The sequence below is a fragment of the Mesorhizobium sp. WSM4816 genome, from assembly GCF_055811535.1.
On sequence record NZ_JBVVQR010000008.1, the window covers coordinates 57,672 to 173,014 of the forward strand.

86 protein-coding genes and 24 pseudogenes (2 of these 110 cut by a window edge) are annotated in these 115,343 nt (G+C 60.0%); 45 read left to right on the forward strand and 65 right to left on the reverse strand.

What is annotated here, in order from left to right:
* Positions 1 to 28: pseudogene (locus tag AC0L3H_RS11965) on the forward strand (transposase); its annotated part reaches 284 nt to the left of the window's first position; the annotation flags it as partial.
* A 149-nt stretch (positions 29 to 177) separates the two neighbouring features.
* On the opposite strand, the pseudogene AC0L3H_RS11970 reads toward AC0L3H_RS11965, so the two are convergent.
* From AC0L3H_RS11970 to AC0L3H_RS12020, 11 genes and pseudogenes are all read right to left on the reverse strand, one after another.
* Positions 178 to 477, reverse strand: a pseudogene (locus AC0L3H_RS11970) (pyridoxal-phosphate dependent enzyme); the annotation flags it as partial.
* Between the two features lie 326 nt (positions 478 to 803).
* Entirely contained in the window at positions 804 to 1,127 is a 324-nt protein-coding gene (locus tag AC0L3H_RS11975; RefSeq protein ID WP_473585586.1) for an exopolysaccharide production repressor protein, read from the reverse strand.
* A gap of 38 nt (positions 1,128 to 1,165) precedes the next feature.
* Positions 1,166 to 1,483 carry a ferredoxin III, nif-specific gene (fdxB, locus tag AC0L3H_RS11980; RefSeq protein WP_473585587.1) on the reverse strand — a complete coding sequence of 106 codons (318 nt, stop codon included), beginning with the start codon at positions 1,481 to 1,483 and terminating at the stop codon, positions 1,166 to 1,168.
* Positions 1,480 to 1,683, reverse strand: a complete 204-nt coding sequence (locus AC0L3H_RS11985) for a CCE_0567 family metalloprotein (protein WP_473503422.1) — start codon at positions 1,681 to 1,683, stop codon at positions 1,480 to 1,482. The genes fdxB and AC0L3H_RS11985 overlap by 4 nt, the downstream gene beginning before the upstream one ends.
* 25 nt (positions 1,684 to 1,708) lie before the next feature.
* Positions 1,709 to 2,206 (reverse strand): annotated as a pseudogene (locus AC0L3H_RS11990) (DUF269 domain-containing protein).
* Between the two features lie 2,043 nt (positions 2,207 to 4,249).
* Positions 4,250 to 6,262, reverse strand: a complete 2,013-nt coding sequence (locus AC0L3H_RS11995; RefSeq protein WP_473585588.1) for a class I tRNA ligase family protein — start codon at positions 6,260 to 6,262, stop codon at positions 4,250 to 4,252.
* A gap of 237 nt (positions 6,263 to 6,499) precedes the next feature.
* Entirely contained in the window at positions 6,500 to 7,360 is an 861-nt protein-coding gene (locus AC0L3H_RS12000) for a phytanoyl-CoA dioxygenase family protein (protein WP_473585589.1), read from the reverse strand.
* A 199-nt stretch (positions 7,361 to 7,559) separates the two neighbouring features.
* Positions 7,560 to 8,804, reverse strand: a complete 1,245-nt coding sequence (locus AC0L3H_RS12005; RefSeq protein WP_473585590.1) for a lysine N(6)-hydroxylase/L-ornithine N(5)-oxygenase family protein — start codon at positions 8,802 to 8,804, stop codon at positions 7,560 to 7,562.
* 88 nt (positions 8,805 to 8,892) lie between these two features.
* Positions 8,893 to 9,225 carry a hypothetical protein gene (locus AC0L3H_RS12010; protein WP_473585591.1) on the reverse strand — a complete coding sequence of 111 codons (333 nt, stop codon included), beginning with the start codon at positions 9,223 to 9,225 and terminating at the stop codon, positions 8,893 to 8,895.
* 429 nt (positions 9,226 to 9,654) lie between these two features.
* The gene (locus AC0L3H_RS12015) at positions 9,655 to 10,041 is read right to left on the reverse strand and encodes a hypothetical protein (RefSeq protein WP_473585592.1); all 387 of its coding nucleotides are present in this window, start codon (positions 10,039 to 10,041) and stop codon (positions 9,655 to 9,657) included.
* Between the two features lie 141 nt (positions 10,042 to 10,182).
* A complete protein-coding gene (locus AC0L3H_RS12020; protein WP_473585593.1) occupies positions 10,183 to 10,695 on the reverse strand; it encodes an SPASM domain-containing protein in 513 nt (170 codons plus the stop codon).
* 1,479 nt (positions 10,696 to 12,174) lie between these two features.
* Here AC0L3H_RS12020 and AC0L3H_RS12025 point away from each other — a divergent pair.
* Entirely contained in the window at positions 12,175 to 12,969 is a 795-nt protein-coding gene (locus tag AC0L3H_RS12025; protein WP_473585594.1) for an acetoacetate decarboxylase, read from the forward strand.
* A 66-nt stretch (positions 12,970 to 13,035) separates the two neighbouring features.
* Here AC0L3H_RS12025 and AC0L3H_RS12030 read toward each other — a convergent pair whose 3' ends face one another.
* The 4 genes and pseudogenes from AC0L3H_RS12030 to AC0L3H_RS12045 all read right to left on the reverse strand — a co-directional run.
* Positions 13,036 to 14,202, reverse strand: a complete 1,167-nt coding sequence (locus AC0L3H_RS12030) for an NAD(P)/FAD-dependent oxidoreductase (protein ID WP_473585595.1) — start codon at positions 14,200 to 14,202, stop codon at positions 13,036 to 13,038.
* Positions 14,203 to 14,219: 17 nt separating this feature from the next.
* Positions 14,220 to 14,492: pseudogene (locus AC0L3H_RS12035) on the reverse strand (ATP-binding protein); the annotation flags it as partial.
* Between the two features lie 448 nt (positions 14,493 to 14,940).
* A pseudogene (locus tag AC0L3H_RS12040) lies at positions 14,941 to 15,924 on the reverse strand (NAD(P)-binding domain-containing protein).
* A 586-nt stretch (positions 15,925 to 16,510) separates the two neighbouring features.
* A pseudogene (locus AC0L3H_RS12045) lies at positions 16,511 to 16,852 on the reverse strand (oligopeptide/dipeptide ABC transporter ATP-binding protein); the annotation flags it as partial.
* A gap of 123 nt (positions 16,853 to 16,975) precedes the next feature.
* Here AC0L3H_RS12045 and AC0L3H_RS12050 point away from each other — a divergent pair.
* Positions 16,976 to 17,707 carry a hypothetical protein gene (locus AC0L3H_RS12050; RefSeq protein ID WP_473585596.1) on the forward strand — a complete coding sequence of 244 codons (732 nt, stop codon included), beginning with the start codon at positions 16,976 to 16,978 and terminating at the stop codon, positions 17,705 to 17,707.
* Positions 17,708 to 18,247: 540 nt separating this feature from the next.
* On the opposite strand, the gene AC0L3H_RS12055 is transcribed toward AC0L3H_RS12050, so the two are convergent.
* From AC0L3H_RS12055 to nifH, 9 genes are all read right to left on the reverse strand, one after another.
* On the reverse strand, positions 18,248 to 19,138 hold the full coding sequence (locus tag AC0L3H_RS12055; protein ID WP_473585597.1) for a universal stress protein: 891 nt from the start codon (positions 19,136 to 19,138) through the stop codon (positions 18,248 to 18,250).
* 99 nt (positions 19,139 to 19,237) lie between these two features.
* Positions 19,238 to 20,017, reverse strand: a complete 780-nt coding sequence (locus AC0L3H_RS12060; protein WP_473585660.1) for a response regulator transcription factor — start codon at positions 20,015 to 20,017, stop codon at positions 19,238 to 19,240.
* 29 nt (positions 20,018 to 20,046) lie between these two features.
* Positions 20,047 to 20,526: a NifX-associated nitrogen fixation protein gene (locus AC0L3H_RS12065; protein WP_473585598.1), complete on the reverse strand. Its 480-nt coding sequence runs from the start codon at positions 20,524 to 20,526 to the stop codon at positions 20,047 to 20,049.
* A 17-nt stretch (positions 20,527 to 20,543) separates the two neighbouring features.
* The gene (nifX, locus tag AC0L3H_RS12070) at positions 20,544 to 21,041 is read right to left on the reverse strand and encodes a nitrogen fixation protein NifX (protein WP_473495265.1); all 498 of its coding nucleotides are present in this window, start codon (positions 21,039 to 21,041) and stop codon (positions 20,544 to 20,546) included.
* Entirely contained in the window at positions 21,007 to 22,389 is a 1,383-nt protein-coding gene (nifN, locus tag AC0L3H_RS12075) for a nitrogenase iron-molybdenum cofactor biosynthesis protein NifN (RefSeq protein ID WP_473585599.1), read from the reverse strand. The genes nifX and nifN overlap by 35 nt, the downstream gene beginning before the upstream one ends.
* Positions 22,386 to 23,888, reverse strand: coding sequence for a nitrogenase iron-molybdenum cofactor biosynthesis protein NifE (gene nifE, locus AC0L3H_RS12080; RefSeq protein ID WP_473585600.1), 1,503 nt, complete (start codon positions 23,886 to 23,888; stop codon positions 22,386 to 22,388). The genes nifN and nifE overlap by 4 nt, the downstream gene beginning before the upstream one ends.
* A 62-nt stretch (positions 23,889 to 23,950) precedes the next feature.
* The gene (gene nifK / locus AC0L3H_RS12085) at positions 23,951 to 25,492 is read right to left on the reverse strand and encodes a nitrogenase molybdenum-iron protein subunit beta (protein ID WP_473495262.1); all 1,542 of its coding nucleotides are present in this window, start codon (positions 25,490 to 25,492) and stop codon (positions 23,951 to 23,953) included.
* Between the two features lie 132 nt (positions 25,493 to 25,624).
* On the reverse strand, positions 25,625 to 27,127 hold the full coding sequence (gene nifD / locus AC0L3H_RS12090; protein ID WP_473495261.1) for a nitrogenase molybdenum-iron protein alpha chain: 1,503 nt from the start codon (positions 27,125 to 27,127) through the stop codon (positions 25,625 to 25,627).
* Between the two features lie 92 nt (positions 27,128 to 27,219).
* Entirely contained in the window at positions 27,220 to 28,113 is an 894-nt protein-coding gene (gene nifH, locus AC0L3H_RS12095) for a nitrogenase iron protein (RefSeq protein ID WP_065010720.1), read from the reverse strand.
* Positions 28,114 to 28,737: 624 nt separating this feature from the next.
* Between nifH and AC0L3H_RS12100 the strand changes: the two genes are divergently transcribed.
* On the forward strand, positions 28,738 to 29,964 hold the full coding sequence (locus tag AC0L3H_RS12100; protein WP_473585661.1) for an MFS transporter: 1,227 nt from the start codon (positions 28,738 to 28,740) through the stop codon (positions 29,962 to 29,964).
* Positions 29,965 to 30,825: 861 nt separating this feature from the next.
* Here the strand turns inward: AC0L3H_RS12100 and AC0L3H_RS12105 are convergent.
* The 3 genes and pseudogenes from AC0L3H_RS12105 to AC0L3H_RS12115 form a co-directional block, all read right to left on the reverse strand.
* Entirely contained in the window at positions 30,826 to 31,197 is a 372-nt protein-coding gene (locus AC0L3H_RS12105) for a hypothetical protein (RefSeq protein WP_473585601.1), read from the reverse strand.
* A gap of 167 nt (positions 31,198 to 31,364) precedes the next feature.
* Positions 31,365 to 31,993 (reverse strand): annotated as a pseudogene (locus AC0L3H_RS12110) (transposase); the annotation flags it as partial.
* Positions 31,994 to 32,653: 660 nt separating this feature from the next.
* Positions 32,654 to 32,917: a hypothetical protein gene (locus AC0L3H_RS12115; RefSeq protein ID WP_473495259.1), complete on the reverse strand. Its 264-nt coding sequence runs from the start codon at positions 32,915 to 32,917 to the stop codon at positions 32,654 to 32,656.
* A gap of 39 nt (positions 32,918 to 32,956) precedes the next feature.
* Here AC0L3H_RS12115 and AC0L3H_RS12120 point away from each other — a divergent pair.
* Positions 32,957 to 33,085 (forward strand): annotated as a pseudogene (locus AC0L3H_RS12120) (transposase); the annotation flags it as partial.
* 17 nt (positions 33,086 to 33,102) lie between these two features.
* Positions 33,103 to 33,576 carry a transposase gene (locus tag AC0L3H_RS12125; RefSeq protein WP_473585662.1) on the forward strand — a complete coding sequence of 158 codons (474 nt, stop codon included), beginning with the start codon at positions 33,103 to 33,105 and terminating at the stop codon, positions 33,574 to 33,576.
* 435 nt (positions 33,577 to 34,011) lie between these two features.
* Here the strand turns inward: AC0L3H_RS12125 and AC0L3H_RS12130 are convergent, their stop codons facing one another.
* The 6 genes and pseudogenes from AC0L3H_RS12130 to AC0L3H_RS12155 form a co-directional block, all read right to left on the reverse strand.
* A complete protein-coding gene (locus AC0L3H_RS12130; protein ID WP_473585602.1) occupies positions 34,012 to 34,242 on the reverse strand; it encodes an antitoxin Xre/MbcA/ParS toxin-binding domain-containing protein in 231 nt (76 codons plus the stop codon).
* 174 nt (positions 34,243 to 34,416) lie between these two features.
* A complete protein-coding gene (locus AC0L3H_RS12135) occupies positions 34,417 to 34,677 on the reverse strand; it encodes an NYN domain-containing protein (protein WP_473585663.1) in 261 nt (86 codons plus the stop codon).
* Positions 34,678 to 34,750: 73 nt separating this feature from the next.
* Entirely contained in the window at positions 34,751 to 34,984 is a 234-nt protein-coding gene (locus tag AC0L3H_RS12140) for a hypothetical protein (protein WP_473585603.1), read from the reverse strand.
* A 718-nt stretch (positions 34,985 to 35,702) separates the two neighbouring features.
* Positions 35,703 to 36,152 (reverse strand): hypothetical protein, encoded by a 450-nt coding sequence (locus AC0L3H_RS12145; RefSeq protein ID WP_473585604.1) that lies wholly within the window; start codon positions 36,150 to 36,152, stop codon positions 35,703 to 35,705.
* A 313-nt stretch (positions 36,153 to 36,465) separates the two neighbouring features.
* Complete coding sequence (locus tag AC0L3H_RS12150) at positions 36,466 to 36,813, reverse strand: hypothetical protein (protein WP_473585605.1); 348 nt, start codon at positions 36,811 to 36,813, stop codon at positions 36,466 to 36,468.
* Between the two features lie 134 nt (positions 36,814 to 36,947).
* Positions 36,948 to 37,111 (reverse strand): annotated as a pseudogene (locus AC0L3H_RS12155) (ArsA-related P-loop ATPase); the annotation flags it as partial.
* Between the two features lie 697 nt (positions 37,112 to 37,808).
* Here AC0L3H_RS12155 and AC0L3H_RS12160 point away from each other — a divergent pair.
* The 3 genes and pseudogenes from AC0L3H_RS12160 to AC0L3H_RS12170 all read left to right on the forward strand — a co-directional run.
* A pseudogene (locus AC0L3H_RS12160) lies at positions 37,809 to 38,421 on the forward strand (transposase); the annotation flags it as partial.
* A 775-nt stretch (positions 38,422 to 39,196) separates the two neighbouring features.
* Positions 39,197 to 41,356: a S46 family peptidase gene (locus AC0L3H_RS12165; protein ID WP_473585606.1), complete on the forward strand. Its 2,160-nt coding sequence runs from the start codon at positions 39,197 to 39,199 to the stop codon at positions 41,354 to 41,356.
* A gap of 67 nt (positions 41,357 to 41,423) precedes the next feature.
* The gene (locus AC0L3H_RS12170; RefSeq protein ID WP_473585607.1) at positions 41,424 to 41,663 is read left to right on the forward strand and encodes a hypothetical protein; all 240 of its coding nucleotides are present in this window, start codon (positions 41,424 to 41,426) and stop codon (positions 41,661 to 41,663) included.
* A gap of 472 nt (positions 41,664 to 42,135) precedes the next feature.
* On the opposite strand, the gene AC0L3H_RS12175 is transcribed toward AC0L3H_RS12170, so the two are convergent.
* From AC0L3H_RS12175 to AC0L3H_RS12185, 3 genes and pseudogenes are all read right to left on the reverse strand, one after another.
* A complete protein-coding gene (locus AC0L3H_RS12175; protein WP_473585608.1) occupies positions 42,136 to 42,501 on the reverse strand; it encodes an aldehyde dehydrogenase family protein in 366 nt (121 codons plus the stop codon).
* A gap of 5 nt (positions 42,502 to 42,506) precedes the next feature.
* On the reverse strand, positions 42,507 to 42,833 hold the full coding sequence (locus AC0L3H_RS12180; protein WP_473585609.1) for a GMC oxidoreductase: 327 nt from the start codon (positions 42,831 to 42,833) through the stop codon (positions 42,507 to 42,509).
* 35 nt (positions 42,834 to 42,868) lie between these two features.
* Positions 42,869 to 43,645: pseudogene (locus AC0L3H_RS12185) on the reverse strand (GMC family oxidoreductase).
* Positions 43,646 to 44,079: 434 nt separating this feature from the next.
* Between AC0L3H_RS12185 and AC0L3H_RS12190 the strand changes: the two are divergent.
* Both AC0L3H_RS12190 and AC0L3H_RS12195 read left to right on the forward strand, forming a co-directional pair.
* A pseudogene (locus AC0L3H_RS12190) lies at positions 44,080 to 44,325 on the forward strand (conjugal transfer protein TraB); the annotation flags it as partial.
* Positions 44,326 to 44,365: 40 nt separating this feature from the next.
* Positions 44,366 to 44,590: a hypothetical protein gene (locus tag AC0L3H_RS12195; protein WP_473585610.1), complete on the forward strand. Its 225-nt coding sequence runs from the start codon at positions 44,366 to 44,368 to the stop codon at positions 44,588 to 44,590.
* Here the strand turns inward: AC0L3H_RS12195 and AC0L3H_RS12200 are convergent.
* The 4 genes and pseudogenes from AC0L3H_RS12200 to AC0L3H_RS12215 form a co-directional block, all read right to left on the reverse strand.
* A pseudogene (locus AC0L3H_RS12200) lies at positions 44,558 to 45,410 on the reverse strand (aldehyde dehydrogenase family protein); the annotation flags it as partial. The gene AC0L3H_RS12195 and the pseudogene AC0L3H_RS12200 overlap by 33 nt on opposite strands.
* Before the next feature lie 448 nt (positions 45,411 to 45,858).
* Entirely contained in the window at positions 45,859 to 47,106 is a 1,248-nt protein-coding gene (locus AC0L3H_RS12205) for a M16 family metallopeptidase (RefSeq protein ID WP_473585664.1), read from the reverse strand.
* Between the two features lie 618 nt (positions 47,107 to 47,724).
* Positions 47,725 to 47,982: pseudogene (locus AC0L3H_RS12210) on the reverse strand (IS3 family transposase); the annotation flags it as partial.
* Positions 47,983 to 48,195: 213 nt separating this feature from the next.
* Complete coding sequence (locus AC0L3H_RS12215; RefSeq protein WP_473585611.1) at positions 48,196 to 48,402, reverse strand: helix-turn-helix domain-containing protein; 207 nt, start codon at positions 48,400 to 48,402, stop codon at positions 48,196 to 48,198.
* Positions 48,403 to 48,658: 256 nt separating this feature from the next.
* On the opposite strand from AC0L3H_RS12215, the gene AC0L3H_RS12220 reads away from it, so the two are divergent.
* The 5 genes and pseudogenes from AC0L3H_RS12220 to AC0L3H_RS12240 form a co-directional block, all read left to right on the forward strand.
* A complete protein-coding gene (locus tag AC0L3H_RS12220; RefSeq protein WP_473585612.1) occupies positions 48,659 to 49,213 on the forward strand; it encodes a Spy/CpxP family protein refolding chaperone in 555 nt (184 codons plus the stop codon).
* Between the two features lie 43 nt (positions 49,214 to 49,256).
* On the forward strand, positions 49,257 to 49,949 hold the full coding sequence (locus AC0L3H_RS12225; RefSeq protein ID WP_473585613.1) for a response regulator: 693 nt from the start codon (positions 49,257 to 49,259) through the stop codon (positions 49,947 to 49,949).
* Positions 49,950 to 49,952: 3 nt separating this feature from the next.
* A complete protein-coding gene (locus AC0L3H_RS12230; RefSeq protein WP_473585614.1) occupies positions 49,953 to 51,185 on the forward strand; it encodes a sensor histidine kinase in 1,233 nt (410 codons plus the stop codon).
* Between the two features lie 118 nt (positions 51,186 to 51,303).
* Positions 51,304 to 51,405 (forward strand): annotated as a pseudogene (locus AC0L3H_RS12235) (monooxygenase); the annotation flags it as partial.
* 5 nt (positions 51,406 to 51,410) lie between these two features.
* A pseudogene (locus AC0L3H_RS12240) lies at positions 51,411 to 51,994 on the forward strand (ATP-binding protein); the annotation flags it as partial.
* 27 nt (positions 51,995 to 52,021) lie between these two features.
* Here the strand turns inward: AC0L3H_RS12240 and AC0L3H_RS12245 are convergent.
* Both AC0L3H_RS12245 and AC0L3H_RS12250 read right to left on the reverse strand, forming a co-directional pair.
* Entirely contained in the window at positions 52,022 to 52,570 is a 549-nt protein-coding gene (locus AC0L3H_RS12245; protein ID WP_473585665.1) for an ABC transporter permease subunit, read from the reverse strand.
* 364 nt (positions 52,571 to 52,934) lie between these two features.
* Positions 52,935 to 53,525 (reverse strand): annotated as a pseudogene (locus AC0L3H_RS12250) (transposase); the annotation flags it as partial.
* 16 nt (positions 53,526 to 53,541) lie between these two features.
* On the opposite strand from AC0L3H_RS12250, the gene AC0L3H_RS12255 reads away from it, so the two are divergent.
* Complete coding sequence (locus tag AC0L3H_RS12255) at positions 53,542 to 53,685, forward strand: S46 family peptidase (RefSeq protein WP_473585615.1); 144 nt, start codon at positions 53,542 to 53,544, stop codon at positions 53,683 to 53,685.
* 423 nt (positions 53,686 to 54,108) lie between these two features.
* Positions 54,109 to 54,410 (forward strand): annotated as a pseudogene (locus tag AC0L3H_RS12260) (metallophosphoesterase); the annotation flags it as partial.
* Positions 54,411 to 54,448: 38 nt separating this feature from the next.
* Here AC0L3H_RS12260 and AC0L3H_RS12265 read toward each other — a convergent pair.
* Positions 54,449 to 54,628, reverse strand: a complete 180-nt coding sequence (locus AC0L3H_RS12265; RefSeq protein WP_473585616.1) for a hypothetical protein — start codon at positions 54,626 to 54,628, stop codon at positions 54,449 to 54,451.
* A 144-nt stretch (positions 54,629 to 54,772) separates the two neighbouring features.
* Between AC0L3H_RS12265 and AC0L3H_RS12270 the strand changes: the two genes are divergently transcribed.
* A complete protein-coding gene (locus AC0L3H_RS12270) occupies positions 54,773 to 54,982 on the forward strand; it encodes a hypothetical protein (RefSeq protein WP_473585617.1) in 210 nt (69 codons plus the stop codon).
* A gap of 547 nt (positions 54,983 to 55,529) precedes the next feature.
* On the opposite strand, the gene AC0L3H_RS12275 is transcribed toward AC0L3H_RS12270, so the two are convergent.
* From AC0L3H_RS12275 to AC0L3H_RS12290, 4 genes and pseudogenes are all read right to left on the reverse strand, one after another.
* Positions 55,530 to 56,093, reverse strand: a complete 564-nt coding sequence (locus AC0L3H_RS12275; RefSeq protein WP_473585618.1) for a M16 family metallopeptidase — start codon at positions 56,091 to 56,093, stop codon at positions 55,530 to 55,532.
* A 26-nt stretch (positions 56,094 to 56,119) separates the two neighbouring features.
* Positions 56,120 to 57,201 (reverse strand): annotated as a pseudogene (locus tag AC0L3H_RS12280) (M16 family metallopeptidase); the annotation flags it as partial.
* Between the two features lie 437 nt (positions 57,202 to 57,638).
* Positions 57,639 to 58,016 (reverse strand): annotated as a pseudogene (locus AC0L3H_RS12285) (S1/P1 nuclease); the annotation flags it as partial.
* A 654-nt stretch (positions 58,017 to 58,670) separates the two neighbouring features.
* Entirely contained in the window at positions 58,671 to 59,837 is a 1,167-nt protein-coding gene (locus AC0L3H_RS12290) for a DUF418 domain-containing protein (protein WP_473585619.1), read from the reverse strand.
* 1,661 nt (positions 59,838 to 61,498) lie between these two features.
* On the opposite strand from AC0L3H_RS12290, the gene AC0L3H_RS12295 reads away from it, so the two are divergent.
* Both AC0L3H_RS12295 and rpoN read left to right on the forward strand, forming a co-directional pair.
* A complete protein-coding gene (locus tag AC0L3H_RS12295) occupies positions 61,499 to 62,032 on the forward strand; it encodes a redoxin family protein (RefSeq protein WP_473585620.1) in 534 nt (177 codons plus the stop codon).
* A gap of 179 nt (positions 62,033 to 62,211) precedes the next feature.
* Entirely contained in the window at positions 62,212 to 63,621 is a 1,410-nt protein-coding gene (gene rpoN / locus AC0L3H_RS12300; protein WP_473585621.1) for an RNA polymerase factor sigma-54, read from the forward strand.
* On the opposite strand, the gene AC0L3H_RS12305 is transcribed toward rpoN, so the two are convergent.
* From AC0L3H_RS12305 to AC0L3H_RS12325, 5 genes and pseudogenes are all read right to left on the reverse strand, one after another.
* Positions 63,600 to 64,241 carry a nitrogen fixation protein NifQ gene (locus AC0L3H_RS12305; RefSeq protein WP_473494383.1) on the reverse strand — a complete coding sequence of 214 codons (642 nt, stop codon included), beginning with the start codon at positions 64,239 to 64,241 and terminating at the stop codon, positions 63,600 to 63,602. The two genes, rpoN and AC0L3H_RS12305, sit on opposite strands and share 22 nt — an antisense overlap.
* A gap of 688 nt (positions 64,242 to 64,929) precedes the next feature.
* On the reverse strand, positions 64,930 to 65,541 hold the full coding sequence (locus AC0L3H_RS12310; protein ID WP_473585666.1) for a nuclear transport factor 2 family protein: 612 nt from the start codon (positions 65,539 to 65,541) through the stop codon (positions 64,930 to 64,932).
* Between the two features lie 159 nt (positions 65,542 to 65,700).
* Positions 65,701 to 65,823: pseudogene (locus AC0L3H_RS12315) on the reverse strand (ferredoxin); the annotation flags it as partial.
* 43 nt (positions 65,824 to 65,866) lie between these two features.
* Entirely contained in the window at positions 65,867 to 67,084 is a 1,218-nt protein-coding gene (locus tag AC0L3H_RS12320; protein ID WP_473585622.1) for a cytochrome P450, read from the reverse strand.
* A 1,336-nt stretch (positions 67,085 to 68,420) separates the two neighbouring features.
* A complete protein-coding gene (locus AC0L3H_RS12325) occupies positions 68,421 to 69,482 on the reverse strand; it encodes a hemin-degrading factor (RefSeq protein WP_473494381.1) in 1,062 nt (353 codons plus the stop codon).
* A gap of 318 nt (positions 69,483 to 69,800) precedes the next feature.
* Here AC0L3H_RS12325 and AC0L3H_RS12330 point away from each other — a divergent pair, with 318 nt between their 5' ends.
* The 22 genes from AC0L3H_RS12330 to AC0L3H_RS12435 all read left to right on the forward strand — a co-directional run bounded on the left by AC0L3H_RS12330 (position 69,801) and on the right by AC0L3H_RS12435 (position 91,162).
* Positions 69,801 to 70,121, forward strand: coding sequence for a HesB/IscA family protein (locus AC0L3H_RS12330; RefSeq protein WP_473585623.1), 321 nt, complete (start codon positions 69,801 to 69,803; stop codon positions 70,119 to 70,121).
* 180 nt (positions 70,122 to 70,301) lie between these two features.
* The gene (gene nifS / locus AC0L3H_RS12335; RefSeq protein ID WP_473585624.1) at positions 70,302 to 71,501 is read left to right on the forward strand and encodes a cysteine desulfurase NifS; all 1,200 of its coding nucleotides are present in this window, start codon (positions 70,302 to 70,304) and stop codon (positions 71,499 to 71,501) included.
* Positions 71,502 to 71,673: 172 nt separating this feature from the next.
* The gene (locus tag AC0L3H_RS12340; protein ID WP_473585667.1) at positions 71,674 to 72,531 is read left to right on the forward strand and encodes a beta/alpha barrel domain-containing protein; all 858 of its coding nucleotides are present in this window, start codon (positions 71,674 to 71,676) and stop codon (positions 72,529 to 72,531) included.
* Positions 72,528 to 72,905, forward strand: coding sequence for a nitrogenase stabilizing/protective protein NifW (gene nifW, locus AC0L3H_RS12345; RefSeq protein ID WP_473585625.1), 378 nt, complete (start codon positions 72,528 to 72,530; stop codon positions 72,903 to 72,905). The genes AC0L3H_RS12340 and nifW overlap by 4 nt, the downstream gene beginning before the upstream one ends.
* Positions 72,906 to 73,087: 182 nt before the next feature.
* The gene (locus AC0L3H_RS12350) at positions 73,088 to 73,936 is read left to right on the forward strand and encodes an electron transfer flavoprotein subunit beta/FixA family protein (RefSeq protein WP_473585626.1); all 849 of its coding nucleotides are present in this window, start codon (positions 73,088 to 73,090) and stop codon (positions 73,934 to 73,936) included.
* A gap of 18 nt (positions 73,937 to 73,954) precedes the next feature.
* A complete protein-coding gene (locus AC0L3H_RS12355) occupies positions 73,955 to 75,064 on the forward strand; it encodes an electron transfer flavoprotein subunit alpha/FixB family protein (protein WP_473585627.1) in 1,110 nt (369 codons plus the stop codon).
* An 11-nt stretch (positions 75,065 to 75,075) separates the two neighbouring features.
* Positions 75,076 to 76,383, forward strand: a complete 1,308-nt coding sequence (locus AC0L3H_RS12360; RefSeq protein WP_473585628.1) for an FAD-binding protein — start codon at positions 75,076 to 75,078, stop codon at positions 76,381 to 76,383.
* 12 nt (positions 76,384 to 76,395) lie between these two features.
* Positions 76,396 to 76,695 carry a ferredoxin family protein gene (locus tag AC0L3H_RS12365; RefSeq protein ID WP_473585629.1) on the forward strand — a complete coding sequence of 100 codons (300 nt, stop codon included), beginning with the start codon at positions 76,396 to 76,398 and terminating at the stop codon, positions 76,693 to 76,695.
* A gap of 169 nt (positions 76,696 to 76,864) precedes the next feature.
* The gene (gene nifA, locus AC0L3H_RS12370) at positions 76,865 to 78,622 is read left to right on the forward strand and encodes a nif-specific transcriptional activator NifA (RefSeq protein WP_473585630.1); all 1,758 of its coding nucleotides are present in this window, start codon (positions 76,865 to 76,867) and stop codon (positions 78,620 to 78,622) included.
* A 500-nt stretch (positions 78,623 to 79,122) separates the two neighbouring features.
* Positions 79,123 to 80,604, forward strand: coding sequence for a nitrogenase cofactor biosynthesis protein NifB (gene nifB, locus AC0L3H_RS12375; protein WP_473585631.1), 1,482 nt, complete (start codon positions 79,123 to 79,125; stop codon positions 80,602 to 80,604).
* A gap of 32 nt (positions 80,605 to 80,636) precedes the next feature.
* Positions 80,637 to 80,831 (forward strand): 4Fe-4S dicluster domain-containing protein, encoded by a 195-nt coding sequence (locus AC0L3H_RS12380; protein ID WP_008878193.1) that lies wholly within the window; start codon positions 80,637 to 80,639, stop codon positions 80,829 to 80,831.
* An 89-nt stretch (positions 80,832 to 80,920) separates the two neighbouring features.
* The gene (locus tag AC0L3H_RS12385) at positions 80,921 to 81,241 is read left to right on the forward strand and encodes a nitrogen fixation protein NifZ (RefSeq protein ID WP_473494373.1); all 321 of its coding nucleotides are present in this window, start codon (positions 80,921 to 80,923) and stop codon (positions 81,239 to 81,241) included.
* Complete coding sequence (gene nifT / locus AC0L3H_RS12390) at positions 81,238 to 81,450, forward strand: putative nitrogen fixation protein NifT (RefSeq protein WP_473494372.1); 213 nt, start codon at positions 81,238 to 81,240, stop codon at positions 81,448 to 81,450. Before AC0L3H_RS12385 ends, nifT begins: the two co-directional genes overlap by 4 nt.
* Before the next feature lie 38 nt (positions 81,451 to 81,488).
* A complete protein-coding gene (locus tag AC0L3H_RS12395; protein WP_473585632.1) occupies positions 81,489 to 82,373 on the forward strand; it encodes an SIR2 family NAD-dependent protein deacylase in 885 nt (294 codons plus the stop codon).
* A gap of 93 nt (positions 82,374 to 82,466) precedes the next feature.
* On the forward strand, positions 82,467 to 84,329 hold the full coding sequence (locus AC0L3H_RS12400; protein WP_473494370.1) for an ABC transporter ATP-binding protein: 1,863 nt from the start codon (positions 82,467 to 82,469) through the stop codon (positions 84,327 to 84,329).
* A complete protein-coding gene (locus AC0L3H_RS12405) occupies positions 84,329 to 86,233 on the forward strand; it encodes an ABC transporter ATP-binding protein (RefSeq protein ID WP_473494369.1) in 1,905 nt (634 codons plus the stop codon). Before AC0L3H_RS12400 ends, AC0L3H_RS12405 begins: the two co-directional genes overlap by 1 nt.
* Positions 86,233 to 86,775, forward strand: a complete 543-nt coding sequence (locus AC0L3H_RS12410) for an ATP-binding protein (RefSeq protein ID WP_473585633.1) — start codon at positions 86,233 to 86,235, stop codon at positions 86,773 to 86,775. The genes AC0L3H_RS12405 and AC0L3H_RS12410 overlap by 1 nt, the downstream gene beginning before the upstream one ends.
* 286 nt (positions 86,776 to 87,061) lie before the next feature.
* Positions 87,062 to 87,676, forward strand: a complete 615-nt coding sequence (locus AC0L3H_RS12415; RefSeq protein ID WP_473585634.1) for a tyrosine-type recombinase/integrase — start codon at positions 87,062 to 87,064, stop codon at positions 87,674 to 87,676.
* A 600-nt stretch (positions 87,677 to 88,276) separates the two neighbouring features.
* On the forward strand, positions 88,277 to 89,041 hold the full coding sequence (locus AC0L3H_RS12420; RefSeq protein ID WP_473585635.1) for a hypothetical protein: 765 nt from the start codon (positions 88,277 to 88,279) through the stop codon (positions 89,039 to 89,041).
* Between the two features lie 383 nt (positions 89,042 to 89,424).
* Positions 89,425 to 89,859 carry a hypothetical protein gene (locus AC0L3H_RS12425; RefSeq protein ID WP_473585636.1) on the forward strand — a complete coding sequence of 145 codons (435 nt, stop codon included), beginning with the start codon at positions 89,425 to 89,427 and terminating at the stop codon, positions 89,857 to 89,859.
* A 389-nt stretch (positions 89,860 to 90,248) separates the two neighbouring features.
* Positions 90,249 to 90,380, forward strand: coding sequence for a hypothetical protein (locus AC0L3H_RS12430; RefSeq protein WP_473585637.1), 132 nt, complete (start codon positions 90,249 to 90,251; stop codon positions 90,378 to 90,380).
* Positions 90,381 to 90,478: 98 nt separating this feature from the next.
* A complete protein-coding gene (locus AC0L3H_RS12435) occupies positions 90,479 to 91,162 on the forward strand; it encodes a hypothetical protein (RefSeq protein ID WP_473494365.1) in 684 nt (227 codons plus the stop codon).
* Between the two features lie 22 nt (positions 91,163 to 91,184).
* On the opposite strand, the gene AC0L3H_RS12440 is transcribed toward AC0L3H_RS12435, so the two are convergent.
* From AC0L3H_RS12440 to AC0L3H_RS12480, 9 genes and pseudogenes are all read right to left on the reverse strand, one after another.
* Positions 91,185 to 96,713: a DEAD/DEAH box helicase gene (locus AC0L3H_RS12440; protein WP_473585638.1), complete on the reverse strand. Its 5,529-nt coding sequence runs from the start codon at positions 96,711 to 96,713 to the stop codon at positions 91,185 to 91,187.
* Positions 96,713 to 97,729 (reverse strand): hypothetical protein, encoded by a 1,017-nt coding sequence (locus AC0L3H_RS12445; protein WP_473585639.1) that lies wholly within the window; start codon positions 97,727 to 97,729, stop codon positions 96,713 to 96,715. Before AC0L3H_RS12445 ends, AC0L3H_RS12440 begins: the two co-directional genes overlap by 1 nt.
* Before the next feature lie 7 nt (positions 97,730 to 97,736).
* Positions 97,737 to 99,641, reverse strand: coding sequence for a hypothetical protein (locus tag AC0L3H_RS12450; protein WP_473585640.1), 1,905 nt, complete (start codon positions 99,639 to 99,641; stop codon positions 97,737 to 97,739).
* Positions 99,638 to 100,903 carry a hypothetical protein gene (locus AC0L3H_RS12455; protein ID WP_473585678.1) on the reverse strand — a complete coding sequence of 422 codons (1,266 nt, stop codon included), beginning with the start codon at positions 100,901 to 100,903 and terminating at the stop codon, positions 99,638 to 99,640. Before AC0L3H_RS12455 ends, AC0L3H_RS12450 begins: the two co-directional genes overlap by 4 nt.
* A 219-nt stretch (positions 100,904 to 101,122) precedes the next feature.
* Positions 101,123 to 101,260: pseudogene (locus AC0L3H_RS12460) on the reverse strand (competence protein CoiA family protein); the annotation flags it as partial.
* Between the two features lie 4 nt (positions 101,261 to 101,264).
* Positions 101,265 to 102,488 (reverse strand): Druantia anti-phage system protein DruA, encoded by a 1,224-nt coding sequence (locus tag AC0L3H_RS12465; RefSeq protein ID WP_473585641.1) that lies wholly within the window; start codon positions 102,486 to 102,488, stop codon positions 101,265 to 101,267.
* A 299-nt stretch (positions 102,489 to 102,787) separates the two neighbouring features.
* Positions 102,788 to 104,047: a hypothetical protein gene (locus AC0L3H_RS12470; RefSeq protein ID WP_473585642.1), complete on the reverse strand. Its 1,260-nt coding sequence runs from the start codon at positions 104,045 to 104,047 to the stop codon at positions 102,788 to 102,790.
* Positions 104,048 to 104,289: 242 nt separating this feature from the next.
* Positions 104,290 to 104,517, reverse strand: a pseudogene (locus tag AC0L3H_RS12475) (integrase core domain-containing protein); the annotation flags it as partial.
* Positions 104,518 to 104,809: 292 nt separating this feature from the next.
* Positions 104,810 to 107,056, reverse strand: a pseudogene (locus AC0L3H_RS12480) (heavy metal translocating P-type ATPase).
* A 70-nt stretch (positions 107,057 to 107,126) separates the two neighbouring features.
* On the opposite strand from AC0L3H_RS12480, the gene AC0L3H_RS12485 reads away from it, so the two are divergent.
* Positions 107,127 to 107,549: a MerR family transcriptional regulator gene (locus tag AC0L3H_RS12485; RefSeq protein WP_473480639.1), complete on the forward strand. Its 423-nt coding sequence runs from the start codon at positions 107,127 to 107,129 to the stop codon at positions 107,547 to 107,549.
* A gap of 519 nt (positions 107,550 to 108,068) precedes the next feature.
* On the opposite strand, the gene AC0L3H_RS12490 is transcribed toward AC0L3H_RS12485, so the two are convergent.
* The 4 genes from AC0L3H_RS12490 to nifA (AC0L3H_RS12505) form a co-directional block, all read right to left on the reverse strand.
* The gene (locus AC0L3H_RS12490; RefSeq protein WP_473585643.1) at positions 108,069 to 109,184 is read right to left on the reverse strand and encodes a Fic family protein; all 1,116 of its coding nucleotides are present in this window, start codon (positions 109,182 to 109,184) and stop codon (positions 108,069 to 108,071) included.
* A 300-nt stretch (positions 109,185 to 109,484) separates the two neighbouring features.
* The gene (locus AC0L3H_RS12495; protein WP_473585644.1) at positions 109,485 to 110,513 is read right to left on the reverse strand and encodes an LLM class flavin-dependent oxidoreductase; all 1,029 of its coding nucleotides are present in this window, start codon (positions 110,511 to 110,513) and stop codon (positions 109,485 to 109,487) included.
* Positions 110,514 to 110,599: 86 nt separating this feature from the next.
* Entirely contained in the window at positions 110,600 to 111,748 is a 1,149-nt protein-coding gene (gene hisC, locus AC0L3H_RS12500; protein WP_473585645.1) for a histidinol-phosphate transaminase, read from the reverse strand.
* Between the two features lie 227 nt (positions 111,749 to 111,975).
* Entirely contained in the window at positions 111,976 to 113,760 is a 1,785-nt protein-coding gene (gene nifA / locus AC0L3H_RS12505; protein WP_473585668.1) for a nif-specific transcriptional activator NifA, read from the reverse strand.
* Positions 113,761 to 114,902: 1,142 nt separating this feature from the next.
* Between nifA (AC0L3H_RS12505) and AC0L3H_RS12510 the strand changes: the two genes are divergently transcribed.
* Positions 114,903 to 115,343, forward strand: the 5' portion of a protein-coding gene (locus tag AC0L3H_RS12510; protein WP_473585669.1) for a dicarboxylate/amino acid:cation symporter. Its footprint extends 861 nt past the window's final position; the window shows 441 of its 1,302 coding nt (coding positions 1-441); the start codon lies at positions 114,903 to 114,905; its stop codon lies off the right edge, out of view.

Consider the following 115,343-nt stretch of genomic DNA (forward strand, 5'->3'; position numbering starts at 1 on the left):
CCTCTTCCCGGTGAGGAAGCCGGGATGAGGGGGCGGAGTCTGCCCAAAATCCGCCGAGGGGAGCCAATTGGGGCCCCGAGGCGGGCAAAAATGCCCTGCAACCGGGCCAATGTGGCTTGATCGCGGTTCAAAAAACGCCCTATGCGCCATCTGCGCCAAACTTCGGCTCCCGTGCAAAGCCCTCGAACCCAGGAGACTTTTCATGCCGATCTTGGCGGCGACCGCTGCCACAATCCGGGTATGCTTGGACTGCACGCCGCCGACAGTGACGAGCGTATCGGCATCTGACGCGATCGCATCGGGAATGATGTATTCGAGCTTGTGCAGCTTGTTTCCGCCGAATGCGAGACCGGAGTTGCAGTCCTCGCGTTTGGCGTAGATCTCCACCTTGCCGCCCAGATGCTTGCCGAGGCGGTCGAGCTTCTCGGTGGGCGTGGGTCCAAAGGTGAGCGGGTAGCGTTCAAACTTTTCCAGCATGTTTTCTCCAGCGGCACGGGATTGAGCTGAACGAGCGACGCAGAGCTGTTTTGCAAGAGGCCCATTTGACAGTGAGGTCGGCTGCGTTCGGATGTTCCAACAGAGCGCCACTGCTATGTCTTCCGGCGCTTCGTTCGCCTTCGAGACGAAGCAGCCCGCGTGCCGTGCGCTGCGATCGACTACCATTGCCCGGAGAACCGAACTGCATTCCCCTGGCGTTAGAACGATGAGAATGCCGTCGCCTTCGATCATACCAGGGAAACATAACCTCAATAATCAAACTTGAACAAAGTGATGAATCTGAGCTCTGATCTTGTGACGGCGCGTCAAGGGAGGAGCAGCGATATGCCGAGCGTTTGATTGCGCTGGGGCACATCTTGAGTTTCATTCCTATGCTCATCATCGTCGCGCGACCGGTACCGAACTTCCTGGGACCTATCGAAAACAGCCCCTTGCCCGGCTTTGCCAGCGCAGCTGGATCGCCAAATCAGAAAGAGGACACTTGCGAAATAGCCCAGCTGAAGAAGTAGCGAACAGCCCAGCGTCGTGACGACTGCTAGAGGGAACGAATAATGCGAGGCGAAGTAAACCGTCACAGCGTTGCCGCAGAGGATCAGCCCGAGGAGCCGGCAAAAGATGATGAAGCGCAATGCCGTTCTCCTGATTTTGTCTCGTCAAATCATGCAGCTCATGCTGCGATCTGGTCGGCCGCGACATGGGTCTGGCAGTTCTTTGGGCAGACGCGGCCGCAGGCTCCGCAGCCAATGCAGCGGCCGTCATGGTCGACGACCATGATCATGCGATTGAGCTCGCCATCGAAGTCGTCGTCACCGCCGTCGCAGGCGCCGAGGATTTCACCCGCGTCATCGACGCCGTAAAGATGCATGACCTCGCGCGAGCAGACTTTGAAACAGCGGCCGCAGCCGATACAGATCTTGCCATCTATAGCGGTCAGATATTCCGGCACCCATGTGGAGCCGTCGCGGGTGACGAATGTGCTCGTCATCCTAATTTCTTCATTGTAGCGAGCTCTCTCTTGGCACCATCCAACTCGGCATAGACTGCGTGCGTTTTCTCGGCGACTTCCTCTATCTCAATCCATTTGACCGGGAGACCCTCGGCAAGGTCGCGCAAGTTCGTCTTGGCAATTGCCGCGCGCAGTTGAAGCTTTCGGACTTTCTTCGCCATCTCATCCAGGTTTGACATGATCCTTCCTCGAAAATCGGTTTCTTCACGCCCGCGCCACGTCGGGATAGGCAATAGCTGCAGTCGCGTCGTCGACCAGTTTCGCGCCGGTATCCGCGAGTTTCCGGAGAGTCTCGAAGCCGAACCGGCAGACGCCTTCGACAGACCGGCGAACTGCCCGACCGTGAAAGCACCAGCCCGAAGCACCGGTCAGTTTCATCTCTGTTGTTGACTATGTCATCACGCCCTGAGCGCTCCTCGATCGCAAGCTCCACTACGGTCTAAAACATGTCGAGCCTCCACAGCGCGCCCGGATCCGGACTGGCAATGATTGGATATTCCGGCGCAGTTCCTTTGTGATGATGAAATCGGCCAGCAGCCCGGTGTCCGATTTCCGTTGGCATGAGCCGTGGAAGTCCTGAGCACGGATCAGCCGCAGGAGGCATTTGACGAACGGGCGGGCAAGGGCCTCTCCGTCCTTGTTGACGGCAGGGCCAAGCGCTGCGTGAGAGATTTCGTTTTCCTCAATTTCACTGCTCGTCATCGAAAGACGTCTTCTGCTTTCGGGTACGCGGACGTCTTGTCCGATTGCGCAGCCGACGTCCGGCTTGGCCGGGCCGTTTCCACATAAATGCCGTCCTTTTTGGCCGACCTTGAGCAAGTCCTTGACTGCGACGTCTTCCACGACGCGGCCAAATTCGTGAGTATCGCGCCCGCGGCGATCCGGTTGAAGGTCACTAAGGCCCGAGCCTTGACCTGCAGCGAACGATCGACCCTGTGCTCCATGGACATACTTACAGCGGGCACGCCGCAGAACTGGCGAATTGACCAGGGTTGCATTCCACTTGTCATCCCTACACCTTGCCGGCTGAAATTTCGTAAGGGGGGTTCGCCACGCAGCCAGTCGTCAGGGACTCACTACGCAACATGTTGCTCTCCATTCCCACACCTTTCCTGACGTTTATGCGCGAGCTGGTTCTTTTCTCAGAAACGGAACACACCGGTTAGGAGACCATCAATGCCTTGCGTGTTCCTCATGCGATCAGCCCTCACTCAGTATTGCTGATCTCTCAACCAGCTAACGTCGTGCCAGCGCGCTTAGCCCGCAGTAATGGATGATCCGCCTCGAAAACCTCACAAGCCCAAGACGGCCGGTTGTTTTGAACCCGACATGTTTTCTGGCGCTGTCAGCTTTTGGACACGCATCATGCGTCAGACGCTTGAGGGCGAGAACCGGTTGGCTGTCTGCCCTGCGGTAATGTTGGCGTCGGCTCATCTAGCGTCATTAGGCGCCGGCGATGCGCGGGCGATCTCCACAACTGACGCCCGTATGCAGCGCCTGGCTGCTGGCTCATGCCTGATCTTTTCTCCTAGAGCCGGGCCGACGAGGCCCAGCGCGTCGAGTGCCGTCGAGTGCTTCCACCAGATCCTGCGTATGCTGTTTCGCTAGACGCCGGATGCAGCTTGCCGCATGCACCTCCCATATCTTCGTGACAAAGGTTGGGAAGCATTGCAGGTTCCTGTACACCACCGCAGTGCTCAGGATTTCGCGTCTGCTTCCGCTGCGAGGCGAAGCGGATGCTCCGTCGTCGCGACGGGTAAGCCCGACGATGCCGTTGAAAGGGTCGTGGATCTCACCCGGCCCCATGCGGAACGTGACATCGCGCAGGGACACGGGGGCACGACGTAAGTCTTTTCGTTTCGGTGCCTGGATCAAATGTGGCTGGGCTTATCGCTTCTGCCCATGGGGCGCCGCATCACTGCCATCAAGGGCGGTATTCGAGTCGCAAATGACCACGCCCCAGGATGAAACCCCGAAACCGGGATCGACAGCTCGACCGGGAACGCACCATGGCATCCGACCATCCCAAATGCCCCACGCTTGCCCCAGTCGTCGACCAGAGCGGGCGTGATCTGTCGCCAAGGTCCAAGCTGTCTAGAAACGCGGCCACCGCCCCATGTGATGATTGCTTGCAGCGTATATTCAATTCACGACCCGATTGGCATGTCGGCGGGCATTGCGTTCGATCCGCGCGGCGTTGAGCGCCGACAACACGCAATGCTGTACCAAAGTACGGTTGTTCTGCGCTGGCTCCCCTTCTCCAGCCAGGTATCGAGCGACACGATCGGCTCACGCGACCATACTAATCTGCGCCGCAGATGGCCCGTCGTCCTTGGAAGCTCGATTGGCTTGAATAGGCATTCGGCCAGCAAATAGGGGCCGGTCATACCTATAAACGAGAGGCGTAGTCCCGCCATTGGGCACTATCCAGGGCGCGCTAGGCTGACCCAGCGCCCCGAACCGCGTGACCTTCTCGACCGGCTGGCAACAGGTCGGAAATTGCGCGATTCCGAAAAAGTTGGTCATCGCAGTGGAGCACTGCTCGGCATTTGCCGCACGAATGGCAAGCGCTGGGAAGCTGCCAATCGAGCGATCCTCCAAGGTGCGGGCCAGCGTCTCGACGATATGTTGGTTAAGGCTGGCCAGTGTTTGTGTCTATGGTCTGGTAGTGGCCTTCGGCAGCCAGTGGTAGCGAGTAAAGCTTCGGCATCATCAGCTTTGATTGCCGCCCAAATCTGGCCAAAATTACGATAGGCTATTATGGCTCCCCTCATTGAGAACAGGAATGTCTGCTCTGGCATAGAACGCCAGCATGGGTCCGAGATCAAAGGTCGTTGCGGGCGCAAGCCTCTGGACCGACCGCGGCCATGTTTCGGTTGACACGCCGCCGACCCCTCGCGCGAGCGTGCTGGCGAATCGGGGCATCAGCGGCGCGAGTGTCTGTGCCAGAATCGCAGCGGACGTCGTCTGAAGGGCGAGCGAGGTGCGGTTGCGGGCGGGATAGAGACGTCGCGCCGCTTCATAGTCTTGCGCCTGTCGGTAGATTACACAATCGCTCACGAAATCGCAGGCCTGCGCGGCCGCGCGGCGGACCGAGAAGCCATCGTCCGAATAGGCGCGTTCCATCGCCGCGCGATGGATCTCTATCCGAGCAAAGAAAGCGCGATCGGCGGGAGCCCAGTCGCCTGCGTCAGGCACACAGCCGCCAAAGTCCTGCTTGATTTCCCGGTGCAGCGCATCAAGCCAATTCAGCCAGATCCCTTGGAACACCCCGTTCTCGGTGCGGCGTAGCGCGTCCAGCGTGAAGTTCGTCCGCTCACCTTCCGGGCGTGTCAGGCCCAAATGAAGACGGACGACATCGACTGTCTTTGGGCCCAGAACCTCTTTGCCCCAGATCGCATGGCCGCGGCTGGTCGAGAACTTCTGGCCGTCGAGCAGGTAGAACTCGTTCACATGATACCGGATGCGGGGCGTCCAGTGGGAGAAGACCTCAGCATAAAGCGCCGGATAAAGTAGGGCGTGGTAGAAGGAATTATCGAAGCCGAAGAAATGGACAATCTGCCAGTCATTGCTGGGCAGCGCCGCATTCCAGTCTCGACCGAGCGAGCTAGCTAGCGTCTGGATGTTGTAAAGAAAACCAAACGCCATCTCTGGCCAGACCCAGGTCACCTGCCCCGGGAACCCTACCGCCGGCAGGCCCCAGCCCGAGGGGTGGGTGATGGGCACGGAAAAGTTGCCGCGTTGGCGTACACGCGCGAACAGGTCCATGATCCGAACGGGGGCTCCCGACGAGCTTAAATGCCGGTCGATATTGACGTAGCACCGTTCCAGCGCAAGTTCGGGACGGCGCACGGAGCCGACCACCGGCGCCTCGGCCGAGTGCCGCGACCGGACTGCACCTAGGTCGTGGCATAGGTTCGGCGCGCCGCATTCCTCGCAGATGTTGCCACCAGCGGAGCCGCCGCAATCGGGGCAGAGGCCACTTACATCCGGTTCGTAAAGGTAGTCGCCAGTCACTGCATCGAAAAGCGCAGGGCTCTGGCGCAGATCTACCGCCGTGCTGGTCAGAAGACTACGGAAACACGCGGCTTGAAAGTCTGCATAAGCGTCATCGCCCAACGTGGGTAGGAAGCTGTGGACCTCACAGTCAAGAAGTGCAAGCGTGGTGCGAATCTCGTTCGCATAGTGGCGCGCCACCTTTGCGGGCGTCGATTGATCGGCATCGGCACGCGTTGCGACGTAGCTCTGGTAATCGTCGCTTCCAGTCAGGTGATAGGCTTCGGCCCCTTTCATGCGCAGGAAACGCGTGTAGACATCGGCGCCAAAATAAGGGCCAGAAAGATGCCCCAGATGCAGATCGCCATTAGGCGTCGGGGGCGTGGAGAAGACGAAGATCGGCCGGCGGGGAGTTGCGACCTTTGCAGCAGCTTCGAGGGCGGCCTTGCCCTCGCGCCAGTAGACATCGACGAAATTTAGGTCTTCGTCCCCATCGTTGTGCAGCACATGCGATTCAAAAGGGTGGAAGAAAACGACATCGCCTGCCTCGACCGAGATTTCCCCAATGTCGATCCTGACCTTGCCCGCTCCAGACAGGACCACGAAGGCCTCGATTTCGTCGTGCCGATGGGGCTCGGATGTGACGCCCGGTGCAACCTTTCCGAATGAAAACCCGGTGCCAGCGCTTCCCGTTCCAAGCGTGGCCATGTCGATACCGAACGCCCGCAACAGTTCCGTTCGAGAAAACGTGTATTTGCGCATGACGAATCTCAGCTGTTGAAGCAGCGGTATGTTCGGCTGCCAAAGCAGCAGCCTCTGCTGCAAGTTGCGGAGAGAGGCGGTAACCTGACCCATTGGCGCCCCCGCCAGAATAATCCGGCTCTGGCCTCCCAGGCGGGCTACGCGGGTGCGCCAGTAGGGCTGTAGGCGTAGGACGCCCGGCGACCAGCCCATAATCGACATGCCCAAGCGCCATAACGGCCTGCGGGTCATGCTCCATCAGCCGGCAATCAGAACCCCATGCTCCCCGCGCATTTTATTGCGGTCGATCAGTTTCGTTTGCATGCCTCGCACCCCGAGCTCAATCTCGAAAAAAAATGCCGTTGGGGGCTTGAGTCTGTCGAGATCGGCCACTTTGCCCTCGGGCGGATTAAGAGCGCGCTTAAGCACGTTGTATTCAGCGCGTGTCGGTCCACCAGCTGAAGCACGCTGGAACACCAAGTAGAGTGTCCGCCTGGAACGATTGCTTTTGTTCGGTTTTGAGTAATGCGGTGCGTAATCATCGAAGATGAAGATGTCGCCCGCCTTCCATACTACGGGTTCCCAGGAGAATGTTTCGGCGACCTCAGGATCAATCACCCCACCGGCATCCATGGGAAATACTCCCTTCTTGTGGTTGCCAGGGCTGAAGAAAAGTCCGCCGTTGTCCGGGTCGGAGTCGTCAATGCCGATGGCAACGACCGCATGGACCATCCGGTCGGGCACTCTGTGTGGAATGCGATAAATGTCTTGATGCGGGCGATAGCCGCCGCTGTCGGGATAGTGGAAGATCAGCAATTCCTTGAGCCTGCCCGAGCCTTCGCCGAGGAATTCCTCGACCGCAGACTTTATGCGCTGATCTTGTAGTAGCAAATGACGCAATGGATCATGGAATTCGAGAAAATTCTCGACCTTAGAGGTGATCTTTCGATTGTCCGTCGTTTTCTCGAACCACATGAGCCATTTATTATCGCTGACGTCCCAGCGTGATACATCTTCAACAAAGCTGGAGATACGTTCCAGAGCTGCGGGATCGAAGAACCTTTCGAGCCTGACATATCCGTCTTTCTGCCACTTTTCTCTTTGTGCATCAGTCAACATGCGAAAAGCCTCCTGTTGGAAAGACTGGTTGGTCAAACATTTCGGTTAGAGCAGTCGGGCGCTGGTCAGGTTGTGGGTCGACGGAAACAGTACTCCACGGCATATGGGACGACACTAAGGGCGTCTCGCTCTCTCCTCCGCTGCAGTGAAGGCGGAATCATTCCTTGGATGCCACCGCCAATGATCAGCAGTCGGCCGGTCATATCCCGCTGCCCATTTCTTCTGCGACGGTGTCGGACCAGCTCTCGACAGAGGTAGGGCTGATGAAGCCGGGATGCTCGGGGTTGGCGCGCGGCGCGCGCGCCAGAAGGCTGTCGAGGATGCGACGCGCTCGCCAGGCCAGCAGGCTTAGATTCGGATCAGCCAGCCCACGCTGTCCTAGGCTCGCGTTCTGTACGAAGATGCGTCTGTCACGAGGTCCGTCCCAGCACACCGAAAAATCTTCGCGAATAGCCAATTCGTTGTCGATCTTTTCCAGCAGGTTCGCCATCGGTTCCAAGAAGCCTGGCACCGCGTTCTCGTAACCGGTGGCCAGGATGACGATGTCGGCCGTGACTTCTTCGACCTCCTCCATGCCGTGCTGCAGGGTGAGTCTGTGGCCCGCGCCGGCGTTGATGCAGTGCGAGACAGTGCAGCCCGGCCGCAGTGTGATATCGCATCGGTTTGGCTCTAGAAACGCGTGGCGGTATAGCGCCTGATATATCGCGCGCAACATGCTTTCCGAAATGCCGTCCGAAGCAAGCACGAAGCGCCGCAGGAACAGCTTGCGCTGCGGCTCGCTCATTGCCGCGAAACGATCCGAAAAGCAGGGCATGAACAACTCGTTTGTGAACGGGCTGTTGTCGATGGGCAGGTAGTTTTCGCGCTGCGAGGCCCAGGTTATCGAGACAGGCCGCCGTTCTTTTGGCAGACCAACAAGGTGCAACAGCACCTCGGCTCCGGACTGTCCCCCGCCGACCACGCAGACATGCTTTTTGTGCACCTCAGGATGAATGTGCAGCAATTCAGATGAGTGGAACAGATTGCGTCCAGTCCAGCCCTGAAACTGCGGCGGAATATGCGCCTGCTTGCCAATGCCGACCACGACGTTTCTGGCGGCGAGAACCGCCTTATCGGTGCGCACCCGAAACTCGCCGTCAAAGCGGATTTCGCGCACCGTCTCGCCGCCGCGGACAAGCGGGTTCCTGTAGAAGGCCCAGTTCAGGTATTGCTCGAACTCAGCTCTGAGCACGGCTTCGAACTGTGCATTCAGGAAGTGGTACAGACGCCCGTTCTCATGCAGGTAGTTCACGAAAGTGTAGGCTGATCGCGGGTTGACCAGCGTGACCAAATCCTTGAAGTGGCTGACCTGGAGCTCCGAGGAATCGAATGCGCTGCCTGGGTGCCAGCGGAAGTCGACTTGCCGATCCAAGAACAGTGCCCCTTGCCCAATTTGCTCGTGCATCTGGCACGCAAGGCTCAAATTAGACGGCCCAGCTCCCACTCCAATGCAAGAGAGCTCCACTTGTCTTGCTCCTCTAGGTGCTTCCCAATTAGGCGATGTTGAAGGAATATCGGCTCTGGCCATCGGCTTCAGTCTCCATGCGGGCATTCTCGACTTCGGTGCCGCTGGATTTGCTAGATTTTGTCCCCGCTTTCGTGTGGTCGGGTGTGAAGCCCATGGATCCCGGCCAAGTGATGAGATCGACACTCATGTCCACGATTTGTGGGCGTGGACGGGATCGACGTCTCTCCGCCCGTTTCGATGATTGCGTCTCGGTCAGCGAGATGCTTTCCAACCTTATTCCGTGTTTTAATCGGACGAAGTCTCCCGCCTCCACCATGATGCGCCGACCTTTGACCGACTTGGCGGTCAGCCAGGGCACGGTCTCGAATGCGGCGACAGCATTTTTCCCTGAGCCTGCTCATAGGAGGGCAATCCGCTGATGTGTTCGGAAGATCCTCTGCATCAAACGTGCCAGAAGGAAACTTTCATGAAACAACGGTTAGCGGGTTTGTGATCCTGTCGGGTATCCGACAATGAGGGGGAAACCTTGCGCCGGTGGCCGATTTGCCGCGTCGCCGTCCTCTTGCCAGGAGCCGGTAGCAAAAGGGCAGCTTCGCATCGGAATTTTCTCTTAGGACGGCCAGCAACCCAGGTTCATGGACTGTGGCGCGGAAAAAGGCTCTTGCCACTTCTCGCGGCGGGAATCTGAAAAGACGCTTTCGGAAGCACGGGCCCCAGGAGGTCTCTCCCGTTTGCGGAAGATGGAGGCGAGATCCGGATTTGAGACGCAAAATCCAGCTAAAGACGGTCACACAGCTATGTCGAGGCCGTGTGCCCCATTCTGCAGCACCACGGGCCTGACGGTGCTCGCGACTAGCGAGACGCATTCGGTCCGCAGCTTTGTCGAGGCTGCCTCCAGGCGGGTCGGGAAGGAGATATTCTGGGAGGCGAAGGTGTTGACGAGTTGGGCCGCGAACGCAGGAATAACCAGGCGCTGATCCAAATAGACAAACGTTGTTTCGGGCCAATCGAGGTTGACCTGCTGATGGGTGATGCCTCCAAGGCGGCCATCAAGCTCGATCGCAAGCCGACGACTACTTTCGATGAGCTCGCCTCGTAAATGATCGAGGCCGACTCCCGCGCGTACGGAATCACGCTCGCGTGACGCGGAAAAACGCAATGATTTCGCGGGCATTTGCAGTCCAAAGCAGCATTCGCCGGCCCGCCTCTCTCAGGCGGTCGGCCGGCACCCAGTCAGCACCCGGTCGTTTGGATCGGCAAATTCACACATCCTACAGAGCAGAAAACCATCCGCTCCGTTCATGCGATCGACGATTTAGCAGAAAACTGGGCTTTTAAAGAGATCGCCGTATTCGTCGCATAGAAGGTTGCCCAGTACGTGACGCCGCTCAAAATCCATGGAGCAGGGAGTACCCTCGCCGTTTGGAAGGAGAACATTCCGATACTGTCGTTCGTCCACGCATATCAGCGCTCCGACGACTGGCTGCCGTGGTTCTACAATCTTAGGATTTACGCTTCCACCCCTGCTGCTCACCGGTCGTGCGCGAACTAGGGCTTCGGCAGGGATAATGTCGGCGATATCGGGATGGGCCTCGCCCAAAACCACGAATCGAATTGATGGGATGTCGGCGTCGACGAGTTGACCAACCAAATCGCGATACTTGTCTCCGACAAGGCGGCTATTCATGTGGGCGCCATCATCAAAAACATGAACCACGAATACCCCCAACCGCAGCGCCTGCAAGCGTTGTAGATCCCGCCCCTTCATTCCCACAAGCGTCGTGAAAATCCTGATGCCGTGGCCTTTGGCGGAAGCGTGCTCGACCATTTCGGTGCAATCCGGATTGAGCCATGGCTCAGAATACCCGGCAAAACTAATGTCGACGGAGGTTGGTAGCGCGCCAGACAGCGCTTGAAATCTCCAAGACTAAGATGCTTCGTATCAGATACTTTTCTTTGCCGGTCAGCGAACTTGTCCTGCGGACAATATGAACATCCCACGATGCATCCTGTGGTCGTCGTTATCTCCAAAACTCTGCCGGCTGGGATAGCAGAGCGCAGTTCCGGTAAAATCATTCGCTATGACTCCCACTCGTCTGGTCATGCATAACGTCCAGCATGGTGTCTTTGGCTTCATGACACCGACGGTCAAGACGTTCCGAATGAACCCAGCCATCTCCGCCTGGGCAGCAGTCAACAGCCGGCTTCATCAATCTGCCGAGCGATCTATCAACGAACTTTGGGCGCATCGGCGCGGCAGGGCGGCGCAACCGCAATGTCGCGCGTCAGCCATTGCCAAAGGTGTAGCCGTGACCGTTGAGCGGGCGCACCGCCGAGATGGCGTAGCAGACCATCAATCGTCTCGCGCGTTCTCATGCGGCCACCCCCACTCAATATTGCCGCATCTCCAGCAAAGGCCGTGCCAGCGCGCTTAGCCGCAGCAACTGCATGAGTAGGCTTCGAGAAACCTCTCACCCAAGACGGCCGGTTGCTTTGGACCAGACATGTTTTTTTGTCGCTGTCAGCTTTTGGACATGCATCACTCATCGTCAGACGCCTGAGGACGGACTTGGCTGTCTCCCCTGCGGTAATGTTGGCGTCGGCTCATCATCTAGCATCATGTCGGCGCCGGCTGTGTGCGCGGAAGATCTACACGACCTGACCGCCGCGTGCAGCGATTGCCTGCCGGCTCATAGCTGATCTTTTCTCCTGAAGCCGGCGATGAAGCCAGGCCGTCGAGTGCGTGCTGCCTGATGCTGCGTATGCTGTTTCGCTGGAACGGCGGATACCGCGTCACCTCCATAGTTTCGCGACAGAGGTTTGGTGGCGCCGCAGGACTTCCTGCTACATCACTGCGTTGCTCGGGAATCCGTATCTGATCCGCGTGAGGCGAAGACCTTCACTCTCGACTGGCTCGCCGAGGCCCGTCTGTCCTGCGGGCCTCGAACGATTTCTCATTTGGCATGGCGCATGCGCGTCGATCCGCAAACCCCGTCATGAGGGAAATCGGAGCTGGCCGCCACTCCACCTCCTCCTATCACGAGGGTAGACGGGAAGCAGCGCCTTCAAATGAGGAACAAAATCACTTACCTCGAATCTTGCCTCTCGACCACAACCGGAGCCATGGAACCGCGTCCGCGACCATCGCCAATGATCGCGCCCCAAGGCAATTGCCCAGCGCGAAAATGGCTACGCGCGATTACGCCATGCATCCCTTTACGAGGCTACGACAGCACCTCGGAGAGCCTCGCCGCCATCATGCAGACCGATCTAAGCCCACTTGATCCAGCACAAAGGAATTTCAAACATGCACCAAGATACCGTCCGTGGGAGAGCTTTCGCCATGCCCCTGACCAGCCCGGCCTACCCGGCCGGCCCATATCGCTTCCGCAACCGGGAGTATCTGATCATCACATATCGCACCGATCCGCAGAAACTGCGCGACCTTGTGCCGGAGCCGCTTCAGGTGTGCGAGCCTCTGGTCAAATTCGAGTTCATTCGCATGCCGGACTCGACGGGCTTCGGCGACTACACGGAAGGCGGACAGGTCATCCCTGTCTCCTTCTGTGGCCGCAGGGGGAGCTACACCCACTGCATGTTTCTCGACGACCATCCGCCGATAGCGGGCGGACGCGAGTTGTGGGGCTTTCCCAAGAAGCTCGCTAGCCCAACGCTCCGAACGGAGACGGATACCATTGTTGGCACGCTGGACTACGGGCCGGTCCGCGTCGCGACGGGTACCATGGGCTACAAGCACCGAGCCGCCGACCTCGCGAGCGTGAGGGCCTCGCTCGCTGAACCGAACTTCCTCCTCAAAATCATCCCGCATGTCGACGGCACGCCGCGCATCTGTGAGCTCGTGGAATATCATCTAGAGGACGTCCATCTGAGGGGCGCCTGGACCGGCCCGGCAGCCCTGAACCTCTGGTCGCATGCGCTTGCCCCCGTCGCCGAACTGCCGGTGCTGGAAATAGTCTCGGCCGTACACGTCATCGCAGATCTCACGCTCGCGCTCGGGAAGGTCGTCCACGACTATCTCGCGGAAGCCGAGCCTCGCCATGGGGAAGGAAGAAAAAGCCTAGAAGTTTGGAGCCGCCAGTGAAGCTGCCGATCTCCCCCCTTGCGGGGAGATGGCCGGCAGGCCAGAGGGGGCGCTGTCCCGCCAGCGCTAGATCACATTCAACTCCCTGAAAGCCCGCCCCTCGGCAACGCGCTCATACCCAAACGCCGAGCAGTCCACCGTGCGGTAGCCGCCATGCACGATCAGCTCGGCCAGCGCCTTGCCGACCGCCGGCGCCTGCTGCAGGCCGTGGCCGGAAAAACCGTTGGCGAAGAGGAAATTCTGCACCTGCGGATGCGGGCCGATCACCGCGTTCTGGTCGAGCGTGTTGTAATCGTAATGGCCGGCCCAGGCGCGCGTCGGCTTGATCGCCTCGAAGGCCGGAATGCGGGTCGCCAGCACTGGCCAGATTACCTCTTCGAACAGCGGCCAGTCGGGCTCGAAATCGCTGGGATCGGCGGGGCCGTCGCCGTCTTCCGGTTCGGCCCCGCCGGTGATGTAGACCGAGCCTTCCGGCCTGACATAGATGCCTGAGGGATCGACCAGCAGCGGCATGTCTTCATATTTCTCGCGCGCCTCGAAGATGAAGACATTGCGCTTGCGCGGTTCCACCGGCAGCACCAGTCCGGCCATTGCCGAAACTTTTCCGGCATTCGGCCCGGCGGCGTTGACGACGATGCCGGCGTCGAGCCTTTCGCCATTGTCGAGGCTGACGCCGGTGACACGGTCGCCCTGCCGTTCGATGCCGGTCACGTCGGCGGTGATGAAATCGATCTTTTTCTCGCGCAGCGCCTTGCGGAACAGCATCAGCATGGCATGCGCGTCGAACCAGCCCTCGCCGCTGCGGCCATAGGCGCCGGCGGTGATGCCCTCGGCCGACAGCCATGCAAACCGGCGGACGAGCGCCTCCGCATCCTCAAGCACGATGTCGGCGCCCTCGGCCAATTGCGTCTGGTGATTGGCCTCAAGGATCGGCAACCCGTTCTCGCCGGCAAGGATGAGGTAGCCGCCTTCGCGAAAACCGATATCGGCGTCGGCCCCGAACTCTTCCGTCAGCCGCCGGAACAGTTTCAACGTGAACTGCGACAGCCGGATGTTTTGCGGAATCGAAAACTGCTGGCGGATCGAAGCGCAGGACAGTGTCGTCGCCGCATGGGCGAACTGCGGGTCGCGCTCGACCAGCGCGATCGAGCCCGAAAACCCTTCCTCGCGCAAATAATAGGCGATCGAGGAACCGACGATGGCTCCGCCGATGATGACGACGTCGTAGCGCACTTTTTGCTTCTCCAGTTCTAAAGCATGATTCCGAAAACCGGTTTCGGATCAGGCTCCAATTCATGCAGCGGCAGGATGATCTCGAAGCGCGTGCCGCGCTCGGAGTCAACCAGGCGGATCCTGCCATCATGCGCTTTCAGCAGGGCCAGCACGATGCCGAGGCCCATGCCGGTGCCGCCGCAATCGCGGCGCGTGGTGAAGAATGGCACGAAGATGCGCGCCCGATTGCTGGGCGAAATGCCGGCGCCGTCGTCGCTCACCTGGATCGTCGCCTTGCCGCCCGCGGTCGCGACTGCCAGGAAGGCAAAAGCCTGACCTCGTTGGGCTGAAAGTCGGTGACATCGACAGCGGGCGCCAAACCCACGCCAAGGGCGAGAAGGACGCGTGTGATGCTGTCGCGCAGCTTTTCCGGATGTTACGGCGGCTTCTAGCGGCTACCTCCACCAAAGGATTTGGCTTTTTCAAACGGGCGCGGCTCGTTCTTCGAGGGGCTACCATGGGATGACGTCTCACAAATGCGTTCGAAAACTCCCATGCATGAAGCGTGCCGGAAAAGAAGCCTGCCCAAGCAATGAGTTCTCGAATTCCAGCTCGTCCGGAACCCGACATTGTCGGATGACCTACGATGCGGGCAGATGGATGCTCGCGGCAGTGACCCTTCCACACCGCAGGCCGGGCAGGGTCAGGTCAGGCATCCACGGGCTGGCCCTCCGCGGCAGCATGGTAGGCCAGATATTTTCACTGTGTCGAAATACGGTCGGCCACGTTTGGCATCATGCCAGACGCCCCAGAAGAAGCTGGACCCTCTTTGCGACTGCCAAGGTAAACCCAGGAAATTGAGCCGGGCTGGCTCGAGACGCCACGGTGGTGCCTTGGCCGGCCCTTCTCGTCGAAGGCGTCGACCTTCAGCCAGCTGTAGTCGACAGCAAAGCCTGTCGCCCAGACGATCGCCGCTATCCCGGCCTCGGCCAGGTCGAGCTCGCGGATCGGATTGGTCACGCATTCCGGATCCTGGTCGATCCGACGGGCCGCGGGCTCTTCCGAGAGGTCGAGACGGTTGCCAGCGACATAGGCGTCGGCTCATCCAGCAGCGACATCAAGCTTGCGTCGCCGCGTGCAATGTTTTTCGCCAGATCGGGCGCGAACCTCATCACGCCGTCCTGGTACTTGCTTGTCATACCGAGGAGCGTAAGCCCCTGCGCGGCCAGACGACCGAAGTCGATCGTCTCGCTGCCAAGCCCGCCGCTCACCGCGACCGTGACGTGTTCGGTGCCGGATCCGGGGTCTCGGCGTCCCACTTGCCGAGGACGCCCAGCCGCCATTAGAAGTCGCGCCCGCGATAGGCCCGCGGCGGGCGATCGTGATGGGGATCTGGAAAGGTCCGGTCGCGGCGATGATGCTGTTTGGCTTCGATCACGCCGTCCGACGTCTCGACGCGGAATCCGCGCCGCCCGACATTTTTTTGCCCGAGCTTGACCTCCACGCCGCAGCGGATCGCGCATTGATTTGCTTTGCATAAGCGACGAAATAGCCGGCGACCTCCTCCTTTGAAGGCAAAGTCATCGGGACCGGTCCCCGGAAACTCCATGCCCGGGAACCGGTCATGCCAGGCCGGGCCATTGGCAACGAGGGAGTCCCACGCTGCGAGGGCCAGCGTTCGGCAATCCGGCCGCGTTCAAGAATTAAATGAGGCACCCCGGGCCTGCTCAGGTGCTCGCTCATAGCCACTCCGGCCTGGCCGCCGCCAACGACAGCGTGCCCACTTTTCAAGAATCATATCGTCCTTTTCTTCCTACCCAGTTTTCTGCAAATGCGGCGGGGGTCTGATTCTCGATTTACTGAATGGACCCAAATGCGCAAATTAGCATTTCCTGTGCCAAGGGTTAGCCTGTCCCTAATGTTCGGAGGAATTGCCGATGATGTGCAACGGGACGGGATGTCCCGGATCAGCACCATTGGAGAAAAGTGATCGAACGGATGTCTGAATTTTTTGCCGTTCCCGCTCAATCCTTTGTTCATGACGTCGGCGTGCGTTGCCGACGCCGTTGTCTTCGGCGATCTCTACCCAAGCAGATCCCGTGGGGGCTTCGGGAAATTCGTCTCGGTCATTGGTTTGGTTGAAAGTAGGGGCCCTGCCGGGGACGGGCACCTGCAGGGCGCGCCGCGCCTAAGTCGGGACCCGGATGGCGACCTGACAGCGATGGAGGCTGTAGAGAAGTCGACACGGCCGCACAGCAGCTGGCGCACACACGACCGCGAATTGATCCTATCCCGATGTCGCCTCTGTCACCCCTGCCTCCTCGTCGGGCTAAAGCTTGAGTTTGATGACCGGCTCCATCACTGCGAAGACCGCGTCGTCCGGTAGGTGGCACTTGATATTATGGCTACCGGGCAGCTTTCGGGTGGGCGGAACCTCGCGCTCACAAATTTCTCTGGGAACCAGATGCTTGCGCGGACAGCGCGTCGGAAGGGGCAGCCGCTCGGCGGATCCATCGCCGAGGAAATGTCGCTTTCGAGCACAATGTGTTTCTTGACGACACAGGTGTCGGCAATCGGGATCGCCGACAAAAGTGCAGCGTATCGGGTGGTAGGGCGGCGACAATATCTGCTCGATGATGTGGCCGAGATACGTGACCACCACACGGTCAGCGGTTTGGCATCTCAAATGTTCAGATGATTGGCCACCCAGTGGGGCCGCCAGCAGTGCCATGCGTACTGCTCGGCGGAAAGGCGAAATGCAGGCGGGAATATTCATCGTGCAGATGAGAGCATAATGGCAATCGATTGGAGCGATGACTCGACGAGCGATATACGGAGCCGCTTCGTCGCGTGGTGGGCTGCATCTGGGAGAATTGAGATCAAAAAATTCCTCCTACAGCTGAAACGGTTTCTTAGCGGTCAACCAGCTTCCGAAACCTTCGGCAACGAGCGTCACGATGTTAGCTTGGGTTCCAGTGGCATCGACCGGATCGCCGATTGCGGAGGCGACAGCCAATCTTTGACCCGGGAAAGCGATCACGGATCCTGCGGCGAGAAGGCATGGGACGAACTCTCCGGTGACAATGGCCGCGACTCGCGCATTTTTGGGAGGGACAATGACAAGCTCTGCGAATCCGGCGCAGATGTTCTCAACGCTGGAAGCAGCAAGGATTATCTGACGGCGGGCGTTGACTCACGGCTCCAGGATAGGATGAGCGGCGTCGACCCGAGGTTCGGGTGGAAGCCGCACATCATTGTTCTCGTCGATATCGAACGAGATACCTTCATCTTTCATACGGTGGGGTTCTACAGAGACGGTTTTGGCCCAAACTCCGTTGACAACGCCAGCGTAGTGTCCGGCTATCCGGCGAGCTGGTTTTGCAACGGCAAGCCACGTAGGGCCTTTGCCTCGGGCGCGCCGGACAGCGGCGCACCACTGCGCACCCCAACCATGCCGGCCGTGGCCGGAGACCAGACGCGTTTGCCCTCCAGCGAGATCATTATCTTTCCCTTTAAACGAGCGTGATTCCGAAGCGTGACAATCGATCTCGACCATTAGACGAGCTCATCAAAAGTCGTCCTTGGCTTCCAACCGTGCTTGGTGGCCGGCTTAGTAGGCCTCGCCAATCGGCAGGTCCACCTCGGCGGGGACCGAAATAGCCGCTTCTATCCGGATCAGCGCCTGGTTACTCCTGTGTTCGCGGCCTACCTCGTCAATGCGTTCCCCTTCCAGACGATCTCCCTCCCGACACGCCTGAAGGCAGCCTCGACAAAGCTGCGGACGGAAAGCGTCTCGCGTTCGCGAGCACAATCGTCAGGCTCGTGGTGCTGCAGGATGCGCCAGGAAAGCAGCGGTTAAATTGAGTGGTGCACCCTGGGCATCAGAACTGGGAGGACTCCGTTCCGCTTTCCGCCTTGCGCATGACTGGAGAGATTTCCGGCGGGCGTCGCCTCCCGAGCATCGTTACTCTCCGTAAACTCGATTGTTTCGATGGAGCGCATCTACGGTATGAATCCATGCATCACCGTAGAGCTTCGAACAGCATCGGTGCGGCTCCGGAACCAGTCAGCGCGCCAAAAACAGCGGCAATGTCGGTTTCTCCAAGATCCATCTCGTGACGCCGCCAAACAGCCGCTCACGCAGCCGACGGCTGCCATAAGCGCCCATGACTATCATCTCGGCAGACGTGTCTTTTGCGTGCTGCGCAAGCACAGTGGCCGCCGGTTTGCCGGCACTTGGCAGTAGGTCAACCGACACCCGAACACCGTGCCGAGTGAGATAGGCAACAATGTCGGCTCCAGGCTCCTCGCCGTTCCCGCTATTGTTCGCCTTCGGATCGACCAGGGCAACTCGAACTTCCTCAGCAGCGCATAAGACACCCAGCGCTTCCCGAACCGCACGGTACGCCTCGACTCGCGGATCCCAACTGACCAGGACGCGCCGTGGCCACAGAGTCGCCTCAGTGCCCTTCGGCACAACGAGCACCGGCCTTCCCGTATCGAACAAGCAGCCGTTGACAACAGGAGGTCCGAGATTCTCGTCGTTGAGGAGACTCGGACCGATGACCGCGAGGTCGGTGCAGAGCGCCCACTGTCGTGCCACTTCGCCGAGGCTTGCCGGATCGCAATAGTCGGTGTCAACGTCATAGGCGGCGAGCGACATAGCTCTCAGCAGTTTCTGGGTATCTTTGGAGCGTTTTTCCCCTCTGGGCACGTCCTGTGAAAATCGATCGATTTGCCGAAACCGGTCATTCCATCTGGCAATAGCCTGAACACGTCCTCCAGGCCACTCGGGGACACCATCTCCGATCGACGGATACGACATAAGGAGCGTCGGAGGCAGTATAATCCGTACGGAAAGGTGCGCGCCGACTTCGGCACACAAGCCGGCAGCAGTTCTGACGTCCTGATCGGAATGGTCAGCGCCGATCACACAGAGTACGCTTTTAAAACCCATTTGCCTGCTCCTTCCTGAAGTATTCGTATAGGGGCGTTTCAGGCCGCAAGACCGGCTCACAGCGCGCGGGAAAGGGAGTGGCACCACCTGGCACTTGATTCAGTCGTCCGGCTTCTCGAGCGAGTAGCCGACCGACCTGACCGTGCGAATGACGATGCCGGGTGAGGTCGCCTGCAGGGCCTTTCTGATCCGGCTCATATGGACATCGACGGTGCGTTCACCGACATGGATATTGTCCGGCCAGGCTGCACGTTTCAGTTCGTCCCTGGTGAAGACTTTGCCGGGAGTTTGAATCAGCAGCCGTAGCAGGTTGAACTGGATGGGCCCGAGATGGATATCGTGACCATTGCCACGAATCCTATGGGCGTCGACCTTCATCTCGAGGTCGCCACAGCCGAGCCAGCCGCCGTTCTCGACCCCGTTGGAACCCGGCTTGGCCAGCCCCAGCTTCGCCCGCAGAGAGTCGAGCAGCTTGGCCGGCGCGAACGGCCGCACAAAGAACTCGTCAATGTCTGCCGTCAAGAGATCTAGGTGCTGGTTCTCGGCGCCGGGCGCGAATAGCGCAATGATAGGGACGGCGCTGGTTCGCGGCTCCCGTTTGAGCCGAGCGCAGACTGCGGCCCCTGTTGCGTAAGCTGGCCCGCAGTCCAGCACCACTGCGTGGAACTCCCGTTCGGCGACGGCTGCAAGTGCTTCATTCATGCCGCCTGCCAACGCACTGGTAAAGCCGTCCGCCTCCAGTATGTGGCTTAGGAACAGATAGAACTCGGCATCTTGCGAACAGATCAGGACGAGTGGCTTCATCGACGTTCCCTCAAAAGACCCATCGGCCTGAACCGCGTCGTAGGCTGGCCATCGCGCCCGCTCAAAATCCGTCATGACCCCCTTTTGCTCGAAACCTGCTTCCATCACGCGCGCGCCACTTCGGGAAAGGTATCAATGGCTGCGATTGCGTCGCCGACCAGTTTCGTGCCGGCCTCGGCGAGCTTCTGGAACGTCTCGAAGCCGAACCGGTGGACGTCGCGCAGCGACTTCGAGAGAGCGACCAACCGCCCGGCCGTGAAAAGCACGCGCCCAAAGCCTTCATGGCTCAGCTCCATCATCGGCGATGCCATCAGGCCGCAGCGCTCCTCGATCGCAAGCCCAACGGCGGCGTAAAACATGTCAAGCCTCCACAGCACGTCCGGATCGGGATCGCTGATGATCGGGATTGCACGGCGCTGTTCCTTAGTGATGATGAAGGCGGCCAGCAGCTCGGTGTCCGCTTTGCCTTCCCAAGCCCCGTAGGAGTCCTGAGCACGGATCAACCGCACGAGGCATCTGAGAAACGGAGTGGCAAGCGCCATCTCGTCCTCGTTGACAGCAGGGCTAACCGCGACTTCAAACATTTCGTTCTTTCCTCGTTTCAGTCGTCGTCCTCAAAGGAAGGTTTCTTCTCCGCGACGCCTGCCTCAACCAGCACCTTGCGCAGCCAGGGGGGAGGACTTGTCCTGAGCATCATCTGCGTGCGCAACAGCACCTCTTGGATACTCTGAGGCTGCAGAACCTTGATTGGATGGATTTTTGCCGAGACAAGCTTGGCTGCCGAAGGTCCGCCGATGGCCAGACAAAACAGCAGATGGCAGCCCTTCAGCGCTTCCACCTTCGGTCTGATACGGTCATCGCCCTCGGACCGATGTTTCCCGCTTTCGTCGGAGACGTCGTCGAAGGCCACGGCTTCCACGAGGTTCCACTCCTCGCGCGTCACATCGTAGATGGCAAAGCGCTTGGCCGACCCGAAATGCGCATTGAGCTCCTTCATGTCTTGGCTAGCGATTGCCACGCGCAAAGCGCCTGCTTCTCGTTCACGCATCCGACCTTGAACCCCGTCAGTGACGAGTGAGAGGCGACGAACGGGGCCCACCTGGCGTTTCCCGCTTGCGGAATGGTTCAAGTTCTTGCGGCGTCGGCGCATGCCGGTTGGCCTGGAAAATGTTCGCAATTTCGAAAACCAAATCGCGGGTTCCCTGATAGAGGATAGTGAGCTTGTGCTGGCTGCCGAGCCGGTCGAAGACGGGGAAGCCGACGCGCATGAGCGGAATGCCAAGACGTTGCGATGCTTGGCGTCCATGTGAATGGGTGACCAGAAGATCAGCGCCGCCGGCAAGCGCTTCCAAATCGCCGAGATCGCCGATCTGAATCGACTCCGCCGGTACCTTTTCCAGAATTTTCGACATATCGGTCGTCGTGACCGCCGCCGCGATTTCGGAGCCCATGTCCACGAAGAAGGTTGCGAATTGGTAGAGTTGGTCTGGTTCAGCAGCGATCGCAATTTTCTTGCCTCCGAAATGGAAATGTCCATCGAGCAACGCATCCTGCAATTGCGTCCGCCGACGGCAAACGCCTGCCGGAACAGGTTCGCCAGAAATCGTGGAAAGCAGGGAAACGAACTGATCGGCGCCCTTCAATCCGGTCAGCGACTCGAACAGCGCGTAGGGGACGCCGGTCACCTTGTGCAGCACCTCGGCCGCCCGGCGCATATGCTCGCCGATGGCGATGCAGTGCTCGACCGCGCCGAGCTCGCGGATATCCTCCACGCGCGTACCGCCATAGGTAGTCGTGACCCAATGATCGGGCACAGTACCGTCGAGCGAGCTTGAGACGTCCGGCAAAATCACCGGCTGCAGCCCAAAGCCTTCAACCATCTCACGCAAATGCTCGATGTCAGCCACGGTTAGATTCCAACCGGGCAGGATCGCGATCTTTTTTGACTGCCGCACCCGCTCGCCAGGCCGCGTAATGCCTTCGATCATCGCGGTGACAGCGTTGGCCCAGCCCTCTTCCAGGGCGCCGCCGAAATCCGGCGTGTTGGCCAGCACGATCTCCGTACCCGCGAGTTCTTCCGCCCGTTTCAGCCTGATGTCCGCGATGTCGCCTGCGGAATCCTCGCCACGGGTTTCCACCAGGGCCGTCGTGCAGACGCCGATCAGCTTTGGCTTCGTGCGATTCTTAAGATTGAGAATCGCCACTTCCAGATTGTCCGCCCCGCCGAGGATGGTCGCCACTTCATCCATCGCGGTGGTCTGTAGGGAGATCGTTTCCTTGAAATGCCGCACTAAGAGCACGAGCGCGAAGCTGGTGCAGCCCTGGCTGCCGTGGAGCAGCGGCATTGCGCCCTCAACCCCGAGAAAGGCCAGGGCGGCACCGAGCGGCTGTGACGATTTCAGTGGGTTGACCGAAGCTGATTTGGTCTGGGAAAAGATGCGGGTCATCGGATTTCCTCAACACCAGCCGAAATAGTCCGCGTCGTGCCGGCGAATTCCTGGACAGCGTGCACGGTCGCCGTGCCGTTCTTGGTGCTCGGCAATTCATCCTTCACATCTGGCTGGCAATCCCACGGGGCCCGCTCGCGCACCTGGCACCAGATCGGGTTGTGAATGGCGAGGTCGATCTGGCGTACCAGTTCCACCATGCCGTCGTAGCCGGCGTAGGGGTGCTGGCGCTCCTGGTTAATGTCGAGCCAGGGCGTCTTGGCCTTGAGGGCGACGAATTGTGTGCGCCCGCCCGACAGCATGATATCGGCCTTGCCTTCTGAGAGCAGGGCGTAAAGGTCGCGCGTTGCCATCTGCTCGAACATGTGGTTGTCGTCCTTGAGGATCTGTTTGATGCGCTCTTTGTCTTCGACCGTGGATTTCTTGACCGAGGTGCCCACGATCTCCATGCCGATTTCCGTCAGCGCATGAAGAACCGACCAGGACTTCACACCACCCGTATTCAGCAGCACGCGTTTGCCTTGGAGCCGCCGCCGGTAAGCCTCGAGCTTCCTCCATGCGATCGCCTCCTGCTCAGCGACCAGTGTCTCTGTGCGATCGAGGATTTCCGGATCGGCGCCCTTCCTCACCAGCCGCTCAGCGATCTTGCGAAGTGCTTCCGATGTGTCGGAGATGCCGTAAAAGGAGCCCTCGAAGAAGGGGATGTCCCAGCGCTCCTCCATCTTGCGGGCCAGATTGATGAGGGCCGTCGAGCACACCACCATAGCCGCCCGGGCGCGGTGCGCAGAGGCAATGTCGAGATAGCGCGCGTCGCCCGGAATGCAGGCGCGAACCCGGATGCCCAGCCGATCAAGGAGCGGCTTTATCAGCCAGAATTCGCCGGAAAGGTTGAATTCACCAAGGATGTTGATGTCGTACGGCCCGGCGTCGTCGGGTTCCACCGTGCCGATGACATGGTCGAGCAACGCCTCGGCGGCGAGCTTGTTGCCGAGGTTCTTGGAGCCGGCCAATCCGGGCGCATTGATCGGGACTACGGCCAAGCCGAATTTTTCGGCGGCGCGTTTGCAGACGGCCTCGATATCATCGCCGATGAGCGCCGTCACGCAGGTCGAATAGACAAAGACTGCGGGCGGCGCATACGCTTCCTTGATTTCGCGGATCGCCTTGAAGAGCTTCCGCTCGCCCTGCCCCATCACCACATCGAGTTCGGTAAGGTCCGTCGTGAAGCTTGTGCGCCATAGGCTGGGCCCAGACGAAGCTGCACCGCGGTTGTCCCAGGAATTGCCCTCGCAGGCGAGCGGCGCATGAACCAGATGGGCAACGTCAGTGATCGGCTGCAGGACGATCTTGGCCCCGTCAAAGGCGCAACCGCCCGCTGCCGCTCCCGGCGTCAGCGGCCGTGCGCAGCCTTCCTTGCGGGCCTTGGCGTCCTTGCCACGGTTCTTGTCGCAGGCAGGCTCGTCGAAAACGTCCTGGATCTTGGCACTGAGCGAGGTCATTGCGTCAGTCTCCAAAGTCAATTCGGCAACGAACCGCCTGTGCGAAAAGCCGGCCGTGTGTTCTAACGGGTGAGGTCATAGGAATAGTCCGTCACGCCCGTCTGGCTCGTCTCGCGATCGAGCTTGTCGAAGATCTTGTCGAGGATCGTCGTCAGCACGCGTAATCCGCCTTGGTAGCCCATGAGCGCAAAGCGATGGTGGTGGTGCCGGTCGAAGATTGGAAACGTCAACCTGATCAGCGGCGTGCCGGTGTCGCGCTCCAGATACTTGCCATAGGAATTGCCGATCAGCAGGTCCACTGGCTCGGTGAAGAGCAGCGACCGCATAGCCCAAAGGTCTTTGCCCGCCCAGACCTGAGCGTCCTTGCCGAAGGGCGAGGATGCAAGCAGTTCCTTCAACTCGGCTTCCCACGCCGAGGTGCCGTTGGTGGCGAGGCAATGTGTCGGCTCGCCGCCCGTTTCCATGACGAAGCGGGCCATGGCGTACACGAAGTCCGGGTCGCCGTAGATCGCGTATTTCTTGCCGTGCAGCCAGGACTGGCTGTCCGCCAGGGCATCAATCAGTCGGCCGCGCTCCAGCCGAATTGCTTCGGGGATTTCCTTCCCGGAAAGCGCCGAGATCTTCATCAGCAATTCGTCAGTCGCCTGGACGCCGAGCGGATAATGGAATGAAGCCGTGGCCTGCCCGACTTGCCCGCAGTAGTCGAGGGTTTTTCGGGTGTTGTAGTACTGCAGTGAAACCGTCGCCTCGGCGTCGAGTGCCCCCTTCACCTCTTCGATCTTCGTGCCGCCGTCATACATGCGGTATTCCCCGTCCGATGGCGTGTCGAACTGGTCAGATGCGTCCTGGATGAAGGTGTAGGACACACCCATCACATCGAGCAGGCGTTTGAGTTCCCGGTTGTTGCCAACGCAGAAGCCGTCGAAGCCCGGAATGACGTTGATGGTTCCCTTGGCTTCCGTGCGCTCCTGGCCTTTCCAGAAGTGCTCCAGAATGCCTTTCAGCATGCCATCATAGCCGTCGACATGGCTACCGACGAAGGCGGGCGTGTGGGCAAAGGGCACGTCAAAGTCGCGCGGGACTGAGTTTTCGTCTTTGGCGTTCTCGATGAAGCTGTGCAGGTCGTCCCCTATGACCTCCGCCATACAAGTCGTCGACACTGCGATCATCTTCGGATCGTAGAGTTGGTAGGTGTTGGCAAGCCCGTCCACCAGGTTCTTCAGGCCTCCGAACACTGCCGCGTCCTCGGTCATCGAGGAGGAAACCGCCGAAGCAGGTTCCTTGAAATGGCGCGACAGGTGCGAGCGGTAATAGGCCACGCAGCCCTGGCTGCCGTGGACGAAGGACATGGTCCGCTCGAAGCCCGCGGCCGCGAACACCGCGCCGAGCGGCTGGCAGGCCTTGGCGGGATTTATTACCAGAGCTTCCCGGGCGAGGTTCTTTTCGCGGTATTCCCAGGTCTTGGTAAATTCGCCTTGATCGGTAACGATCTGATCCGGGTGCGGACATTCGAAATTCAGCTTCTTCTCGGCGAGCATTTGCCTGTATTCCGGCTCGCGGAACAGCGGAGCGTGGTCGAGAATCTTTTCGGCCGACTGCGGCATTGGTATTCCTCTTTGTAATCTGGCCGCGCCATTCGGCAGCTCAGATAGGTCGAGACGTTTCCGGTAATCCCGAGGCTCACAAGCTCGCGGGGTTCATGGTCTCTCTGGGGAGACTAGGCCAGGATAGGGCGTCTATTCGGCAGCTATCGCCCGCCCACTAGGCGGGCGTTCTTTCCAAGGGGCCTGGTAGAGACCCCAGACCGGATTGTTGATGGCAAGGTCCACGTCACGTGCGAAAATGGCAAAGCCGTCATAGCCGTGATAAGGTCCCGAATAGTCCCAGGAGTGCATCTGACGGAACGGAATGCCCATCTTCTGCACCGGGTATTTTTCCTTGATGCCAGAGCCCACGAGGTTGGGGCGAACTCCCTCGATGAACTTCTCCAACTCGTACCCGGTCACGTCGTCATAGATCAGCGTGCCGTTCTTTACGTAATGACCGGTGCGCTGATAGTCATCATTGTGAGCGAACTCGTAGCCGGTGCCGACGATGACCATGCCGAGGTCCTCGTAGGCTGTGATGACGTGGCGGGGGCGCAGGCCACCGACGTAGAGCATGACGGTATTGCCTTCGAGGCGCGGCCGGTACTTTGAGATAATGGCGTCAACAAGCGGCCTGTACTTGGCGATGACCTTCTCGGCTTTTTCCTCGATTTCCGGCCCGAAATGCTTGGCGATCTTGCGTAGAGAAGCTTCGATCTGGGAAGGCCCGAAGAAATTGTACTCCATCCAGGCCACGCCATACTTCTCCTCCATATGCCGGCAGATGTAGTTCATCGAGCGATAGCAGTGGATGAGATTGAGCTTGGCCTTTGGTGCGCGCTCAATTTCGGCAAGTGTTGCGTCGCCCGACCAGTTGCCGACCACGCGCAATCCTATCTCCTCGAGCAAGATGCGCGAGGCCCAGGCGTCGCCGCCAATATTGTAGTCGCCGATCACGTTGACGTCGTAAGCACCGACCTCGAACTCGACGTCCTTCTTGTCGAAGACCCAGTCGCGGATCGCGTCATTGGCGATGTGGTGGCCGAGTGATTGCGAGACGCCGCGGAAGCCCTCGCAGCGCACCGGCACGATGGTCTTTTCGTACTCCTTGGCCTTCTTGCGAGAAACTGCCTCGGTGTCATCACCAATGAGACCGATCGGACATTCTGATTGCACGGTGATGCCGTTGTTCAGCGGAAACAGCACCTCGATCTCGTCGATGATCTGTTCCAGTTTCTTGTCACCGCCGAAGACAATGTCTTTCTCCTGGAAATCGGAGGTGAACTGCATTGTCCCGAACGTGTCGATGCCCGTTGTGCCCACATAGTAATTGCGTCGCTGTGACCAGGAATATTGGCCGCAACCGACGGGGCCGTGCGAGATATGGATCATATCCTTGACTGGGCCCCAGACCACGCCCTTTGAGCCGGCATAGGCGCAGCCGCGGATTGTCATCACCCCGGGGATGGACTTGATGTTCGATTTGACGTCGCATTCGGAAAGGATCTCACTTTCCCCGCCAGCCTCATCCCCGCTCTTTGCGATGCTCAGGTGTTTTTTGCGGCGCTTCGCCGCTTTGTCGGGATATTGCGATAGCACCTCCTCGATAAGCTTCGCATGGAGAGCACCATCATTCTCGTATTCCAGGCTCATGGGACCCCTTTCAAGGTGTCTGATGACGCCTCACCGATGAGGCGCCGTTCTTTGCAAGGCGCTCCAACTCGAGAGGCGACCAATATCGGTCGTTACTGGGCGGCCGCCTTGGCCGCTTCCTTGGCCTGAAGCTCGGCAAGCATCTGCTCGTCGGTTTTCATGATGCCGAAGTCGAGCAGCATGTCCTCGAGCTCCTCCATGGTGATCGGCGTCGGGATGGTACCCTGGCCAGAATTGGCATGGATCTTCTCGGCCAGCGCGCGGTACTCTCCGGCCTGCTTGGAATCCGGCGCATACTGGATAACTGACATCTTCCTGAGCTCGGCGTGCTGGACGATGTTGTCGCGCGGCACGAAATGGATGAGCTTGGAATTGAGCCTGGAAGCCAGGGCTTCAGCGAGGTCGAGCTCACGGTCGGTTTGACGTTCGTTGCAGATCAGGCCTCCGAGCCGCACGCCCCCCGAATGGGCATATTTCAGGATGCCCTTGGCGATGTTGTTGGCGGCATAGAGCGCCATCATCTCCCCGGACATAACGATGTAGATTTCCTGCGCCTTGCCCTCGCGGATTGGCATCGCGAAACCGCCGCAAACCACGTCGCCGAGCACGTCATATGAGACATAGTCAACATCGTCATAGGCGCCGTTCTCTTCGAGGAAGTTGATTGATGTGATGACGCCTCGGCCGGCACAGCCAACACCCGGCTCCGGGCCGCCGGACTCCACGCACTTGATGCCTCTGTAGCCAATCTTGAGCACGTCCTGCAGCTCGAGATCTTCCACCGAACCTTCCTGTGCCGCGAGATGCAGGACAGTATCCTGAGCCTTCGAGTTTAGGATCAGGCGGGTGGAGTCGGCCTTGGGGTCGCAGCCGACGATGAGGATCCTCTGGCCGAGGTCGACCAGGGCGGCGAGCGTGTTTTGGGAGGTGGTGGACTTGCCGATGCCGCCCTTTCCGTAAAAGGCGATCTGACGCAGACCTGACATTATAGATTTCCTTCCTTTTTCATCCGTCGCGGCTGGCCGCAATATGAATGCCGATGGGCAGCTCTTGCCTCACACCGAAACGGTCTCAAGACTCGTGCCAAGTAGACTGGCTGATAACGAACAGGGATTTTTTCCTTTGTCTCCCGCGACTTAGCCTGAGCTCCAACAAGTGTTTGCTGCCAAACAAGTGATTGTCGGAACAAGACCTGTAGCGGACCCGACACTGCCCGACACAAGGCGTCAGATTCGAGACCGACACCGGAAGAACTTGGGCCTTGGAGCTAGAGCCGACTTTTGGCTGCATACAGGCGGCGGCAAAGCGACCGGCTGCGTGCCCCGCTGCGGGACATCAGACGTGCGTGCTCGGTAGCTGGTTGCGTGGCTGGTTCGAGACTGGCCCGCGAAGTGGGCATGGAACATGCCTGATGCGACGCCTGCCGACGATCACATTTTCGTCCGGCTGGGACAAACCGGCACTGATATTGCACGCGGCGCTGTCAAAACATGTCGGGCAGCGATGAACATTCCCTTCGTGAGACGTGGCCGGCAACGGCGTCCTGGCATGAATGCGGGTCAATGCAGCAAACCCATGTTGCAGTTGCACCCAAGCTGGCGAGCCTATTCATGACCGAATCCGCGAGAGGCTTCATGGAGACTTTTCTGCACGGCCCAGAAAAGCCGGATCAACGGACTCGTCCCGCATGGGGCGCGGTCATATCGCTTGCCCTGGGCACCTTCGGGCTGGTGGCTGCAGAGCTCTTACCTGCCAGCGTGCTGACGCCGCTCGCGCATGAACTGCAAGTCACAGAGGGTGCGGCTGGACAGACGATGACAGCGACGGCGATTGCCGCGGCGATCTCTGCGCCGACGATCGCTTTCATAACAAGGCGCCTGGACCGCAGGGTCGTCCTGTGGACGATGATGCTGCTTCAGATCCTGTCCAACGTTCTGGCGGGGGTCGCGTGGTCGCTGCCGGTTTTCCTGGCGGCACGCGTCGTGCTCGGCATTGCGCTTGGAGGCTTCTGGTCGATTTCGGCATCGCTGGCGATGCGGCTCGTTCCAAATCACCTCCTGCCGCGCGCCATGTCAATAATCCTCACCGGCGTTTCGGTCGCCATCGTTTGCACGCCTCCAATCGGCGCCTATGTCGGCGACATCTGGGGATGGCGAGCCACCTTCATGATCGCCGCAGCCGTCAATGCCGTTACACTGCTGGTGCAACTCGTAACCAATCCGACGTTGCCGCCGGTTGAAACGTCTGGATTGCGCGGCCTGCTGAATGTGGTCAAGAAGCCAACCATCAAGGTCGCGCTTTTGGTTGTACTGCTGGTCGGTTCTGGGCACTTCGCCAGCTTCACCTATGTCCGGGTTTACCTCGAGAAGATCCCTGCGCTCCATATCGAGACGATCTCGCTGCTGTTGCTCGTTTCTGGCGTATGCGGCTTCTTCGGCAATTTAGCCGGCGCATTCCTGGCGAAACACAGCCTCAAGGCAGTCGCGGGGCTGCCGCCCCTGCTCATGGCGCTAGCCGCTGTCTCGTTGCTGATGCCTGGAGCATCGGCCCCCGCCTCGGCCATTGCGGTTGCTGTATGGAGTTTTGGCTTCGGTGCGGTGCCGGTGGGGGTACAGACTTGGATGGTGCTGCGCGCGGTTCCCGAGCAAGCCGAAAGCGCCGGTGTGCTGATGACCTCAACGTTCCAATTTGCCATCGCAGCGGGCGCGATCTTCGGCGGACTGCTAGTGAATAATGCCGGCGTCGCAAGTGTGTTTGCCTACAGCGCAGTAGCCACGTTCCTCGCCGCCGTCACAGTGTTCCTATTCGGCCCAAAAGGCGCAACTTACACCTCCTGACGGGAGAGACCTTCAGCTCAGCGCTCGATGCAATCGCACCAGCCGCGCGGCGCGATCCTGCCCACGACTACTTTGCCGGTTCAGGGCTTCGTCTCGCCTATCGGATGGGCCGCATGGAGGTCGCGGCTACTGCCTCCGCGCGGGGCCCGACCAGTGCCGGGCGCCAAGCCGGCTTCACCGTTCGCGGCTACAGGAAGTGCATCAGCGTTCGCCCGGGCGGAGTTGGTCAGGTTACGCAGCCCGGGCGAGCGCGGTGGTGCTTGTCAGATGGACGACCGGGCGCCGTTCTTGAGGCGACGACTCGATCTGACCTCGATTTGGCGCCACGAGAAACGCCGGGCCGGCCTGTGGGTCGACCGTTGCGCCCAACACCATGATCGTGCGCAATAGTCGCTGAGAGGGCGGCATTCCAGACAGCACGCCTGCATGATCCGAAAGTCAATTCCAGCCCGCGATGGTCTGCGCCAGTGCCGAACGCCCAGAATTCGAGCAGGCCCCGACAGAAAAACGCACGCAGAATGCGCGTGGCCCGCCTCGAAGACGGAATGCAAGAGGCACAGGCTGGTCGACAACCGCGATGGGGCGTCCATGGTGAGATAGAACCCAGTGACCATCCGACTGCAGATGTCCATCGCCAAGGTCAGCCACGGCCGGCCGATCGGCTGCCGGGTCTCCTCGTCAACAACGAATACATCGGCTTTGGTATGGTCGATCTGGACCACCTCGAGGGGGCGGGAGGCACCGAACGCTCCGGGAACGGCCGTTGTCGCCTTCACGATCTTCTGTTCGCCGCGTCGCCTGGCAGCTTCTGGAGGTCTATGTCCTCAAGGCGAGCGACGATCGTTCTGCGATGCGGCGGCTTCAGTCCCGGGACATGCAGTTCGTCTGCACGTCCCGGACCAGCTGCGAGACCGTCGGTCGTGTCCGCTTCAGGTAGAACGCGTTGATGGTCCTCCGGACGATTTCCTCACGTTTCTCATCCAGTGTGCGATGACCCTCCGGCCGCCCGCGTTTGCGGTCCACAAGCGACAGGACGGTTCCGCCGGCGCGGAACAGCTTGACCAAGGGGTAAGCTGTAGCTTGGCTAAGGCCGAGCTCGGCCGCTAGCCCCGCAACATTTCCGGCCGTAGTGCGGCCGGAGTGGCGCCTTAGAATGCCGCGGATCGCATCCGCACGCCGGCACGCTTCATCCCAAAGCGCCTCATCAATTTCGTCGGGAAATGGGTCGCTCATGGAGGCTCACCAGGGAAAAACTCCGAGAGCCCTATTCTCAAATTAAGTGGTAAGCGCCAAGAGCGATTATCAAATTAACTGCTGATTCTCAAATTAAGTGCCGGCCTAAGCATTTGGAATCGTTTATATGGCATTCTCATAATTAAGTGCCAAGTGACATGAGGATCCAGAAGCAAGGCCGACTGCTGCATGATCCGATGCACCCGCTTGCGGTTGACGATACGCAGTCCTTTTCGCGTCAGTTCCCGGTTCACCAGTGCGGTGATGCGCCGGTAGCCATAGGTCGGCCGCTCGTCGACGAAGCGGCGGATGAGCGGCAGCAAGCCCTCGTCGTCGGCCTTGCGATAGGCGCCACGTGGCCTGGTTCTTCCGCTGCGCCTGACAAAGAGGTTGGAGCGTGACACGCCGAGCACCTCGGCGATCCGCTTCACCGCAAACCTCCCTTCGGAAGCGAGAGCGGCCGCAAGGTCGGTTTTTTTGCCTGCGATTTGGCGAGCGCTTCCCGAAGGATCTCGTTCTCCATGGTCTTGCGGCCGAGCAGGCGTTCCAGCTCGCGCACCCGCTCCTCGAGACGCCGAACCTCTGAACTGCCGACGACGGGTTCATCCGAACGCACTGCTGCCGCACCTCCCTCGCTCAACAGACGGCGCCAGCGGTAGAGAAGATTGGGCGCCACACCGTTGCGCCGGGCAACGGATGACACCGTCTCGCCCGGCTCGAAACTCTCCTCGATGATCCGCAGCTTTGCTTGCGTCGACCAATGCCGACGGCGGGCGACGCCGGTGATCACCTCGATGCGCTGATAGTCCCGGACATAAGCCTATCCTCAAGCCTGTTGAGCCTTCTGCTTATGCCAGGTGTCCGATCGAAACGGGGGGGCAATTCAGACGCCAATTGTCGAACTTGCAGAATATGCACTCGATCACGTTCCGTGCGGGACATGCCTACTATTCTGGCCTGAACCTGACAACAGACGCTCGGTGATTTGCCGCTTCCATCCGGAAGGCTGGAGCAAGGAGTTTCCAAGATTCCGCAGAATGAGAGGTTCGTGTTTTATGGCCGCGATAACCGGACTTCACAGCCGAGGAATGCAGGCACTATTTCGAGGCAACCGGCTATGACCCGGAGTAAGTCGAATTTGCTCAGGCATCAGCGTGGAGAAACGATTCCCGAGATATCGCGACAACTTTACCCTCGCCGATTTCGAGGAAGACACTACATGGTCCGGAAATCGACGTCAGAGACCTCTACGAACATAAAATACGACAACGTTTCCAGCTTGCCGCGTCTACGAGCCGGTTATCGATCGCCATCCTAGGCCGGCGAGCCTTCGCCCGCCTCAACTTGGAAGGACCCGATCTCCCTCCGACGAACCTGAATGATATTGCGATCATAGCGCACCCCAAGGGCCATGGGCAACCTCTGGAGATCCCTACCGATTAGACCATCGGTTGGATTAGAAAAACTGCTCGGTTCCAAGAAACAGTCGCGACATAGATGTCCATGGAACCGTGATCAGTCCCTCCGCCGATAATTTTGAGAGCGCGGCACCGCTCCCATACGCGCCGATGACGAAAGTGCCGTTGATCTCGTCTTTAAATCGCGTGGAAGTAGGCGACAATGGAGCATCGATCTGCTTAGCTGGATAGTCCACATCGACGGCGAAAAGAATCGTACTGCCTCTATCTTTCGGCTGACCGACGCGCTTTGCGAACCCCATAGCACTCTTTGCAGTGTCGCGGCGCTGATGGGGTTCGATATTGCCGTGCCTGACTTCTCCACCCTGTCTCGCCGGAGCAAAGGGCTGGCGTTGCCGTCGACAAAGTCCCGAGCCACAACATCAGGTCCGGTCCATCTGGTTGTCGACAGCACCGGCTTGAAGGTCTTCCCGGCGAGGGCGAGTGGCTGGAAAACAAGCACAAAACCAAGGCCAAACGCAAAAGATCGCGCAAACTGCACCTTGGTCTCAATCTTGTCAGTGGTGAGATTGTTTGTTCCGATCTGACCGCGGATGATGTCGGCGATCCGACAGCGTTACCAGGACTTCTGGACCAGATCGGTGGCCCCGTCGAGAAGTTCATTGCCGACGGCGCCTATGATGGAACGCCAACCCGAGATCTTCTGGCGACACGCTTTGGTGAGATCGTGGAGGTCATTATCCCACCTCCCAAGACTGCCGTTGCCACGATCGCCATATTGCAGAAATCCAGACCAAAGGGCGGATGGCATGGCAGAAATCCACCGGCTGCAACAAGCGCAGTCGCGCTGAGACCCAGATGGGTCGATGGAAGGCTGTCATCGGGCCCAAACTCAAAGCGCGACATTTTGACAATCAGAAGATTGAAGCAAAGATTGGCGTCCGTGTTCTTAACTGGATGACAGAACTAGGCCGGCCCAAGTTCGAGCGCGTTGCATGAAAATGCAGTGGATAGGGTTGCCTCGCCCAAAGTCTGATCCATGCAACAGTGCTCATCAAAGGTGGGTTGCGTGGCGTGGGCCGCGACGATCTTGGCAGGCCGCGCCGTGTGAAGTCCCGCGCCGTGAACGGCATCGATCAGGATATCAAGCTCAACAAGCCCTTTGGCTCCTCGGCGAAAGGATGGCGGCGCTGAAGCCGTGAGCAGGCAAGCACATGCGCCGCCGCAATAGGCCGCGCAACGCCCCCGCGCTCGGTCCCTTTGTGTTTGCAAGATGAAGAGCCTTGGCGACCGATGCTTGCCGTTTGCCTGTCCCTCACCGCTATCCAAGCGGCGCGTGCCGGACGAGGGATGCCCCGAAGCCTCATTCCTCGCACTCCCTTCCCACCCGTGAAATTCAGGATTTTGAGGACAAATCGTCCTGATCGCCAGCCTTGTCGAGCTGTTCGCGTATATAGGCTTCGATGTAGTCGAAGACCTCGACCGCGCCGGCATCCGTCTCGATCAGATCGATCGGCCGACGGCCGCCGAGATGCGCGTTCTCTCTGCGCGCCCATTTCAGGACCTCGCCTTCGGTGCGCAGAACCGGATGGCTCCAACATCTTCGCGAGGTGACGCGGTTTCGCATACCATGAATACGGTTTGACGCTGGCCCGCCGACGCCCGCGGACGACATCCGGTAATTGCGACCTCCGCAACTCATCATCGGAGATATGCCGCCTGACCCAATGGGCCAGCTTCGACAGCGAAACATTTGCCTCGCGCTCGAGATCCCCGTCCGCGCCGACTTTGCGCGTCGGGATCACCAAGCCGCGGACGATGTGCGGGCAACGGCCTGCAACATCTCCAACGCCGGCGTAAGGTCGGTATCGTTGGTGACGAGGACCACCTGGTCGACGTCGCCGCTCAGGGCGTCGTCATAGAGATGAAGCGCCAGATTCACATCCGATTGCTTCTCCTCGAGCTTCCAGACCTGGATCTTGTCGCAATCGCGTGGCCAGCGCTTCGGATCGTCGGCTGGAACAATATGCTGGTTGGCCTTGTAGAGCGAATAATTGCCCATCACGAAAGATAGCCGACCACCGCAAGGCGTCGTCAAGGCGTTGTGATATTGGGCCTGGGACGATACGGAATCCTCACCCTTGGCGGCACTTTCGATGATCTTGGCGGTGAAATATTTGATCGCGCAGTCCGGGATGCAGCGTCATCGTCGCCGGCGCGGCGTCCGGCGCTGCCCGGTAGAGGATCGACGGCAGAATTTCCGTTTCGAACAGGGTGAGAACGTCCAGCCATTTGAATGCGGTCTTGCGAAGACAACCATAGTAGAGATTGTAGCCGTCGATGTAGACTCTTGTTCGTAACGCTGGCACTCCTTGCTCCCAAGACATAAAAAAACCGGCTTGCGCCGGCTTTTTCCCCCAACCGCCCGGAGCGCATGTCTCTCAGGATGCTGGGTTAGTTGTTAGCTCTCAACATAGTGTCGAGTGGCCCCTTAGTCAACCGGTATTGACGGCCACCCACGCGCTGAAACCGGCGATTTCGCCGTGTATTCACCTAAAATAAGCATTTCTCGGGAAAATCTGCAACGGAATGACACGGCCTTCAGCCGGCAGTGAATCAGGAGAAGGGCCACCGCCCCGTACTGGTCGGCCGCGCTCTATGCCGAGGGCACGAAGCCGGCCTGCGTCTCCGCCGATCCCGGTAACGATCGCTTGTCCAGCGGCTGCTCACGCATCCGGCACTGAGGCCCTCCCCGGGCCGTCGCCGGCCAGGCCGGTCAAGCGGCCCGTGAAGGTGGAAAATCTTCCGCGCCAGTCCGCGAGCGGACCCGAGAAGATCCCCCACTTTCCGCGCCACGCCACTTGACAGTCCCGCCCGCCGCCGTGGGGTGGGCTCTCGCCCTCCCCCCTCTGTCCGGGGGAATGTCAGAGGCCATTCCCCCGGAAAGACCGGGGAGGCTTCGCCCGAAAGGGGCTTTCCCTTCGGGAAACGCAAACTCAGGAGACAGAAAATGACCGAACTCACAAACTTCATCCGCTTCAACGAAGACGGCACCTATCTCGATGGCGTCGTGCGCTGGCGTCTGTGCTAATCGAAACCACGTTCTTCCACAGGTGCAATCTTGCTTCTGTCAAATAAAATCACCTCGTACGAGATTCCATATTCCGTCTTCACTCCATCCAAGCCGTATCTCTGCGCCAAGGTAGCCCATGCGCCTAGTTCGTCAGAATGCACTTGAGTACCCTGCTCATCCATGACCGCTAATTTGAGGGGCTTTTGCGCCTCGATAACAAAGTACTTTCCAGAACTACCTGCATAGCCGCGTGCCGCGTTTACATCGTTTTCTGAGGTCATCCAAATTGCTTCGCCCGTGTGCCCGCTTTGCCCCGAACCGCCCCACACCCCATCCCTATTAGCGTGGTTGAACTTTGTTCCCGCTGGAAGTTCTTCCATCTTCTTCCTCTCCCAGCCAACTGAGGCTGCAAGTTCTTCCATCTCCTTGCTCTCCCAGCCAACTGAGGCTGCAAGTTCTTCCATCTCCTTGCTCTCCCAACCAACTAAGGCTGCTAGATGTATGTGGTGAACGGTTTGCCCGGCTGTCGCGGGTCTTACCGGGCTCCTGACCTCGTCAACGACTGCCCTCAAAGCTCGGCGCGGTGGATTCTCGCGGCGACTCTCCCGGTGCCGCTCTCTCATTATTTGCATGCATTCGTTAGATATTTCGCCGTGATAATAGGCACATGTGTGGTATTCTCCCCAAACTTCGTGCGGTTCAAGTTCTGTATCCGCGCACTCAATCTTCCCGTTCTTATAAGCAAGGCATGCCCCCTTGTCCTCAGCCGAAACCTGACTACTCGGTACGAGGACGACCACGGTCGCAGCAAGGATCATCCCCTTCCAGAAAGACGGGGGATGCACTCGATGAATCGGGATGGCCGCGGTGGCGGTCTCTTTCGGTGAGGATCTCATGTAAGGATTTCCTTGTGCTAGTTTGTGAATTGTCCGCCATCGCATCCGTTTCGCGATCGTCAAGTCGAACGGAACTTGTATAGCGGCCAGAACTGACAATACCGGACACGCCTGATGCCCTCCACTCCTTCAACGCTTCACCCATACCGGGAACGTCGGAGGAGACGCCGAGCAGCGCGCCCTTGAATCGCCCTGCCGCGATCTCGTAAAGCTTCGTCTTTGCGGTCATCGGGCGCAAACTCAAAGCGCGACATTTTGACAATCAGAAGACTGAAGCAAAGATTGGCGCGTTAAAGGGCCTCCCGCGGATCGAGCTCGCCCCAAGCCTTTATCGGCCTCCCTGTCAGGGAGGGAACCGTATCCTGCCTTTGCGTTCAGGATCAGGCGGGTGGAGTCGGCTTTCGGGTCGCAGCCGACGATGAGGATCTTCTGTCCGAGGTCGACCAGGGCAGCGAGCGTAATTTTGAGGCGGTGGACTTGCCGATGCCTCCCTTTCCGTAGAATGCGATCTGACGCAGACCTGACATGTTGCTTTCCTTCCTTCTTTCCATCCATAGCGGCTACCCGCGACTTGAAGTCCGGTCGGCAGATCCCGGCGCCTCGCACCCATCGTTTCAAAACTCGTGCCAATTTGGCCGGGTGGATCGAAAAGGAAATTTTATGATTGCTTTTCAGCTATTTAACATTTGGCAAAAATATTAAATTGGCTGAATAAACTTGTGTGGCCGACCCGACAAAGGCGACAGGAGATGTCGGATGGGGACCGAGACCGATCTGTCTTGACCTCCGGAGGCCAGAAAATGGGGGCGGGTCTGAACTATTTTGATCGTGAGACCGATGGAAGACGTCCGTCTATGCCGTCTCAGCCTGTCATTGATCGGGCCACTCGGGCAGCTTGGCCAAGTCCTTTCATGGCATTCCGCTCATCGAATTTACGCGTTCGGACTCGCCCTCGGACCTAAACGGGCTTCTTAAGGACCTTGGCAGCCGCTGCCACGCGATCGCCATGGTCGCGCCCGACCATCCGAAGATCACGGCTGCAGTACAGGAGCTCAAGGCAAAAGGCATTCAGTTTTCTCGCTGCTTTCTGACTTCGCGGCCGGCGTGCGCGAAGGCTATATCGGCCTCGACAACAGCTAGGTCGGGCGGACGGCAGGTTGGATGTTTTGCAGGGCAGCTAAACGGCCTGGCAAGGTGGCGGTGCTTTTCGGCAGCCACCGTTTCCATGTCGTCAGGGCGATTCTGCGGGAGACCGGCATAAAGCTCGGCACTCCAAGCGTGCAGCCTTCCCCGATCGCGTGCGCGAACTGATTGGCGCAGATACGGTCATCATGGCGCTTGTCGAGCCGCTTCTGGCGATCGTGGCCGCGATCTTGCGCGAGTTCGTGCGACTGACAAACCAGGTCCTCAATATCGCCCACAGGGAGCAAGTCTGCCGGCGATTCATGAGCGTTCCAGGTGTGGGACCCATTACCGCGCTCGCCTATCGTGCCACGATCGATCAGCCGGACCGCTTTCGCCGATCGAGGGATGTCGGAGCGCATCTGGGTCTGGCCCGGCACGCTATCAATTTGGCGAGACGGACATTCAGGGTAAGGAAAGCCGATGCGGTGACGAGCTCGCCCGCACGGCCCTCTATGAGGCGGCTCATTCGCTGCTTGTGCTCAGCAAGAAATGGTCGAGCCTCAGGGCGTGGGGTATGAACGTGGCCAAGCGGCGCGGTATGGCTCGAGCCCGAGTTGCTGATGCCCGCAAGCTCGCTGTCATCCTGCATCGCATGTGGAGCGACGCGACAGAATTCCGCTTCGGCAAGGTACCCGTCCCCGTATCGGCATGAAATACAGGATAACGGACCAACGAAGAAGGAGTTGATTCCGCCCGAAGGGGCGTGATCCGGATCGTTCCCGTGGGGACGATGGGCAAGGCGATCTCGTTAGCAGGCACGATCCTGGGACGAACTCTCCCAACGTCGTTCAACAGATTGAGAGGCCTCGCTCTACTGACCCCATCATGCGGCGGCCTAACGTCGACCGCGAAGAGAAGCGAGTGACCCGCGGGGCGACATGGTCCGGAAAAATATCAGGAGGAGCTTGACCTCAAACAGCAGCGAGCCCCCCGCGTGAGGAGCTTGAGACGCCGCTCGGCTACGAACGCAGTGCTCCGGCATAGTCGGCCGAGCGGATTTGCGGCCAGGTGAAGTCCGGGCACTCCTCGCACCCTCGCCCTCGCGCAACACCGCATGCTTAACAGAAACGATAGCACGCACTCTCAAGATTATGGACAGGCGACGGCCGTTCGGCAGCGGGCTTGTCGCTAACGAGGACGAGGGTGTCGGGTCTACGACGAAATGTCGGAGGTCGGACATGGAAGGCAGCTTACCATTTGGGTCGTGGAAAGCTTTATTCCTTTGGCACGATTAGTGCAGCGGATGATCCGCAAACGTTGCACAGAACCGATACGATGTGAGGGGAGCGTCACCCAGACATGTTTGCGTTGACCGTCCACTCAGTCTTCACCCAGCCAGCCGCGCAGGCGCTGGCGTCGCCGGCCAGCCCGATAAGCTCATTGATCCAGTCGGCGGAGACAGTAGATAGAATGGGAGAGACACCAGTATGAACTGCGAATTTGATATGGTTGCTTGGGTAAGTGCCATCGCCTTGCTCTGGACGGCCACCGCTGCATCGGCGAACGAAGGCATGTGGATGCCGGGCCAGACTGCGGAAGTCGGCGCGGCCATGCGCGCGGATGGGCTCCAGATCGATCCCGCGCAGCTGAGCCGACTGGACGCTGCCCCGCTTAACGCGATCGTATCACTGGGCGGATGCTCCGCCTCCTTCGTCAGCCCGCAAGGACTGGTCGCGACCAATCATCACTGCGTGTTCCCATCCATGCAGTACAACAGCAAGGAGAGCCAAGACTATCTAACCAACGGCTTTCTGGCGAAGAGCCTGGGTGAAGAATTACCCGCCGCGCCCGCCAGCCGCATCTATGTGATCGAGGATGTGCGGGATGTGACCGCCGAAATGCTTAGGGGCGTCTCGGACATGCTGAGCGGCTTTGCCCGCCATGAGCAGCTCGACACGAACCGCAAGGCGCTAATCGCTGCATGTGAAGAACAGCCCGATCGCCGCTGCGACGTGAGGCCCTATTATGGCGGCGCCTTCTACTACCTCCAGCAGAAGCTTGAAATTGAGGACGTGCGCCTCGTCTACGCGCCCGCGCTCGGCATCGGCAACTTCGGCGGTCAAACGGACAATTGGATGTGGCCGCGCCACACGGGCGACTTCGGCTTTTATCGCGCCTATGTCGCTCCTGATGGTTCCTCCCGGCCCTATGCGCGTGACAATGTGCCTTACCGGCCAAAGAGTTGGCTGCCCATAGCCCGTGAAGGCGTCCAAGAAGGCGATTTCGTGATGGTCGCCGGCTTTCCCGGCGCAACCCAGCGGTTCCTCACCGCGGATGAAGTCCGGTTCAACTTCGCCGACTATGAACCAATGTCCCAGCGTTTGCTCTCGGATTATGCCGCTCAGATCAACCAAGCCACGGCAGGCAATCGCGAAGCGCAGATCCGCTACGCTTCCATGCTACAAGGCGTGGAAAACTACAAGAAGAAGCTGGCGGGCGATCTAGCCGGCGCCGACGCGATCGGCCTCGATGCGCGCAAGGCCATCGAGGAGAAAGCTTTTCGCGCCTGGGTCGCTGAGTATCCCGTGCGGCAGACGCGCTTTGACGCAGCAATCCGCGAACTGGACGGGATGGTGGGCGAGAATAGCCGGGCTTCGCTGGCGAGGCTGCGCCAGGCGTTGCTCAATCGCGCGCAACTACTGTCATCGGCACGCACTCTCTATCGCTGGACAAAGGAGCACGAGAAGGCCGATGAAGACCGTGAAAGTGGCTTTCAGGATCGTGACCGTAAAGAAATCTCGGATCAGCTGACGCAGATCGAACGCCGCTATTTGCCAGACATCGATCGAAAGCTTTTCGAGGCCGCACTCGACGAATATCGCCGGCTGGACGCAAAGGTCCGCGATACTGCGTTCGAAAGCGCTTTGGACCAAATTGGCCTTGACCGACTTTATGCAGACACCAAACTCGCAGACACGGCAACGCGGCTCGGCTGGCTTGACAAGCCCGCTGCTGCCTTCGAGGCGTCGGACGATCCTTTCATCAAGCTGGCGGTCGCGCTCTATCCCGGCGACATAGCTGCGGAGCGCGCGGCGAAGGACCGCGCCGGCCGCGCGCAGGCGGCGCGCGCGACCTATATGCAGGGTCTGCTTGCCTATCGGAAGGCGATCGGTCGGCCCGTCTATCCCGACGCGAATGGCTCGCTGCGTCTCACCTGGGGCAAGGTGTCGGGGCGAACGCGCGACGGGCAGATCTGGACGCCATTCACCACGGCTGAGGGACTTCTGGCCAAGCACACTGGCAAGGACGAGTTCGATGCGCCAGACGCCGCCGTCGCCGCGATCCGGGCCCGGGATTATGGCCCCTATGTCGCGCCGGCGCTGGGCACGTTGCCGGTCGACTTCATGTCCACCGCCGACATCACCAACGGCAACAGCGGCTCGGCCACGCTGAACGGGCGCGGCGAGTTCGTGGGTCTCGCCTTCGACGGCACGCTCGAGGGCGTGATCTCGGACTGGGCCCCCGACGCTGACCGCAATCGCAGCATCCATGTCGACAGTCGCTTCATACTCTGGACCATGGACAAGATCGACGGCGCTAGCCGGTTGCTCAAGGAGATGGGAGTGCTGCCGGCGTCGCGCTCCTGAGCGGGGTAGTCTGGCGGTAGGCGAACGCGTCGGCATCAGCCAGCCAGAACGGCACTTCGGGCACACAGTGATCTTCGTATCCAAGAACGGCGGCATGGTCGTCGTGGATCACGACGACGGATATGCCGTTGTCGAACTGCTTGGCGATGAAGAACCGTCAGGGTCGGCGATATGGTGGGGAGATTTGAACGCGCTTGGCGGTGAGCTGCTATTCCCCAATGGCCAAACACTCGATACCTATTTGCAGGGCAACTGGGGTTGGCGGGACGCGGCGATTCAGATCGCGTGCAACAAAGGCGGCGGCTGATGCCACTCGATCATTTCGTTTCACAGGTTCACCTGAAGAACTTCTACACCGACCGCGGCCGCCTGGTGGGCGTGAAGAAGGACGAGCTAAAGAAATTCTAAGCCAAGTCGGAGGGTGTGCCCGTCGGGTTGATGGAAGCACCAACAGCTATCTCACCGAGGCACGGGCGCTTGAGGAATTCCTGAAGGCGCATAGAACTAACTACAACGGGGCGCTTAATGCCATCCGCCGGCTGGAAATCGACGCGGAGACCGTCTATGTCATCGCCGGTTTCATGGCCTCATGTCTGCTCGCCAACGGCCAACTGTTCGGAAGGTTTTGTGCTTCGCCGCGAGCTCTTCGGGCCGCTTGTCTAAAGCATGTGCGCCGTTGGAAAGCGAAAGTCCTACACCAAGCAGAAAAGCTAACCGAGGCCAGGTGTTTCATTGCCCGGTTCATGCTCTTGCTATTTCTCTGACCGTCCGGAGACGACTCAGGCGAGAGCACCAGCGATGGCCTTGACCTCGAGGAATTCCTCTAGGCCCCACTTACCGTATTCACGACCAGTCCCGGAACGCTTGTACCCACCGAAGGGTGCAGCATAATCCCAAGCGGGATAGTTGATCTCGACGCGTCCGGCCTGGAGCCGTCCAGCGATACGACGGGCTGCGTTCAGATCGCTCGACTGGACATATGCAGCGAGCCCGTACTCGCTCGAATTCGCGGTTTTGATTGCGTCCTCTTCGTCTGCGAAGGGCATGATAACGAGAACAGGTCCGAAGATTTCCTCCTTCGCAACCACCATCGACGGCGTAACGTCGGCGAATACAGTTGGGTTGATGTAGTAGCCTTCTCCCAAGCCTGTTACCGGTCCCATTCACCCGCAAACGAGGGTAGCGCCTTCATCGATCCCACGCTGGACAAGCGTCCTGATCTTCTGGCGCAGCCAAGCATCAATATCCGCGTCGGACTTGACTTCACGGCCTGGTGAAAGCTCGTCGGCACGCGACAATGATCGAATGCAGGCTGATCGACTATCTCTCTGCAAAGGCGGAACGCCGCCCGCATTACATCGATGTCAGCCTGCCTCTCGAAGTAGTTGGGTTGGATTTCCGGATGGTCTGTCGAACTTACCGTGCGCGCCCGGATGTACCCGCGGCTTTCCGGGCGCGAAAGGTTGAAGTACGGCATCAAGCCGTGCTCCTTGAGAAAGCGTTCGCCCGTTGTCAGTGTACATCATGTTCGTCATGTGCACCTGAATATCGGGAGCGACCAGTTCCCCCGCATGAACGAAATCGGCGCGTGACCTTCTGCTTAATGCCAGCGACAAGATGGTCCTGCAGGTTTTCGCCAACCCCGGGAGCTCCTGTACGACCTTCGCGCCGATCCTCTGGAGGTGGCCGGGCCGAACCGACACCTGAAATCTGAAGCAACTGCGGCGAATTAACCGGCGCCAGCGGCAAGAATTACTTCGGCGGTGGCCTTCGATGGTCTGCTTCTCGCGCTTTTCAAGAACTCGACACCGATCGCACGCTTTCCACGGATGATTATATCCGTGATTTCAGAGCTTCAGTTATAATAGTCAGATTCGGCCGATTCTCGACCGGACGAAGGAATGCGTGCGCGGAGCTGCAACGGCGACCTTGGTAGATGTTGCAATCAACCGGACCAAAGCCTTCCTGATCGCCAGCATTGAAGTCGTTGTTGTAGCGATAGCCAGCCTGCGTCCCGGCCGCTACGAATGCGAACTGTAAGGGATGCTTGATGCCATACCGCGTAGTTTTGAACGGCCCGTCATTTCCATGATAATTGTTGTTGCCGCCAAACCAGCATTCAGACTTCTTGAAAAAAGGCAGGCATGCCTCTTATGACCAACCCCTGTTTGCTAGTTGTCCACAATGGTAATAGTCGCTTTCGACAGCACGGATATAGACCAACCCATTGATTGGGCTGGAACCGCCAATGATCTTACCGCGCGGCCAATAAAGAACGTGGTCATTCATGTGCTTCTGGGGCTCTGAATGGAAATTCCAGTGTACCGGCCGAGATCCAGGTGACAGCCAGAAGCCAGTTGGATGCTAACGAGCGGATTCTCGTCGCTTCCGCCCGCTTCGACCAAGGCTACGGTTTTGGTGGAATCTGCGGACAGGCCAGCACACAACCGGCAGCTCCGGCTCCCACGATAATATAATCGAAGCTTCTCTTCCTCATTATCTCCTCCTCCGCACAGAGCTGCACACGTCACCTTCCAGAGCGTCTGCGCAGTTCGATTTCTGGTCGTTGTGTTGTTCCTGACCGGCGAGGGCAAGGAATGTTGAATTCGGGGAGCTCAGTTGCCGTTGACAGCTTGGAACGGGGCTCCCCGTTGAGTTTCTGGCGAGGAGACCGCGATGTACAGATAATCCTCCCGGGCGGGAGAGAAGATATTCATCGTAAACGCCTTTGGCTGGGGCAGGGCGGCGGCGCCCGAGCGCATCTCTTCGCCAATCCCGTTGTCGAGCTCGCCGGCCGGCGGATCGCGCCGCTGATATGCTACGGGCCGATCCTGCAGCACGGACGCGATCGTCGCACCGGCAATGGCTGGTGGACCGCCGGCACCACCATCGTCGCCATCCAGAACGCGAGCACGATCGCCTGGGCGCGGCTTTTCGGCCTGCCGCTCGTCACAGCCTTCAACAGATGAAAATGGAGCTGCCCATAATCGACGCTGCCCTCGTCCAGCAATGCGCGATCCCGGCCTGAACCCGGCGATCGCCGAGAGATTCATCGCCGAGGCAGGTTCGCCCGATCCACTTGCCGTCACGGTGCGATCCGGCGATCGGGTGGTACTGCTCCGCGTCCCAGCATGCCGGACGACGTCCAATCGAGCGTTCACGATGAGTTCATCGAGAAATTCGTGGAGAAAGTGCGGCACTTATCTGTTGGCGACCGTAAAGGCGGTTCGCTGAAACGCAAGTCTGGCCAGCGTTGCGGAACTTTGCCTGGATCGCGCCGTCAACCGCAGAGTCGAATGTCGGCATCGTCGAAGACGATGAAAGGGGCATTGCCGCCGAGTTCGAGGCTGACCTTCTTTGATCTGGTCCAGCACTGGCGGGATTGGCGCAGAGTTCGCGGCCGACCGCATCACCTTCGGAGGAATAGATCAGGTTGACAACGCCTTCGGGGAAGTCAGTCTAATGGGCGAGAGCGAACATTGCGCCAGCGACGAGCGGTGTCTGTTTAGCGGGCTTGAGCACGATCGTGCAACCTGCCGCCAGGGCTGGCGAGATCTTGCGCGCCACCATCGAAGCCGGAAAATTCCATGGCGTGACGTGCCAACGACGCCGATGGGCTGCTTGATCACCAGCATCCGACGGTCCGTCGATGGTGCGGAGATCGTCTCGCCATAAATGCGATTGGCCTCCTCTGCATAACATTGCAGGTATGCGGCCGCATGCGAAACCTCAGACTTGGCTTCGGCAAGCGGCTTGCCCATCTCCGCCGTGGGACTGCCGGCAAGGTCGTCGGTGTGGTCGATTATCAACTGATGCCATCGCCACAGAACATCGCTGCGTTCACGTGCCATCAGAGCCGCCCATCCAGGCTGCGCGACATAGACCTTGTCTATCGCAGCACGTATCTCCTCCACGCCCATGTCGGGGAGTTCTGCCAGCACTTCGCCGGTCGATAGATTGAGGACCTCAAATGTCCGCCAGTCGATCGACGTTCCGGGTGCAGGCAGGCGATCGATAGGCCCAAACAGGTCGGGGACTTCAGGTGACGGATCATCGGCAGGCACAGGGACAATACCGGGTTCCTCCTCAACGTAGCGGGCATATGAAGCGCAGAGCGGCGTTTATTGCGCGACGCCGATGGGTTGCTTATAGGGCCTCGGCCGGACAGCTGGTGGTCCAATGTACGCAACCGAAAAAGGGGAAACTCCCGGAGTTTCCAAGTCGAAGCTCGTGGTTTCGTTCGGCGAAAATTGAACAATGGAAATTGGATCCGCACCGGCACGCGGGCCCTTTGGCAGCGTGCGCCACATCTGCTAGCCACGATCGGCGTAAACTATCCCCGAAGAGAGACTGGCATGAGAAGAAGCTGGCCACAATTCGCACGGGCCGCCTGAACCGGCAAAGTCTCGCCGGCCCGCCAAACCGCTCGGCGGGCCTCTAAAATCGTCAGTCCCAAATCGGACTTCGCTCCACGAGAAGGAAAGCGAAATGAGCTCCTGGACTCATCCTTTGGCCCCCAGCGGCGGTCCGACCACCATAATGGCGGGCTCGCTCGAAAGAAGCTTCTTCGCTGCCGCCTTGACCTGATCGAGCGTCACCTGATCGATGAGGCCGGCTCGGCGCTGGATGTAGTCGATGCCGAGATTGCTGGACTGCAGCCAGACGAGCGTGGCTGCAATTGAGGCGGAGGAATTTAGCTCGTTGATGGCAAAGGCGCCGATGAGATGTCTCTTAGCCGCCGCCAGCTCAGTCGCCGTCGGTCCGTGCTCTGCCATCTGCTTGACGACGTCCCGGATAACGCTGAGCGTCTCGGCGGCGCGGTCTGAGCGCGTCGCCGTTGTAACCAGCAGCGCCTGGGAATGCTCTTTGTCTTCAAGAGCGGAGCCGACACCGTAGGCCAGGCCGCGCTTTTCGCGCACCTGATCCCACAGGCGAGAGGTAAAGGCCGAGCCGCCGAGGATATCGTTCATCAGCACCGCGGCGTAGAACTCCGGCGCATCGCGCGTGACACCAGGGTAAGCGAGCTGCAGCGAGGTCTGCGGCAGGTCGTAGTTCACCTCGACCTGCTGGCCGAGCTTCGGCATGACATCGGTGACTGGGGCGAGCGCCTGCATCTGAGGCAGTTCGCCGAACAACTGGTCGAGCCTTTCACTCAGCGCGTTTGCATCGATGTCGCCGACCACGGCAATATGGAGCCCATCACGGGCGAAAGCCGCCTTGTGGAAGGCGCTGAGATCGGCCGGTGATATGCTGGCCAGGCCCGCCTTTGTGCCTTCTTTCGGCCTCGAATAGGGATGCGTGCCGTAGAGCGCGCTTAACCATGCGCGCTCGGCGATTGCGTTCGGTTCGTGCTCATTGCCGATGATGCCGGAAAGGATCTGAGCGCGGATCCGGTCGGTTGGCTCCTGGTCGAAGCGCGGCTTGTTGACAGCGAGCCTCAGCAGGTCGAAAGCGGCATCCTTCCGCCAGGAAAGCATTGCAATCGAGCCATAGATGCCGTCGCGTTGCGCCTCGAAGCTCATCAAGGCGCCAGCATCGTCCAGCTTTGTCTGGAAGGCATCGCTGTCGAGATCGCCAGCCCCCTCGTTGAACAGGGGGGCCATCAGATTGGCGAGCCCCTCCTTGCCTGACGGGTCCTGGGTGGTGCCGCCGTCGAAAACGAAGCTGATGGCGATGAGCGGCACCGTATGGTCTTCCACCAGCCAAGCCTTGATGCCTTTTGCAGAAGACTTAACTTCCTGGATGCTCATCGCCGCACGGGCGGCATGAAACGACTTCTCCTTGGACCATGACGTGTTCGCAGAAGCCACGCACGTACCGTGCCAAACGAGAAAGTCATTTCGTCGACGGGACTAAGCCCCTCTGCTGTGGCGCGTATCCGACATTGTCGGACATTGGGGCATAGCCGAACGCCAAGCGCCCGCGGCTTGGGACGATACCGAGATACCTTTGTATGAAGCGAACTGCGGTCCTATCGGCACAAGTGCGGAAGGGTATCAAGCGAGGACGTTGCGGAAGAGCGTCTTAGCTCCTTAGGAGCGGCGAGCGGCGTGATGATCGGCCGGTCGCTCTACGACAATCCGAACCTGCGCCCTTTGGCGCCAAATCAGTGAAGTGGGCCCTCGAGGGATCTGACAGCTGTGTTTCTCGAACTGCACGGCCATCCAGCACAACTCAACGTCGCCCGGAACCGGGGAGCCACTGGCGGCCGACTGGTCCGGTCTTTTGGCGTATCTGTAGGAATGCCAACGTACGAGCAACATTGAGTCTATGCGCAACAACTGCTTTCCGAATGGAATCGTGCCTAAGTGCGATGGAAGAACCTACGTCTTCGTCACAGGAACAAAGGGGCTTGCGCGCAAGCACAACAGATTGTCTTCCCGCATGATCCGTAGAACGCATTTGTGATTGACCTGCCACCCCTCCCGCCGCAGCAGGGCTGCGATCCGGCGGTAGCCGTAGTGCGCGCTGCCGAGAGCCATCTTCTGAATGACATCGCGCAAACCTGTCTCGGCCCGCCGAGGCGCTGAATCCAGCCAATGACGGTAGTAACTCGCGCGGCTGACCCCAGCGAGCCAGCACATTCTGTCGATGTTGAATTCGCCTTCCGACAGGCCGGTCGTCATCTTTTCGATGACTTTGAAGATCCCGTTTCGCCAGGAGCGCTGCTCCGACGATGATCTTCCTCGAAATGCCGCAAGGCTTCGCGAAAAAAATCGAGATCGAGTTGCTGCTGCCCGACTTTCTGCTCCAATTCTTTGATCCGGCGCCTGGCCTTGGTCAGAGCCTTTTCCTGAGGTGCCGGCGTGTCGACTGCGCTCTGCACCTGCGCGGCCCCGTCAACTCCTGTTATCGATCTGGCCGGCCGGGCCGCGCCGACGTGACGTCAGATTACCACGACGCCTGAGGTGATCACGCCACTCGTAAAGTCGTTGGCGACTGATGCCAACCTCGTCGGCTAACTTGCTGACGGTTTCGCCCGCCTCCATGCGCTTGAGAAGCTCCAGCTTTTGGTCCTCATCAATAACCCTTTGCCGTCCGGCCATGCCCCAGTTTCCTCTCTTGCAGGGAAACTGTCCGCGATTTGCCTTGTCTCAGTCTGGGGGTACACTCCAATCGCGTCCGGTTTTTGATCGGAATGCCGTCCGGTAAATCGTCGGAATCCGCAACTCCCGCGCTTCCCCGCCGCAATATCGCCTTACCGGCTTCACACAACTTTACATTTGCCCGCAACAGCCGAAACATTGCGCTCGTAGTTTCGCCCAGTCGCGGCAGAGATGCCGCATTAGCGAAAGGACCAATATGACGAACCATCAGAAGCCGGCCAGCCTCTCCTGCACGCAGAAGAAGAGCTGGGCCAAGCGCATCGCCATAGGCGGCATTGCGATAGTCGCGCTTGCCAGCGTCGGTGTCTCTGGCGCGCTCAGCCAGGATTACGGGCGCGTGCCGCGCGACGGCATTGGCGGGGGCCACCGCGGACCCGACATGCACATGCAGGCCAACTTCCGCCACGGGCTGGCGTTCGGCGGGCGTCAGTTTGAGTGCATGCTTGACGAGATCGATGCCACACCCGAGCAGAAAGACGAGTTGGAAGCGATCATGGACAAGCTCAATCACCACATTGACTCTATCGAGCGGGGCTTCCCCACGCCGGACGATATGGTCAAGCTGTTCGGCGCGCCAACAATCGACCAAGACGAAGTGGAGAAGCTGCGCGCGGAGATTGTCGCGGTGACCGACGAGGCTTTGCGCAAGGTGACGACCGCCCTGCTCGATGCCGCCGAGGTATTGACGGCCGAGCAGCGCGCGAAGTTGATCGAGCATTTCGAGGATCGCGGCCGGCACCGTCGCTGGTAAGCTCTGTACCGGCACAGTTTCGAATCGGAGCAAACGAACGAGCATGGCGGACCAGGTTCTCATCGTCGATGACGACAGGCGCCTGTCCGTTATGCTCGTGGACTATCTGACGGACAATGGTTTTCGTGTGCTAACGGCGGAGACGGCGGGCGCGGCCATTGCTGAGATCGCGCGGCTGTCGCCCGACGCCGTGCTTCTGGATGTCATGCTGCCCGACATCGACGGCTTCGAGGCGCTCAGGCGCATCCGCGCGAACTCCGACGTACCGATTTTGATGCTGACGGCGCGAGGCGGCGAAACCGATCGCATCGTCGGGCTGGAAATAGGTGCCGACGATTATCTGCCGAAGCCGTTCAATGCGCGCGAGTTGCTGGCGCGGCTGAAGGCAATCCTGCGCCGCCGCAACGGCGGCGCGAACGCCTCCCCGCGCATCCTGCGCTTCGGACGGCTGGAGATTGACCCTGCGTCGCGCTCGGCCCGCGTCGACGGGCGCGACTGCCCGATGACCAGCTACCAGTTCGATCTCTTGGTGGCGCTCGCCGAAAATGCCGGGCGCACGCTGTCGCGCGAGCAGCTCATGGACATGGTCAAGGGCGAAGCGTTCGACCGGTCGATCGACGTGCATGTCTCGCGCATCCGCGCCGCGATCGAGACCGATTCGAAACATCCTCGCCGCATCATTACGGTACGCGGCGCGGGCTATGTCTTTGCCCGTTGCCAGGACGATGACAGATAAGCCATGCGCAACAGCCTTTTCGTCAAGATCTATCTCACCGTGCTCGTCAGCCTCGCCGCAGTGGCGATTACCAGCGCGATCTTCGTCCACATGGACCAGGAACGCGAAAATGCCGCGTGCGGCGCCTTCTCCGCGGCGATGCCGCCGGCGGACTCCGACCCCGCTCTGCTGCAGGACACGGTCGAGCGGCTTTCGGCGGCCTTCAATGCCGACATCTCCGTCTACAGTCCGCAACAGCGGCTGCTTGCAGCGATCGGCCGGCCGATTCTCCCGCAAGAGATCGGAACCGGGCGCAGGACGCTCCCGGGCGGGCATCACCTGCTGATCAGCCGGCAGCCGGACGGAAGCGTGATCGCGGCGCGGCTGGGAATGCCGTTCGGCCCGGTCGGCCGCACGCCTCTTGCCTATCTCGCGCTGATCGCCGCGGCGATAGGGCTTGCCGCCTTTCCAGTCGTGCGCCATCTCACACGCCGCCTTGAGGCGTTGCGCCAGGGCGTGGATCGCTGGGGCGCAGGCGCTCTCGACACGCGCGTCGACGTGCGCGGCAGCGACGAGGTGGCGGCGGTGGCGGCGAGCTTCAACCGCGCCGCCGAGCAGATCGAGCGGCTGCTTGCCGCGCATAGCTCGCTGCTTGCCAATGCCAGTCACGAGTTGCGCTCGCCGCTTGCGCGACTGCGCATGGCGATCGACCTCATCGCCAACGAACAAAGCGGCCCGATGCGCGATGAGATCGTGCGCAACCTCGCCGAACTCGATGAGCTGGTGGATGAAATCCTGTTTGCCAGCCAGCTCGACCATATCGAGAAGCTGGAGCGGGTGGAGCCGGTGGATCTGCTGGCGCTAACGGCCGAGAAAGGCGCGCGCTTCGGCATCGACGTCTCAGGCGAACCTGGCGTCGTGTCGGGCGACCCGACGCTGCTCACGCGGCTGGTTCGCAATCTCATGCAGAACGCGCAGAGACATGGCGGCCCGCCGGTTAGCGCGCATGTGGGGATCGAAGGCGGCTCGGTGGTGCTCAAGGTGTGCGATCGCGGGCCGGGCCTGCCGGAAGGAACCGGTGAGCGTGTCTTCGAGCCTTTCTTCCGGCCACAGGGCCGCAGCGAGACGTCCGGCGGCTGGGGCCTCGGCCTGTCGCTTGTGAGCAAGATCGCATTGCGTCACAGCGCAACCGTGCACCACGAATCGCCATCCGGCGGCGGCGCCTGCTTTGTCGTCACGTTTCCGGCAATATTTTGATACGGCGGGCGCATATCCTTGTGAAAGCGGCCCCCCGTCACCTTCCGCCCTTCAATCGCTTAGAGAGTGAAGTGCCACCATGTCCGAACAACCCTTGCCGACGCTGCCGATGTGACGCATCGATCACATCGAGCCCTCGCCCGAGATGTTGGCGCTACATGCTAACGGTCCGATCCACCGCGTGCGCTTCCCGTCCGGGAACGAAGGCTGGTGGGTCACGGTTGGATTTGCGCCAGTGACTTTGGTCCCCTCCCGCATTTCGTCATCGTGAGGTGACCTATCCGGCCCTGCTAACTGATGAGGAGCGTGAGCGCATCGCCGATGTTTCGCTGAGCTGTTTGCGAGCTCTGGGCCTTGGCTGGGGGCAACGAACATTGAACTCCGGTGCACGAAACGCGGTCCAGTCGTCATTGAAGTCAAACCGCGTCTTAGTGGGGCGCCCGCCCCTCAACTTGTCCAGTTGGCTTAAGGGATCAATCTCGTCACCGAGCACATCAAGCTTGCATGGGCGAAGAATGGAATCTGCGCAAAAAGCATTTGCAGACTGCGGCCGCGCGCTTCCTGCTTCCTGATCAAGATGGCATCCTCGACTGGATCGGTGGCGACACTCAGGCAGCTGCTATACTCACGTGTCGCCGAGGTCAAATTGAATGTTGAACCCAAGGCACCGATCGTCAGGAAGGGCGACTTCCGAGACTGGATTGGACATGTCATTGCCACTTCACCCAGCCTTGCTGAAACCGAGAGCACCCTTCAGCACCGCCGTCGACTTGATCGATTGGTCGATCACCCCTTTTCCGGCCGTTGGCAAACAGGCAATCTTCATGCGGCGACAACTAAGAGGTGATCGAGAGCATGAATTTTTGTGGCGCGTTCGGGCGGCCCACCGGTTCTGTTCGGGCTCGTCGTTCGCCATACCTCAAGCGCGTTTCGATGGTCGTGCCGTGCTTGGCATAGACCGAGCCCGCGATCGCCGAGGTGAACACGACGCGGCCGCGCTCCTGCAGCCGAGGGTCGAGGCGCCAAGATAGAAGCGCTTGATGCGCAGCGAGGGCAGCCCGAAGATGACGCCGGCAAGGATCAGAACAACCGGCAGTGGCAGGAACGGCGCGCAGCAGCAAATTGTAGGTCGAGAAGGCGCCTGTCGACATGAAGGCAGCCGAACCAATCGACACCAGCCCCGTATAGCCCATCAGCAGATTCAGGCCGAGACCGGCAAGGCCCATGATCACTGTCGGAATGATGATCGAGCTCAGCCAGTGATCGTCGGCAAAGGCCGGCAGCGCAAAGGCGCCGATCAGGCCAGCCACGACGGCGATGGTGCCAACTCCAAACAAGGGCTGGCGGATTGGCTTGGACGCAGCGGTTTCCTGCAGCGTGGTCATGATCAGACCCTTTCGATCTCGCGGTCGCCGAACAGCCCGCCGGACGTATGAGCAGGAGCCGACAGCGAGGATGTAGCAAACCACGTGGAAACGCTGCCATTGACCAGCGGGCCGATGCAGATGTTGGCCAACGCCTCGGTTGCGCCGACAAGGAGTCTACCGGCGATCGCGTCGGGGGGTGGAGGAGAAGCCGCCGACGTTCAGGACCGGCAGCGCGTTGAGCGTCACCAGCGAGAGCGAACATTGCACGCCCTGGCGCAAATCCCCAGACAAGGCCGGCAAGCAGGGCCACGAGCCCGGCGACGCTCCAGACGATGCGCCAGATGACGGGCAGGCGGATGCCGATCGACTGCGCCGCAAGCGTGTCGGCGGCCACCGCCCGAAGCGAGGTGCCGATGCGCGCCATCTTGGCGGTAATAGCGGTCATTGCCTTGCGGCGCAGATCGGGATTGTCGCGATCCCTCGCGATGTAGCGTTCGAATTTATGACGGAAGCCGTTCTCCCGCTGGCGGATGGCGACTTGCCCGGCGATCCACAGGGTGCGGCGCAGCCGAGCATTGCCGAATTTGGAAAGGCGGGTCTGGCCGCGATATTGGCCTGACTGCTGTGTTGAGAGGTCCAGCCCGCAGAACTTTAGAAACTGGCGATGATGACCGAAACGGCGAAGATCGCCGGCTTCGCAAATGATCGTCAGCGCATTGATCGGCCCGATGCCCGGGATTTGTCGCAGGAGTTGATACTCCTGGCTGTGCCGCAACAGCTTGTCGGCCTGCGCTTCGATCTCATTGCGCTGCCGGATCAGGCCGTGGGCCTCGTCAATGACCATCCGGAACATGCGAATGGCAGGCGCATCAAGCGGCAGCGGCAGTCCGATCGATGAGCGCGCCGTCTCGTAAATATCCATCAGAATCTGTGTCTTGCTGACCTTGCGACCGACGACATCCCACGCTGCCGTCACAACGCTCGAGGGCGTGATCTCTGACTGGGGGCGCGACGCGGACCGCAGCCGCAGCATCCATGTCGACAGTCGCTTCATGCTCTGGAACATGGACAAGATCGACGGCGCTGGCCGGTTGCTCAAGGAGCTGGGAGTGCTGCCGACGTCGCGCTCCTGAGCGGGGTAGTCTGGCGGTAGGCGAACGCGTCGGCCCGTCCAGCAGACGGTACTTCGGGGACATTGACGTGAGCTTGCCACGATCGTTGATCGTGCTCGAATCGGCCGGCGCTCGAACGCATGCGCAACTTTCGAATGTTCGCCAGCGCCGTTGCCCAATTCCGTTTCCTCCTTGGCATAAATTTCCAATGACGTACTCGGTGCAGTCGCGCCGATGCGCCTGAACATCGCACTTTCATCTTTTTGGTTGCGTGTTTCCCAAACTCTGGACAGGGCTTTATACTTTCTAGCTCGCTTCCCGTTGCCCAACGCTGTCGGACTTTGATACCGACGCTCGGGAGACCGCTCGCCGTGACGTTCGGGCGACTGGGACTTGGTGTCTGCATTTGCCTGAGCTTCTGTTCGGGCCTGGAGAGCACCCCGAATGGCATTTCGATTTGTTCATACGGCCCGACAGCCATCTCGATTCGCCTTTGCGCTCGCTTGCGCTCAGAGATTCTGAACTCGCCGAGCTCGTCGGTGATGGCAGCCGACAGGCATTCGCTACCACAGTGGACCCTTGCCTGGCGGAACGTGTCGACGCTCTCGCGATTCCCGGCGATCTTTACGATGGCGACCAGACCTCGATGAAGACGGCACGCTTTCTAGCATCCCAGATGACGCGTCTCCGTCAGGCACGCGTCAGGGTCTTATATGATCCGCGGCAATCATGACGGCAGCGGCCGCCGAAAATGGCCACGGTGTCCGGCAATACAAGCTGCTTGTCATCCGCAACATGGCGCGTAAAGGACGCGGCCCGTCTTGACCGCAGTGGTTCCAACAAGAATAGCGGGCTCCAGAGTCTGTTCGATCACTGGATCATCATACACGAAGTTCTCGGCGTTCACGGCCGTGACGGACAGGTTCGCGCTGTTGGGCATCCCATCGAAGGTCTCGATGAGCATACCGTGCCCGTCCAGGATGGTGGAGAGACGCCTAAACGTCATGGCTGGGGAGCCGGCCAGCCTCGTGTGCATGATGCCGACGTTGGCAGCTCCCTCCTGTGGGCCGGCATACTTGGGCGTGCCGAAAAGGATTAGGAGCGAACCATGTACCTTGGCATTGATCTCGGCACATCCAACTCAGCAATCGTCGGCCCCAATGGCGAAACCCGCCGGCTGTTGAAGACCACCGAAGGCATGGATGTCATGCCGAGCGCCATTATGATTAACCGGCGCGGTGGCCTCTTCGTCGGTCGCAACGCCTACGACCAGTCCGCGTGCTCCCACAGAGCGTTCAACAGAAATTCAAGCGCTTGATGGGCACCAGCAGCACGATCGACTTTCCCGGCTCTGATCGCGTGCTAACACCCGAGTAGGCCAGTGCAGAGGTCATCAAGACTCTGGTTTGGCCCGTCGTGATCTTCCGGAAATGGAAATCGAGGGTGCGGTTATCAATATTCCAGCGCATTTCAACCAGATGCAATCAGAGGCCACGATGAGGGCCGCAAGGATGGCAGGCTCAATCGGATATCGCTGCTGCAGAGCCGATCGGGGCGGCGATGGCCGCCAAGCCCGCCTCGAAAGGCGGCTTGTACCTTCGTGCCTGAGATCGTGGAAATGCAGATCTTCGATTTTCCAGTCGCGGCAGGCTCGTCGGAAGGCGGTTCCGGCTGATCTCCCGTTGTAATGCGTTGTAAGGGAACACGACGCTTGCACCACTCATGGACGCCGCTCCTCCGGAACCGAGCGTGCGCCGTAGCCGCTGACGTTGAGCACCGGGGTACGCAAGTGATTCCTCTTCTTTGTGGCGGGTCTTTGCGGCCTCGGAGGAACCCGTATGGCCGTAGCGACTTGTAGAGCGAGATTATTCATGGGGCACCGGCAAGCCGCGGGCCCACGCCCATATGGCGGGCTCGGCCGAAAGCAGCTTCTTCGCCGCTGCCCTGACTTGGTCGAGCGTCACTTGTTCGATGAGGGCCGGGCGGCGCTGGATGTAGTCTATGCCGCGCTTGTCGAGCTGCAACCCGACAAGCGTCGCTGAAATGGACCTGGAGGAACCCAGATTGTGGATAGCATAGGCGCCGATCAGATGCTTCTTGCTCGCATCGAGTTCAGCCGCTGTTGGCCCTGTGTCCACCAGCTCCTTGATGACTCGTCTTGTCAGGTCGAGCGTCTCGGCCGCCCTGTCGGCGCGCGTCGACGTCGCCACGACAAGCGTGTTGGAATGCTGATAGCCCTCCAGGCTAGAGGAGACACCGTAGGCAAGCCCGCACTTTTCAGGCACTTCCTGGAAAAGACGTGAGGTCAATGGCGAGCCTCCGAGAATATCGTTTGTCAGCTGCGCGGCATAAAATTCCGGGTCGCTGCGTCCGGTGCCAGGAAAAGCCAGCTGGAGCGAAGTCTGAGGCAGGTTGTATTCGACCAACATCCACCGGCCGAGTTTTGGGGTGACACCTTCTCCAACTCGCCTGATGTGACGCCGTCCTTGCGATGCGGGCAACCTCGACCTCGATCGTCGCCTGGACATCGGCCAGCTTGGCGTCGCCGCGCGGCGCGCCATAGACGGTGAAGCTGGTGGCATCGAGCATAGTGCCCTGGAAGAAGGCGGCGGCCTTGGCGGCAATACCCTGCTTGACGACAAGCTGCTGGTGGAGCCGGCTGCGGCTACCGCCGCCGAGGATCTCCGCCAGGAGGTCCAGCGCCTCGGCTTCGCCGGGCTCAGCGGTGCGATAGGACGGCACCACCCAATGTCTGGAGAAGAGGGGGACCGAAACGCGGTCGTCGCTCAGCGTCAATACGCGCTTGGTGTTCTGCACCGGCTCAGACGCGCGCTCACGCGGCGGCAGCTCCGGTCCACGCGGGAGCTTGCCATAGGACTTCTCGGCAAGCGCCATCACGCTCTCCGGTTCGACATCGCCCGCCACCACCAGCACGGCGTTGTTCGGCCAGTAGTATTTGTAATAAAACGTCACGGCGTCGCTGCGATTCAACTTCTCGATCTCGTGCATCCAGCCGATCACCGGGATGCGGTAAGGTTGGCTCTGCCACAGCGTGGCGTCGACTTCCTCGTCAAGCACCGCCTGCGGGTTGTTGTCGATGCGCGAGCGGCGCTCATCGAGGATGACGTCGCGTTCTGTCTTGATGACGTCATCGGTCAGGATGAGATTGCGCATGCGGTCGGCCTCGAAGCTCATCATCAGCTCGAGCGCGGAGGGCGCCACCGTCTCGTGAAAGGCGGTGTAATCGTAGGAGGTGAAGGCGTTTTTCGAACCGCCGATCTCGGCCACTGCGCGGCCCAACTCGCCGGCGACATGATCGGCCGTCGCTTTGAACATCAGATGCTCGAAAAAATGCGCGATGCCGGACTTGCCCGGCGGCTCATCCGCGCTACCGATCTTGTACCACACCATATGTGTGACGATGGGCGCACGGTGATCGGGTAAGACGACCACCTCCATGCCGTTGTCCAGCAGGAAATTCGCTGCCTTGATGTCATTGGCGACCGCCGGAGTCGGCGCGGTCGTCAAAAATGCCAGCGCGGTGGCACAAAGTGCGCTCCGCAGCCAGTCGGCAGACGGTGGCTTCGGTTGCGGTGACCGGGCGATGGGCAAGGTTCCAAGTGAAGTGAGTTGTCCCTCATTTTCAAGGTGCTGCGTCCTCGTCGCCCTCACTGGGAGAAAGTGGACTGGTGGGCAGCGCCGGGCCAGATGAGCCCTCAGCATGCTGCCAAGCCCGACTCGAGCGTTATCTTTGAGCGCGTCGTGGAAAGGCGGCATTTTTTGGTGGGGATCATGGGACGACTCTCCTGGCCTCGTACGTGTTTGCGATGACCACGCACGCACCGTGCCAAATGAGAAAACCGTTTCGGCAATGTGGTTAATCGGACTCTGTGTGTTGCGTATCATACACTGTCGGACATCAGACACCGCCGAGTGGGAAGCGCTTGCCGCCTGAAAAGGCGGCTAGGTCATGACTAGGCGGTCTTGTCGATCTGGGTGGCGTCCCAAGCTGAGTGCAGGTTAGTGTTGAACGGCAGGTCTCCGTTCACCCCCTCCTGGGTGGTTACCGTGACATCGATGCCGTTTCCGCCGCGTTCGTCCTTGATCGGGTGCAATAATCGGTGGGGATCTCCGACGAGGTGAAACCAGGAACTCAGCGCCGCTCCCGCTGTTCCATCTGTGCAGTGGCACAGCTGACGAGCGCGAGTTCCCGATCGCTGCGATGATGCAATGACGCAGCGCCGGGTCGGGTGTGCAGTCGCGAGTCGGGCCATAGCCTGTGGCTGCGGATGGTATTTGACGACATGCCAACGAGTAGTTTTCCGGTCTTGAGCGCGTTCGTCATCGGCCCAACTACCGCTGGACGCGGCCTACCCGGCCCCAGGATGGCTTCGAACACCGACTGTGGCCGCTTCGTTCAAGCGATATGGAATGGCCAGACGTCCCCCAAGCATACGCAGTAGAAGTTGCCGCAAGACGAGTCGTCGGCGGATCTTGTTGGCAGCTCGTAGGGTCCGTTTGCCCAGAGATCGCCTACGACGATGGAAAGGCGCTGCATGCTGCTGCACTTCCGCCCAAAGAAGGGAAGCGAATGCCATTTGCGGTACACCGGTGGCCCATCCGCAAGCTCTACCAAGCCAACGACCCGGCACGGTACGGTACGGTCCCGTCAACCGACAGCGACGTTTGTCAAGCGCTTGCGCGCATGGCGCCGCCTGATCTCAATGCGAGTTCGTCTTCAGCGGCGGAACGGGCGTATTCGCTAGGTTGACAGCCTCCTATCGTGGAGATCGACAGGGCTTCGCTCAATCCGAAAGTAAGGACTTTCGCGATCCATCAAACACACCGCGCACACTGCGCCAGGATACTCGGATTTCGTATCCTGAAAGCGGCGCGCGGGCCAATGGTTTCAAGGCGGCGGTAGCCACCACCATGGCACCGAGCAGGCGCGATATTTTAGTTGTCGTATGTCGGCCCATCCGGTCAGTCGCTTTCTTTGGCGAGCGTCACTGTCGATCCGAAAGTCGGGCCGACGTGATGCTCAGCGGACGTCGCGTCGCTCGATCTGCGATCCAACCCATCAGCGCTTCCATCGGTCCTCGGTGGAAGAAGCGCAGCCAAAGCACCGCGAAAGCGCTTACAACCACGATCAAGCCAAAGAGCGCGGACAGCGAGTGAGGTTCTCCAAGCATATATATTCCCTGAATATGCAGAAGATAGGCCGTCAAAGGCATCGAGCCGACCGCGATTATTGGCGAGACCAGCTTTCGAACGAACGGGAGCGCATCCATAGCAAGCGAGCAAGCCGCCACGATGATCATTGCGCAACCGGCGCTGCCAAAAATCCAGAACGTCGTCTCGCTATGAGGCGAGGCAAGCCATAGCCAACTCGCTGTGAGATCGTCCAAGTCCAGCCGCCACCAGAAGTGGGGAGTGAGGTCAAGTTCCCGCAAATCGGCCAACTCGGCGCTTACACCAGGCATCAAATGCAGCGCGAGCGAGGATCCCCCAAAGCCCAACACGGCCAGCGCGACGCCGGCTACACCAAGGCGCAAATGCATTGCGCGCGTGCGAAGGTCAAAGCGCGCAATGGCCATGCCTGCGATCAGCAAAGGAACCCAGGTCAAGGCGGGATAGGTGCCGCTGACCAGGAGGGTGAACAGCTCGGGGTCCGAGCTCCCGGAGCCAAACGTTTTGAGAAGGAGGAAACGCACCTGCGGGAGAACCAATGCTGCCACCGCCGCGATCAACCCGAGCCGCTGTGCGCTTAGCCGATATAGCGGCAGGACCAACAGGAAGCAGACTCCGTAGTATGCCAGAATGACGGAGACCGGCACCTTGACATAGGTCAGGATTTCGCCAAGCGCGAGCAGAATAAGGGCGCGAATTGCAACCTTGGCAATGGCATGTCTACCGGCCAGCGCCGATTTCGGCGGGTTGCGGCCGGTAATCAGGATGAGCGAAAAACCCGTTAATACGGCAAACAGGACGGACGAGCGCCCAAAGGGGAAGGCCATCATATGACCGACCAGTCCTTCGCCCCTGCCGGGACCCACATGGACGGCATACATGCCGAAGACAGCCAAGCCGCGAGCAAGGTCGATGCCGACCAACCGAGCTGTAGCCCACCCATCTCGTGACCCGCTCTCGAAGATGCGGTGCGGCAGTGCCATGGTGGATTCCTTCGTTGGTTGTATTCATCGCGGGACCCGCGATAGGAGGGCCCGTCGGCTACTGCCGTGGTCTCGCCCGAGGGAGCAAAGCTCGTGCCAATCTGGCGGATCGAGCTACAGCCTGCGGCAAACACAGACTTGGGTCGCCGAGCCTGTTGGCGCGGACCTGACAAATCCGACACACAAGGTGTCGCAGCCGACGTTTTCACGGATGGGCGGCGGCCCGAGAGACCACAGAAGACAGTGGATTATCCGACCAGCACGCCGCGCGGGCCTCAGTAATCGCGGCCAGCTTCAGCCCTCTGGTGAAACCTGTATGCCTAGCCACCGTGACAGATCACCTTCAAGATTCGCCGGAACAGAAAAGAGTCCAAACGATCGAGGTCCAGCGCTTCCTGGACCTGCAGTGCCGGCGGCGGAAGCCGCTTGCCTCGGTGCCACCGGTGGCAAGCACACCCGGCCGGAATTGAGGCCATCGGCTCACCGGGGCGGTCCACCTGAGTCGGAATGGGCTAGCCGAGATGGAAGCGCGTCGTGCTCGACAAGAGGGGAATCGCTAATGATCTGACGGGAGGACGCCTGAAAGGGGTCGCACGTTGTCCTGATGTTGTGTCAGGGCAACGGCTTCACCGTCGCGATTAGCATGTTCGCCAGCTTCATGGGATCGAACTCGTCCCACTGGCGGAGCCGACGAGCTTGGGAGATAGGGCGTAATCTGCTCTTTATGGCCGTTTGAAGGTCAGGCAGCGTATGTTCAGCAAACTTCGGCGCGAGTTGGCGAGATCCGTCAAATCATCGTCTTGAAATGCCCACGTTACGGCGCAGCCGAGGTTCTCGCTCGAATTGCGGACGTGCCACCGACAAGATGATCGACCGCAATTTGCGTGCCCGGTTGGCGCTCCGTTGGCGTTGCGCCCCTTCCCGCTAACTAGTGGCGGCTCGGCGACCTTTCGGTCGGCCTTGCGACAATTCTCGTTTCGTTTCCGACACAAAGGTTTCGATCGAGGCGCACGGCGAAGCCAGTTGGAAGGCCAAGCATGTCCCGATCGTGGCCGAGCCAAATTCGATCGTCATCGACGCGGGATCATGGCGATCGCCGAAGAGCGGCCGCCATGAATTGCTGCCACAGGGGCGTGCGTTCGCGTCAGTCATGCCTCTGCGAACATAGCTAAGCGCACACTGTGTCCCCGCTGCGGTGGTGCCCGCGGCTGCGCCGGGGCATGGGCCTGCGCTGTGTGGTGTTTGCCAGCCGGCGGGAGCGCAAATATCCGCGCTACGCACCTGACGGCTATGGCGCGCATCCGGCTTGGCGAAAGACGTCGTCCGAACGGGAAAACTTTGGTGCAGAAGCAGCTTCATTGCAAATGGCACGTCTCTTGCTGCTCGTGCTCAGAGCCCATTGAACACGATGAAAGCCGATACCGAACCATGCTGGCACACGAAGCTCTAAACGATCGACAAAGGCGGCGGTGGTTGTCCTCGCTGAGCACTGGCATCGCCCGGTTTGGAGATCCGAACATCTGGAGCCGGGCCGTTTCCCATACACCCGAACGGGGAAAGGATCAGGAGCCGCGTAGGCATTGTCTCGCGCCTGGCAGCACCACAGCGCGGTATGCGCTACTAAGATTTCAGTGCGCCAGTTTCTTCAAAGGAGCAAGTTGATGACCGGTCAAAAGAAGGTCCCATTCGTCACATTTCTCACGCGTGTTCACGATGATTCAGTCCAGGGGCCAAATCCATACCGCTGGGAAGAAAAAACATCCGACGACTACTTTGCCGGCAAGCGCGTCATCCTGTTCTCCCTGCCTGGCGCTTTCACCCCGACATGCTCGACCTACCAACTGCCCAATTTCGAAAATCTCTACGAGGATTTCAAGAAAGAAGGAGTTGACGCGATCTACTGCCTCTCGGTCAACGATGCCTTTGTCATGAATGCATGGGGAAAGTCCTTGGGGTTGCAGAAGGTCGAGCTGATCCCGGACGGGTCTGGCGAGTTCACGCGCAAAATGGGCATGCTGGTTGCAAAGGACAATCTGGGCTTCGGCATGCGCTCGTGGCGCTACGCGGCTCTGCTTAATAATGGCGTGGTGGAGCAGTGGTTTGAGGAGGAAGGTTTCTCCGACAACTGCGAGACCGACCCCTATGGCGTTTCATCCCCGCAGAACGTCCTTCAATCATTGAAGGACGCTGCGTGACCTGGTGCACATCGACCATGCGCAACTGCGTTTTGGACGACACTGTGCGCAAGGCGCAAAGCTCTGGAGCGCGCGTCCCGTGAGGTCGTTCAAACGTGACGCGGCTTAGAAGCGTCGACCTGTGAGAGATCTAATTAGCCACGGCCAAGAGCTTCTTTGACAGGAATACCGAACTGACCATGAAATCGTCCTTCAGCCTACTTCAGAAACAGTCTCTTGCGGCATCGCCTCAACTCATCGAGTCGATTCGCCTGTTGCAGCTGACGCATGCCGAACTGCATCAGTTCGTGGACCAGGAGCTCGAGAAAAATCCGCTGCTGGAGCATGCGCCAAACGACGAAGGGCTGTCCGGCGAGGTTGAAGGACCGACCTGGGCAGGGTCCCCGGACCTGCCCAGGCAAGGGAAATCCCAGCCGAACGCAACAAACGCCACGCCGGGCGAACGTCCTGCCTACGAGGAGTTTGTCGCCCTAGCCGAAACGTTGCACGACCATGTCGCTCGTCAGATCTCCCTCACCGCCTTCACACCGCACGAGCGGGTGATAGCTCATCAACTCGCCGGTCATCTGGATGACACTGGCTATCTTCGGGTGAGTCCTTCGGATCTGGCTGAGACCCTGAAGGTCGAGCCGGCTCAAGTGGAACGGGTGCTAGGCGTCTTGCAGCGCCTCGATCCTCCGGGAATCTTCGCACGATCGCTCAGCGAATGTCTCGAGATACAGTTACGCGAGAAAAACCGCTTCGACCCGGCGATGGCGGTTTTGGTTGCCAACCTTGATCTGCTTGCGCGACGCGATTTTCAGACATTGAAGCAGCGCTGCGGCGTCGATGAAGAAGATCTTCTCGACATGTTGCAGGAAATCCGCGCGCTTGACCCCAAGCCTGGAAACACATTCCAGTCTGGAACGCCGGAGTGCGTCATACCGGACGTATGGGTCCTGCGCTCGCCCGGAGGTGGATGGCAGATCGAACTTGATCCAAACACGCTGCCCAAGGTGCTGATCAACCAAAGCTATGTAGCGGAGGTTTCCTGCCGAGCCGCCAAAAAATCGAAAGACATGACATTTCTCAACGAATGCTTGCAAAACGCGAACTGGTTGATCCGCAGCCTCGATCAGCGCGCCAAGACGATCCTTAAGGTTGCCACCGAAATCGTGCGCCAGCAGGATGCCTTTCTGGAATATGGCGTCGCCCACCTACGGCCTCTCAATCTCAGGACGGTCGCTGACGCGATCAACATGCATGAGTCGACTGTAAGCCGGGTGACCTCGAACAAGTACATGGTTACCCCACGCGGCGTGTTCGAACTCAAGTATTTCTTCACTGTCGCGATCGCCTCCTGTGAAGGTGGTGACGCGCACTCCGCCGAAGCTGTCCGCCATCGGATCAAAGCGATGGTCGCCGAAGAATCGCTTAATAACATGCTTTCTGACGGTGACATCGCTGACCGGCTCAAGGAATGCGGCATAGATCTCGCTCGCCGCACGGTCACCAAGTATCGCGAGGCGATGAATATTCCCTCCTCCATACAGCGCCGCCGGGAAAAGCGCTTGTGGCGCGACGGCGATCAAGGCCTCAAGGCCTCGTGACCAAAAGTGGCCTCTAAATCAAACGTGACGCGTTCTTCACATTCGCCCCCCTCCGGGCCGAAGCAACCGTCGAAATCGCTACATTCCCGGCAATTGGGCGCAGTGCATAGCGAAAACCCTTCGGCCTCACAGAGTCTTCGGTAAAAGTACTTCTTCCATTTCATGTTTCGGGTATTGCCGGCCGCAAGCATCGGAAAATGCGTGGCGAGCAGGCGGTTGAGCTCGGCCCGATTGAGAAGACCAAGATCCTGCCAAAGATGGTCATCGCGCATGGCACGCCGGGCGACGATCTTAGCGAAGCGCACGCTAGCCGGGTCGCTCGGCCGGGCATGCGCCAGCAGAAGGCCGCGCAGAAGTTCTTCCTCCATGCCCGGCTCAGGATCGCTGGCGTCTTCCAACGCTAAGGCTGCCATAGCGGTTGCGGACAAACCCCGGGGCAGGACCTGGCGCAGTTCGGCGAGGGAAAGCCCTGTTGACTCCGTCGCTGTCGCTTCGCCAGCCTCGACCTCCTTGAGCGCACACGAGAGAACGCAGGTAAGGACATGCTCGTCGAACCCCCTCTCCGGCTCGACGGTGGGGCATTGGCCGGCGCCGACACATGCGTCTTTATGGGCGGACATGGTCCCGTTCTCCTGGTTTGTTCTCGTCATGCAGCGGCCCTGCCGCGAGCACATGTGTCTGACTAGGGGACGCGCCGGCGCAGGCTCGACCCCATACAGCCCAATACAGCGGGCCGCGGGTCGACCGCCATGACCACGCCTTGAGCTCGCCTTCGAAGCCACCGCGCTACCGTCGCAAGCGCGAGGACTTTACCCTGGGTTAGACTCGGTGAAGGGACCGCGCTCGAGCAGACCCCTTCAGCAGCGGCATTACCCCGTGCAAGCAAAGCCTCGGCAGGTGAGATATTCGGGCAGCCCGTCAGGAGCCGTCCACGGTGACGAAAGCGCTAGTCATCAGAGGCATCTAGAGCGTCCGGTCATGAGCGGCCGGTGGACGTTCGTTTATGCCATCTGAACGGCCAAGAAGCCGCAAGAAGTACAACCCGTTGCGAACTCAACCCGCGCATGACCCAGCGCGTTGTTGATGGCGGGAATGGTCTGGTCGAACCACAATTCGGTCTGTTAGCATTGTCCCTGGTCGAAATCTTCCAACTGGCTCTGTAACACGATCTGACCCGGTTCAGGATCTATGAGCGGCTCTGCCAAGCTTCAGCAAATCGATGCACACCGGCGTCCCTGGTGCGCTCGTGGTGGCAGAGCAGAGCGCTATCACAGTCACGCCGTCGCGGGGTCCCTGCCGGCCGCATCTTTACTTTGCAGGGTGTCGCTGTGGCGTTACAAAGTATTCATAGTCCGTCGTCCCACTGATGCGGTTCCGAAGCTGTGAAGGCATTGTCGTGCGAGGCTTCCCGAGCGCATAGACCGGATCGTCCGGATACGGTGTTCCGATCGGCTGTCGCGTGCCGAAGCGTTCTGCCTCCAGCACCGACGATGGGATCTGCTCTTCGAGCCAGTCATACACGACGGTGCGTTCGGCAATCCGCCACTCCCCTGCCCTCTTTTGAAACAGATCGCAGTAGCGCCCACATAGAAGCTTCTGGCGTACTTCTCCGTCTTTGTCGGGTCCGCGTTGCAGCGCGGTGAAATAGCTCTCGACCGTGGCCTCTGCCGCGTTGATGAATTCGATCAGGATGTTCGTGATCTGATGGATGTTGCGCGGTCCGGTCTTGAAGACGCCGAGCGCAAACCGAATGAACCCCTCGACCGAGCCGCGATACGCCCCGTGGCTGTCATGTGCGTCGGGCCAGTACGCACTGCGCAGCGCCGCCTCATCGGCGCGGTCTGTCCCGCGGCAGTACCGATAGAGGCAGTCTCGGATCGCCTCACGGTCGAGCAGTTCGACAATTTTCGCTTGGCCCATCGGGTCTGTCGCAAACTCCGTGGTTCTGACGTGTTCCGGAACCCGTGTTTTCGGTTTGGGGGTGGTCTCCGAAGCAATTCGCGCAGCAGGCGGATCGTCGATTTCCAGCGCTAGTTCGGGGCAGGATCGCACCCCATCTGCCGCAAGCAGTTGCTCCCCATCCGCAACCACAATGTCACCAGGTAGGATGTAGCCCGCCTCATCCAGCTTGAAGACTGCCGGCGCTCGCGCCGAGCATCGCGCATGCCCCTGACATCTGGCTTTGTGAACGATGATGCGCAAGGCGACCTCCCAACGTCTGTGCCCGGCTCAGGCCGGGCTAGGTTTAGGCCCAGTCCAGGATCAGATTTTCGATCCCGAACACATGGCCGCCATGGGTGATGGGTGCTGTTCCCTCCTTGATCCGAAAGGGCGGCAGGCGCGCCAGCCATTCCTCCAGGCCAATGACAATTTCCCGCCGGGCGAGATGTGAGCCAAGGCAACGGTGGGGACCATAGCCAAAGGCGGCGTGGCGGTTGCCCTCTCGCGTCAGATCGACCGTGTTGGGGGCCTCGAATTCCGCGGGGTCACGATTTGCAATCATCGTGGCGCAGGAAACATAGTCGCCCTTGCGGATCGGCGCGCCTTCGAAGTCGATATCTTTCCGTGCCACGCGGATCAGATGGACGCTCGGATAGGCGCGCAGCAGTTCTTCGGCTGCGCGCACGATCCGGTCCGGTTCTTTTCGGAGCAATTCCTGATCTTCCAGGTTTCGCGCGAGATAGGCCAAGTCAAAGCCTATGGCTGTAGCGACCGTGTCGAGCCCCGCCACCAAAATGAGCACGCCAATGCCACGGACCTCCTCGTCTGTCAGCCCGCGGCCCTCGACCTGTGCCTGCACGATGAAGCTCATGAAATCGTCGACGGGCTTTTTACGGCGCATCGCCGCTAGTTCGTCAATGAACGCCACAATCGTCCGAGCCGCCGCCGTCCGTCTCACATCATCGCCGTGGAGCAGATCTTTCGCCCAGGCGACAAATGTATCGAGACGGTGATCCGGCAGTCCGAGGAAACGAAGGAAGATGCTGACCGCGAAAGGATAGGCGAAATCCTTCATGGCATCGCAGCTTGTGCCCGACGAGGCGATCCTGTTGATAAGCGTTATCGCTCGCTCGCGGATGGTCGGTTCCAATTCCGTTACACGCTTCGGCGAAAACAGCGGATTGAGCAGTGAGCGAAAGACCCCATGGGAAGGTGGATCGAGTTCGAGCGGGATCGTCGGCCAGTCTTCGCCCAGTGCGGATGCGAAGATGTTGCGATGACTGGAAAAGTTTTCGGTCTCCTGCAGCACCCGGCGCTGATCTGCGGCGCGAGTGATGACCCAAGCACCCTGCCCGGTACGCGTGTTCCAGGGCGAATAAAAGATTGGCGGTCCGGCATGCACGCAAGCGACTGCTGCGTGCGGGTCGCCGTTGGGCGTCGGTGACATACCTGGCGAAGTAAAAAGGCTGAAGTCGCCCACCATTTCCGGCGGGACATGATCTGGAGCCGGGTTGGTCGCCATTTGGTTCTCCTGGGTTCAGGCGTTTACGCGCTCGACTGAGATCGCAAGGCTGTTCGCCACCGCTGAACTCCGCAACGCACGGCCGACATCGCCTCTACCATCGAGCAAGTTGCGTGCCGAGTAAGCGCACCATTGGCGCTGCTCATATCTGTGTTGTAGCGGCCCTTCTGAGGCTACCCTTGGTAGGGATTTCGACATTCATGACCGTTCCAGACACGACAAGGGTTGCGGAAGAAAGCTAACGAGGAGCCGAGTGAAAGAGGCTGAGTATCGAACGAGGTCACCTGCGAGAGAGGGTGTAGCTCGGCGGTAGCGAAGCCGCTCGCGAGCGCGCCCTCCACGAGCGCTGTAGCGAGCGAGCGGCTTCGCGTCGTCATCGACACTCCGTCGGTAAGGTCGGGTTGCTGACCCCACTAATTTCGAAGGACGATCGATGACCGACGACATGGTGAACCGGCGCGCTCGTGGAGAAGGCTCCGGATCCTGATCTCTTGCGCGAGATGGATTGGATTGCCGTCAAGCAGCTGAGCGAGCCGGAGACGGGCCGCGATCGGCCGCGCCTATGGCAAGAACAAGGTCCACGTCCGCCGGCGCCGAGGCCATCAGGGCGCCCGCAAATAGCTCACTGTCGAGATCGGCAGCCCCACATACTTCTGCGTCAGGATCACATCGGCCTGGCGATGGCGATCGCCTTGTCGGGCATCTGCTGGTAGCCGGAGAAATCCTCGACCGCACTGGTCGCATCGGCAACCTAGCCGTTGACTGCTGTGTTGCTGCTCTTGGCAAGAATCTAGCCGCGCTGAGCCGATAGCGCGAACAGGATGCGCTAAGCGTTCTTTGATAATGCGGGCTGCTTTGGGGCGTGTTCAGCTTTGCATCCGTCTCGGACGTTACCTTTTCGAGCTTGGCATGAGACGCCGAGGGCTCTTGCCGGCGAAGGATCATTCGAGATGCCTTTGTGGAGGCCGTCCTCTGGAATCGTGACGGAGGGACCAATCGACTTCACTTCGAGCAATTCCTCCCGCCCGCTGCCGTGCATCTGGGATGTTGGACAAGTGACCGACAACACACCCGTCCGGGCAGCTGACGCATTTGCCTGCATTGAGTAGCTTTACCGCGGAGTTCAGGTTGTGGCTCATCGCAAAGGGAGCAATGATGGCGATCCTCGCCAAGCGCGGTGGCCCTCGGGAATGGCGCCTCCGATCGAGGTGATTCTCGGCGGGCCGCAAAAGGCAGCTGTGCCCTCGTTGGCCTAGGCAGGCAAAGCGGTGGTCAGCAAATCCAGAGTAGCGGCGCATGCCGAGCGAAACGGGAATCGATATGCATCGGCCTCACCTCAAGCGGCGGTTGAACGGGGAATGCGCGGCAGGTTCTCGGCCAGTAGCCGCCAGTCGTGGCGCTCGGGTTCGCCTTCCTTGCGCGTCCCGAAGAACTGGACGATCATCTTGCCATTGGCGCCATAGGCTTCGAGTGACGTGACGTGACCGTCCCTGGTCGGCTTGCGCACGGCCCAAACCTCACGGATGTGGTGGGCCCTGAGATGCAGGTGGAAAGTCTCGTCGAGCACATTGATGCAAGGCCCGATCTGCTTGACCGATTTGATAGGGCCGGAATGAATCTGGATGCAGCCACGATTGCCGACGAAGCACATGATCGGCATCTCGTCCTCGGCCGCACGATGGAACATGGCGCCAACGGCAGCATTGTCGAGCAGCCAGGCGTAATCCTGGCCGACCATGCGCACCGCCTGGCGGCGGCTGAGGTTCAGGGCCTTCAGCATGCCGAAGAACTGGTGCACGTCGGTCAGCCGGCTCCAGTGCTCCCTCAGGTCATCGACTGTAGCGGCTTGGTCCGCAATCTTTGCGACGTTTTCGGCTGACCTCCCCTCAACCGACACGATCGGCTCCTGGTTCGAGGATTGGAGCTCGTCTGTCAGTTTTTGATAGGCATAGAGGTTGGAGGACGACCTCAGATGCACCTTGTGCACTGCCTCGCCTGCGGCGTCGAAGAATTGCAGGCTGCGGTGGATCTCCCCGCCATCGCGTGTCTCGACCGCAAAGCCGTGCGCCCACACGTTCGCGAAGATGCGCAAATCAATGTCCTTGCCGAGCACCATGGCGTGACGCTTTCCGGTGAACACCTTATCGTAGATGCCTATCTTCTCATGCACGGCACTGGCATTGCGGGTCAGCGCCATCACCTCGCCGACCGCCTCGAGACCGGTCAGCATATCATTAACGCGTGGCTGGATGCGCACCGTGCCAAAACCGCAATGTGCCGCGAAAAGCTCCGCTTCCGAAATACCCAATTGGGCGGCGAGATCGCGGTCGCGGATTGTAGGGCTGTCTTCGCGTGCCCGCCGGATTCTCTCCGGCGAAGGTTTCTCGCGCTGGTGCATGTCTTGACCCCTGGTTGCGCATACTGTCGGTTGGGCGTCTTCGCCCTCGCCAAAAAAGAGCTCAAAAGTCGTGCCAATTTCTCGAAGCGCTCGGAAACCGACTTACATGCCAGTTCACAGGGAACTTGAGCTCATCCCCCTGTGGCGGTCTCGACAAATCCGACAATACCTGTCGATTGTCCGACGCCTTCTCGGTAACAGCCGAACCAGAATCGTGGCCGCGTTGGCGATGTCGCACTGTCCGGAAACGGTTTTTCCCATTGGCACGGTCCATGCACGGTGATGCCCAAACCGTCACGCACTGAGGAGAAACGAGCGATGATTACGCTCACCGACAAGGCCGTTGCCGCCGTTAAAACCGCTCTTTCCGCCGCTAGTGAGCCGGCAGAAGGCTTTCGTATCAAGGTCGAGGCCGGCGGCTGCTCCGGCTTCAAATACTCGATGGGCCTGGAGAGCGTCCCGCGCGAGGGCGACGCGATCATCGAGACGGATGGGATCAAGGTGTTCGTCGACGCCGGCACCCAGCCGCATGTAGCCGGCATGGCCGTCGACTTCGTCATGGGTCTCGAAACCTCCGGCTTTGTCTTCGACAATCCGAATGCGAGCGGGAAGTGCTCCTGCGGCAAGTCCTGTAGTTGATTGCCGAAGAAGGAGAGAGGGCGCCTGAGGTGAGCTTGTCGGTGCGATGGCGGCCCAATCTGCGCCAATCTGGGGGCACCTGCACCGCTTCTGGATCGTCTCCGCCAGCAACGGCATGCGCAAGGCTCGATGCGACCGGGTTGCGCCTCACGTCATTCGATCCATTGAGGACCATAGCCCATGAAAGTTGTCTATCTCGACAACAACGCAACGACAAGGGTCGATCCCGCGGTCGTTGAAGCGATGTTGCCGTTGCTTACGGATCAATTCGGCAACCCTTCGTCGGCGCACGGTTTTGGCGCCCTTGCCGGCGCCGCGTTGAGCAACGCGCGGCGTCAGTTGCAGGCGCTGATCGGCGCGGAGTTCGACGATGAGATCACCTTCACCTCGGGTGGAACGGAAAGCGACAATGCGGCCATTCTTTCGGCGCTCGAGGTGATGCCTGGCCGAACAGAGATCGTGACTTCCGCTGTCGAACATCCGGCTGTGCTGACCCTCTGCGCTCATCTTGAGGAGACGCGCCGCGCTAAGGTGCACAGGATCCCGGTGGACCGCCATGGCCGGCTGAACGTCGACGCTTACCGGGCCGTCCTCAACCCGAACGTGGCAATCGTCTCGATCATGTGGGCCAATAACGAGACTGGTACGATCTTCCCCGTCGCCAAGCTCGCCGAATTGGCCAAGGAAGTCGGCGCCCTTTTCCACACTGATGCCGTGCAGGCAGTCGGCAAGCTCCCGATGGACCTGAAATCAACCGCCATCGACATGCTGTCGCTCTCCAGCCATAAATTTCATGGACCAAAAGGGGTAGGCGCACTTTTCGGCAAGCGCGGCGTGCCGTTCCAGTCCCTGATCAAGGGGGGTCACCAAGAGAGCGAACGGCGCGCGGGCACCGAAAACACGCCCGGCATAGTCGGGCTCGGCATGGCCGCCGAACTCGCCTTGAAATTCATGGATGCCGAGACCACGCGGATAAAGTGGCTCCGCGACCGGCTGGAGAACGGGCTTGTCCAGCGTGTCCCAAACAGCTTCGTCAACGGCGATCCCCTGGAGCGCTTGCCGAACACCGCAAACATTGCCTTCGAAGGTATTGAAGGCCATGGAATCCTGCATCTCCTCAACCGCGAGGGTATCGTCTGTTCCTCTGGGTCCGCCTGCACATCGGGCTGTGCGGAGCCAAGTCACGTCCTGAGGGCGATGAAAATGCCACATAGGGCGGTCCGCTTCTCTTTCGCGCGTGACAACGGACAAGAAGAGGTGGACCGGGTGCTAGAGGTCTTGCCTTCAATTGTGGAGAAGCTGCGCGACGCCCACAGTTCCGGGTCGAATATACGGCGCGCCGAAGGCCTTCAATGCGTACCAGGTCTCAGCGGCAGATGAACCGGCGTCCATTCATGAGCAGTCGGGTCTCTCTCAAGGATACTACCCTGCGCGAGGGCGAGCAGGCACCCGGCGTTGCCTTGACGGTGGCGGAAAGCTTGCGATCGAGATCGACGCAATTTGCGCCGTGGTCGCACGGAGTGTTCCGGTGCGGCTCAAGGCAGGGCGCTTGATGACCTCACGGGATCTCCATGCATCAGTCGAGAGCGGCGTCCGTGCCCTCAATCTGTCGTTGCCTGCATCGGATTTCCAGCTTGCCACGAAGCTGGGGCTAGTCCGGGAAGGAGCGCTAAAGCTCATCGAGCATATGGTCGGGCGCGCGGCCGCCAGCGGCTTTTTCCTCGCCCTGGGCTCTGAGGATGCTTCGCATACCAACCAAGACTATCTCGCCCGTCTTATTAAGACGGCGGCGCGCGCCGGCGAAAGCCGCGTCAGCCTCGCCGATAGTGTCAGCGCCCTCGATCCCTTTTCGACCTTCGAGCTTGTCACCCCGCTCGCAGCGAAGTCTCCCGTCCTCGAATTCCATGCGATAACGTTTTCGGCCTCGCTACCGCCAACACGGTGGCGGCGTTCCGCGCCGGCGCGCGCCATGCCTCGGTCGTCCTTGGAGTCGGGCGGGCAATGCCGCACGCGAAGAGGTGGCCGCCGCGATGGCTGTCCTTCAGGAGGCAGATACCGAAGTCGGCCTCACCACATTGCCCCCCTTGGCGGCCGAGGAGACGTCGGTCTGGGTCCGAGCGCCAGGTTGAGGGCCAATCCGGAGAAAGTCGAGCCCATCCCGCTCGGGCCCTGCGGGCCGTTGCGTCAGCCCACCTCGCTCGCTTCCAAGCGGGGCCGGCTGCCTCCATGGAGATCGACCAGTTGTACCGCGCCACGTCCGGCCTCGGCACCGGAGGCAGTTGTGTCGACGAGGCGATTGCCACGCTGGCTTAGCGCATTCGTTCATCAAACCGCGGCTTTCGAGGCTGCATGTCGAATGTGCGACCAACGCACCAGAACCACCGTTTCCGACAAAGGGAGAACGCAATGAGTTGTTCCGTTGACAGCAGTCCCATCGACGTCACCAACATCCTCACGCGACTGAAAGGCCTGTCGTGCGCGGAGGAGTTCTTCGCTGTCCTTGGCGTCTCGTATGATCCGAAGGTGCTCAATGTCTCACGGCTGCATATCCTCAAGCGTGTGGGCCAATACCTTGCCGAGGAAGATTTCTCCGGTCTGCCCGACCAGGTGATCGCCGCGCGCATGCGCGCCATGCTGGAACGCGCCTACGAGGAGTTCGCGCTTTCCTCGCCGCTCACGCACCGGGTTTTCAAGGTGCTCCAAGACCACAATCCGAACAAACCTCACACGCCAGGCCGCACATTCGTTCCATTCGACTCCGTCCTGAAGCGGTTCGGCGAATAAACGCTACATAGTTGCGACGCGACAATGTCGACAAGCCGACAATTCGGGCACCGAAACCGGGGGCCTCTGAAATGATCAATGGAATTTAAAAGGAAAGACGCTCGCAAAACACTTGGCACGAACAATGCAAACAAGAACTCGCACCGCCAGCTCGCCTCGGGATAACAGCATAGAGAACGCCAATGCACATTGTCGTCAGCATCAAGCAGGTGCCGGACTCGGCACAGATACGGGTCCATCCGGTGACGAACACCATCATGCGTCAGGGTGTGCCGACCATCATCAACCCTTACGACCTATTTGCCCTGGAAGAAGCGCTCAGGCTACGCGACGCTTATGGTGGGGAGGTCACAGTGCTTACTATGGGTCCACCCATGGCAGAGGACTGCCTGCGCAAGGCGCTCGGCTACGGCGCCGATCGCGCGGTGCTTTTGACCGACCGCTATTTTGCCGGTTCCGACACACTGGCGACCTCCTTTGCTCTTTCGCAGGCAATCGCGAAGATCGGCGAGACGTTCGGCACACCGGACGTGGTCTTCACGGGCAAACAGACGATCGACGGCGACACCGCCCAAGTCGGGCCCGGCATCGCCAAGCGTCTCGATCTCCTTCAACTCACCTATGTCGCCAAAATCGCCTCCATTGATCTTGCTGCAGGCGAGATCACGGTCGAGCGCCGTTGCGAGGGCGGCACCCAGAAGCTGAAGAGCAGGCTGCCTTGCCTCATCACCATGCTGGAGGGCACGAACGAGATGCGCCGGGGCTCGATCGAAGACGCGCTTTGCGCCGCGCGCAGCCAGATTGTGAAATGGAGTGCGGCCGAGGCGGGCATTGAAGATCTCACTAAATGCGGCTTGCGTGGCTCGCCGACGGTCGTCAAACGCGTTTTTGCCCCTAGCGCGCGTTCGGAAAAGGCGGAGCAAATTGAGATCGCCGAGAAGACGCTGCGCGATGCCGCAGACGAACTGATTGGTGCAATCTTCACCCGCCAGCCGGCGCTGGAACCGGAACTCGCCTTCGAGGGCGCGTGACGGCAAGGAGCAGACCATATGTCGAGCACGAACTCAGACACCCCTCGCCCGCCCGCCGGCCGTGCCGGGATGAAGAAGGAGCTGCCCGAGCGTTTCAGGGACTATCGGCACGTTTGGGTTTTCATCGAGCTCGAACGCGGCCAGGTCCACCCCGTATCCTTCGAGCTGCTTGGCGAGGGCCGCAAGCTGGCGGACAAACTTGGCGTCCAGCTCGCGGGTGCTGTGCTCGGACCCCCGGGAGAAGCCACGCAAAACGCAGTCGCCGAGGCCTTCGCCTATGGCGCCGACCTCGTCTACTTCGTCGAGGCGCCGGTGCTCGCCGACTATCGTAATGAGCCTTTCACCAAGGCGATGACCGATCTGGTTGCTACTTACAAACCCGAGATCCTGCTTCTCGGTGCAACCACGCTCGGCAGGGATCTCGCCGGTTCTGTCGCAACAACCTTGCTGACAGGGCTAACTGCCGACTGCACCGAACTTGACGTGGATGCTGACGGTTCGCTCGCCGCGACTCGCCCGACTTTCGGCGGTTCCTTGCTATGCACGATCTACACGCTCAATTACAGGCCGCAGATGGCGACGGTGCGACCGAGGGTCATGCCCATGCCGCAGCGGGCCGACAGAGCGATCGGGCGTGTCATCCCGCACAAGCTGTCGCTAGCCGAGGATGAAATCGTCACCAAGGTGCTAGGATTCCTTCCGGACAGCCAGTCGGGTAACGCCAATCTCGCCTATGCGGATGTGGTGGTTGCGGGAGGGCTCGGTCTCGGCGGAGCGGAGAACCTGCAGCTTGTGAAGAGTCTCGCGCGAGTGATAGGCGCCGAATTCGGCTGTTCGCGGCCGCTGGTCCAAAAGGGCTGGATGTCGGCCGATCGGCAGATCGGCCAAACAGGCAAGACAATCCGGCCGAAGCTTTACATAGCGGCCGGTATTTCCGGCGCCATCCAGCACCGCGTTGGAGTTGAGGGAGCCGATCTCATCGTGGCCATCAACACCGACCCGAACGCGCCGATTTTCGATTTCGCTCACCTCGGGATCGTCACCGATGCCGTTCGCTTCCTGCCGGCGCTGACCGAGGCCTTCACCCGGCGGCTGTCACCGCACAGTCGCGATAAGCTTGCGAGCTAAGGGAGATGGAGATGATCAAGGAAAAGTTCGACGCCATTGTCATCGGCGCCGGCATGTCCGGGAACGCAGCTGCCTACACTATGGCAAGCGACGGCTTGAAGGTGCTGCAGTTGGAGCGAGGCGAATATCCGGGCTCCAAGAATGTCCAGGGCGCCATCATGTACGCGAACATGCTGGAGAAGATCGTCCCGGATTTCCGGGATGATGCACCGCTCGAGCGGCATCTGGTTGAACAGCGGCTCTGGGTGATGGACGACACCTCCCACACCGGGATTCACTATCGGTCGGACGACTTCAACGAGGTGAAGCCCAACCGCTATACGATCATTCGTGCCCAGTTCGATAAGTGGTTTTCGCGCAGGGTGCGCGAGGCCGGAGCGACGGTTCTGTGCGAGACGACTGTGACGGAACTCGTCAGTGACGCCAAGGGCAAGGTGATCGGCGTCCGCACGGATCGGGCCGGCGGAGCGATCTACGCGGACGTAGTTGTTCTTGCAGAAGGTGTCTGCGGGCTGCTTGGCACGCGGGGCGGTCTTCGCAAGATGCTGAAGCCGGAAGCGGTGGCGCTCGCAGTAAAGGAGATGCATTTCCTGCCCGAAGAGGTCATTGAGCAGCGGTTCGGGGTCAAAGGGAGTGAAGGCTGCGTGATCGAGGCAGTCGGCACGATATCCCACGGCATGGCCGGGCTCGGGTTCCTCTACACCAACAAGGAATCGATCTCACTGGGCATCGGCTGCCTCGTCTCGGATTTCGCCGCGAAGATGGAGAGCCCTTACGCCCTTCTCGACGCGCTAAAAAACCATCCTTCGATCCGGCCGCTGATCGCCGGTTCGGAGGTGAAAGAATACGCGGCGCATCTCATTCCCGAAGGTGGCTACAAGGCTATTCCGCAGCTCTTTGGCGACGGTTGGGTCGTTGTCGGCGATGCCGCGCAATTAAACAACGCCGTTCACCGCGAGGGTTCGAACCTCGCCATGACCTCCGGTCGCATTGCGGCTGAGGCTATCATCCAAGTGAAGAGACGCAACGATCCAATGACCAAACGGAACCTCGCCCTTTACCAGACGATGCTGGATAAATCATTCGTAGTCAAAGACCTGCGGAAATACAAAGACATGCCAGCTTTACTCCACACTAACGCCTGCAATTTCTTCACGACCTACCCTCGGTTGATGTCGCAAGCCGCGCAAAACTTCATGCGTGTCGACGGCACGCCAAAGATCGAAAAGGAAAAGGCGACCACGGCAGCCTTCATCAAGGCGCGCTCGCGGTTGGGGCTGGTCAGCGACGCGATCCGCCTGGCATTGGCGTGGCGGTGAGGCACTGACGACATGACGAACCCAGGGACAGAATCACGTGTCGAAGACAAGCTTTACCAGAACCGCTATCTGGTGGACTCCGGCCGTCCGCATATAAAGGTGCGACCGCACAAGCAACCAAGCGCGAATCTGCTCGCGCTGACACGCGTCTGTCCAGCGAAATGCTATGAGTTGAACGACAAAGGTCAAGTTGAAATCACCGCCGATGGCTGCATGGAGTGCGGCACCTGCCGCGTTTTGTGCGAGGCCAGCGGCGAGATCGAATGGAACTATCCGCGTGGTGGCTTCGGCGTCCTCTTCAAGTTCGGATGATCGGCTTTGGCACCGCTTCGGCGGGTGTGCACCTGTGTACTCCCGAACTCGCGACAAAGCGCAATTTTGCCGGCACCATCTCGCCGAATTGCGGAGCGGGTGAACTTCCTGAACTGATGAAAAGGCGCTTGGGAGGAGCACCCTGGACCACAACCGCTGAGGTGTTTCCATGGCTCACATACGGCCGGATGATCGGGTCAACGGAGTAGGACCTCGAGACACCTTCCGCAAACCCGCCAGTGATGGGATGTTCGAAGCAGATGACTGGCTCAAGGGAATCTACGAGGTGTCGAAGGCGCTGACGGCTCCCGACCGGCTGGAGGTTACGCTGGCCAATGTCGCGAACACTCTCCCGTCGTTTGTGCAAATGCGTCATGGAGCAATCTTTGTCCTGGACTCTGAAGGTGAGCAGGAGATCGCCGCGAGTGCCGGCAGCGGCCCATCAGGCACTCCCCCCATCATACCAAAGGCGGCAATAGATCAAATCGTCGCTACGGGCACGCGGCTCGTCATCGCGGACCTCAGCACGTCCGAGTTGTTTCAGGCCGACCTTCAAGCAGATCGTGGTGTCAATTCCCTCCCAATGGCCTTCATCGGCGTCCCGGTTAAGGCTGAGGACAGGATCCTTGGGGCGTTGTCGATCGTAAGAGACAGCGCAAACGGGTCCCGCTACGATGAGGACATCTGCTTCCTGACGATGGTGGCCAACCTCGTAGGCCGCACTATTCGCCTCCATCGCGGCTTGACTAGGGATCGTGAGCGGCGCGTCGATGAGAGCTGGACAGCGGAGAATTCGTCCGATGAGGACCGGACCGACCCCGTCCCGCATGCACCCGTCAAGATGGATGGGATCATCGGGGAGAGCCCCGCACTCAAGCAGGTGCTCGAAACCGTCTCCATTGTAGCAAGGACGAATTCCACCGTGCTTCTGAGGGGCGAGAGCGGCACCGGCAAGGAGTTTTTCGCGCAAGCCATACATAGGCTCTCGCGCCGGCGGAGGAAGTCTTTCGTCAAGTTGAACTGCGCCGCACTGTCGGAAAGCGTTCTGGAGTCGGAGCTGTTCGGACATGAAAAAGGCGCCTTCACAGGGGCAATTTCCCAGCGCGCCGGCCGTTTTGAATTGGCAAACGGGGGAACGCTGCTACTCGACGAAATCGGCGAGATTTCGCCTGCCTTCCAAGCCAAGCTGTTACGCGTCTTGCAGGAAGGCGAACTGGAGCGTGTTGGCGGTACCAAGACGCTGCAGGTTGACGTGCGACTTATATGCGCCACCAACAGGGATCTCGAGTCGGCTGTCGTAAACGGGGATTTCAGGGCCGACCTTTATTATCGCATCAATGTGGTGCCAATCATCCTGCCTCCGCTCCGAGAGCGACCGGGGGATATCCCTCGCCTTGCGAACGCCTTCCTCGAACGCTTCAACAAGGAGAACCATCTCGAACTCGCCTTCGCGCCGTCGGCGCTCGAGTTTATCTCACAATGCTACTTCCCTGGTAACGTCCGCGAATTGGAGAACTGCGTGCAAAGGACGGCCACGCTAGCGCGCTCAAGGACAATCGCTCCATCAGATTTTGCCTGCAACAATAATCAATGCCTATCTTGGCTCCTCTGGAAAAAAGCTGATCATTCGCTCAGCGGCAATACCGGCAACCAGCGCTTTCGAAGCAATATGATGCCCGCCGGATTGCCAATGCCGGCCGGGCGATTCGGCGCCCCGCAGGATAACGTGCGGCCCCATACTGCCGACCCTGCAAATGATCCCGCTCTCCCTGCAATAGGCCCGCGCCTGACGGAACGCGATCGGCTGATCGGCGCGATGGAGAAGGTCGGCTGGGTTCAGGCCAAGGCCGCCCGTGTCCTCGGCGTCACGCCGCGACAGGTCGGATACGCTTTGCGCCGACACGGTATCGATGTGAAGAAATTCTAGCATTCTCATGACGTGGAGAACGAGAACACTGCGCCAGCTACGCGAAATGTGTCGGAGCCCGGGCCAAAGCTGCGCGAGTGTGTGATGCTGTCACACCCCTTCATCACCCGCCCTTGCCGACGTCTTGCCGATCGCACAGAAAGGAGTCACCCCACTCTCCTGAATCGGAACCATGCAGACCCAAGTGAGCAGTGGCAACTTTAGCGCGGACGAGCTCGCCGTCGCCGAGACCGACATCCTCGTCGGAAGACCGGTCGGGAGTTGTGCCGAGGGCGATCACGGCCGAGCGGCCGACGCGGGATTTCTATCTTGAACTGATGTCCGGCCGGGTCGTCTTCCTCACCTTCTAACATAGTCCTGTTAGAAGTCCGACAAAGCTATGTCGGAGCAACTCCATGATATCCGACGCGCAAAGCCAATTCGTGAACTAGCGCCACCTTTTCAGTTGGCATTGCTCTTGCGCTTCGAACCGCGACGTTAACCCGTAACGGAGCCCTTCAATGGCCGCACCGGTGATTTCAGTTGAGAGCCTGACCGACGCGAGGTTCTCCGACCAGTTGCTGGTGAGCGCGAAGTCGGGTGGCTGCGCATCTTCCTCCTGCGGGTCGACGACAAGGCCGGACGATGTGGATCCGGCCATCTGGGACAAGATCAAGGATCACCCGTGCTTTTCAGAAGAGGCGCACCACTATTTCGCGCGCATGCACGTCGCCGTAGCGCCGGCCTGCAATGTCCAGTGCAACTACTGCAATCGCAAATATGATTGCGCCAACGAAAGCCGGCCCGGGGTTGTCTCGGAAAAGCTGACGCCCGATCAGGCAGTACGCAAGGTGATCGCGGTCGCCAATGAAGTGCCGCAGCTTTCCGTGCTTGGGATCGCCGGACCGGGCGATGCCTGCTACGACTGGGAGAAGACCAAGGCGACGTTCGAACGCGTCGTCAGGGAAATCCCCGACGTCAAGCTCTGCGTCTCTACGAACGGGCTCGCGCTGCCGGACCACGTTGACGAGCTTGCCGACATGAATGTCGATCACGTGACGATCACGATCAACATGGTCGATCCGGAAGTCGGCGCAAAGATCTATCCCTGGATCTTTTACGACCATCGCCGCTACGTCGGCATCCAAGCCACCAGAATTCTGCACGAGCGGCAGATGCTGGGGTTAGAGATGCTGAGCGCGCGCGGCATCCTCACCAAAATCAATTCGGTGATGATCCCTGGAGTGAACGACCAGCACCTGATTGAGGTGAATAAGTGGGTCAAGCAGCGCGGCGCGTTCCTGCACAACGTCATGCCTCTGATTTCCGACCCGGCGCACGGCACGCACTACGGACTGACCGGGCAGCGCGGTCCAAATGCAATGGAGATGAAGGCTCTTCAGGATCGTCTTGAAGGCGGCGCCAAGTTGATGCGCCACTGCCGGCAGTGCCGGGCAGATGCCGTCGGCCTGCTGGGTGAGGATCGTGGCCAGGAATTCACACTGGACCAGATTCCCGGCGAGCTCACCTACGATGCCGGCAAGCGCGAAGCCTATCGGGAGCTGGTCACGGAGGAGCGCCGTGATCGCCTGGCAGCCAGGAGCGAAGCGATCGGAATGGTCAAGACAACGAGCTCCGGCAAGTCCCTCCTCGTTGCGGTGGCGACTAAGGGCGGCGGCCGCGTTAACGAACACTTCGGCCATGCCAAGGAATTCCAGGTGTATGAAGCGTCGCCGATAGGGATCAACTTTATCGGGCACCGCAAGGTTGAGCAGTATTGCCTCGGGGGTTGGGGCGAGAAGGCCACTCTCGACGGGGTCATCGCTGCACTTGGAGGCGTAGACATAGTGCTTTGCGTCAAAATTGGAGATTGCCCCAAGGATCAGCTCGCGGCCGCCGGTATCCGAGCAACCGACGCTTACGGCCATGACTACATCGAAACGGCAATCAGCTCGATTTACGCCGCCGAGTCCGGCGTCCAGGCACTCGCCGCGACGGCCTGAACCTATCTCATTTACTCGAATCAGGAATCAAAATGGCTTTCAAGATCATCGCATCCCAATGCACACAATGCGGCGCCTGCGAATTCGAATGCCCGTCGGGTGCGATCAAGTTCAAAGGCGAGAGCTACGTGGTCGAGCTGCAGAAGTGCACCGAATGCGAGGGAGCTTTCGACACTCAGCAATGTGCTTCGGTGTGTCCTGTGCCGAAGACCTGCGTTCCTGCCTGAGTCCACTGGGTACCCACACAACTGGCTGCCCCGGGGAATGTCTGCGCGCCTCATCAATGACACTAGCCTCAGAGAACGAAGGAACCGCCATGCGGCCCGCACGCGAACAGGAGGTGGAAATCCGCAGACCTCCCCAATTTCAGCCGGGAGAACGGGTCCGTGCCACTCGCCACATTAAGAATGACGGCACCTATCCTGGCAGGGAGATCGGCGAAAATCTCGTGCGCAAGGGCGAAGAGGGTTATGTGCGCGACATTGGCACGTTTCTACAGCAGTTCTTCATCTACGCGGTCGAATGGATCGACCGTGGGACGGTCGTCGGCATGCGAACGCGTGAATTGACGAGCCTCGACAAAGCCGACGCTCCCTGCAGTGCCGAAGAAAACGCCAATAAAGGAACGGCCGCATGAAAGTAATGATCCGCAGGACCGAGGCCGGGTTGTCGGCGTATGTCCCCAAAAAGGATCTCGAGGAGCCGATTATCAAGCTCGAGAACCAGGACCTGTGGGGCGGGGTCGTAACGCTCAGGAACGGCTGGCGGCTCCTCCTTCCCGATCTTCCGCCGCATACGCGTCTGCCGATCACCGTCGAGGCAAGGAAGCTTTCCGACGGGGACTGATGCCGCCCGTCAATGAGAGGCGTCAAGAGGAAACGAGCATGAACACGATCCCGACCTCGGGCCACCTAGTCGTCGTCCGGGACAGTTTTGCCCGAAAGCTGCTTGAGCTGGCCAGACGAGCGTTAGTCTCCGATCAGGTGATCCCGTATCTCGGTCCGGGTCTCCTCCGGCTCAGCTCTGCTGAGCCGCCCGTGCCGTGTACCCCCGAAGCCGTTGCCGAGGCACTCAACACGCGGGCGCCAGCCCCCTCGAAGATCCGCACCAATATGTGGTCGGTCGCGCAGTTCATCGAACAGCGCCGGCATCGCCGCACACTTCAAGCTTGGATGACTGATATATTTGCGGGGCCGGCGGCGCCGAGCATCCTCCACGCCTGGCTCGCAAAACTCCCGCTCTCTCTCATCATCGACAGTTGGTACGAAGGCGCCATGCGCGCGGCGCTGGCAGAGGCCGGCCGAACCGACGTCGTCGAGATACAAGGCGTTACGCGGGCGAACGAAGTTGGCGACATTTGGACCAAAACTTACGACTTGTCGGGAAGGGAACTCGAGGCTGGAGCAGCGACGAAGACGGTTCTCTATGCGCCACATGGCAGTATTAGGCCGGCCGCAAATTTCCTCATTGCCGATTCCGACTATGTCGAAGCCCTGACTGAAATCGATATCCAGACGCCTATCCCTGACGTGGTCAAGGAACGACGCGTCGACCGGGGCTTTTTCTTCGTCGGCTGCCGCTTCAATGATCAGATGCTGCGCACTTACGCCAGGCAGATCATGAAGCGCTCAGAAGGCCCCCATTACGCGATAATGGACGGGCAAACGCTGACCAGAAACGAATCCCGTTTCCTTGCCGCAAGCGGAATCACGGTGATCGACATGCCAGCGAGCGAAGCCGTGGCGCAACTCGCCGGATCAGCATGTTGAGCCGATGGTGGCCAGGATCCACTTGGAGGGACGTCTTTGATGTGAGTCGACCGGCTCGCTTCCGAAGGCGCAAAATTCAGTCGGGGGCACTCGGTGGGCAGTGATGCTGTTGGCACGACCTCTCTCAAATCGTCCGCGCATGTAAAAGCGGCCGGGTGGGGCCGGGGCTTGAGCACGCTACTGCGCATTACGCGCATGAATTTGAGGCACCCGTGGCAGGTCGCGTTAGCTATCGGTTCGACGATGGTAGCCGTAATCCTGCAGTTGCTCATTCCCCAGCTTCTCGGCCGGGCTGTCGACCAGACCCAACTAGCCATCGGGGGCGGTGTCACGGTGACGGCTGCAGAACAAGCCCTCTGGACTCCTGCTCTCCTGCTGCTCGGCGCGAGTATGCTACGCGGCCTCTTTACGATGGCGCAAAACTACTTTGCCGAAGCCGTCGGGCACCACGTCGCGTACGAACTGCGGCTTGCTTGTTACGACAAGGTCCAGCGCCTGAGCTTTTCCTTTCACGACCGGGTGCATTCAGGCGACCTGATCACCCTCGGCATCCTCGATCTCGACGGCGTGCGGATGTATTTTTCCACCGCCCTGGTTAGGTTCTTTCTGCTCACCATGCTAATCGGGATAGGCGCCTGCATGATGATCTCAACCGATCCGGTGCTCGGTTTGATCGCGCTGAGCTTCGTGCCTTTCGTAGCCTGGCGATCGTCGGTCACCCAGCTTAAGCTACGCGCCATCTGGCTCGACCTGCAGGAACGGCTTTCCGTCCTGGGCCGCGTGATGGAGGAAAATCTCGCGGGCATCCGCGTTGTCCGGGCGTTTTCGGCACAGGCTCATGAGATGGCGAAGTTCGACATCGCCTCGACAAACGCGCTCGAACTCGCGCACGAGCAGGTTGACGTGTACGTGCCCAACACGTCGGCAATGACCCTCGCCTTCTTTGTCGCCATGGGGTTGGTCCTCTGGGTCGGTTGCGACAAACTCATCGCCGGCCAGATCAGCGTTGGAACGCTCACGACGTTCCTGACGTTCATGACGATCCTGCAAATGCCCGTCCGCCAAATCGGACTGATGGTCAACGGCTTTGCCCGCGCTTACACTTGCGGTTCGCGCCTCTTCAGTCTGCTCGACCAGGACATCACGATCGGGGATGCTTCGGGTGCAAGACCGCTCGAGATCGGTGAAGGAACTCTGCGCTTCGACAATGTCTCGTTTGCATATCCCGGCACCGGAAACCGCGTCATTCTAAAGAATATTACCTTCTGCGCCCGTAGGGGCGAGACGATCGCGATCGTGGGTCCGCCGGGTTCTGGCAAGTCGACAATTGCTCACCTGATCCCCCGCTTTTACGACGTCACTGGTGGCACCATCATGCTTGACGGGCAGGACATCCGCGGGGTCACCCTCGCATCACTTCGCAAGGCGGTCGCGGTCGTACAGCAGGATGCATTCCTGTTCACAACCACGATCGAGAACAACATCGCTTATGGCGACCCCTGGGCGAAGGAACGGCCGATCGAGCGCGCTAGCGAATCCGCCCAGTTGCACAATTACATTCTCGGCCTCCCCGCTGGCTACAAGACGGTCGTCGGCGAACGTGGCGCCTCTCTCTCTGGCGGCCAGCGTCAGCGTCTCACCATAGCTCGCACGATGATGTTGCGCCCATCAATCGTCGTTTTCGACGACTCAACGGCCGCGATCGACGCCGCCACAGAGCAGCGCATCCGCGCGGCGATAAGGCGTTTCGCCAAGGATAGGGTGACGATCATCATCGCCCACCGGCTGAGTTCACTCAAGCACGCCGACCGGATTCTGTTTGTCGACAACGGCGAGATCGTGGAACGCGGCACCCATCAAGAGCTTTTGGCCAAGCGAGGACGCTATAAAGCCCTTTATGATCTTCAGTTGCGCCCGGGAGATGACATTGCGACCACGTTTGGAGGCGCTCCCTGATGGCCAAGCGGCACGCCAACGAACTCGAAATCGAACCGAATGATAGCGGTAGACGCCCTCCGCGCGCGGTCGTCGGGTCCCATCGCATCGAGGAGGAGATCTTTGGCCGGGCTTTCGACAAGAACATCATTCGCCGCATATGGGCCTTCGTTCGTCCCTACCGAGCCATGGCGGTCGTCTCGCTTGCCGCATTGCTGATTTTCACTGGCACGCAGCTTCTCATCCCGCTGATCATCCGCTACGCGATCGACCACGCCATAACTCCGGCAGGCGCTGATGCCTTCGCCCTGCTTGAGGCCGCCATCGCGTTTGCGCTTGCCATTCTGGTTAATTTCGGCGCCGCCTACGCGCAAGAAACCGTGGTAGGGAAAATGGCCGAGAACGTCCTCTTCGACATCCGCCGCGCCATGTTTGCCCATCTGCAGAAGGTATCGCTCTCCTTCATGGACAAAACCGAGGTAGGACGCCTGATGTCTCGCCTTCAGGGCGACGTCAACTCTATCCACGAATTTCTCGAAAACTCGATCTACTCCGTAGGCGACATTGCGCTTCTCTTCGGCATCATCTTCGTAATGCTGTCGGTCAACTTCAACCTCGGCTTTCTGACGCTCTCGGTCTTGCCGGCCCTGTTGATTATCCGCATCGTGTGGCTGCCGCGTGCCCGCGAGGCCTTCATGGCTGCACAAGAGACCAATTCAGTCGTCAACGGCGCATTGGCCGAAGCGATTCAAGGCGTCCGAACCGTCCAGTCCATGGACCGCCAGTACGTCAACTTCGTATTGTATGACGACAAGGCACATGCCGACCTCACGACCCACCTGACCGCTGCCAAATATGCACAGGTCATGGTCCCGATCATCGATGGCCTCACCGGCCTCGCCATGGCTGTCGTCATTGTGGTCGGTGGCTCCATGATCATGAATGGCCGCGTCGATGTGGGCGTATTGGTTGCCTACATATTCTATATCCAACGCTTCTTTGACCCAATTCGCTCACTTACTCTGCAATATTCCGTCATGCAGCGCGCAATGGCCTCCGGCAAGCGCCTGACCGATGTGCTCGACGTCAGGATCGAGGTCCAGGACAAACCGGATGCCAGGATCCTTGCGCCCGAAATGGACGGCTCGGTCGAGTTCAGGAGCGTCACGTTCGGGTACGATCCCAAACAGCCGGTGCTGAAAAACGTCTCTTTCCGGGTCAATCCCGGCGAGACGGTCGCCTTAGTCGGGCCGACCGGCTCTGGCAAATCGAGCGCGATGGCCCTCGTCCATCGCTTCTATGATATTCAGCAAGGCCAAGTGCTGGTCGGCGGACATGATGTGCGCGATCTCACACAGGAATCGCTCGGCAACCAGATCGCCATGGTGCTGCAGGAGCCGTTTCTGTTCACCGGGACGGTTTTCGAGAACATCCGCTACCGCAAGACGGAAGTCACGCGCGAGAAGGTGATCGAGGCCGCCAAGGTGGTCGGAGCCCACGACTTCATCATGAGCCTTCCCGACAGGTATGAAACTCAACTCGGCGAACGCGGCGGCAATCTTTCTCTCGGCCAGCGCCAGCTTGTCAGTTTCGCCCGCGCTCTCGTCGCCGACGCCAAGATCCTTGTTCTTGACGAGGCCACCGCCAACATCGACAGCTACACGGAAATGCTCATCCAGAAAGCTCTCAGAAAACTCCTGGAAGGCCGCACCGGGCTTGTCATCGCCCACCGTCTCGCCACAATCCGTGGTGCCGATCGCATCATCGTGCTTCAGAACGGCCAGGTTATTGAGACCGGCAACCATGACAAACTGATGGCTATGGGCGGGCTCTATTCCAAACTCTACAATCTGAACTACTCGTCATTCGACGACATTCCCGAAGAGGAAGCCGATCCGACGGGACAAGCCGCCTCTCGTACCTGATGCTCCTCGCGAGCCGTATCGGACCGTCCACTCGTTCAGGGGCAGCGGCGAAAGCGCGGACAGCGATTGCGCTAAATCCCGGACGGCCATGGGAATCTGATCATCGCCGGCAGACCGGAACCGGCAAGTCGTGGCTGGCCGGCGCCTTCGGCCGGCAAGCAGCAGGGCTCGATCGTTTCGGTGCTCTATGTGCGCGTGCCGCCCTGTTCGAGGATTGCGCTCGCCCATCCCGGTGGACGCTTCCCACGCCTTCGATCAGGATCACCCGCTCGCAACTGCTCGTCCTCGATGGCTTCGGAACCCACTCTCTTACCGAGCAACAGCGCTCGCATCTGTTCGAAATCGTCGAGGAACGATATCGCGGCACCGCCCAAGTCCCGGTGGCCAGATGGCACGACCACATCGCACCTTCGCCGACGCCATTCTCGAACGGATCGTGCAAACGCACCCGCACATCGGATCGTGCTCCAGGGCGACAGAATGCGGGAGCAAAAATGCCGCGCCCCTTGACCGGCCGGAAACGGCGAAAGCACCATCCGTGAACGCAAAGGCACCCAAGGACCGTCGCCGCCAAACTGCCCGAGATGGCGAAACACTGTCCGAGAATTTTGCGGAACCCCTGTCCGGCTGTTGCGAAATGCGCATCGATGCCCAATCGGCACAGTTCACCAGGCAATATGGAGCTCCCAAGTTTAGCGTCGAACCGCCTGCTTTGTCCTCACCAAGTTATCTTACCCGAGCCGCACTCCCGTGACCTTTCGGTCGCGATAGCGCTGCCCAAGGCGCTGGACTGGTGACTCTAGGCATCGATATCGGCCTGATGCAGCGGTGCACGGCCTAGCGGTCAAGGTCGAACCAGTTGATCTCGCGCGTATCGCCGTCAAGAGGCTTGGCCTCATTGGCAAAGGGCATGAGTGCGACAGGCGGCCTACTCAGGATGAGCTCGACAGACTAATCGCACATTTCGATGCAAATCCTCGTCAGGTAGCACCCGTTAGCCAGATCATACGTTTCGCCGTCGCGACCGCGATGCGCCAGGAGGAAGTGCGTTGGTCCGACTTGGATTCTCGCACCCGGATGCTTCTCATCCGTGACCGCAAAGATCCTCTGAACAAGAATTGCAACAATCAGCGCATACCATTATTCGCGGCAACCGAATACGATGCGTGGGCCATTGTCGCGGAGCAGCGGGCAAGGCGCAACAACGATGATGATCGAATTTTCCCATTCAATCATAAGTCAGTCGGGACCGCCTTCCGTCGAGGGTGCGCAGAACTGAACATCCACGACCTTCATTTTCATGACTTGCGCCACGACGGGACAAGCCGCCTTTTCGAGGCCGGATTCACGATTGAACAAGCAGCGCTGGTCACGGTCACAAGGATTGGAAGATGTTGCTACGATATACGCATCTCAAGCCGGAAATGCTTCATACGATTATAGCAGCGAGAGCGGCCAAGCGAAGCTGGGCGCACCAGCAAAGTCGTTCATTTTCTGCATTGTAGATGATGAGAACCTCGAAACACCTAAGGTTCGGATGTAGGCAGTGCCTGCTCAGAAGGCTAACATCTGTATAATGGGTTTTGTCATATGCAGAATTGGAGCTGGGGAAATGACTGCGAACGATAGCCGTTTCAACGGAAAGAAGACCTACAAGGCCGGTAGCGCCAGCTCGGCCATCTATGACATTCGCAGCAGCCGCATCCTAGGGCGGGCAGCGCGAGCAAGGCCGTGTACGAAATCCGCGGAAATTCCATCGCCTCCATAGCTCAGTTCGAAAATTCACAAGGCGGTAGCGCAAGCATGGCCGTCTATGAAAATACGCTAAGGGGCGCCGCCCTCGCGCCCGCAAGAAGGCCGAGCCTCGGCTACGCCTGCGGCCGCATCAATCCCTCCTGCAGTTGCAACCCCGGACCTCGCCGGTCAGACATGGGTGCTGGGCACCCCTTTGCCAATAAAAAAGCTCCCGTTCGAGGCATAGGAAGGTAAGGTCGCAGGCCCTCATAGTAATGTGCTAACGCCTATTGGATGGGAGGCACCAGCATGAGGAACTACGCATTATTCCAGATGTGGGGACCCTCACGGGAGTCCCTGATTAACAGCCACCAGTTCTACGTCGAACAGGCCCGCAAACGCGTGCTGTCACAGTTCGAGAACATGGAAGAGGAAGCCGACAAGGCGGCCGAGGACTGGCTGGAGCAAAGCAATGACCGGTTTGATCCCGACCTGCACGATTCAGGGGATTTCTATGAGGCTGCCCGCGACGCCGGCATCCAATTTTATCAACTCTTGAGCGACATGCGCAACCAGACCCGGCTGAGCGTCGTCGCCGGGATGTTCCACGAGTGGGAGAAACAGCTGCGGGACTGGCTGGTGCGGGAAACACGGCGCTGGCACCGAGGCGACACGGCAACCGCGAAAGTCTGGTCAGCGGATTTCGGCAAGATCGCAGACCTCCTGGAGAGTTTCGGCTGGAAGGTCCGGAGCACGGACTACTTCAAGGCGCTCGACGCGTGCCGGCTGGTGGTCAACGTCTACAAGCATGGCGACGGACCATCTCTGAAGGACCTGAAGGCGACGTATCCTGAGTATCTCGACGATCGGCTTAGTGGTTCGGGTTTGCCAGGGACTTTGGACTTGGTGGACTACACGAACCTCAAGGTCAGTGATGACCAGTTTCAGACGTTCTCAGACGCGATTGTCGCGTTCTGGCGAGACGTTCCGGAAAATGTCGTTGGTGGCCAGGAGAAAATGCCTGATTGGTTTGAAAAAGCCATTCTGAGCGATCGCGCGGTCCAACAGTCGTAGGATCGCACTACGCTATTGGGGCACCCGCTGCTGGCGGCAGTAGGGATGGCCGCCGACCATTTCTATGGTGCCACAGGTGCCGGGACCGCAGATGCTAGCTGGACTGTCCGCCTTGCAAGGGGTGCCGTGGACCGTTTTGGGTGGAAAAGGCGACTGCCGACAACGGCCCGCCGACGGGCACTTTCGCGCTCAGCCTCCCTGTCTAACCCTAAAAGCGCGGAAAATTATCGGTAGCTGAATTTTCCGCGCTTTTGGATTCGCGAACGCGAATTTTCCGCGCTTATAAACTGAGCGGAGCTATTTAAATCGCTTGAGGAACCAAACCGTTGCGACAGTATCAGCGAGCGAACGGAGCAGACCGACACCAACATGGAGGCGAAGCAATGGAAAAAACCCTGAAGCGCCGCGTCGGCCGCCCGATTGGCAGCGGCGTCAAGAACGACGATCAGGCCCTTGCCAAGGTCGCCGGTATCTTGCTGGACAATCCAGCCATGAAGGCGACTACGGCCATGAGACGGGTCCTCAGTAGTATGCCCGTTTCACGTCCGGAGACAGACGTGACTTTGATCCGTCGATGGCAGGGCCGTTGGAAGCTGAACGGACAGAAGTTCATTGACGAAGCGGCGGCAACGAGAGCTGCGCGAGCGGCCTCGCGCACGACTTCATCCGGCTCCGGCTCGGCTAGTGAGAACCTTCTGAGGATGGCCAAAGAGACGGCGGGTATTTACAATTTTTTCGGAATGACAGCTGTCCAAAAGGCCGCGGCTGGATATTTCGATACGCCACTCCACGGGGAAGTACACGGTCTCTTGGACTGATTGGCGCATAGGACAGCGCTGGGTCTCCACGAATCGTCCATTCAACGAGAATTGCAGCGCATGACGGAATCCACCGTCATGGGAGCCACGCTGAAGGCTTTGGAGGAGCACAATCGCTACGTTGCCGCGCTAAAAAAATGGGGTTGAGACAGCACACCACCTGAGAAACGGCAATTGACGCCGGCCCGGCGCGCGTCAGGGTCGGCAAGGGCACGATTTCGGTTCGATTGGGACGGAAAAATCTCGGTTTGTAGAATAACTTTCTAAAATGGTCCTTTTGCATTTGACGCCTGCAAGGGTGCCTCATGCTTGCGCCGTAAAACGCAACACGAGCGCAGACGGTTCAGTCTGTCGTTTGAACCTGGAATTTGCTGAAGGCTACCGAACCAATGGACAAGATCACGATCGACTTCTGGGGTTTTGCAATAGCAGCCGAAGGGTTTTACGGCGTCTTGGCCGCGTCCGTGTTGGTCGTGGCGATTGTCATTGTGTTGAAGGTCGGAAGGCGTCGGGGTGCATAGATTCGGCCACGTGCATGGCCCCTCCCCAGCCAAAACAAGTAATCGAGCATCGCCGGTCCTATCCGTGATATTGTGTTGCCAAGTACTGGGAGGTGCAGATGACCGATTCACACAAACCTATCGAGCCGCCACAAGCGCATCCAGGTGGAGCTTTGCTGCGCGGTGCAGCCGAAGGTATTGCGGGACTGATCCCTGGTGCAGACCTTGTGACCAACATTCTTCGGGTCACCCATCCTCCCAAGGAAGAGAAGGAACGAGGTCAATGGGAGAAGGATATCTCTCAACGCACAAATGAGCATAGTGCCAAGTTTGCCAGTTTGGACCGAGCTGTTCGCGAACTAGTCGGCGCCTACATCACGGCCAATACGGTCCATCAACACGCCAGCCAGGCGGGGCAGCTATCTTTCTTCCGATCGGGGATGTTGCGGTCGCTCGAAGCGATTGCTGCTGGTCGAGGCACTCAGCAGGACCAAGAGCGGCTGCGGGAACAGTTGAAAGCCACCGGGCCTGAGGTGAACGATCTTATTCAAGGACTTACCATTGCGCGCGACAGCTTGAGTGAAGATGCTGAAACCCTCGAGTTTTCGCACGGACTCGATGAGATAATTTATGGTCCGTTCGGCAAAGAACCCATCCGTGAGCGCATCGAAGAGGTCACCAGGACTGACCTGTCTGCGTCATATCTGCCCTCTCTAGCCGAACGGATTTGCAACGACATTGAGCAGTTCAACAGGGCAGTTATCGCGCTTGGGCGTTCCGCGCTCAGGGGCGAGGCTGCGTGAGCAAACTCGATCCACTGCCGGACTACTGCTTACCTAGAAGCGCGTTACGCACCATTTGATGTTCGTCCGGCAGGTTGCGCCCGAGGATGAACTCATTGAGCACCATGGTGGATGTCACCGCGGGCAGTTGCCCGAACGAGTGCCCCTGCCATTCCGGCGCCAGCAGCGCCGAGCGCAAGCCAATGGCGACCTGTCGTTCCCGGTGACCTACGACGAGCGGCACTGCGACACCATGGATCTCCGCCGGGCTCCTGCATTCAAAACCCTCCAGTTCGAGCAGCCGTTTGAGGTTGCGCAGCAAACCGGCCTGCGCTGCCGGTGCCTTCTCCTTAGGCAGCGTGCCGTCGAGCGCGTAGCGGAGCAGTTCAGCACCGAGGTTTCGGTCAAGACGTTCCTTGAGGTACTGGTTATGATAGTGCCGCAGGCAACTCTCGCATGACTGCTCGCAGTGGGCGGGGCACTCCTCCAATAGCGTGAGGGTCTGCTGGAGGATTTCCTCGATGTTCCTCGCCGCGAGATCGGCGTAGCCGGCACCACCGGACAAAGTATCGTAAAGGTAGACGTCGAGCAGCAGCGTGTCATCCTCCCGGTTCGGGACGATACGGAACCCAGCACCGAACTCAGAAGGATCGAGATCGATTTGTGGATGCCGGCTGGCTGCAAGGCGCAAGCCTTCGGCAACCGAGTACAGGGCGTCTTCGAGTATCCTCAACTGCAAGGGGTCGCCCGTTTCGGTGACAAGCGGCTGCCTCAGGCTGATACGCAGCAACAGCAAATCGGTGGAGAAGACGTGGCCCAGAAACACGTTTTCATAGGTACCAGAACACTGATGAGCCGGCCTCGGCTTCCCGTACGAGAACTCAATCTTGTAGGGTCGGCTGTGTGACGCGTGCGGCTGCTCGTCAACCGAGGCGCGTCCGCACTGGTTGCAGATCCAGAATCCGCTGCGACCGCCCGACGTCTCCTGTCCCTTGTTGACAGTCACCAACTGGCGGTCAGTGGTGACTACGTACATGACGTTGCGGCCGACGGTTCGCAGACTGGGCAGATCATCCTTACCCACCGGGACGGGAAACTGCGCGGCCGTCGCGTAGGTAATGTCCTGATCGCGATCATCGTCCTTGAGCGCCCTGCCTTCCTCCGGCAGGAAGACCTGGGGCACCACCATGTGGGTGTGTTTCAGGTCGCTTTCGCACACCGGGCAACGCGCCCCGCCCTGTGTAACGTCATTCAAATCCGCAACAAAGCTGCAATTCTCACAGTGCACCAAAGTGTGACGTTCCTCAAAGATCGCCTCGGCACGATTCTCGACGTCGGGCAATGTGTTCGCGACCACCCCGCCGGAGCGATAGGTTTCCTTGTTGATGACAATCAGGCGTCCGGGGGCATATTCGCTCAGTGCCTTGCCAATGGACTGCTGCGGCCGTTCGACGACCTCCATCTTCCACTCGTTGTTGCGCTGAATCAGGCGCTCCACAAGGAAACTCGATAGGTCCGTGGGGAAAGCATAGCTGGGCAGCAAACCCTTGGCGAATAGGAACTCCAGCAGTTCTTGATCAGCGATGGCCTCGCGCTCGGAACGCCGGTCCTCCTCCTCCTCGCCGCCTTCGGCAGCTTTACCTTCACTTGCTGCGGTTGCTGCTGCCATTTCAGCCCGGAAACGGGCGAGAGTCGCCAGCAGGTCCGCGGCCTCTTCGCCGATCCAGGCGTCGATCGTTCGGGGGACGACGCGGAGGTCGTCCGGCAGCCAGTTGCGAATCAGAGGGCGCAACTGGCCGGTTGGCGCAAGAAGCTCCTGACGCACCCACATGTCGAAGCTTGCGATATCGAGCCCCGACATCGGCTCGCCGAGGAAAAAGTCCGTAGCCTTGCCAAGTGCCCGGAACAGGGCAGACGATCCCGCCCCGACGGATACATCGTGGTGGTCCATGTAGTTGTGGAAAAACGTTTGGAAGAGGTAGGCGACGATGTGGCGCCGCGCGATCTTTGGGTTGTCGACCTTGACGTCGGGATTGCGGGGATCGCCAGCGACGATCTGTTCCGGGTTGTTGTAATAGTAGCCGTCGTGAGGGCCATTCTGCGCATAGGTCAGCACGGTTGAAAGCGACGAGCCGCGGCGTCCCGCCCGGCCGGCTCGCTGCTGGTAGTTCTCCCGCTGCGGCGGCACGTTGCGCAGGCCTACCGCAACCAGGGAGCCGATATCGACACCCACTTCCATGGTCGTGGTGCAGCTCAGCACGTCTATCGGCTTGTCTGACTTCGCGATACGGACGTCCTTGAAACGCAGTTCAAATTGTTCGGTGGTCGCGTGCACCCGCGCATTGTCGCGGTTTGACAATTGGGCGGTATGTTCCTCGACTGAAATACTGCGCAGTTGCGCACCGCCTGTCAGCACACGTTCCACCGGCGCACGCCAAAAGCCCTTGCGTGCCCTGATATACTCGCTCTGGGAAGGCGTGACCGATTCCAGGGATCCTGAACCGCAAGCCGCGCAATGACGATGAACAGTCATCGGCAACAGCGCGGTGCAGTCGTTGCAATGATGCCAGGTCATGTCCAGGTCGATGTGAACGATGACCTTGGCGGGATCGATGAAGATCGCGCCGGCGGAGTCAGCCAGCCCCAGTTCGTTCGCGAGCTCCTTCTCGACCAAACCGAGGGTCGCCAGGTCGATCTGCAGGGCGGCGGCCAGCGCGGGCCGGATTCCCCTCGGAAAAGCGCCGTTGCTGCCCCACGCGTTCCTCCAGCGGCCTGCCGCCGACCCGCGGACGTTGCCTTCGATGGTATGGTCAAAGGCGTAGCCGTCCGCCACATGCATCAGCCACGCGGCGGCCAGGCCGGACATGTCTGCGGCGGAAAGCGTTGGAAACAAAGGGGCAGCCACACTAACAAGCTTCGCCAGCGAGCGCCGGGCCGGAAAGAGGCAACCCACCGTCGTGCCGGCCAGCGAGTAATATCGGCCGCACAGTTGCCTGAGGAGAGCCACCCTGTAGCGGCTGGGCGGCGGTCCAGGGTCGAAGTCGGCCAGCAATTCCTCGATAGGTTGGTCTGCATGGTCCTTTTGGAGGCGCTTCACCTGGTCCTCGATCGTCTGCGCGTCCTCCCGGTCAAAGATTGGCAAATTACTGTCGCTCAGAACCTTGAGCACGGCGATGTAAAGACCGCGGTCAGGCCGCGGTTCGCGACCCGCCTGGAGCAGCGCCCGTGTGGCCAGCGCCAACACTTGCCGAAAAATGTCTTGCTCTACCTCCCGCGGAATATCCCGAGCCAACCGGGCCGCCTTCTGCCGGCCGTCCGAAAAGAGGAGGACCTTGCGACCGCCATTAGGATACTCGCGGGTTTCGGTCCGCGAAGCCGGTTGGCTGTCCAACTGCGTCTTCACCAAGTTTGCGAAAGGCGCCTCGCCCTTGGTGGCGTGGTCCATAATAGTGGATGTCTCACTGCGCAGAGTTGGTTCACCGCAGGCACAGCAATTGCCAAATCTTACGCCGTTCTTGACCCAGTCCTGGTTCTGGGTGGGCAGATAGACGCGGATAAAACCTTCTGCCGGCCGCTCGGTGCTGTAATCAAGACGGCCGCTCCGGATGTCGAGCCAGGCGGAAACGCAGTCGAGAAAGCTCGGGGTGGGCGGTTCCATCAGCACTTCCACCTCGACTAGCGGCGGCTGGCGACCTTCACGGAAGGGCCCGGACGGCGTGCTCCAGAGGAAATCAGGTTGCGGTCCATCTGCGTAGCCCCGCAAGTAGGCGGTACCGCACTCACGGTGCGTCAGGAGCTCGAAGACCCGTCCACCGCACTGGCACTGCCGGCGGTGGTGGGTGTGCAGCCTGCCGAGAATCCGGCCAGGTCCCTGATGGCGTGCATGGGAACAGTTCGGATCGACGCAGGCGCATAGCCCCGGCAGGCCGCGAAAGAACATGTGCAGGCGGGTGGGCAAGAGTACGCGGTCGTCCGCTTTGCGGCGCGCAAAGGGGGCCAGCGCAAGCAGGGCCGCTAGTGCGCGAGTACCGTCGGGATGGTGCTCAAACAGTTGCTCCTGCAGGGTATCCAGCGCGAGGGCCTTGCCGGATACAAGCTCGATGAGCCTTTCGAGCACTGGAAAACCGGTAAGGTTGGCAAACAAGTAGTCGGGCAGGTCTTCGGCCGACGTCGGTTCCGACCAGCCCAACCCAGCGGCCAACGCGGCTACCGCGTCTCGCGCAGTCTCTGGATGGGTTGCGTATTGTTCGAAAGCTGCCAAATCAAAAACCGCGAGCACGTCGGTCACGCGGTCGCTAGGCTGGCCGCTGCCGTGGCGCTGTTCACGCGTACCGGTGATAACCGCGAACCCACGCGGCGATTGGCGTGGCAATCCAGTGAGATTGCGCGCGAACTCGTCGATCGCTGCCTCAGCGGCTGTACCCTGCCCCAAGCTGGCGCTGGTCAAGATGAAGCGCACGCGCTCACGTGGCACGTCAAGACGTGCGAGCAAGCGTCTGATCAGCAGAGCAACCTCCGCACCGCCAGCGCCCCGATACATGTGCGCCTCGTCGAGCACCAGAATCAGCTCATTGGCGCTGTCGGCGTGCAGCCACTCCTTCGTCTGCTGGAAAATGGACCGCTCGATTGGCCGCATCAGCATGTATTCGAGCATCGAGTAGTTGGTGATAAGGATATCCGGGCATGCCCGCTGGGTTTCATCGCGAGTCATCATCTCGCGGTCGCCAGGCTGGGTGATCAGACGGCGATCCCAGTGGCGATAGCGCCGTGGTGCACCGCCCTTTGGGTTGGGCTTCAGTTCCTCGTGTTGCTTGCCATAAAACGCGGTCAGGTCCTTTGACGGCCATTGCCCAATCTTGGTAAGGCCTGACACTGTCTCGGGAGTCGCCATCAGGGGCAGGTAAAAGCTCTCGAACAGCGGTTCGATACGCTCGCCGTCGCGCTTGGCCGAGCGCAGTCCTGGATAGGGCGATCGGCCGGTGTAACTGCCAAAGCGCACCGGCCGGGCGCGACCCGTCGAAACAATAGCCGATGCAACCTCGTCGCCGAACAGCCGGCGAATGCGGCCCAGTTGATCATTGACCAGAGCGTTCATCGGATAGAGCAGCAAGGCACGGCAGCCCGGCAGCGCCGCCGTGGCTGGCCGATCGTGTGCCTCTTGCGTCAGTTGGCCGATGATCGGCATCAGAAAGCTCTCGGTCTTTCCCGAGCCGGTACCGGTGGCGACGATGAGATCAGAGCCCGCGAAATACCTCTCAAGGGCTTGCGCCTGATGGACGTAGGGCCGGGGAAACAAGCCGACTTTTGCCGCTGCAAGCTCCGCCAACACCCTTGCCACCGCTGGTGGCAGCTCAAGTTGGTCATAGGGAGCCCCCAGTTCATAAACCGGAGTAGACTCAACAAATGGAGCCTGCGCGACCGCACCGTCCTCCTGCAGCAGCAGCCGCCGCTCTTGGATGAGTGCCTGGTTGCGCACGTGGTATTGCGCCTCAATGTAGCCGCGCAGGCTTGCGCCCAGCCGGCCAACCGTGGCGTGTACTCCGTGCTCGCTCTGCTCGACCCCGTTGCTCATCACACTCCCCCTCTCAGTCTTATCCCAAGCCGCCCAAGCGCATGTGCGACGAACGGCATGGCGCTGACCGGGAAAGCCATGGAGCGGACTGACCGGGGAGTTGGGCCTTCACATTCCCACCCAAGCGCCAGAACGCGGGCCTCCTCCATGGGCAGATCCTTGGCCAGCGTAACCTGCACCAGATCATTGTCCCGCCTGGCATTTAAAGTGCGTGTAGCGCGAAGCGCGTCATCGTAGGCAAAGCGGAACCGACGCGCGTGTCCATGGTCGACGGAAGTTGCGCGCCGCAGTAATAGCCCGCCGGCCGTGGGCTCTAACTCTCCGAGATAGTACGGTCGATTGTAGAGCGACGTTGGCTTTGCCTGCGCCCGGCACAGCCGCAAGGAAACACCGGCAAGTTCAACCTCGCGGGCATTTATCCAGCGTGATCGCGACTGCCGCACGGCTTGGTCCGGAGCGTACACTTCGAGGTGGTCGGCTGGCATTACCGCCTGCTGGAGACGTGGGCGATAGATCTTGAGTGCCTTGCCCATCCAAACGCCGATGGGTTCGGTGCGACCGAGCCAATCATCAAAGCTCTGCACGACCATCTGCGTGGCGCCGGCATTCGCATAGCGCATGACACCTGCCGCGACAAATCCGCCTGACGGGAGAGCGCCCAGCAAGAAGGACAAGCCACCCGATAGTGCAACGGCGCGCGGAGGTGTCGACTTCCAGTAGCCTCCAGGTGACCGCCAAAGGTCGCCCGTTTCCTCAAGCGCCTCCAGCACCTTGTTAGCCAGCGGACGCGCCTCGGCAGGCGCGAGCAAGCCCCCAAGATTCGTTTCGATCATGTCGGTGAGGCGCCCCGTGAACACGCCATGACCATCCCGCGCTCCGTCTGCATCGCATGCAGCGTGGAGGTGCGCCGCAATCAACGCGCGCCGAACCGCCTCTGGGGGGCCTTGAATCGACAAGCCGACCATCGCACTCGCCAACACCTCGGAGGCGGAAAGGAGACGCAATGACAGGGCCATCTCGGTGCTACTCCCTCCTGATACCGGCAACGTCGAGCAGGCGTTGGAGCCGCGTGTCTACATGGTCCTCGCTATCGATCCGCCCGCCATCGAGTTCCTCCTCGATGTCCTCCGGCGCCAACCCAGTCATGCGCCATAACGGCCACAGCCAGCCATAGGAGGTGGATTGGAGCGAGGTAGGCGCGTTTGAAGTACGGAAAGCCTCAAGCATGGACATGAAGGCTGTTGCAGTCCGCTCGATGCGCGGGTTGCGCAACGAACGATCCCGCCGCAAAAGCCTCAGCAGTTCTTCCGTTTGGGCTTTGCCTCTGGAGAGTTGCATCGACAAGGCCTTGGGATCGAGCGACGCCAGCTCCCCTGCGGTGACGGTGGCGTTTGCCTTGGGGAAAATGCTCCAGTCCAGCACATCCGCGTCGAACACCGGTCCCAGTTGGAGATAGAGCGGCTGCTCCGGAAATGTCGAAAGTCCGTCCGCCAGTGTTGCCACCACCAAGACGCCTGCGTCGCTGATCAGGTCTGCGATCGCATCGGCCAGCAGTTCGAAGGGTGCATTGTTGACTCGCTCCAGCACCAGTGCCGCGATCGTGCTATCCTGTTTGCCAAGTGCCCCCACCACATCGGTGTCGAACGTCGTTGCATCCACAAAACCGACCGGCACCCGCGTCCGCACCACATTCTTCCCGGCGAGGGCCATTGCCGTCGCACGGGCCAGCTCTGTCGAGAATGATCCCTTGAGAAACAGCACCCTGCCGGCCACGGCAGCGGCGAGCACTTCCTCCGCAAAGACCGCGGCGCCCGGAGACTTGAGGCCAAGCGCAGCGTAATTCGATGTCAGCAGGGCCGCAGCCTCTGTACCCGTCGCGAGGGCCTTGATCGGGTCCGGCCATTGCTCCAGTGGCACAACCCGCAGCGACGGGGTGGACGCCACGGTTGGTGCGTCGGTCTGCACCGGAGCCGGGCTGGCGTTCTGCGCCAGTTGCCCAAGCCTCTCGGTGATCTCGGCAAGCTGTTGTTCAAGCTCCGTGGTGTGCTTGCCTGCCCGATCCTCGGTGTCGCTCCAGAGCGCCTCGAGGTCGGCCACGTTACGTTCAACGGCCTGCAGACGCCCGTCTGCCGCGGCGCTGACTCTCGCCACCGCCTCGCCATGGGTTTCCAATTCCTTCCGCACAGCCGCCAGTTGGGCAAGCACCGTTTCTAGTGCGCGCGAAGGGACACCCTCTCCGACGACCGGAGCCGGCCGGGCCATGAGACCGGCCACGGTCTCCGCCAATCGCGCCACCTCGCCTGTCAATCTCTCAACGTCGCCCTGCAGGCTGTTCAAGAGTTCCTCGTGGCCCTGCAGACGGTGCGGCAGGACGGACAGCGCCCGGTCTCTCTCCACCGCCATCAGCGGTTTGGCGCTGCTTACCAACCCTTCAAGCGCATCGGTGGTTTCGAAGGGGCTAAATTGGAGTAGCCGCGTAATCGTCTCTGCAGCACAATTGTTGAGAAAGGACTGTTCATGCAGGCTGCGGAAGAGTGCTTCAATCTCCGCTTGTGGCTGGTCCGTGACCACCTGTGGATGGTCTTTTGCAGTTGCATTCTCGATCGCGTCGAGCAACGCGGCGAGACCCTCGACATCCTTCAGGTGCTGTTCCGCCCACGCCCGCCACAGAAAATAATAGGCCAGGTCAGCGTGCTCCTTGTTGGCCTTTGGAGCGCCGCCCTTCTTGAGAAAGTGATAGAGCAGCGCCTGCTTGCGCTTCGGGAGGCTGGCGGCACTATCCTTGCGAAAGCCGTCAACACTAGGCAGCACGCTCAATAGTTCCCGGTTGGTCTTGCTGGTCACTTCGTTGAAGAAGGCCAGCAGTTCGCGGTCACCAAGCGCGCGTAGCCGCTTGACAGCCTGGGGCGTAGGCGACGGCTGGGTCATGTTGCGTGCCTGTTTACGCGAATCCGGGTCACGGCAAGATTGCGGTGAGCCTCAAGCCAACGCGGCGCAATCAGGGCGCGCACTGCGGTCGAAAGCGCCTCGTCGGACTGCGACCTTGAAGCGACCCCCGCCTGTCCAGCGGCGGCGAGAACCCAACGGGCGTGCGCACGGGTGGCTGGCGGCAGGTGCCGGTTCGGCCCGGCCGTGGCCAACCACATATCGAACCACCATCCGCCGAACGGACCCAAGTCCAATACCACGTCGCGTTTAGTGTCACGCAGCGCGTCTTGTAGTTCAGCGAGGGCTTCCGTCGTCACTGTCTCGGTTAGCGAATGGGGTTCCGCGGCGGTGGTCGCGAAGGCGAGTTCGGCCCAATCGACAGTTCCCGCCAGCCGTGACCGAAGGCGCGGAACAAGTCCGCGCGGAACATCGAGGCCAGAAAGGTCGATCGAGCCGGCCCGCACCTGCTCTAGTAGTGGCCGTGCCTCGGCCGTGCTCGCCGAAACCGAGCGTGAACCGAAGGTCAGAAGAGCCCCCCTTGCAGCTCGCACAACAGGTCTGACCAGCACCTCTGGCAATAGCCGCCCCTCGGCCTCCAGTACAGGCGGCTCGGTCGCCGGAAAGCCGCTAACCCGTATGAATTGCCATTGTCCCCGTGCGAGGGGCACGGAGGCATTGTCATCACCGCTGCGTGCGCGCAGCAGGATTGCTTCACCGTGGCCATCGCCTGCATGGATCGCCAAGGTGAGTTCGCCCCTGGTGTCCAGGACAAGGCGCGCCGATGTGTCGATGAGGTGCATGGGCGGTGCCACCACGCCCCACCGGCGCTTGGCCTGTTGCACCGCCAAACCGGTAGCCCGCCTGATCCACTCGGCCAGCCCTTCGTCGGCCACCTGCGGGAGCGTGACCAGCAGGCAGCTCCATTGCTTCAGGTCAGCCAGACGGGAGACTGCGAGTTGCGGCGGCACACTCGCGGCGAGCTCGGCACGCTGCACGAAATAATAGGTAGCGCCCCAGTCCAGGCCGGTTGCCAACGCCTGTCGGCTGCCTCTGCCGGCCGAAAAGACCGTGCTCCGCACGGTATCCAAACCGGGTATCCGCTCCTGCAAGGCGACGCCAAAGGCATTGTCCACGTCCCCGCTGACCCAGGCCACGCGGAACGTCGGGGAGTCAGGGTTAACCGCGTAGGCTCGCGCTCCATCGTGCAGCCGGGCACAGGCTATCTCGACCCGGAACCCGTCGCCACCGCCATCGAAGGTCAACCTGCCCCTCGGGGTGGGCGCGCGGGGAATCTGCACCTCAAGGCCCCAACGGGCCGATACCCTGCCGACGGGCGGCTGCACATACAGAATAAGGGTAAGAGGCAACTGAGGAGTGGCTGGCTCTGGCCGCGTCTGCACGGCCGTCTCCGCCCTTGGCCCCTGCCATCCCTCGGACGCATGATAAAGGTGGCACTCCGGTCGCGCGGCACCCGAGAGGTGGGCAAAGTGCGCATCGCGATAGGTGCCTTGCCGGGGGCTAACACGCGCACTGCAGACAGGACAGGAGTAACGGCGGTGCCGCTGCGCCAGCGAGGCCTCTACCCGCTGTCCGCTCGCAACGTCGATGGCGAAATACATCCCCTCAGCCCGTTCGTCTGGCAGATTGCGCAGACTGTTCCTTCAACTCGGCAAGGCTACCGGCAACGGCGCCGCTCACCAACTGCGGCACGCGGTCTTTTCGCCAATTGCGATAAGCCGGCTCGCGGATGCCGCGCGGGGCCATCCAGCGGCTTACTGCCAGCGCCGATACCTCGTCGACGCTCAATAGGTTGCTATAGTCAGGATCGGCCCCGCTCCCACGGAGGATGTCGACCGTGTTGGCTGCCAGGCTGCACAGAAACACTTGCCGCTGGATGCCGTGTTTTAGCAATGACTCTTTGAAGCCCAGCCGCGTCAGAGCCGCCTTAATGGTGCGCAGCCGCCAGTTTGGGCCCTCGCCGTACTCATGGTGGTCGGCATAGCCGTGGTTGAGCTGCCGGAGATAGGCTCGCAGTTTCTCGAACAGGGCGTCTGTAATGTGGAAGTGCCCCCAGCCGATGGTATAACCCACCGGCTGGAAGTAGCGTGTGCCACCAAGAGCCAATCGATTATAGACCGACGAACGCCCCATCGATGAGCTGGTTGTCACCATCAGCAGGCTAGCCTGCTTGGCGGCTCCCGAAATGATGCCAATGGACTTACCGTAGGTGTCCTTGAAGTCCCGCACCACTTCCTGTGACCGCACCAGCGCAGCCACAGCTTTGCCGCCGAGCAGGAACGAGTACGGCGGCACCGCACCCAGCACATAAGCATCCATCAGGTGCACCAGCCGCAGCGAACGGTCAGCCGAGCTCCAGCCGACCAACTTGTCGCGTACCGACAGGTTGAAAACAGGGTCGCCCAAAGCGATGATCCCGGCCAGACGGTCGTGACCCTCGTCCCATACTAGGTAGCGCAGGCGGCGGCCAAACCCAGCCGATACGGGTACGGACCAGGTTAGCGTGGCCAGCCGGAACAGGTCGGCATCCTTGGTATCGCTGCGCACTCGCCGAAGCGCCAACCTGATGTTGGCGGGTTCAATCTCGTCGCCGTCCGCAAAATGCGGCAGGAGTTCCTCCGCACATCGGGCAAGGAAGACGGTGTTCGCCTCAAGCTTGTCGCGACGTTGCTCCCCATGAAGCTGCCGCACCGCCTCCTTGTCTTGCCCCGGCGGCAATAGCAAGCCGTTCTTACCCTTTTTGAATCCAAGGCGCTTGAGATGCTGGCGCACCGCGCGTTTCAGTTGCGCTTCCGGCGTCGGAAACTTAACTAATATGCCCCTGGCCATCGGCACTTTTCCCCCAATCCCTCTGGCTGTTCCAGATTGTTGTTTGCATTCGACAATGAACCAACAGTCTAAACCCAACAGCTGCCTAGAAGGCAGGCAGTCGCATAAGGCCGAGATTCGCGAGCACTGTCGATCCCTCAATCCTCCTCGCCCACGACAACACCCCGGATTCTTCAACGGAGAACATTCGTGAGGCTTTGGGCGGCGCGAATTGGCGTTCCGCGGGCGGCATGAGCCTGCGGTTTATGAATGCGGTCTCTTAAAGTCCGGAGGCTGGTCGCCTTCACCAAAACCGGCGCCTATGGTACCTCCGACCAAGGCAAACACTCGACGCGAGAGCCGCCACTTCCCTTGAAGACCCTATATCGGCTCCATCCGTGCCACGCTGCTAAAGTCTTTGGCTCCCAGTTGTCGCGAACTGTCAACAATACCTGGCAGGGCTGGTTTGAGAGAAAGGCACCGCACGCATCCATGTTCCGATGGTCGAATGGCCATTCGCTCCCGTCTAAGATCAGTACGGTCGGACCGCGCCTGGCTCTTTCCCTCGCCAACGCGCATGCAAACTCAAGCAGGACGCGGACCTTCGCGCTTCCGGATAAGGCCCCTAACACCACTCCACTTGGCCCGCCCAGCCGGAGAGTTACCTCAGTTTCGCTTTCGGAAAACATCTCCTCACCTTCTTCGTCTTCACCAAGATATTTCGGTTCGTCGTAGAAGGCCAAATCGCGTCCCCACGTGGTGCCATTCCGCTGAATATCCTGGACAAGGCTTCTCAAAACCGCGCGGGAGAGTCCGAAGTTGGCAGCAATTCTCTCGTCATCTTCACCGCCGTGATTACGGAGCGACGCACCGGCAGTTTCTCGAAGATAAACTACTGAAAATATTTTCGGGACTTCGACGACAGGAACGCCGTCAATAACCAACTTCGTCACGCCGTAATCGAATGCCCCGTCGAGCCGCCTTTTCTCGGGTATGAAGGCGACAACCGATGTAAGAATTGGAGAGGCAGGGATTGCCCAACGGTGCGGGAGTTCTTCGCCCAAGACGGCAGAGATCCAATCACAAATCGCCGTCTTTCCGTAGGATGCTCCTTGGAGCAGCGTAAACTGCCCGAACTCGAGTTTAGCATCCTTCTCGAATAGGAAGCTCTTTTGGACAACGATTTCACCCAGCCATCCGATAGCGGTGGGAAGGCCGTCCCGCTCCCGTCGCAACTGAGCCTCCTGCAGTTGCTTCCAGCCTTTAAGGAGATCAGCCGGATATACGGCGCCGCCATTGGTATCGATCAGGCGACCGTGTGTCGCACACGCCCAAACTCCATTCTCAGCGTCGGAAAGCTGTTCAACTGATAGACCGCCGCGACCCCGGGGGCCAGCAACTCCGGCGCTGTAGATATGGCACGCCGTCCCAGTCAGGGCGACTTGTTGCGGAGTGGCGCCGGGGCCAGAAGTCGGAGTTGGGCAACCTGGCACGGCACAGCGGAAGTTCGCACGTTCAGCGATCGTCCGCACGGTTGATGGTTTAAAGTCCGCGCCTTCGCGCCCCCTGGAAACTGCCATTCTACAATCTCTTTGACATCAAACCTCTAGTCGCATCAATGCGCGGACGTCGCAAGGCTGGCTTCCCATAGTTTTGTTCCGGTGCGACGGATGCAAGATGTGACCGCTGCCGGTTACACGAAAGTTACATAAACATGCTTGGCGGGGCTTAGTGTCATGCAACTTCTGATGAGCGACCCGAGACATAGGTGACGTTTTGTACCTATGACATGGTGAAGTGCACCCCTCGGGTGGGACAGAGATCAGTAACAGTTCTCCGTTTCTGAGATTGCCGCAGGGGCTTCCCGCCGCAATCGCGTTAGGCCGGATTCATATTCATCCGGCGATTGATAATCGATCACCGAATGCAGGCGCTGCTTGTTGTACACGGCGTCGATGAATTCGCCGATCCTGTTCCTTGCATCGTCGATGTCGCGATGGGCTCTGCCGTCGGCTTCCTCCTCCTTCAGCGTTCGCATGAAGCGCTCCGCCTTGGCATTGTCCTAGGGATTGCCCACCCGGCTCATGCTCGGCTGGATGTCGTGTGCCGCAAGTCGTGCGGCGTACTCGGCACAGGCATATTGCACGCCGCGATCGCTGTGAGATGCAGCAAGAGACCTACCCCATCAGCACGCCGGCTAGCACCAGCCGGGCGCAGCTGCTCACCCAAAAGGGCAATCGCCAGAAATGCCCCGATAAACGGCGCGGGCGAATAATAAGCGCCGCTTCGATGCGAATGGTTGTTGCTCATCGGCCATCCCAAACGACATAGAAGGCGGCAATCTACACGCCACCTTTCCAGCGCAACAGCCGCATGGCGTTGGCTGTCACCAGCACCGTCGCGCCTGTGTCGGCGAGAATGGCGGGCCACAGGCCGGTGATGCCGACTAAGGTCGTCACAAGGAACACCGCCTTGCGCCCCAACGCCATGGTGATGTTCTGCTTGATGTTGGCCATGGTCGCCTGAGACAGTTTTATCATCGCCGCGACATCGCCGACGCGGCCATGCAGCACCGCCGCATCTGCCGTCTCCAGGGCGACATCGATGCCGCCGCCCATGGCAATGCCGATGTCGGCCGCGGCGAGCGCCGGCGCATCGTTGATGCCGTCGCCGACCTTAGCGACCGTCAGCCCCTGCCCTTTCAACTCGCCGACAATGCGCTGCTTGTCTTCGGGCAGCAGGTCCGAGCGCACCTCGATATCGAGGTGCTTGCCGATTGCTGCCGCCGTGCGCTGGTTGTCGCCAGTCAGCATGACAGTCCTGATGCCAACATCGGTCAGCGCCTTGAGGCCGGCCTGCGCGTCCGGCCGAGGCTCGTCGCGCATGGCGATGAAACCGGCCAGCACATCGTTGATTAGCAGCACCGACACCGACTTGCCCTGGTCGTTGAGTTCGGCGATGCGGGCCGCCTGCTCGGCCAGGGCAGCGCGACCTTCTCGCCTCCAGCGATCGGCGAGCCCAGGAACACGTTCTTACCGCCAATGCGACCTACGACGCCCTTGCCGCCGAGCGCGTTGGCCCCCGCCGCTGGCGGCATCGGCACGCGATCGGCCTTGGCCTTTCGCAGGATAGCCAGGGCCAGCGGATGGCTCGATCCGGTTTCGAGTGCAGCGGCCAGCATAGCACCTCTTTTTCGCTGATCTCGATGGCCACGACATCCGTCACCACGAGCTTGCCTTGAGTCAGCGTCCCGGTCTTGTCCAAAGCCAAGCGGTGATCTTGCCCAAGCCTTCCAGCACCCCGCCGCCTTTCATTAAAAGACCACGCCTGGCACCGGCCGAGAGCGAGGCGGCGATTGCCGCCGGCACCGATATGACGAGGGCGCAGGGGCAGCCGATGAGCAGCAGCGCCAGGCCTTTGTAGATCCATTCGTTCCAGTCGCCGCCGAAGGCCAGCGGCGGGACGACGGCCACCAGAGCCCCCACGGCGACGACGGCGGGCGTATACCAGCGTGAGAAATGGTCGATGAAGCGTTCCGTCGGCGCCTTACTTTCCTGGGCCTCCTCGACCAGCTTGACGATGCGGGCGATGGTGTTGTCGGACGCCGCAGCCGTGACGGTGATGCGCAACACGCCGTCGCCATTGATGGTGCCGGCGAATACGTCCGCGTCGACGCCCTTGCGCACCGGCACGCTTTCCCCCGACACCGGCGATTCATCGATGGCGCTTTCGCCCTCGATGATCTTGCCGTCGGCTGGAATGCGATCGCCCGGCCGCACCAGAATGACGGCGCCAACCCCAAGGGCTTCGGCCGGAACTTCGCGCGTGGCGCCATTCTCCTCCAGGAATGCCGTCTTGGGCACCAGCGTGGTCAGCGCCTGGATGCTGGAGCGCGCCTTGCCGGCGGCCACGCCTTCCAGCAACTCTCCGACGAGGAACAGGAAGACCACGGTGGCGGCTTCCTCGCCGGCACCGATGATGACGGCGCCGATCGCCGCGATGGTCATCAGCATTTCGATGGTGAAGGGAATGCCGGCGAGCGCGGCCATCACAGCTCGCCGTGCAATCGGCACCAGTCCGATCAGCATGGCGGCAATGAAAAGCCAGACGCCGGTGGCCGGCCAGACATAGTGAATCGCAAAAGCTGCGGCCAATGCGGCGCCGCTGGCGATGCTCAGCCGGCCTTTGGCGCTGTTCCACCACGGCCCCGTGGCCGGCGTGTGGTCGTGGCCATGCAAGCCCTCCACGTCGTCGTGGTCGTCATTGGCTGTGCCGGCATGGTCGCGGCCAGCATGGTCGTGGCCAGCGTGATCATGGCCGCCTTTGGTGCCGTGCCCGGCCGGCTTGGCATTCCGTCTTGTTTCGCTCGTGAGCTGAGCCACAGAATAGCCGAGGCCCGTCACCTTCTTTTCGATCGCGGCGAGGTCGCTTTCGGCAGTGTGCCTGATGGTCATGGTGCCGGCAGTGACCGAGACGTTCACATCCCGGACTCCATCCATGCGCCGCACCGCGCTATCGATTTTCGTCGCGCAGCCGGCACAATCCATGCCTTCAACGCGATAACGAGTTTGTGCGGCGGTTGCAGGCATCGTCTCACTCCTCGAACCATTCCAGCGGCACGCTACATTCTCTAGCGACTAGAGGAGCAAGCGAAAAATCATGCGCAGTGTCCCGATTGGCGAAGCGGCACGACAGAGCGGCGTGAAAGTGCCGACCATCCGCTACTATGAGCAGATCGGCCTGCTGCCCGCGCCGAACCGCAGCGAGGGCAATCGACGGCACTATGAAACCAGCGATTTGCGCCGGCTGGCGTTTATTCGCCATTCACGCGAGTTGGGGTTCGACATCGAAGCCATCCGCACCCTGCTGACGTTGCAGGATAATCCCAGCCAACCCTGCGCCACGGCCGACACCATAGCCCAGGCGCGGCTGGCCGACGTCGTTCAGCGGATACGCAGCCTCACGGCATTGAAGGCCGAACTGGAACTCATGGTCGAAGGCTGCCGGCACGGGAAGGTCGGCGAATGCCGGGTGATTGAGGTGCTGGCCGATCACAGCCAATGCGAACACGCCCGGCACTGACTGGACCCGATCTCGAACGATTTAATCATTCGTGAGCCGGCCTTTCCGCCACCATCCAGGTCATGAGGCGCGACTGCACGGCGAGGTGATGATTTTGACCACGGCTAAGCCACGAGCTGAAGTGCGGCTTGCACTCCGGCAATTGTCCGGAAACGGTAGCAGCGGCCCTCTATTCCTTTGCATCGGCGCGTCACAAGGACGTGATTTGCTTTGCCCATGTAACAAATCAGATGGGCCAGACCGAAGGTGATTTTGAGAAAGGCGGAGCGGCACCGCCGATGCGTTGGCCGTATCGCTTCGGTCGCCCGAAATGCCATGAACATTGCCGACACTTGAAGATAAAAACACGCTGGGACCGCAACCGTTGCCCTGAAATTCTCAGCGAAATGCAGACGGACCCGTTTAAGTCGGACTTGGTGCCCAGGCTTTGCCCAGCGCGATCCTGAATTCATAGACCTTTGCTTAAAACTTCGCACGTGTCGCTGCGCGAGTAAGGTGGCAATAATTCTGTGCTGCGGTTTACCTGCGGTCATCCAGAATGTTCAGGGCGTAACGCGTGTGTCGCCGTTCGCCAGTTCTTGTCATCGCGCCCTTGGAAACGAGGTCTTGCAGATCTCTTGTCGCCGTCGCGCGCGATGCTTGAGTGATGGCGATGTAATTCTCGGCGCTGAGCCCTCCTTTGAACCCGTCGATGCCTTCGCGGAACATTCGGGTGATGACCTTTTCCTGCCGCTCGTTGACTTGGTTTCGGTAGCGTTCGTAAAACTTGGCTTTAGCTACGGAGAATTCGACGCGGACCAGCGTTACGCGTTGCGCTTCAAGGATCGTGTTGGCAAAGTAGAGCAGCCAATTTGTTACCGCGTTGCTCTTATTGCTGGCCTGCAGGTTGTCGTAGTAGGCCTTGCGGTGGCGTTCGATCGTGTATGCCAAAGCGATGAGACTTGGTTCACCCAGGCTTTGAGCAAGCGCCTTTTCGCAGAGGGCACGGCCTACGCGGCCGTTGCCATCCTCAAATGGGTGGATGCTCTCGAAATAAAGATGCGCGATACCGGCTCGCGTCAACGCCGGGAGCGGCGTCTTACCTTTAGGCGCGGTATCGTTGAACCAAGCGGTGAAAGCATCCATTTCGGCTTTGACCCGCGGTGAGGGAGGTGCCTCGAAATGCATTTTGGGCTTGTCCAGCCGATTGGAAACGATCTGCATGACGTCGGCATGCTGGCGGTAATTGCCAATGGTCTCAATACGCCGTTCCCCCGACATCACCATCTTGTGCCAAGCGTAGAGAGTGCGATGCGAGAGGGCATGGCCAAAATGTAAATACACGTCGGCCATCATTTCCGCGATGCCGCGCTCGGCAGGCGGAATGCGCCTGTTCTCGCTGCCCAGCCCAAGTTGCTGGCGCAGGGATGATTGCAGACTCTCGCGGTTGAGGTATTCCCCTTCAATCGCGGATGTCTTCAAGGCCTCTTCACTGATAAGATCGATACGTATCTGGTCGCGATCGTCAGAACCGACGTGCCGAAAGACACCCAGGAACTCACCCGATCGGAGCAGGAATTCGCTTTCCCGCGGTTCCAATTCTTCCTTATCGTAGGTAAAATGCGGCCAGTCAGCCTGCTCCCAATTCCATACCATGAGTTATAGCGTACCTTTCTATAACTCATAGTGCCTTAAATAATGAGCTATAGCAATCCTCTCTATGCCTCAGAAGACCGGGGTTTTGCCCTGGTACGCACAAGTTCGCCCTGTCTCGCGAAACGAAATCGGGGCGATTTCTTAATCGGCAGGCCGGTCGCTCCAAGTATCTAGGGCCTCCACCAGCGTGCGCACCCCTCCACCCACACAGCAAGCACTATATCGGCATCATGCGCGGGATCGGGAAAGTGATGATGCGCCGGAGAAATTCAACTCCGAAGGCGGAGCGCGCATTCCACGTCAGGTAACTCGAGCCATGATTTCAGATTGGATCGTCCTTGCGGTGTATAGCGAAGCGTCTAAGGACAGATTCCCAAATGCAAGTTGGCAAAGTAGATAATTAGCACCGGCCTCTTCGAGCTGATCAAGAAGAGCTTGTCGCGCGGAAGATGCCGTTCCCACCACGCACAATTCGCTTTCGATTGCTGCATCCAAGCTCAGCGGCAGATTTGGGGGCGTCTGGAGCGCATTGAGGTCGTAGAGGAACCTGAAGCTCTTGAGCCATCGTTCGTAAGCGGGTGCCGCGAGCGCATATGCATCTGTTTCCGATCGCGCGATCACGACCATGCGGAGCATTCCAAGAAATGGCCCTCGCTCGTCCGCGTCGGCACTGCGCTCCCGGCAGGCTCGGAATGCATCTGTAATTCTGCGAACAGAAGAGGCAGGTCCAAGGCACGCGATATTGGCGCCACTTGAAGCGGCCCAGCTGGCCGACTCGGGTCTATTGGTGGCGATCCATGTCGGTGGATGGGGGCGCTGATAAGATCTCAGCGTCAAAGGGACCTCATTCAGCTCAAAATGGCGGCCGCGATAGGACAGCGTGTCGCCCTTCATCGCCTTGATAAGGATTTCGCTGGCTTCCGCATAGTGACCTGGCGCCGCCTCCGCAGCAATCCCGAAGTAACCCAGTTCGACTGGGAGAGAGCCGCGCCCTATACCCAGTTCGACCCTGCCACCACTCAACTGGTCCAGCATGCAGATCTCCTCGAACGCACGCAGCGGATGATAAAGGGCAAGGAGCATTACCATCGGGCCGACGCGAAGGTGCCGGGTGCGCTGGACGACGCTAGATAAGAACAGATTCGGCGATGGGCCCCTCCCGTGCGGAGTGCAGTGGTGCTCTGCCAGATGATATGCGTAGAAACCAAGGTGATCGCAGGCCTCTGCCAAACTCAGGCGATCGGCGTATTGCCGGGCAATCTCGCAGCCGTCCTCGTCCAGGTGGTCGAATATGCCGAAGGTCAGGCCCTGTGGGAAGGCATTCTTCACGCGATTTCTCCAACTCTTTGCAACAGTTCGTGGCTCGCAATGATGCAAGCAAATTCAAATTATCGGTGCGCTTAATGGCCGGGGAACTATCGACTGGTTAAGGCAGAAGCAGCAGCCGCTGACGGCCGGCACAGCGGGATCGTTTTCTCCGCCCTTCCAGCTATCTCTCTGGCGGCCTCAAGGAATTCATCCATCTCGGTTTTCGTACCGATGCTGATGCGGATGTAATTTTCCAGCCCTGCATCCGGAAAGAAGGCGACGAGTATCTTTTGCCTTTCCAAGGCTGCTTGCCACCATGAGCCTTCCTGCCCCGGTGGCACACGCGCTAGCAGGAAATTTGCGTGAGAAGGTATTACGGAAAACCCGATTTTCGACAGTGCCACCGTCACCCGCTGTCTTTCATGCTTGATGTGCTTGTGGTTCTCGGCATAGGCGGCGCGGTGCCCAAGCACACTGATGCCAACCGCCTGACCGATCACATTCATGTTGAAGACGTTCTGGAGATCCCGCAGCCTGCCAATGACTTCGGGGTGGCCAAGTCCAAAACCGACGCGAATGCCGGCGGTGGCATAGCTTTTCGAGAATGTTCTCAAGATCAGGAGGTTTGGATAGCGATCGAGGAGATGCAGACCATTGTCCGGTGCAAAATCGACATAGGCCTCATCCAAGACAATCAGACGGTCTGATTGCGATACCAGGCGTTCAACATCGGCCACTGGAACAAACGTTCCGGTCGGATTGTTTGGGTTGGCCAGCAGAATGAACTTGGCATCTTTTGCCGGTCCCAAAAGCAAGTCTTCGACGGGCAAGGAATGATCTGCGCACCAACCGATTTCGAGAAATTGAGCACCCTGCAAACGGGCAAGTTTGCGGTTGAACGAAAACCCCGGCGACATCATCGCCATTCTGTCACCTGGAACCAGGAAAGCTCTGTAGATAAGCCCGAGCAGTTCAGACGATCCGTTTCCGGCGATCACCTGATCCTTCGAGACGCCGTAGGCTTCCGACGCTGCTTGCCTCAAGCTGACGTTGTCGTCTTCTGGATATAGATATTGCCGTTTGAGAGCCGCCATCGCACTTTGCATTATGGCTTTCGGCAACGGAAACGGGTTCTCGTTCGTGTTTAGCTTGACGCAACAAGGATCCGGCGCCGGTTTGTCGGACAGCAGAACATCTAACTGTCCCGCTACTTGCGAAAGGGAAGAAAGCACAGTTTGCAGTTTTGCATCAGACATCAATTTTCTCCGTTTCTGTCTCAGTGCGTTCGGCACGAGCTGGTGATCGAGACATAGGCTGGACCACCGATGATAGCGCTGCCATCAGACCGCTCGTGGGGGGCGACCACCGCGGGGGCAGCGCGGCCTGTGCGATCGGATCGGAATTGGAGGAGCCCGCATCACTCGTCTCAAGGCGCCGAGGCACAAATACTTCGTTGTGCCAGCTACTCGGCTCGGTGATCTGTTCAAAGACGCTTGATCTCGATGCCGTATTTCCTCAACACGTAGCCGATCTGGCGCGGCGTCAGTCCGAGCAGGCGCGCCGCCTTTGCCTGGACCCAGCCACATCTCTCCATTGCCTGGATGACACGTTCGGCATCGGCCATTCTCGCAGAGTGGACTACCCCCGCTGGGTCCAGCGACGGCTGCCCTACGGTGTCCGACGGGGGTGCGACGGCGGCAGATCTACCGGCAGCAGCCGGTGGTAAGGCCGGACTCAGTGGCAGCGGCCCGATCGGCGAGGGTTGCAGCGCGACTTTGCCAAGTCTGCAATTATGCAGCGCCTCGGCGAAGCATTTGTCTTGGCAGCATGCAAAGTCGTCTTTCCCGATTGATGGCCCCGCCGCCAGAACCGCTGTCCGATATACGCAGTTTTCAAGTTCGCGAATGTTGCCGGGAAAGTCACAGTTTACCAGTACTTCGATTGCGCTCGGATCGAACGTCAACATAAGGCCGTTCTCATCGTTGAAATTCCTGAGAAACTCAGCTGCAAGGAGCGGAATATCGCTGCGCCTTTCGCGTAGCGCCGGGACCAGCAAGGGAACAACACTGATGCGGTAGTAGAGGTCGGCACGGAACTCGTTTCTGGCAACGGCCTCTTCCAGGTTCTTGTTCGTAGCGGCAATGATGCGGACGTCGACTTTAATGGTCTGGTTGCCCCCGACGCGCTCAAACTCCTGCTCCTGCAGCACGCGTAAGAGCTTTGCCTGGAACGAGGCCGAAATCTCGCCGATCTCGTCTAGGAACAATGTCCCCTTGTCGGCGAGCTCAAAGCGCCCCTTGCGCGAGTTGAACGCACTTGTGAATGCACCCTTCTCATGGCCGAACAATTCGGATTCCAGCACAGTCTCGGGTAGCGCCGCGCAATTGAGTTTGATGAAGGGCCGCTTGGCGCGCGGGGACAACTCGTGGATAGCCTTGGCGACCAGCTCCTTCCCGGTACCGGATTCGCCTCGCAACAGAACTGCAATCTTGGCCTTGGCTACGAGCGCGACCTTCTCAAGCAGACCGCGCAACGCCAAACTGTCGCCAATCATCCCCTCCACGTGAGTGTTACGCTGCGGGGCCAGGCGCTTCTGCTTTGGCAGGGAGTCCTGCTTTACCATCGGTTGCTCGCGGTCGCCCTCGAAAGAGCGATGCGACTTCACTGCCTGCCCTACTAGGTTGGCGATTAGCGGGAGCAGACAGAGGCTGTAATCGAGCCAAACTCTTGAGCCATGGCGCAGTACGTGGTCGATGGTCAGCGTGCCCACGACATTTGCATCGACGCGAATGGGAACGCCGATGAAGGACACTGGTATGTCGTCGGAAGCCCCGAGCACGTCCATGTCGGCGGCGGTGAAAGCCGGATGAACCGCGATGTTCTCGGTGGCCAGGGGCTTGTCCGTCGCCAAAACCTGGTCGATTGCATTCCGTGGCAGGTACGTCCGGCAGCGCTCACTGCAGCTCTCGGTCCGGCCGGCGCCTGCGATGATCTCCAGTTCGCCATCACCGTCGAAAAGAGAGATGATGCCGTGCCTCATCTGCAGAAACGATCGCAGCAGGTCTACAACCTTGGCCAGCCTGGCCTCGAGCCCGGAGGGGGCGGTGAGCGCTTTCGAAATTTCGTAGATGCCGGCAAGCGCGCTCGCGCGCGACGGCAGAATGGCGGGTTCCGAGTCATCCCTTTTGGTGTCGTGCAATGATGTGCAGCTTGACGAAGTCTGCTCAGCACTGTCTTCAGATTGGCGACCATTGTCCTGATCTGACATGTCATCCTCGATCTTGGGCCGCGACAGCAACGCCGCGCCATCTGGATCTGCGATGTCCCCCCGCGTAGACGCATCATCAGATGGCATCAGGGCCCGAGCCACCGATGGCCGGCACCAACAAGAATGTCTTCGCACCGCGAGCCGCAGCATGATTGGCGCACTTGCTCGCGGGTGGGAGCCGCTTACCGGAACGGTTGAGACGTTGATGCGGGTAGTCGTGATGTGTCGGCGGGAGGACGCCAGAGTTCCGCAGGCGACATACTGCCTTGCATAAGATCAAGTGTGGGTCACGGTTTTGGGCGTCGGTCAGGCCCTGACGAGGGGCAAGCCCGAAAGACGCCGGAGGCAAGGCTTGATGCATGGCTTAGCTATCCTTACTGAACTGAGGCGCGGTTCAGGCTTCCGGAGCGCAACCACACGTTGCCCTACAGAGCGGGAATGAGGATGGCTAGTCAACCGAGCTTTCCTCGCATTTCTGAAAGAAAAGCAGGAGGACATGATAGAATTCCATCAACTGAGATTTTGCCGACAGATGGACGTCGAACGGCAGAGTAACCGCGGCGTGTTCAGGCATGCCCGGCGCGGTGAGCGTACCGAGGTCGACGCCTCCGGTATGCTGTCGCCATTAGTAAGGCTGCGGCGGACACTACGGCCCGAAGTGTCGTCGAGCGGCTTAAGTGTTCGCGCCATGAAGCATCTTCTGAGTCGCACTGATGCGCGCCAGGTCCGGTGATTGATCCGGCCTTATGGTCGAGACGCCACGGCTGCAGCGGGAGCGCAGCTCGGTCGTGTAGGGAATCCTCCACTCCCGTGACCGGCCGGTCGCAAATGCGACAAAGAAGCGAGCGGGCACAGCGGATTCCAGAGTTGCCGACTGGTCGCTGTCAGTCAAAAGCAAATGGGTGCAAAGCTGGGCGTTAGTGCGAGATTTCGCCAGAGATGACGGCAACAGTGCGGAAACCCGCACAGCCCACCCTACTGAGTCTGCCTCACCGAGCGGAGGAATACGCGTATTTGGGCGCGGGTCTCCACTTGGCACGCCCCTTGCTGTTCGACATGCCAGCAGCGCGTGACCGGAGCGCCGCGATGGGAGAAGCGCGGGAGGGAGGAGGCCCGCCCCGATCCGGTCAGGGAGAGAAAAGCTGTTGGCTCCACCAATCCGAAGCGCAGGTCCTGCGCCCCGCAAGGCCTTCTACGCCCAGCTCTACATTCAGGTGCTTACCGCCATCGCCCTCGGTGTCGCAGTTGGCTATTTCTACCCGGACGTCGGCGAGAGCCTGAAGCCGCTCGGCGATGCCTTCATCAAGCTCGTCAAGATGATTATCGCGCCGGTGATCTTCCTAACCGTGACGACCGGCATTGCCGGCATGAATGACCTGAAGAAGGTCGGCCGGGTCGCCAGCAAGGCAATGATCTATTTCCTCACCTTCTCGAGCCTCGCATTGATTGTCGGTCTCATTGTCGCAAATGTCGTTCAGCCGGGTGCCGGCCTGAACATCGATCCGGCGTCGCTCGATGCCCAGGCCGTGAAGGGCTATGCCGCCAAGGTCCACGAGCAGTCGGTGACCGGCTTCCTGATGAAC

Coding starts and splice junctions, on each gene's coding strand:
- AC0L3H_RS11985 (WP_473503422.1), bottom strand. CDS start 1,683: ATGTCAAACCTGGATGAGATGGCGAAGAAAGTCCGAAAGCTTCAACTG.
- AC0L3H_RS12065 (WP_473585598.1), bottom strand. CDS start 20,526: ATGTTTGAAGTCGCGGTTAGCCCTGCTGTCAACGAGGACGAGATGGCG.
- AC0L3H_RS12100 (WP_473585661.1), top strand. CDS start 28,738: ATGACCGAATCCGCGAGAGGCTTCATGGAGACTTTTCTGCACGGCCCA.
- rpoN (WP_473585621.1), top strand. CDS start 62,212: ATGAAATCGTCCTTCAGCCTACTTCAGAAACAGTCTCTTGCGGCATCG.
- AC0L3H_RS12025 (WP_473585594.1), top strand. CDS start 12,175: ATGCACCAAGATACCGTCCGTGGGAGAGCTTTCGCCATGCCCCTGACC.
- AC0L3H_RS12270 (WP_473585617.1), top strand. CDS start 54,773: ATGTACCTTGGCATTGATCTCGGCACATCCAACTCAGCAATCGTCGGC.
- AC0L3H_RS12310 (WP_473585666.1), bottom strand. CDS start 65,541: ATGGGCCAAGCGAAAATTGTCGAACTGCTCGACCGTGAGGCGATCCGA.
- nifK (WP_473495262.1), bottom strand. CDS start 25,492: ATGCCGCAGTCGGCCGAAAAGATTCTCGACCACGCTCCGCTGTTCCGC.
- AC0L3H_RS12015 (WP_473585592.1), bottom strand. CDS start 10,041: ATGCCCGCGAAATCATTGCGTTTTTCCGCGTCACGCGAGCGTGATTCC.
- AC0L3H_RS12215 (WP_473585611.1), bottom strand. CDS start 48,402: ATGGCCGGACGGCAAAGGGTTATTGATGAGGACCAAAAGCTGGAGCTT.
- AC0L3H_RS12410 (WP_473585633.1), top strand. CDS start 86,233: ATGCTCCTCGCGAGCCGTATCGGACCGTCCACTCGTTCAGGGGCAGCG.
- AC0L3H_RS12020 (WP_473585593.1), bottom strand. CDS start 10,695: ATGGTCGAGCACGCTTCCGCCAAAGGCCACGGCATCAGGATTTTCACG.
- nifT (WP_473494372.1), top strand. CDS start 81,238: ATGAAAGTAATGATCCGCAGGACCGAGGCCGGGTTGTCGGCGTATGTC.
- AC0L3H_RS12195 (WP_473585610.1), top strand. CDS start 44,366: ATGCGCGATCCCGGCCTGAACCCGGCGATCGCCGAGAGATTCATCGCC.
- AC0L3H_RS12220 (WP_473585612.1), top strand. CDS start 48,659: ATGACGAACCATCAGAAGCCGGCCAGCCTCTCCTGCACGCAGAAGAAG.
- AC0L3H_RS12060 (WP_473585660.1), bottom strand. CDS start 20,017: ATGACGGATTTTGAGCGGGCGCGATGGCCAGCCTACGACGCGGTTCAG.
- AC0L3H_RS12440 (WP_473585638.1), bottom strand. CDS start 96,713: ATGAGCAACGGGGTCGAGCAGAGCGAGCACGGAGTACACGCCACGGTT.
- AC0L3H_RS12355 (WP_473585627.1), top strand. CDS start 73,955: ATGTCGAGCACGAACTCAGACACCCCTCGCCCGCCCGCCGGCCGTGCC.
- AC0L3H_RS12165 (WP_473585606.1), top strand. CDS start 39,197: ATGAACTGCGAATTTGATATGGTTGCTTGGGTAAGTGCCATCGCCTTG.
- AC0L3H_RS12395 (WP_473585632.1), top strand. CDS start 81,489: ATGAACACGATCCCGACCTCGGGCCACCTAGTCGTCGTCCGGGACAGT.
- AC0L3H_RS12230 (WP_473585614.1), top strand. CDS start 49,953: ATGCGCAACAGCCTTTTCGTCAAGATCTATCTCACCGTGCTCGTCAGC.
- AC0L3H_RS12115 (WP_473495259.1), bottom strand. CDS start 32,917: ATGGGGTTCGCAAAGCGCGTCGGTCAGCCGAAAGATAGAGGCAGTACG.
- AC0L3H_RS12450 (WP_473585640.1), bottom strand. CDS start 99,641: ATGACCCAGCCGTCGCCTACGCCCCAGGCTGTCAAGCGGCTACGCGCG.
- AC0L3H_RS12205 (WP_473585664.1), bottom strand. CDS start 47,106: ATGAGCATCCAGGAAGTTAAGTCTTCTGCAAAAGGCATCAAGGCTTGG.
- nifB (WP_473585631.1), top strand. CDS start 79,123: ATGGCCGCACCGGTGATTTCAGTTGAGAGCCTGACCGACGCGAGGTTC.
- AC0L3H_RS12105 (WP_473585601.1), bottom strand. CDS start 31,197: ATGAGCGACCCATTTCCCGACGAAATTGATGAGGCGCTTTGGGATGAA.
- AC0L3H_RS12490 (WP_473585643.1), bottom strand. CDS start 109,184: ATGGTATGGAATTGGGAGCAGGCTGACTGGCCGCATTTTACCTACGAT.
- AC0L3H_RS12430 (WP_473585637.1), top strand. CDS start 90,249: ATGGACAAGATCACGATCGACTTCTGGGGTTTTGCAATAGCAGCCGAA.
- nifA (WP_473585630.1), top strand. CDS start 76,865: ATGGCTCACATACGGCCGGATGATCGGGTCAACGGAGTAGGACCTCGA.
- AC0L3H_RS12360 (WP_473585628.1), top strand. CDS start 75,076: ATGATCAAGGAAAAGTTCGACGCCATTGTCATCGGCGCCGGCATGTCC.
- nifE (WP_473585600.1), bottom strand. CDS start 23,888: ATGACCTCGCTCAGTGCCAAGATCCAGGACGTTTTCGACGAGCCTGCC.
- fdxB (WP_473585587.1), bottom strand. CDS start 1,483: ATGACGAGCACATTCGTCACCCGCGACGGCTCCACATGGGTGCCGGAA.
- AC0L3H_RS12225 (WP_473585613.1), top strand. CDS start 49,257: ATGGCGGACCAGGTTCTCATCGTCGATGACGACAGGCGCCTGTCCGTT.
- AC0L3H_RS12050 (WP_473585596.1), top strand. CDS start 16,976: ATGGCAATCGATTGGAGCGATGACTCGACGAGCGATATACGGAGCCGC.
- AC0L3H_RS12295 (WP_473585620.1), top strand. CDS start 61,499: ATGACCGGTCAAAAGAAGGTCCCATTCGTCACATTTCTCACGCGTGTT.
- AC0L3H_RS12320 (WP_473585622.1), bottom strand. CDS start 67,084: ATGGCGACCAACCCGGCTCCAGATCATGTCCCGCCGGAAATGGTGGGC.
- AC0L3H_RS12130 (WP_473585602.1), bottom strand. CDS start 34,242: ATGCGAAACCGCGTCACCTCGCGAAGATGTTGGAGCCATCCGGTTCTG.
- AC0L3H_RS12330 (WP_473585623.1), top strand. CDS start 69,801: ATGATTACGCTCACCGACAAGGCCGTTGCCGCCGTTAAAACCGCTCTT.
- AC0L3H_RS12150 (WP_473585605.1), bottom strand. CDS start 36,813: ATGACCGCAAAGACGAAGCTTTACGAGATCGCGGCAGGGCGATTCAAG.
- AC0L3H_RS12055 (WP_473585597.1), bottom strand. CDS start 19,138: ATGGGTTTTAAAAGCGTACTCTGTGTGATCGGCGCTGACCATTCCGAT.
- AC0L3H_RS12470 (WP_473585642.1), bottom strand. CDS start 104,047: ATGGCAGTTTCCAGGGGGCGCGAAGGCGCGGACTTTAAACCATCAACC.
- AC0L3H_RS12005 (WP_473585590.1), bottom strand. CDS start 8,804: ATGCACGAGCAAATTGGGCAAGGGGCACTGTTCTTGGATCGGCAAGTC.
- AC0L3H_RS12135 (WP_473585663.1), bottom strand. CDS start 34,677: ATGGGCAATTATTCGCTCTACAAGGCCAACCAGCATATTGTTCCAGCC.
- hisC (WP_473585645.1), bottom strand. CDS start 111,748: ATGTCTGATGCAAAACTGCAAACTGTGCTTTCTTCCCTTTCGCAAGTA.
- AC0L3H_RS12385 (WP_473494373.1), top strand. CDS start 80,921: ATGCGGCCCGCACGCGAACAGGAGGTGGAAATCCGCAGACCTCCCCAA.
- AC0L3H_RS12405 (WP_473494369.1), top strand. CDS start 84,329: ATGGCCAAGCGGCACGCCAACGAACTCGAAATCGAACCGAATGATAGC.
- nifD (WP_473495261.1), bottom strand. CDS start 27,127: ATGAGCCTGGAATACGAGAATGATGGTGCTCTCCATGCGAAGCTTATC.
- AC0L3H_RS12465 (WP_473585641.1), bottom strand. CDS start 102,488: ATGGCCAGGGGCATATTAGTTAAGTTTCCGACGCCGGAAGCGCAACTG.
- AC0L3H_RS12365 (WP_473585629.1), top strand. CDS start 76,396: ATGACGAACCCAGGGACAGAATCACGTGTCGAAGACAAGCTTTACCAG.
- AC0L3H_RS12145 (WP_473585604.1), bottom strand. CDS start 36,152: ATGGAAGAACTTGCAGCCTCAGTTGGCTGGGAGAGCAAGGAGATGGAA.
- nifH (WP_065010720.1), bottom strand. CDS start 28,113: ATGTCAGGTCTGCGTCAGATCGCCTTTTACGGAAAGGGCGGCATCGGC.
- nifN (WP_473585599.1), bottom strand. CDS start 22,389: ATGACCCGCATCTTTTCCCAGACCAAATCAGCTTCGGTCAACCCACTG.
- AC0L3H_RS12180 (WP_473585609.1), bottom strand. CDS start 42,833: ATGCCGTACTTCAACCTTTCGCGCCCGGAAAGCCGCGGGTACATCCGG.
- AC0L3H_RS12445 (WP_473585639.1), bottom strand. CDS start 97,729: ATGGCCCTGTCATTGCGTCTCCTTTCCGCCTCCGAGGTGTTGGCGAGT.
- AC0L3H_RS12325 (WP_473494381.1), bottom strand. CDS start 69,482: ATGCACCAGCGCGAGAAACCTTCGCCGGAGAGAATCCGGCGGGCACGC.
- AC0L3H_RS11995 (WP_473585588.1), bottom strand. CDS start 6,262: ATGCGCAAATACACGTTTTCTCGAACGGAACTGTTGCGGGCGTTCGGT.
- AC0L3H_RS12340 (WP_473585667.1), top strand. CDS start 71,674: ATGACCTCACGGGATCTCCATGCATCAGTCGAGAGCGGCGTCCGTGCC.
- nifA (WP_473585668.1), bottom strand. CDS start 113,760: ATGTCAGATCAGGACAATGGTCGCCAATCTGAAGACAGTGCTGAGCAG.
- AC0L3H_RS12350 (WP_473585626.1), top strand. CDS start 73,088: ATGCACATTGTCGTCAGCATCAAGCAGGTGCCGGACTCGGCACAGATA.
- AC0L3H_RS12435 (WP_473494365.1), top strand. CDS start 90,479: ATGACCGATTCACACAAACCTATCGAGCCGCCACAAGCGCATCCAGGT.
- AC0L3H_RS12485 (WP_473480639.1), top strand. CDS start 107,127: ATGCGCAGTGTCCCGATTGGCGAAGCGGCACGACAGAGCGGCGTGAAA.
- AC0L3H_RS12380 (WP_008878193.1), top strand. CDS start 80,637: ATGGCTTTCAAGATCATCGCATCCCAATGCACACAATGCGGCGCCTGC.
- AC0L3H_RS12275 (WP_473585618.1), bottom strand. CDS start 56,093: ATGTTGGTCGAATACAACCTGCCTCAGACTTCGCTCCAGCTGGCTTTT.
- nifW (WP_473585625.1), top strand. CDS start 72,528: ATGAGTTGTTCCGTTGACAGCAGTCCCATCGACGTCACCAACATCCTC.
- AC0L3H_RS12245 (WP_473585665.1), bottom strand. CDS start 52,570: ATGACCACGCTGCAGGAAACCGCTGCGTCCAAGCCAATCCGCCAGCCC.
- AC0L3H_RS12425 (WP_473585636.1), top strand. CDS start 89,425: ATGGAAAAAACCCTGAAGCGCCGCGTCGGCCGCCCGATTGGCAGCGGC.
- AC0L3H_RS12305 (WP_473494383.1), bottom strand. CDS start 64,241: ATGTCCGCCCATAAAGACGCATGTGTCGGCGCCGGCCAATGCCCCACC.
- AC0L3H_RS12420 (WP_473585635.1), top strand. CDS start 88,277: ATGAGGAACTACGCATTATTCCAGATGTGGGGACCCTCACGGGAGTCC.
- nifS (WP_473585624.1), top strand. CDS start 70,302: ATGAAAGTTGTCTATCTCGACAACAACGCAACGACAAGGGTCGATCCC.
- AC0L3H_RS12265 (WP_473585616.1), bottom strand. CDS start 54,628: ATGCTCATCGAGACCTTCGATGGGATGCCCAACAGCGCGAACCTGTCC.
- AC0L3H_RS12000 (WP_473585589.1), bottom strand. CDS start 7,360: ATGTTGACTGATGCACAAAGAGAAAAGTGGCAGAAAGACGGATATGTC.
- AC0L3H_RS12290 (WP_473585619.1), bottom strand. CDS start 59,837: ATGGCACTGCCGCACCGCATCTTCGAGAGCGGGTCACGAGATGGGTGG.